Origin of the sequence: Microbacterium salitolerans, assembly GCF_019720895.1 — a bacterium.
Classification (GTDB): domain Bacteria; phylum Actinomycetota; class Actinomycetes; order Actinomycetales; family Microbacteriaceae; genus Microbacterium.
The window spans coordinates 1-112,853 of the sequence record NZ_JAHKSH010000001.1; the positions used below are offsets into that span (position 1 = coordinate 1).

Annotated in this window: 109 protein-coding genes (1 of these 109 running past the window's edge); 68 read left to right on the forward strand and 41 right to left on the reverse strand. The window is 70.1% G+C overall.

Features of this window, described 5'->3' with window-relative positions:
* Positions 1–121 precede the first annotated feature (121 nt).
* Complete coding sequence (locus tag KOL93_RS00005) at positions 122–1,024, reverse strand: alpha/beta fold hydrolase (protein WP_221583262.1); 903 nt, start codon at positions 1,022–1,024, stop codon at positions 122–124.
* A 56-nt stretch (positions 1,025–1,080) separates the two neighbouring features.
* Between KOL93_RS00005 and KOL93_RS00010 the strand changes: the two genes are divergently transcribed.
* Positions 1,081–1,503, forward strand: coding sequence for a MerR family transcriptional regulator (locus KOL93_RS00010; protein ID WP_221583263.1), 423 nt, complete (start codon positions 1,081–1,083; stop codon positions 1,501–1,503).
* On the opposite strand, the gene KOL93_RS00015 is transcribed toward KOL93_RS00010, so the two are convergent.
* The 3 genes from KOL93_RS00015 to trxB form a co-directional block, all read right to left on the reverse strand.
* Positions 1,487–2,044 (reverse strand): putative glycolipid-binding domain-containing protein, encoded by a 558-nt coding sequence (locus KOL93_RS00015; protein ID WP_221583264.1) that lies wholly within the window; start codon positions 2,042–2,044, stop codon positions 1,487–1,489. The genes KOL93_RS00010 and KOL93_RS00015 overlap by 17 nt on opposite strands.
* An 82-nt stretch (positions 2,045–2,126) precedes the next feature.
* A complete protein-coding gene (trxA, locus tag KOL93_RS00020) occupies positions 2,127–2,450 on the reverse strand; it encodes a thioredoxin (protein ID WP_221583265.1) in 324 nt (107 codons plus the stop codon).
* 31 nt (positions 2,451–2,481) lie between these two features.
* Positions 2,482–3,438, reverse strand: a complete 957-nt coding sequence (gene trxB / locus KOL93_RS00025) for a thioredoxin-disulfide reductase (protein ID WP_221583266.1) — start codon at positions 3,436–3,438, stop codon at positions 2,482–2,484.
* A 264-nt stretch (positions 3,439–3,702) separates the two neighbouring features.
* Between trxB and KOL93_RS00030 the strand changes: the two genes are divergently transcribed.
* Complete coding sequence (locus KOL93_RS00030) at positions 3,703–4,143, forward strand: DoxX family protein (RefSeq protein WP_221583267.1); 441 nt, start codon at positions 3,703–3,705, stop codon at positions 4,141–4,143.
* Between the two features lie 72 nt (positions 4,144–4,215).
* On the opposite strand, the gene KOL93_RS00035 is transcribed toward KOL93_RS00030, so the two are convergent.
* Positions 4,216–5,238, reverse strand: coding sequence for a LacI family DNA-binding transcriptional regulator (locus KOL93_RS00035; protein WP_260405813.1), 1,023 nt, complete (start codon positions 5,236–5,238; stop codon positions 4,216–4,218).
* A 106-nt stretch (positions 5,239–5,344) separates the two neighbouring features.
* Here KOL93_RS00035 and KOL93_RS00040 point away from each other — a divergent pair, with 106 nt between their 5' ends.
* The 4 genes from KOL93_RS00040 (at position 5,345) to KOL93_RS00055 (ending at position 10,621) form a co-directional block, all read left to right on the forward strand.
* On the forward strand, positions 5,345–6,259 hold the full coding sequence (locus tag KOL93_RS00040; RefSeq protein ID WP_374107090.1) for a carbohydrate ABC transporter permease: 915 nt from the start codon (positions 5,345–5,347) through the stop codon (positions 6,257–6,259).
* Position 6,260: 1 nt separating this feature from the next.
* On the forward strand, positions 6,261–7,184 hold the full coding sequence (locus KOL93_RS00045) for a carbohydrate ABC transporter permease (protein WP_221583268.1): 924 nt from the start codon (positions 6,261–6,263) through the stop codon (positions 7,182–7,184).
* A gap of 30 nt (positions 7,185–7,214) precedes the next feature.
* A complete protein-coding gene (locus tag KOL93_RS00050; protein ID WP_221583269.1) occupies positions 7,215–8,534 on the forward strand; it encodes an ABC transporter substrate-binding protein in 1,320 nt (439 codons plus the stop codon).
* 95 nt (positions 8,535–8,629) lie between these two features.
* Positions 8,630–10,621: a beta-galactosidase gene (locus KOL93_RS00055; RefSeq protein ID WP_221583270.1), complete on the forward strand. Its 1,992-nt coding sequence runs from the start codon at positions 8,630–8,632 to the stop codon at positions 10,619–10,621.
* A gap of 109 nt (positions 10,622–10,730) precedes the next feature.
* Here the strand turns inward: KOL93_RS00055 and murJ are convergent, their stop codons facing one another.
* Both murJ and KOL93_RS00065 read right to left on the reverse strand, forming a co-directional pair.
* The gene (gene murJ, locus KOL93_RS00060; RefSeq protein WP_221583271.1) at positions 10,731–12,320 is read right to left on the reverse strand and encodes a murein biosynthesis integral membrane protein MurJ; all 1,590 of its coding nucleotides are present in this window, start codon (positions 12,318–12,320) and stop codon (positions 10,731–10,733) included.
* Positions 12,317–14,410 carry a DUF6049 family protein gene (locus KOL93_RS00065; RefSeq protein WP_221583272.1) on the reverse strand — a complete coding sequence of 698 codons (2,094 nt, stop codon included), beginning with the start codon at positions 14,408–14,410 and terminating at the stop codon, positions 12,317–12,319. Before KOL93_RS00065 ends, murJ begins: the two co-directional genes overlap by 4 nt.
* A 191-nt stretch (positions 14,411–14,601) precedes the next feature.
* Here KOL93_RS00065 and galT point away from each other — a divergent pair, with 191 nt between their 5' ends.
* Positions 14,602–15,795 carry a galactose-1-phosphate uridylyltransferase gene (gene galT / locus KOL93_RS00070; protein WP_221583273.1) on the forward strand — a complete coding sequence of 398 codons (1,194 nt, stop codon included), beginning with the start codon at positions 14,602–14,604 and terminating at the stop codon, positions 15,793–15,795.
* Entirely contained in the window at positions 15,792–16,991 is a 1,200-nt protein-coding gene (gene galK / locus KOL93_RS00075; protein WP_221583274.1) for a galactokinase, read from the forward strand. Before galT ends, galK begins: the two co-directional genes overlap by 4 nt.
* A gap of 23 nt (positions 16,992–17,014) precedes the next feature.
* On the opposite strand, the gene KOL93_RS00080 is transcribed toward galK, so the two are convergent.
* Positions 17,015–18,538 carry a DUF7059 domain-containing protein gene (locus KOL93_RS00080; protein WP_221583840.1) on the reverse strand — a complete coding sequence of 508 codons (1,524 nt, stop codon included), beginning with the start codon at positions 18,536–18,538 and terminating at the stop codon, positions 17,015–17,017.
* Positions 18,539–18,610: 72 nt separating this feature from the next.
* Between KOL93_RS00080 and KOL93_RS00085 the strand changes: the two genes are divergently transcribed.
* Entirely contained in the window at positions 18,611–19,033 is a 423-nt protein-coding gene (locus tag KOL93_RS00085; protein WP_221583275.1) for an organic hydroperoxide resistance protein, read from the forward strand.
* A gap of 277 nt (positions 19,034–19,310) precedes the next feature.
* On the opposite strand, the gene KOL93_RS00090 is transcribed toward KOL93_RS00085, so the two are convergent.
* Positions 19,311–19,841, reverse strand: coding sequence for a TetR/AcrR family transcriptional regulator (locus tag KOL93_RS00090; RefSeq protein WP_221583276.1), 531 nt, complete (start codon positions 19,839–19,841; stop codon positions 19,311–19,313).
* 99 nt (positions 19,842–19,940) lie between these two features.
* Here KOL93_RS00090 and KOL93_RS00095 point away from each other — a divergent pair, with 99 nt between their 5' ends.
* The gene (locus KOL93_RS00095; RefSeq protein ID WP_221583277.1) at positions 19,941–20,741 is read left to right on the forward strand and encodes an SDR family NAD(P)-dependent oxidoreductase; all 801 of its coding nucleotides are present in this window, start codon (positions 19,941–19,943) and stop codon (positions 20,739–20,741) included.
* Positions 20,742–20,850: 109 nt separating this feature from the next.
* On the opposite strand, the gene KOL93_RS00100 is transcribed toward KOL93_RS00095, so the two are convergent.
* Entirely contained in the window at positions 20,851–21,903 is a 1,053-nt protein-coding gene (locus tag KOL93_RS00100; RefSeq protein WP_221583278.1) for a zinc-dependent alcohol dehydrogenase family protein, read from the reverse strand.
* An 85-nt stretch (positions 21,904–21,988) separates the two neighbouring features.
* On the opposite strand from KOL93_RS00100, the gene KOL93_RS00105 reads away from it, so the two are divergent.
* From KOL93_RS00105 to KOL93_RS00120, 4 genes are all read left to right on the forward strand, one after another.
* Positions 21,989–22,333: an ArsR/SmtB family transcription factor gene (locus tag KOL93_RS00105; protein ID WP_221583279.1), complete on the forward strand. Its 345-nt coding sequence runs from the start codon at positions 21,989–21,991 to the stop codon at positions 22,331–22,333.
* Entirely contained in the window at positions 22,326–22,766 is a 441-nt protein-coding gene (locus KOL93_RS00110) for an SRPBCC family protein (RefSeq protein WP_221583280.1), read from the forward strand. The genes KOL93_RS00105 and KOL93_RS00110 overlap by 8 nt, the downstream gene beginning before the upstream one ends.
* Positions 22,767–22,808: 42 nt before the next feature.
* Positions 22,809–23,306 carry a hypothetical protein gene (locus KOL93_RS00115; protein WP_221583281.1) on the forward strand — a complete coding sequence of 166 codons (498 nt, stop codon included), beginning with the start codon at positions 22,809–22,811 and terminating at the stop codon, positions 23,304–23,306.
* A gap of 93 nt (positions 23,307–23,399) precedes the next feature.
* Positions 23,400–24,827, forward strand: a complete 1,428-nt coding sequence (locus KOL93_RS00120; protein WP_221583282.1) for a CCA tRNA nucleotidyltransferase — start codon at positions 23,400–23,402, stop codon at positions 24,825–24,827.
* Between the two features lie 25 nt (positions 24,828–24,852).
* On the opposite strand, the gene KOL93_RS00125 is transcribed toward KOL93_RS00120, so the two are convergent.
* Positions 24,853–25,713: an IclR family transcriptional regulator gene (locus KOL93_RS00125; RefSeq protein ID WP_221583283.1), complete on the reverse strand. Its 861-nt coding sequence runs from the start codon at positions 25,711–25,713 to the stop codon at positions 24,853–24,855.
* Positions 25,714–25,813: 100 nt separating this feature from the next.
* Here KOL93_RS00125 and KOL93_RS00130 point away from each other — a divergent pair, with 100 nt between their 5' ends.
* The 3 genes from KOL93_RS00130 (at position 25,814) to KOL93_RS00140 (ending at position 29,772) form a co-directional block, all read left to right on the forward strand.
* A complete protein-coding gene (locus tag KOL93_RS00130; protein ID WP_221583284.1) occupies positions 25,814–27,175 on the forward strand; it encodes an aminomethyl transferase family protein in 1,362 nt (453 codons plus the stop codon).
* A 138-nt stretch (positions 27,176–27,313) separates the two neighbouring features.
* Positions 27,314–28,501 carry a glycosyltransferase gene (locus KOL93_RS00135; protein WP_221583285.1) on the forward strand — a complete coding sequence of 396 codons (1,188 nt, stop codon included), beginning with the start codon at positions 27,314–27,316 and terminating at the stop codon, positions 28,499–28,501.
* Positions 28,502–28,584: 83 nt separating this feature from the next.
* Positions 28,585–29,772 carry a glycosyltransferase gene (locus tag KOL93_RS00140; protein WP_260405845.1) on the forward strand — a complete coding sequence of 396 codons (1,188 nt, stop codon included), beginning with the start codon at positions 28,585–28,587 and terminating at the stop codon, positions 29,770–29,772.
* 1 nt (position 29,773) lies between these two features.
* Here the strand turns inward: KOL93_RS00140 and KOL93_RS16025 are convergent, their stop codons facing one another.
* Positions 29,774–29,902: a hypothetical protein gene (locus KOL93_RS16025; RefSeq protein WP_260405814.1), complete on the reverse strand. Its 129-nt coding sequence runs from the start codon at positions 29,900–29,902 to the stop codon at positions 29,774–29,776.
* An 87-nt stretch (positions 29,903–29,989) separates the two neighbouring features.
* Here KOL93_RS16025 and KOL93_RS00145 point away from each other — a divergent pair, with 87 nt between their 5' ends.
* On the forward strand, positions 29,990–30,976 hold the full coding sequence (locus KOL93_RS00145) for a GlxA family transcriptional regulator (RefSeq protein WP_221583842.1): 987 nt from the start codon (positions 29,990–29,992) through the stop codon (positions 30,974–30,976).
* Positions 30,977–30,989: 13 nt separating this feature from the next.
* On the opposite strand, the gene KOL93_RS00150 is transcribed toward KOL93_RS00145, so the two are convergent.
* Positions 30,990–31,391, reverse strand: a complete 402-nt coding sequence (locus KOL93_RS00150; protein ID WP_221583286.1) for a hypothetical protein — start codon at positions 31,389–31,391, stop codon at positions 30,990–30,992.
* 78 nt (positions 31,392–31,469) lie between these two features.
* Here KOL93_RS00150 and KOL93_RS00155 point away from each other — a divergent pair, with 78 nt between their 5' ends.
* Complete coding sequence (locus KOL93_RS00155; protein ID WP_221583287.1) at positions 31,470–33,608, forward strand: ATP-dependent Clp protease ATP-binding subunit; 2,139 nt, start codon at positions 31,470–31,472, stop codon at positions 33,606–33,608.
* Between the two features lie 61 nt (positions 33,609–33,669).
* Here KOL93_RS00155 and KOL93_RS00160 read toward each other — a convergent pair whose 3' ends face one another.
* The 4 genes from KOL93_RS00160 to KOL93_RS00175 all read right to left on the reverse strand — a co-directional run bounded on the left by KOL93_RS00160 (position 33,670) and on the right by KOL93_RS00175 (position 37,305).
* Positions 33,670–34,257, reverse strand: coding sequence for a nitroreductase family protein (locus tag KOL93_RS00160; protein WP_221583288.1), 588 nt, complete (start codon positions 34,255–34,257; stop codon positions 33,670–33,672).
* 453 nt (positions 34,258–34,710) lie between these two features.
* Positions 34,711–35,808, reverse strand: a complete 1,098-nt coding sequence (locus KOL93_RS00165; RefSeq protein WP_221583289.1) for an ABC transporter permease — start codon at positions 35,806–35,808, stop codon at positions 34,711–34,713.
* Entirely contained in the window at positions 35,805–36,689 is an 885-nt protein-coding gene (locus KOL93_RS00170) for an ABC transporter ATP-binding protein (RefSeq protein ID WP_221583290.1), read from the reverse strand. Before KOL93_RS00170 ends, KOL93_RS00165 begins: the two co-directional genes overlap by 4 nt.
* Positions 36,690–36,801: 112 nt before the next feature.
* Positions 36,802–37,305 carry a VOC family protein gene (locus KOL93_RS00175; protein ID WP_260405815.1) on the reverse strand — a complete coding sequence of 168 codons (504 nt, stop codon included), beginning with the start codon at positions 37,303–37,305 and terminating at the stop codon, positions 36,802–36,804.
* 129 nt (positions 37,306–37,434) lie between these two features.
* On the opposite strand from KOL93_RS00175, the gene KOL93_RS00180 reads away from it, so the two are divergent.
* The gene (locus KOL93_RS00180) at positions 37,435–38,730 is read left to right on the forward strand and encodes a sensor histidine kinase (protein WP_221583291.1); all 1,296 of its coding nucleotides are present in this window, start codon (positions 37,435–37,437) and stop codon (positions 38,728–38,730) included.
* A gap of 4 nt (positions 38,731–38,734) precedes the next feature.
* On the forward strand, positions 38,735–39,385 hold the full coding sequence (locus KOL93_RS00185) for a response regulator (RefSeq protein WP_221583292.1): 651 nt from the start codon (positions 38,735–38,737) through the stop codon (positions 39,383–39,385).
* A 100-nt stretch (positions 39,386–39,485) separates the two neighbouring features.
* Here the strand turns inward: KOL93_RS00185 and KOL93_RS00190 are convergent, their stop codons facing one another.
* Positions 39,486–40,328, reverse strand: coding sequence for an exodeoxyribonuclease III (locus tag KOL93_RS00190; protein ID WP_221583293.1), 843 nt, complete (start codon positions 40,326–40,328; stop codon positions 39,486–39,488).
* A gap of 21 nt (positions 40,329–40,349) precedes the next feature.
* The gene (locus KOL93_RS00195) at positions 40,350–40,607 is read right to left on the reverse strand and encodes a hypothetical protein (RefSeq protein WP_221583294.1); all 258 of its coding nucleotides are present in this window, start codon (positions 40,605–40,607) and stop codon (positions 40,350–40,352) included.
* An 82-nt stretch (positions 40,608–40,689) separates the two neighbouring features.
* Here KOL93_RS00195 and pyrE point away from each other — a divergent pair, with 82 nt between their 5' ends.
* Both pyrE and KOL93_RS00205 read left to right on the forward strand, forming a co-directional pair.
* Complete coding sequence (pyrE, locus tag KOL93_RS00200) at positions 40,690–41,268, forward strand: orotate phosphoribosyltransferase (protein ID WP_221583295.1); 579 nt, start codon at positions 40,690–40,692, stop codon at positions 41,266–41,268.
* A gap of 88 nt (positions 41,269–41,356) precedes the next feature.
* Positions 41,357–42,271, forward strand: coding sequence for an ROK family protein (locus KOL93_RS00205; RefSeq protein WP_221583296.1), 915 nt, complete (start codon positions 41,357–41,359; stop codon positions 42,269–42,271).
* 15 nt (positions 42,272–42,286) lie between these two features.
* Here the strand turns inward: KOL93_RS00205 and KOL93_RS00210 are convergent, their stop codons facing one another.
* Genes KOL93_RS00210 through KOL93_RS00215 form a run of 3 tightly spaced genes read right to left on the reverse strand, consistent with a single transcriptional unit; the run spans position 42,287 to position 43,591 of the window.
* Positions 42,287–42,688 carry a VOC family protein gene (locus tag KOL93_RS00210; RefSeq protein WP_221583297.1) on the reverse strand — a complete coding sequence of 134 codons (402 nt, stop codon included), beginning with the start codon at positions 42,686–42,688 and terminating at the stop codon, positions 42,287–42,289.
* Complete coding sequence (locus KOL93_RS16030) at positions 42,685–42,810, reverse strand: hypothetical protein (RefSeq protein ID WP_260405816.1); 126 nt, start codon at positions 42,808–42,810, stop codon at positions 42,685–42,687. Before KOL93_RS16030 ends, KOL93_RS00210 begins: the two co-directional genes overlap by 4 nt.
* Positions 42,803–43,591: an HAD-IIA family hydrolase gene (locus tag KOL93_RS00215; protein ID WP_221583298.1), complete on the reverse strand. Its 789-nt coding sequence runs from the start codon at positions 43,589–43,591 to the stop codon at positions 42,803–42,805. Before KOL93_RS00215 ends, KOL93_RS16030 begins: the two co-directional genes overlap by 8 nt.
* An 89-nt stretch (positions 43,592–43,680) precedes the next feature.
* Between KOL93_RS00215 and KOL93_RS00220 the strand changes: the two genes are divergently transcribed.
* Both KOL93_RS00220 and KOL93_RS00225 read left to right on the forward strand, forming a co-directional pair.
* A complete protein-coding gene (locus tag KOL93_RS00220; protein WP_308291486.1) occupies positions 43,681–44,664 on the forward strand; it encodes an SDR family NAD(P)-dependent oxidoreductase in 984 nt (327 codons plus the stop codon).
* 24 nt (positions 44,665–44,688) lie between these two features.
* On the forward strand, positions 44,689–45,324 hold the full coding sequence (locus KOL93_RS00225) for a metal-dependent transcriptional regulator (RefSeq protein WP_221583300.1): 636 nt from the start codon (positions 44,689–44,691) through the stop codon (positions 45,322–45,324).
* A gap of 6 nt (positions 45,325–45,330) precedes the next feature.
* On the opposite strand, the gene KOL93_RS00230 is transcribed toward KOL93_RS00225, so the two are convergent.
* Positions 45,331–46,572, reverse strand: coding sequence for an Nramp family divalent metal transporter (locus KOL93_RS00230; protein WP_221583301.1), 1,242 nt, complete (start codon positions 46,570–46,572; stop codon positions 45,331–45,333).
* A 69-nt stretch (positions 46,573–46,641) separates the two neighbouring features.
* Here KOL93_RS00230 and KOL93_RS00235 point away from each other — a divergent pair, with 69 nt between their 5' ends.
* The 3 genes from KOL93_RS00235 to KOL93_RS00245 all read left to right on the forward strand — a co-directional run bounded on the left by KOL93_RS00235 (position 46,642) and on the right by KOL93_RS00245 (position 48,555).
* Positions 46,642–47,271 (forward strand): TrmH family RNA methyltransferase, encoded by a 630-nt coding sequence (locus KOL93_RS00235; protein WP_221583302.1) that lies wholly within the window; start codon positions 46,642–46,644, stop codon positions 47,269–47,271.
* A gap of 117 nt (positions 47,272–47,388) precedes the next feature.
* Positions 47,389–47,874, forward strand: coding sequence for a VOC family protein (locus tag KOL93_RS00240; RefSeq protein WP_221583303.1), 486 nt, complete (start codon positions 47,389–47,391; stop codon positions 47,872–47,874).
* Between the two features lie 78 nt (positions 47,875–47,952).
* On the forward strand, positions 47,953–48,555 hold the full coding sequence (locus tag KOL93_RS00245; RefSeq protein ID WP_221583304.1) for an ATP-binding protein: 603 nt from the start codon (positions 47,953–47,955) through the stop codon (positions 48,553–48,555).
* On the opposite strand, the gene KOL93_RS00250 is transcribed toward KOL93_RS00245, so the two are convergent.
* The gene (locus tag KOL93_RS00250; RefSeq protein ID WP_221583305.1) at positions 48,545–48,754 is read right to left on the reverse strand and encodes a PLDc N-terminal domain-containing protein; all 210 of its coding nucleotides are present in this window, start codon (positions 48,752–48,754) and stop codon (positions 48,545–48,547) included. The genes KOL93_RS00245 and KOL93_RS00250 overlap by 11 nt on opposite strands.
* 47 nt (positions 48,755–48,801) lie before the next feature.
* Positions 48,802–50,124 carry an MATE family efflux transporter gene (locus KOL93_RS00255; protein ID WP_308291487.1) on the reverse strand — a complete coding sequence of 441 codons (1,323 nt, stop codon included), beginning with the start codon at positions 50,122–50,124 and terminating at the stop codon, positions 48,802–48,804.
* A gap of 136 nt (positions 50,125–50,260) precedes the next feature.
* Here KOL93_RS00255 and KOL93_RS00260 point away from each other — a divergent pair, with 136 nt between their 5' ends.
* From KOL93_RS00260 to KOL93_RS00275, 4 genes are all read left to right on the forward strand, one after another.
* Positions 50,261–52,231 carry a M13 family metallopeptidase gene (locus KOL93_RS00260; protein WP_374107091.1) on the forward strand — a complete coding sequence of 657 codons (1,971 nt, stop codon included), beginning with the start codon at positions 50,261–50,263 and terminating at the stop codon, positions 52,229–52,231.
* 97 nt (positions 52,232–52,328) lie between these two features.
* Positions 52,329–53,243 (forward strand): serine hydrolase, encoded by a 915-nt coding sequence (locus KOL93_RS00265; protein WP_221583308.1) that lies wholly within the window; start codon positions 52,329–52,331, stop codon positions 53,241–53,243.
* 62 nt (positions 53,244–53,305) lie between these two features.
* Entirely contained in the window at positions 53,306–53,929 is a 624-nt protein-coding gene (locus tag KOL93_RS00270; protein WP_221583309.1) for a phosphoribosyltransferase, read from the forward strand.
* A 139-nt stretch (positions 53,930–54,068) separates the two neighbouring features.
* Positions 54,069–54,344: a hypothetical protein gene (locus KOL93_RS00275; RefSeq protein WP_260405817.1), complete on the forward strand. Its 276-nt coding sequence runs from the start codon at positions 54,069–54,071 to the stop codon at positions 54,342–54,344.
* A gap of 10 nt (positions 54,345–54,354) precedes the next feature.
* On the opposite strand, the gene purU is transcribed toward KOL93_RS00275, so the two are convergent.
* Entirely contained in the window at positions 54,355–55,236 is an 882-nt protein-coding gene (gene purU / locus KOL93_RS00280; protein WP_308291488.1) for a formyltetrahydrofolate deformylase, read from the reverse strand.
* Positions 55,237–55,265: 29 nt separating this feature from the next.
* Entirely contained in the window at positions 55,266–56,492 is a 1,227-nt protein-coding gene (locus KOL93_RS00285) for an MFS transporter (protein WP_308291489.1), read from the reverse strand.
* Between the two features lie 74 nt (positions 56,493–56,566).
* Between KOL93_RS00285 and KOL93_RS00290 the strand changes: the two genes are divergently transcribed.
* Entirely contained in the window at positions 56,567–57,337 is a 771-nt protein-coding gene (locus KOL93_RS00290) for an IclR family transcriptional regulator (RefSeq protein WP_221583312.1), read from the forward strand.
* A gap of 74 nt (positions 57,338–57,411) precedes the next feature.
* Positions 57,412–58,584, forward strand: coding sequence for a 4-hydroxybenzoate 3-monooxygenase (locus KOL93_RS00295; protein WP_221583313.1), 1,173 nt, complete (start codon positions 57,412–57,414; stop codon positions 58,582–58,584).
* A gap of 67 nt (positions 58,585–58,651) precedes the next feature.
* Here the strand turns inward: KOL93_RS00295 and cydC are convergent, their stop codons facing one another.
* The 5 genes from cydC to KOL93_RS00320 form a co-directional block, all read right to left on the reverse strand.
* Positions 58,652–62,362: a thiol reductant ABC exporter subunit CydC gene (gene cydC / locus KOL93_RS00300; protein ID WP_221583314.1), complete on the reverse strand. Its 3,711-nt coding sequence runs from the start codon at positions 62,360–62,362 to the stop codon at positions 58,652–58,654.
* Between the two features lie 76 nt (positions 62,363–62,438).
* Complete coding sequence (locus KOL93_RS00305) at positions 62,439–62,738, reverse strand: protealysin inhibitor emfourin (RefSeq protein WP_221583315.1); 300 nt, start codon at positions 62,736–62,738, stop codon at positions 62,439–62,441.
* Positions 62,713–63,762, reverse strand: coding sequence for a M4 family metallopeptidase (locus tag KOL93_RS00310; RefSeq protein WP_221583316.1), 1,050 nt, complete (start codon positions 63,760–63,762; stop codon positions 62,713–62,715). The genes KOL93_RS00305 and KOL93_RS00310 overlap by 26 nt, the downstream gene beginning before the upstream one ends.
* A 133-nt stretch (positions 63,763–63,895) precedes the next feature.
* Positions 63,896–64,936 carry a cytochrome d ubiquinol oxidase subunit II gene (gene cydB, locus KOL93_RS00315; protein WP_221583317.1) on the reverse strand — a complete coding sequence of 347 codons (1,041 nt, stop codon included), beginning with the start codon at positions 64,934–64,936 and terminating at the stop codon, positions 63,896–63,898.
* A gap of 27 nt (positions 64,937–64,963) precedes the next feature.
* Entirely contained in the window at positions 64,964–66,526 is a 1,563-nt protein-coding gene (locus tag KOL93_RS00320) for a cytochrome ubiquinol oxidase subunit I (RefSeq protein ID WP_221583318.1), read from the reverse strand.
* A gap of 275 nt (positions 66,527–66,801) precedes the next feature.
* Here KOL93_RS00320 and KOL93_RS00325 point away from each other — a divergent pair, with 275 nt between their 5' ends.
* The 3 genes from KOL93_RS00325 (at position 66,802) to KOL93_RS00335 (ending at position 69,445) form a co-directional block, all read left to right on the forward strand.
* Positions 66,802–67,158, forward strand: a complete 357-nt coding sequence (locus tag KOL93_RS00325) for a BlaI/MecI/CopY family transcriptional regulator (protein ID WP_221583319.1) — start codon at positions 66,802–66,804, stop codon at positions 67,156–67,158.
* 65 nt (positions 67,159–67,223) lie between these two features.
* A complete protein-coding gene (locus tag KOL93_RS00330) occupies positions 67,224–67,976 on the forward strand; it encodes a M56 family metallopeptidase (protein ID WP_221583320.1) in 753 nt (250 codons plus the stop codon).
* Between the two features lie 29 nt (positions 67,977–68,005).
* Complete coding sequence (locus KOL93_RS00335; protein WP_221583321.1) at positions 68,006–69,445, forward strand: flavin monoamine oxidase family protein; 1,440 nt, start codon at positions 68,006–68,008, stop codon at positions 69,443–69,445.
* On the opposite strand, the gene KOL93_RS00340 is transcribed toward KOL93_RS00335, so the two are convergent.
* Entirely contained in the window at positions 69,432–70,127 is a 696-nt protein-coding gene (locus KOL93_RS00340) for a Pr6Pr family membrane protein (protein WP_308291490.1), read from the reverse strand. The two genes, KOL93_RS00335 and KOL93_RS00340, sit on opposite strands and share 14 nt — an antisense overlap.
* A 158-nt stretch (positions 70,128–70,285) precedes the next feature.
* On the opposite strand from KOL93_RS00340, the gene KOL93_RS00345 reads away from it, so the two are divergent.
* From KOL93_RS00345 to KOL93_RS00385, 9 genes are all read left to right on the forward strand, one after another.
* Entirely contained in the window at positions 70,286–71,011 is a 726-nt protein-coding gene (locus KOL93_RS00345; protein ID WP_308291491.1) for a rhamnogalacturonan acetylesterase, read from the forward strand.
* 174 nt (positions 71,012–71,185) lie between these two features.
* A complete protein-coding gene (locus KOL93_RS00350; protein ID WP_221583323.1) occupies positions 71,186–72,388 on the forward strand; it encodes an MFS transporter in 1,203 nt (400 codons plus the stop codon).
* Between the two features lie 96 nt (positions 72,389–72,484).
* The gene (locus KOL93_RS00355) at positions 72,485–73,501 is read left to right on the forward strand and encodes a VOC family protein (protein WP_221583324.1); all 1,017 of its coding nucleotides are present in this window, start codon (positions 72,485–72,487) and stop codon (positions 73,499–73,501) included.
* A gap of 77 nt (positions 73,502–73,578) precedes the next feature.
* Positions 73,579–74,547, forward strand: coding sequence for a fumarylacetoacetate hydrolase family protein (locus KOL93_RS00360; RefSeq protein WP_221583325.1), 969 nt, complete (start codon positions 73,579–73,581; stop codon positions 74,545–74,547).
* Positions 74,544–75,530, forward strand: a complete 987-nt coding sequence (locus KOL93_RS00365) for a cyclase family protein (RefSeq protein WP_221583326.1) — start codon at positions 74,544–74,546, stop codon at positions 75,528–75,530. Before KOL93_RS00360 ends, KOL93_RS00365 begins: the two co-directional genes overlap by 4 nt.
* A 34-nt stretch (positions 75,531–75,564) precedes the next feature.
* A complete protein-coding gene (locus KOL93_RS00370) occupies positions 75,565–76,698 on the forward strand; it encodes an FAD-dependent monooxygenase (protein ID WP_221583327.1) in 1,134 nt (377 codons plus the stop codon).
* Positions 76,695–77,780: an amidohydrolase family protein gene (locus KOL93_RS00375; RefSeq protein WP_221583328.1), complete on the forward strand. Its 1,086-nt coding sequence runs from the start codon at positions 76,695–76,697 to the stop codon at positions 77,778–77,780. Before KOL93_RS00370 ends, KOL93_RS00375 begins: the two co-directional genes overlap by 4 nt.
* Positions 77,777–78,727: a fumarylacetoacetate hydrolase family protein gene (locus tag KOL93_RS00380; RefSeq protein ID WP_221583329.1), complete on the forward strand. Its 951-nt coding sequence runs from the start codon at positions 77,777–77,779 to the stop codon at positions 78,725–78,727. Before KOL93_RS00375 ends, KOL93_RS00380 begins: the two co-directional genes overlap by 4 nt.
* A gap of 169 nt (positions 78,728–78,896) precedes the next feature.
* Positions 78,897–79,769: an SMP-30/gluconolactonase/LRE family protein gene (locus KOL93_RS00385; protein ID WP_221583330.1), complete on the forward strand. Its 873-nt coding sequence runs from the start codon at positions 78,897–78,899 to the stop codon at positions 79,767–79,769.
* 76 nt (positions 79,770–79,845) lie between these two features.
* On the opposite strand, the gene KOL93_RS00390 is transcribed toward KOL93_RS00385, so the two are convergent.
* The gene (locus KOL93_RS00390; RefSeq protein WP_221583331.1) at positions 79,846–80,262 is read right to left on the reverse strand and encodes a cupin domain-containing protein; all 417 of its coding nucleotides are present in this window, start codon (positions 80,260–80,262) and stop codon (positions 79,846–79,848) included.
* A 124-nt stretch (positions 80,263–80,386) separates the two neighbouring features.
* On the opposite strand from KOL93_RS00390, the gene KOL93_RS00395 reads away from it, so the two are divergent.
* The 10 genes from KOL93_RS00395 to KOL93_RS00440 all read left to right on the forward strand — a co-directional run bounded on the left by KOL93_RS00395 (position 80,387) and on the right by KOL93_RS00440 (position 90,842).
* Entirely contained in the window at positions 80,387–81,133 is a 747-nt protein-coding gene (locus tag KOL93_RS00395) for a 3-oxoacid CoA-transferase subunit A (protein ID WP_221583332.1), read from the forward strand.
* Complete coding sequence (locus KOL93_RS00400; protein WP_374107100.1) at positions 81,127–81,777, forward strand: 3-oxoacid CoA-transferase subunit B; 651 nt, start codon at positions 81,127–81,129, stop codon at positions 81,775–81,777. The genes KOL93_RS00395 and KOL93_RS00400 overlap by 7 nt, the downstream gene beginning before the upstream one ends.
* 1 nt (position 81,778) lies before the next feature.
* The gene (locus tag KOL93_RS00405; RefSeq protein WP_221583334.1) at positions 81,779–82,948 is read left to right on the forward strand and encodes a thiolase family protein; all 1,170 of its coding nucleotides are present in this window, start codon (positions 81,779–81,781) and stop codon (positions 82,946–82,948) included.
* A gap of 159 nt (positions 82,949–83,107) precedes the next feature.
* On the forward strand, positions 83,108–83,875 hold the full coding sequence (locus KOL93_RS00410; RefSeq protein ID WP_221583335.1) for an IclR family transcriptional regulator domain-containing protein: 768 nt from the start codon (positions 83,108–83,110) through the stop codon (positions 83,873–83,875).
* A 124-nt stretch (positions 83,876–83,999) separates the two neighbouring features.
* On the forward strand, positions 84,000–84,305 hold the full coding sequence (locus tag KOL93_RS00415) for an EthD family reductase (RefSeq protein WP_221583336.1): 306 nt from the start codon (positions 84,000–84,002) through the stop codon (positions 84,303–84,305).
* A 266-nt stretch (positions 84,306–84,571) separates the two neighbouring features.
* Entirely contained in the window at positions 84,572–85,504 is a 933-nt protein-coding gene (locus KOL93_RS00420; RefSeq protein ID WP_221583337.1) for an ABC transporter permease, read from the forward strand.
* Positions 85,501–87,447 carry a dipeptide/oligopeptide/nickel ABC transporter permease/ATP-binding protein gene (locus tag KOL93_RS00425; protein WP_221583338.1) on the forward strand — a complete coding sequence of 649 codons (1,947 nt, stop codon included), beginning with the start codon at positions 85,501–85,503 and terminating at the stop codon, positions 87,445–87,447. The genes KOL93_RS00420 and KOL93_RS00425 overlap by 4 nt, the downstream gene beginning before the upstream one ends.
* On the forward strand, positions 87,444–88,304 hold the full coding sequence (locus tag KOL93_RS00430; protein ID WP_260405819.1) for an ATP-binding cassette domain-containing protein: 861 nt from the start codon (positions 87,444–87,446) through the stop codon (positions 88,302–88,304). The genes KOL93_RS00425 and KOL93_RS00430 overlap by 4 nt, the downstream gene beginning before the upstream one ends.
* Before the next feature lie 52 nt (positions 88,305–88,356).
* Positions 88,357–89,256, forward strand: a complete 900-nt coding sequence (locus KOL93_RS00435) for an alpha/beta fold hydrolase (protein ID WP_221583339.1) — start codon at positions 88,357–88,359, stop codon at positions 89,254–89,256.
* On the forward strand, positions 89,253–90,842 hold the full coding sequence (locus tag KOL93_RS00440) for an ABC transporter substrate-binding protein (protein ID WP_221583340.1): 1,590 nt from the start codon (positions 89,253–89,255) through the stop codon (positions 90,840–90,842). The genes KOL93_RS00435 and KOL93_RS00440 overlap by 4 nt, the downstream gene beginning before the upstream one ends.
* Before the next feature lie 67 nt (positions 90,843–90,909).
* On the opposite strand, the gene KOL93_RS00445 is transcribed toward KOL93_RS00440, so the two are convergent.
* From KOL93_RS00445 to KOL93_RS00470, 6 genes are all read right to left on the reverse strand, one after another.
* Positions 90,910–92,031, reverse strand: coding sequence for a CapA family protein (locus tag KOL93_RS00445; RefSeq protein WP_221583341.1), 1,122 nt, complete (start codon positions 92,029–92,031; stop codon positions 90,910–90,912).
* Between the two features lie 71 nt (positions 92,032–92,102).
* Positions 92,103–93,050, reverse strand: a complete 948-nt coding sequence (locus tag KOL93_RS00450; protein WP_221583342.1) for a PaaX family transcriptional regulator — start codon at positions 93,048–93,050, stop codon at positions 92,103–92,105.
* A 13-nt stretch (positions 93,051–93,063) separates the two neighbouring features.
* Positions 93,064–94,296, reverse strand: a complete 1,233-nt coding sequence (locus KOL93_RS00455; RefSeq protein WP_221583343.1) for a cytochrome P450 — start codon at positions 94,294–94,296, stop codon at positions 93,064–93,066.
* Position 94,297: 1 nt separating this feature from the next.
* Positions 94,298–95,926, reverse strand: a complete 1,629-nt coding sequence (gene phnE, locus KOL93_RS00460) for a phosphonate ABC transporter, permease protein PhnE (RefSeq protein WP_221583344.1) — start codon at positions 95,924–95,926, stop codon at positions 94,298–94,300.
* A 1-nt stretch (position 95,927) separates the two neighbouring features.
* Positions 95,928–96,719 carry a phosphonate ABC transporter ATP-binding protein gene (gene phnC / locus KOL93_RS00465; protein ID WP_260405821.1) on the reverse strand — a complete coding sequence of 264 codons (792 nt, stop codon included), beginning with the start codon at positions 96,717–96,719 and terminating at the stop codon, positions 95,928–95,930.
* Positions 96,720–96,733: 14 nt separating this feature from the next.
* A complete protein-coding gene (locus KOL93_RS00470; protein ID WP_221583346.1) occupies positions 96,734–97,732 on the reverse strand; it encodes a phosphate/phosphite/phosphonate ABC transporter substrate-binding protein in 999 nt (332 codons plus the stop codon).
* 351 nt (positions 97,733–98,083) lie between these two features.
* Here KOL93_RS00470 and KOL93_RS00475 point away from each other — a divergent pair, with 351 nt between their 5' ends.
* The 9 genes from KOL93_RS00475 (at position 98,084) to KOL93_RS00515 (ending at position 108,235) form a co-directional block, all read left to right on the forward strand.
* Positions 98,084–99,445 (forward strand): alpha/beta hydrolase family protein, encoded by a 1,362-nt coding sequence (locus KOL93_RS00475; protein ID WP_221583347.1) that lies wholly within the window; start codon positions 98,084–98,086, stop codon positions 99,443–99,445.
* Positions 99,442–100,791: a hypothetical protein gene (locus KOL93_RS00480; RefSeq protein ID WP_221583348.1), complete on the forward strand. Its 1,350-nt coding sequence runs from the start codon at positions 99,442–99,444 to the stop codon at positions 100,789–100,791. Before KOL93_RS00475 ends, KOL93_RS00480 begins: the two co-directional genes overlap by 4 nt.
* A 175-nt stretch (positions 100,792–100,966) precedes the next feature.
* Positions 100,967–101,878 carry a transporter substrate-binding domain-containing protein gene (locus KOL93_RS00485; protein ID WP_221583349.1) on the forward strand — a complete coding sequence of 304 codons (912 nt, stop codon included), beginning with the start codon at positions 100,967–100,969 and terminating at the stop codon, positions 101,876–101,878.
* A 5-nt stretch (positions 101,879–101,883) separates the two neighbouring features.
* The gene (locus tag KOL93_RS00490; protein ID WP_221583846.1) at positions 101,884–102,792 is read left to right on the forward strand and encodes an amino acid ABC transporter permease; all 909 of its coding nucleotides are present in this window, start codon (positions 101,884–101,886) and stop codon (positions 102,790–102,792) included.
* Positions 102,789–103,622, forward strand: a complete 834-nt coding sequence (locus KOL93_RS00495; RefSeq protein ID WP_308291492.1) for an amino acid ABC transporter ATP-binding protein — start codon at positions 102,789–102,791, stop codon at positions 103,620–103,622. The genes KOL93_RS00490 and KOL93_RS00495 overlap by 4 nt, the downstream gene beginning before the upstream one ends.
* A complete protein-coding gene (locus KOL93_RS00500) occupies positions 103,622–104,752 on the forward strand; it encodes a CapA family protein (protein WP_221583350.1) in 1,131 nt (376 codons plus the stop codon). Before KOL93_RS00495 ends, KOL93_RS00500 begins: the two co-directional genes overlap by 1 nt.
* Positions 104,749–105,984, forward strand: coding sequence for a CaiB/BaiF CoA transferase family protein (locus tag KOL93_RS00505; RefSeq protein ID WP_221583351.1), 1,236 nt, complete (start codon positions 104,749–104,751; stop codon positions 105,982–105,984). Before KOL93_RS00500 ends, KOL93_RS00505 begins: the two co-directional genes overlap by 4 nt.
* Positions 105,981–106,997: a 2-hydroxyacyl-CoA dehydratase family protein gene (locus KOL93_RS00510; protein ID WP_221583352.1), complete on the forward strand. Its 1,017-nt coding sequence runs from the start codon at positions 105,981–105,983 to the stop codon at positions 106,995–106,997. The genes KOL93_RS00505 and KOL93_RS00510 overlap by 4 nt, the downstream gene beginning before the upstream one ends.
* Positions 106,994–108,235, forward strand: coding sequence for a 2-hydroxyacyl-CoA dehydratase family protein (locus tag KOL93_RS00515; protein ID WP_221583353.1), 1,242 nt, complete (start codon positions 106,994–106,996; stop codon positions 108,233–108,235). The genes KOL93_RS00510 and KOL93_RS00515 overlap by 4 nt, the downstream gene beginning before the upstream one ends.
* Positions 108,236–108,275: 40 nt before the next feature.
* Here KOL93_RS00515 and KOL93_RS00520 read toward each other — a convergent pair whose 3' ends face one another.
* Positions 108,276–108,857: a MarR family winged helix-turn-helix transcriptional regulator gene (locus KOL93_RS00520; protein WP_221583354.1), complete on the reverse strand. Its 582-nt coding sequence runs from the start codon at positions 108,855–108,857 to the stop codon at positions 108,276–108,278.
* A 233-nt stretch (positions 108,858–109,090) separates the two neighbouring features.
* Here KOL93_RS00520 and KOL93_RS00525 point away from each other — a divergent pair, with 233 nt between their 5' ends.
* From KOL93_RS00525 to KOL93_RS00535, 3 genes are all read left to right on the forward strand, one after another.
* Complete coding sequence (locus KOL93_RS00525; RefSeq protein ID WP_221583355.1) at positions 109,091–110,419, forward strand: alpha/beta hydrolase family protein; 1,329 nt, start codon at positions 109,091–109,093, stop codon at positions 110,417–110,419.
* Between the two features lie 27 nt (positions 110,420–110,446).
* Complete coding sequence (locus tag KOL93_RS00530; RefSeq protein ID WP_221583356.1) at positions 110,447–112,567, forward strand: alpha/beta hydrolase-fold protein; 2,121 nt, start codon at positions 110,447–110,449, stop codon at positions 112,565–112,567.
* A 226-nt stretch (positions 112,568–112,793) separates the two neighbouring features.
* Positions 112,794–112,853, forward strand: partial view of a metallophosphoesterase family protein gene (locus KOL93_RS00535; RefSeq protein ID WP_260405822.1) — the 5' end (the start) only. It continues 1,110 nt past the right edge of the window; the window shows 60 of its 1,170 coding nt (coding positions 1–60); the start codon lies at positions 112,794–112,796; the stop codon falls past the right edge of the window.

Sequence of the window (112,853 nt, forward strand, 5' to 3'; positions counted from 1 at the left end):
CGAGGGCCTCCTGGGTGCTTGTGAAGCGTTGAACTAGACAGCTCCACTTCACAGCCCGGGGGCCCTCACCTGTCGGAAGACTCAGCCCCGTGTCGGGAAACAACGTCCCCGGACATCACACCTAGGGCGCGACGGGAGCGCCGTTGCTCGCCGAGAGCGGGTCCGGTGTGTCCGAAGATCGCGTCAGCCAGTTGCGCACGGCCGTGGCGACCGCGGACGGGTCCTCCAGAGGTGCGAGATGCCCGACGCCGTCGATGAGGACGAGATCCGAGTTCCCGGGAAGTCGGGACTGAAGCTCGTGTGCCTGCGGAACAGGGATCCACGGATCGTCTCGGCCCCAGCCGATGCGCGTCGGGCACCGCATGAAGCCGAGCCTCTCCGCTGCGGGGCGGGTGTCGGCGACGCTGAGCGACGCGATCTGCTGGAAGAAGGCCGTCTGCCCGACGGGATCCAGCCAGGGTGCCGCCAGCACGTCGAGGTCCTGAGCCGAGAGCGCCCGCGAGGCGGCGCCGGCGATGTACTCCTTGACCAGGGCGGCGTGCAGGTTCGCCGGGAGCTGTGCGAAGACGTTCGCATTCTCTGCCACCAGCCGGAAGAAGGGCGACCCCCACGGGTCCAGCGTGACGACATCCCACAGATAGAGATCGGCGTAGTCGACCCCGTGCAGCAGGTGCGCCCGCAGTGCGATCGCGCCGCCGATGTCGTGTGCGATCACGTGCGGGCGCCGAAGGCCCCAGAACTGCACGAGCGCGACGAGTCGCTCGGCCTGGGTGCGCAGGTCGGTCGCCACCGTCGGCCCCTTCTCCGAGTCGCCGTAGCCCGGCATGTCCCAGAGGAAAACGCGATGGTCACGGCCGAGCTCCCGTGCGACGATGCGCCAGACCTGCGCGGACCAGGGAGTGCCGTGGCACAGGACCACGTCGCCCAGAGAGGTACCCGGGGGCTCCAGGATCCACGTGGCGATGGAGACGCCGTCGATGACGACCTCGGTCGGTTCCGGCAGCACCTGGTCGCGTGTCAGCATGGGAACACGCTAAAACCTCAGGTCGACCTGAAGTCAAGAGGGAAGGAGGTGCGGCTGTGAAGATCGGAGAGGTCGCTCAGGTGATCGGTGTCGACGCCCATGTCCTGCGGCACTGGCACGACATGGGCGTCGTCGTCCCCGACCGAGCTCCCTCGGGTCATCGCGAGTACACGGACGAGCACATCCGTCGCCTCCGCATCGCTCAGGCGTGCCGACGCATCGGAATGAGCCTCGCCGAGATCCGAGGCGTGCTCCACCGCGGAGAGGCAGGTCGCGGCGAGGTCATCGAGGAGCGGCTGCGATGGATCCGCTCGCAGCGCGCGCAGCTTGAAGACGCCGAGAGATTCCTCGAGCACGTGCGCGACTGCACCCATGACCTGCTCACCCGATGTTCCGACTGTTCGAGATACGCGGAGGCAGGACCGCACGCAGATCGCCGCACGGGCGTGGCCCTCAGTGCCGTCATCGCCCGGCACTGAGGACAGACGAGGCGGTCTCTCCGTCTCCTCGAGTGAACAGACCCGGATACTCGATGACCAGACCGTCCTCATCGACCGTGATGGACCGGCGAAAATCGGAGTCACGCGACTCGTAGAGGTACTCGTTCTCGCCGGTGCGCGTGTACCGCTGCGGGTCCGTCGTGACGTCGAGCTGCGGGACCCGGATATACGCCGTGGTGATGTCGGCGCTCTCGCCGACAGCGAGGCCGAGTCGTCGGATCGGAAGCGTGTTGCTCAGCGGGGACGCGGAGATGTCGACCTCTCGCGCCCCCGCGAGGTCGGGGCGTGCCTCCCCGTCGACCTCCCACCCCCGATCCGTGAGGCGGACCCGGAGCGAGCGTCCGTCCGCGCGGAGCACGAGGTCGGTGAACCCCCAGGCCCCCGTCGCATGCAGCGCGTACGAGCACGTGCCGGCATCGCCGCAGATCTCGCTCTCGACGGCCACGCCGTGCGGACCGCTCTCGATCCGGCACGATTCGCGCGAGGGCTCGGCTACGCCGATCCATACGATCTCCGTCATCGTCCTCCTCGATTCGTCGGGTGACGCCATGAACGCGACAGCGCCCGCCGGGCGAACCGGGCGGGCGCTGCGGGGCGAGACCTTACTTGAGGTACTCGGCGAGGTCCTGCTCGAGGGCCTGCTTGGGCTTGGCGCCGATGATCGTGGTCGCGACGTCGCCGTCCTTGAAGACCTTCATCGCCGGGATCGACGTGATCTGGTACTTCATGGCGAGGTCGGGGTTCTCGTCGACGTTGAGCTTGACGATCGTGATCTTGTCGGCGTTCTCGGACTGGATCTGGTCGAGAACGGGCGACACCATGCGGCAGGGGCCGCACCACTCGGCCCAGAAGTCGACGAGCACGGGGCCGTCGGCCTGGAGGACGTCCTGCTCGAACGTGGCGGAAGTCGTTGCCTTTGCGCTCATGTTGTATCTCCTTTGTGTGGAAGCGTGTGGGTCAGGCAGTCGCGACGGCGACGGCCTTCTCGACGTCGGCGAGAGCGGCGAGGTAGTGCTCGGCGTCGAGCGCCGCGACCGTGCCGCTCGCCGCGGCCGTGACGGCCTGACGGTAGCTCGGGTCGATGACATCGCCCGCGGCGAAGACGCCGGGGACCGAGGTGCGAGACGAACGGCCGTCGACGGCGATTGTGCCGTCGACCGTGAGATCGAGCTTGCCGTGCACGAGGTGCGTGCGGGGGTCGTTGCCGATCGCGACGAACAGGCCGTCGAGCGGCAGCTCACGCGTGTCGCCCGTGACGGTGTCGCGGAGCACGATGCCCGTGAGCGCGGTCTCGCCCTGCAGGTCCGCGACCTCGCTGTTCCAGACGACCTCGATCTTCTCGTTGTCGAAGGCGCGCTGCTGCATGATCTTCGACGCGCGGAACTCGTCGCGACGGTGGACCAGATAGACCTTCGAGGCGAACTTCGTGAGGAACGTCGCCTCCTCCATCGCCGAGTCGCCTCCTCCGATGACCGCGATCGTCTTCTCACGGAAGAAGAAGCCGTCGCAGGTCGCGCACCAGGAGACGCCGTGGCCCGACAGGTCGTCCTCGCGGGTGATCCCGAGCTTGCGGTAGGCGGACCCGGTCGCGAAGATGACGCTCTTGGCCTCCTCGACCTTGCCGGATCCGAGCGTGACCCTCTTGACGTCGCCGTCGAGATCGAGCTCGGTCGCGTCGTCGTAGGCGACCTCGGTGCCGAAGCGCTCGGCCTGCTGCTGCATCTGCGCCATGAGCTCGGGGCCCATGATGGCCTCCGGGAAGCCCGGGAAGTTCTCGACCTCGGTCGTGTTCATCAGCTCTCCGCCGATCTCGACCTGGCTTGCGACCACGAGCGGGTTCAGGTTGGCGCGCGCCGCGTAGATCGCAGCAGTCCAGCCGGCCGGACCGGATCCGATGATGATGACGTCTCGCACTGTCGTGGCCTCCTCGGGCGTGGGTATGACTGCTGAAACCCATGCTACGGGCCACCTATTCCCGGCGCCTCCGGGTTTCCATCCCGAGACCGTCATCGCCCGACATCTGCAGCTGCGGCCCCGTGACGGCGCCGTCCCGCCGTCCTCCATGTCCGCCGTGAATGCGGCAGGTCGATGCGGCACGGCGGACGGCATCGGTAGCGTGGCGGCGGACCGGGCCGTCTGCTCGGCACTCGTTCGACCTCTCCCCCGAAAGGCCCCACGATGAACGCCGCTCCCCGCACTCGACGTACGGCGCCCGCCGCGTCGCTCGGCCTCCTGATTCTGCGCGTCGCGCTCGGCGTGATCTTCTTCCTGCACGGCTGGCAGAAGATCTTCGTCGACGGCATCGACGTCACGACGCAGGGCTTCGGGATGATGGGCGTCCCCCTGCACGAGGTCGTCGCGCCCCTCACGGCATACACCGAGCTGATCGGCGGCGTCGCGCTCGCGCTGGGGCTGCTGACGCGGATCGCGGCGGTCGGGCTGACGATCGTCGCACTCGGCGCGCTCTTCCTCGTGCACGTGCCGAACGGCTTCTTCGCCGCGAACGGCGGATTCGAGTTCCCGCTTCTGCTCGCGGCCGCCGCTGTGACGCTCGTCGTCGCCGGACCCGGCGCCGCGTCGCTCGACGCGGCGATCTGGCCCCGCCTGCGCCGCCGCTGAGGCGTCCGAGGCGCTGACGATTCATCGACCGACGGACGATCCGCGCGGATCCCGCCGGTTCTGGATGAATCGTCAGCGCCTCGGTGCGCGCGCCGTGCTCTCCCGCTCGACGAGCTCCGTGCCCACGATCGAGAGCCGCGGCGGCGTGTCGCCGCGCACGAGGTCGAGCGCGGCCGCGACGCAGCGCCGTCCGACGTCGGCGAAGTCCTGGTGGACCGACGTGAGGGGCGGTGCGTAGCCGCGGGCGTCGGCGGTGTCATCGAAGCCGATGACGCTGACATCGCGGGGTGCGCGCCGGCCCGCTTCGCCGAGCGCGCGGTAGAGGCCGAGGGCCATCTGATCGTTCGAGCAGAAGACGGCCGTGACGTCGTCGCGGCCGGCGATGCGCCGGCCTGCCTCATAGCCGGACTCGACGCTCCAGTCGCCGCGCAGCAGCTCGGGAATCGGCCGGCCCGCCTCGCGCAGCGTCGCGCGCCAGCCGTCGATGCGGCGATCCGACGGTCGTGAATCGTCGGGTCCGGCGATGTGCCACACGGTGTCGTGCCCGAGATCGAGCAGATGCTGGGTGGCCTGCCGCGCGCCGCCCGCCTGATCGGTGTCGACGACGACGTGCCCGGCAGGGGCGTCGGGATCCATGTACACGACGGGGACGCCCGGGGGCAGCATCTCCGTCGCATGCGCGAGCGAGGGGGCCTCGAGGTTGATGATCAGGGCGTCGACGGCGAGCTCCTGCAGGCGCGAGAAGAGGCGATCGACGTCGGCGAGGCTCGTCGCGTGCACGGGGATGAGCGTCGTGGCGTAGCCCTCCTCTGCGGCACTCAGGGCGATCGCTTCGATCGTGCGCACGTCCCCGAGCGTCGAAAGCGTGTGCGTGAGCACGCCGATCGTGCGGAAGGATCCGAGCTTCAGGGCGCGGGCCGCGCTGTTCGGTCGGTAGCCGAGTGCGTTCATGGAGCGGATCACTCGGTCGCGGGTCGAGGCGATGACGGTTCCGGTGCCGTTCGCCACCCGGGAGACCGTCTGCGCGGACACGCCGGCGTGTCGGGCGACGTCGCCCATCGACACGCGTCGTCCGCGGTCGCGTGTGGTGGTCATGATGCGAAGAACATATCGGGCGAATGTGTGCGCAGGGCTGGATTTCTGATCGATGTTTGCGTAAACATAATGACCGTACCCCACGCACCGAAGCGGAGGAAAGCGGATGACGTCGATGTCGCAGGCGATCGCCCCTGGCGTGCGCCAGAGGCGCCGCACACGCGGAAGATGGACCGGATGGGGGTTCCTCGCGCCCTTCGCGATCGTGTTCGCGCTCGTCTTCATCGCGCCGATCCTCTACGCGCTCTGGCTCAGCCTGTTCCGCACGCAGCTCGTCGGGGGCACCGAGTTCATCGGGTTCGACAACTACGTGCGGGCGTTCGGCGACGGCGCGTTCTGGCAGGGCGTGGCGCGCGTGACGCTGTTCCTCGTGATCCAGGTGCCGATCATGCTGTTCCTCTCGCTGCTCGCCGCCCTGGCGATCGACAGCGGCCGCCTCTACGGGCGCAGCTTCTTCCGGCTGTCGATCTTCCTCCCCTACGCCGTCCCCGCCGTCGTCGCCGCGCTCATGTGGGGGTTCATGTACGGCACGCGCTTCGGCCTCGTCGGCAACCTCAACGACTTCTTCGGAATCCAGCTGGCCGATCTGCTGTCGCCCGGGCTGATCCTCGCGTCGATCGGCAACATCGTGACGTGGGAGTTCATGGGCTACAACATGCTCATCTTCTACTCCGCGCTGCGCGTGATCCCCAGCTCGCTCTACGAGGCGGCGGCGATCGACGGCGCGAACCAGTTCCGCGTCATCCGGGCGATCAAGCTGCCCGCCATCCGCGGCGCCCTGGTCATCGCGACGATCTTCTCGATCATCGGCAGCTTCCAGCTGTTCAACGAGCCGAGCATCATGCAGAACCTCGCGCCCAACGCGATCACGACGTCGTACACGCCGAACCTCTACGCCTACTCGCTCGCGTTCGCCGGTCAGCAGCACAACTACTCGGCGACCGTCGCCATCATCATGGGCGTCATCACGATGATCATCGCCTACGTCGTGCAGCTGCGCGGCATGCGGAAGGGGTCCTGACATGACGTCGACGACACTCGTCACGCTGAGCGGATCCGCCACCCGCCGTCAGCGGAAGAAGGCCGGGCTCGGCACGATCGACCGGCCGCGGCGCAGCGTGCTCCTCACGGTGCTGACCGCGGTCATGGTGATCTACTCGCTGCTGCCTCTCGTCTGGCTCCTCATCAACTCGACGAAGACGCAGGCCGACCTGTTCTCGACGTTCGGCCTCTGGTTCGGCGGCGAGTTCGCGCTGTTCGACAACATCGCGCGGGCGCTCACCTACGACGACGGGGTGTTCCTGCGCTGGTTCGGCAACACGCTCCTCTACGTGGTCGTCGGCGCGGGCGGCGCGACGCTCCTGTCGGTGCTCGGAGGGTACGCGCTCGCGAAGTTCGACTTCCCCGGCAAGAAGGCGGTCTTCGCCGTCGTCATCGGGGCCGTCGCGGTGCCGGGAACGGCGCTCGCGGTGCCGACGTTCCTCATGTTCAGCGAGATGGGGATCACGAACACCCCGCTCGCCGTCATCATCCCGTCGCTCATCTCGCCGTTCGGCCTCTACCTGATGTGGACGTTCGCCATGGAGGCGATCCCGGCCGAGCTGATGGAGGCGGCGCGCATCGACGGCGCGAGCGAGTTCCACACCTTCTGGCGCGTGTGCCTCCCGCTTCTCGCCCCCGGAACCGTGACCGTGCTCCTGTTCACGATGGTGGCGACGTGGAACAACTACTTCCTGCCGCTGATCATGCTGCGCGATCCCGACTGGTATCCGCTGATCCTCGGCCTCAACCAGTGGAACGCGCAGGCCGCGACCGCCGGCGGCGAGGCGATCTTCGACCTCGTGATCACGGGATCCCTCCTCACGATCGTGCCGCTGATCATCGCCTTCCTCTTCATGCAGCGCTTCTGGCAGTCGGGTCTGGCCGCCGGATCCGTCAAGGAATGACCCCCACCAATCGACGATGGAGTTGACGACATGACTGGACACATCAGGCGCGCCCGCCGGGGCGCGCTCATCGGAACGGCCTTCACGGGCGTCGCCGCGCTCGCGCTCACGGGATGCAGCGGCGGATCCGAGGATCCGGACGCCGCGCTCGAGGAGGGCGGCACGATCACGGTCTGGGCGTGGGAGCCGACCCTCGAGCCCGTGATCGAGGACTTCGAGGCCGCCAACGAGGGCGTCGAGGTCGAGATCGTGAACGTGGGAACGGGCATCGACTCGTACACCGCGCTGCAGAATGCGATCACCGCAGGCCAGGGCCTGCCCGACGTCGCGCAGGTCGAGTACTACGCGCTCCCCCAGTTCGCCCTGCAGGACTCGCTGACCGACCTCACGGAGTTCGGCGCCGACGAGCACGACGGCGCCTACGCGCCCGGCCCCTGGGACTCGGTGCACTCGGGCGAGCAGATCGTCGGACTCCCGATGGACTCCGGCCCCATGGCCCTGTTCTACAACGCGGCGGTCTTCGAGGAGCACGGCGTCGAGGTGCCGGAGACGTGGGACGAGTTCGTCGAGGCGGGTCGTCAGTTCCAGGAGTCCGACCCCGACGTCTTCATCGCGAACGACGGCGGCGACGCGGGCTTCGCGGCCTCGATGATGTGGCAGGCGGGCGGATCCCCCTGGACCGTCGACGGCACGAACGTCACGCTCGACCTCGAGGGCGACAGCGGCGCGCAGCGCTATGCCGAGCTGTGGCAGACGATGCTCGACGAGGAGTTGCTGTCGCCCGTCGCGGGCTGGTCCGACGAGTGGTTCCAGGGCATGGGCGACGGCACGATCGCGGCGCTGCCGATCGGCGCGTGGATGCCGGCGAACCTCGAGTCGAGCGTGCCCGACGGCGCCGGCGACTGGCGCGTCGCTCCGATGCCGCAGTGGGAAGAGGGCGAGAGCGCCTCGTCGGAGAACGGCGGCAGCTCGCTCGCGATCCCGGCCGAGGCCGAGAACAAGGAGCTCGCGTACGCGTTCATCGAGTACGCCAACGCCGCGGAGGGCGTGCAGACGCGGCTCGACAACGGGGCCTTCCCCGCGACCGTCGAGCACCTCGAGTCGGAGGAGTTCCTGAACCACGAGTACGAGTACTTCGGCGGTCAGCAGGCCAATAAGGTGCTCTCGGAGTCGTCCGCGAGCGTCGTCGAAGGCTGGCAGTACCTGCCGTTCCAGGTCTACGCGAACACCGTGTTCGGCGATACCGTCGGCCAGGCGTTCCTGGGCGACGGCACGATCTCCGAGGGCCTCGCAGGCTGGCAGGACACCCTCACGCAGTACGGGAACGACCAGGGCTTCACGGTCGAGTAACCCGCACCACCCACCCCTGCCGTGTCCCACGACACGCCGTCATCCGCTCCGCGAGACGGCGTGTCGTGGGACACGGTGCGACTCAGGAGAAGACATTGCAGACTCATCGCTGGCTGCGCACGCCAGACGGAACCGCGCCCCGCATCTCATACGGCGCCGACTACAACCCCGAGCAGTGGCCCCGGGAGGTGTGGGACGAGGACGTGCGCCTCATGAAGGAGGCCGGCGTCGACGTCGTCTCAGTCGCGATCTTCTCGTGGGCCAGGCTGCAGCCGGCACCGGATGAGTGGGACTTCGCCTGGCTCGACGAGGTCATCGACCTCATGCATGCGAACGGCATCGGCGTCGATCTGGCGACGGCGACCGCATCGCCGCCCCCGTGGCTCACCATGAGGCACCCCGAGGTGCTCCCCGTCACGGCCGAGGGCAGCACGCTCTCGCAGGGTGCGCGCCAGCACTGGCGGCCGACGTCGCCCGTGTTCCGCGAGTATGCGCTGACGCTCGTCGAGAAGCTCGCCGAGCGGTACGGATCCCATCCGGGAGTCGTCGCGTGGCACGTCAACAACGAGCTCGGCTGCCACAACGCCTACGACTTCTCCGACGACGCGGCGCGCGCCTTCCGCGCGTGGCTCCTCGCCCGATACGAGACGGTCGATGCCCTAAACCACGCGTGGGGCACGGCGTTCTGGTCGCAGCGGTACGGATCCTTCGACGAGGTCCTGCCTCCGCGCCTCGCCGCCTCGTTCCCCAACCCGACGCAGCAGCTCGACTTCGCGCGCTTCTCATCCGACGCGCTCCGCGGACATCTGATCGCCGAGCGCGAGATCCTGAACCGCGTCACGCCGGACATCCCCGTCACGACGAACTTCATGATCACGGGCGACACGAAGTTCGCCGACTACGCGGACTGGGCGCGCGAGATCGACTTCGTCTCGAACGACCACTACGTGACGCAGGATCGCGACGAGCTCGCCTTCTCGGCCGCGCTCACGAGCGGCGTCGCGCGGCACCGGCCGTGGTTCCTCATGGAGCACTCGACGAGCGCCGTGAACTGGCAGCCCGTCAACCGCCCCAAGCGGTCCGGCGAGCTCTTCCGCGATTCCCTCACCCACGTCGCGCACGGCGCCGACGCGGTCTGCTTCTTCCAGTGGCGCCAGGCCGAGGCCGGCGCCGAGAAGTACCACTCGTCGATGGTGCCCCACGGCGGCGTGGACACCCGCGTGTTCCGAGACGTCGTCGAGCTCGGGCGGATCCTGCAGAGCCTGGGCGACGTCGTGGGCGCCGACCGCGACCCCGCCGACGTGGCGATCCTCTTCGACTGGGAGTCGTGGTGGGGATCCGAGCTCGACTCGCACCCGACCGAGCTCCTGCGCTACCGCGCCGAGGCGCAGGCCTGGTGGAACGCACTGCTCGATGCCGGTGTGCGCGCCGACGTGGTGCCCGCCGATGCCGAACTCGCGGGCTACCGCGTCGTCATCGCCCCCGTGCTGTACAGCGTGCCCGCGGCGCTGCGCAAGCGCCTCGAGGCCTATGCGACGAGCGGCGGCCACCTCGTCACGACGTACTTCTCGGGCACCGTCGACGAGAACGACCACGTCTGGCTCGGCGGCTACCCCGGCGCATTCCGCGACCTCCTCGGCATCCGCGTCGAGGAGTTCCGCCCGCTCTACGCGGGCGAGACCGTCGCCCTGTCGAACGGCACGACCGGATCCCTGTGGAGCGAGCCGATCGACATCGTCGCCGACGACGTCGAGGTCCTGGCGACGTACGACCACGACGAGCTCGGCCCGGCGGTCACGCGGCGTCCCGTGGGTTCCGGATCCGCGGCATACGTGTCGACGAGGCTCGGATCCGCGGGGGTCGGCGCGCTGCTGCCGGCCCTCCTCGAACCGGCGGGCGTCGCATCGGAGCTGCCGGAGGCGCTGCGAGGAGAGATCGAGGTGACCTCCCGCCGCGGCGCCGCCGGCCGGATCCGCTTCCTCATCAACCGCACCGACGCCCCCGTCGAACTCACGGGCATCGAGGGCGAGTGGCTGCACGGCGGCGAGACCTTGCCCCCGCGCGGCGTCGCCGTCGTGAAGGGGTAGCGCCCCGGCCGGCGCCGTCCTCGGGGGCCGCTGCACGTCTCGGATCCGCATCGGCGATCCGAGACGTGCAGCGCTCCTCCGACGAGGCGGCCCGGCGAGTGCCCCCGCTCTACCGCCCGAGCTTCGCGCGGACGAGGCCGATGGCGGTCTTCAGCTCCGGGGAGCGGAGGAGTGCCAGCGTGACGACGTAGAGGACGACCGCGACGACGCCCATGATCGCGCAGCCCGCGACGGCGGTCCACTTCGACGCGAGCATCCAGGAGTCGGCTCCACCAGAGGCCGAGTAGATCCAGTACGCGGTGAGGCCTGCCGGGATCGCGGCGAGGGTGAAGCGCGCGATCGCCCACGCGGTGCGGCCCATGCCGAGCGGTCCGAGTCGGCGTCGAAGGAGCCATGTCGCAAGGAACACCTGAATGGCGCTCGCGAGCGACTGCGCGAGCGCCACGCCGGCGGTGATGAACTCCTCCGAGAGGATCCAGCGCGCGGCGAGAGCGCCCGCGATCGACAGGGCCGCCTGGAAGCACGTGAACACGAACGGCGTGCGGGTGTCGCCGTAGGCGTAGAAGGCGCGCTGGATGACGAACAGCACGGCCATGGGCACGAGGCCGAACATGAAGCCGATGAGGACGACAGAGGTCGCCTCGGCCTCGCTGGCGTTCGTCGCGAAGAGCCGCGAGGCGGGGACGGCTGCGGCGATCAGGGTCGCCGCGGCGATGACGACGAGCATACCGAGCACGCGCGTCGACGTGCCGATGTCTTCGCGCACCTCGTCGTCGCGACCCGCGGCGGCGTGCTGGCTGAGTCGCGTGAAGTAGGGCGTTCCGATGCTCATCACGATGAGCGAGTACGGAAGCATGAAGACGAGCCATGCGTACTGCCACACCGTGACGGACGCGAAGGATCCCGACGCGGTCGAGATCGTCTGCTGCTGAACTGCCGTCACGACGTACCCGACGAGGAGCATCGCGATGCTCCAGCTGGCCAGGTTGCCCACGTGGCCGAGCCCCATGCCCTTCCACCGGAAGTCGGGGCGGATCCGGAGCCCCGTGCGGCGCCAGAAGATGACGAGGGCGACCGTCTGGGCGACGATGCCCAGCGTCGCCGTCCCGGCCAGGAGCGCGATGCTGCCGACGTCCCAGAAGTCGAGCGCATGGTAGCCGCCGCCGTAGATCACGATGAAGACGAGGAACCCGAGGATCGAGACGACGTTGTTGACGACGGGGGTCCACGCGTAGGGCCCGAAGATGCCGCGCGCGTTCAGCGTCTCGCCGATGAGAGCGAACATGCCGTAGAAGAACACCTGCGGCAGACACCACAGGGCGAAGACGACGGCGAGGTCGAACTGCGCACCCGAGTAGTCGGCGAAAATCGAGACAAGCAGCGGCGCCGCGACGAGCGCGACCGCGGTGACCGCGAGCATCACGAGCGTGCCGAGAGTGAACAGCTTGGAGAGGTAGCGCTCGCCACCGTCGTCATGTCGCGACCAGCGCACGATCTGCGGGACGAACACCGCCGTGATGACGCCCGTCGAGATCACCTGGAACACGTAGTTCGGCAGGATGTTCGCCGTGAAGAACGCGTCGTTCGAGAGGCCGATCGCGCCGATCGCCGTCGCGAGCACGACGCTGCGCAGCAGCCCCGTGATGCGCGATGCGAAGGTTCCCGCGGCGATGAGGGCGCTGGATCGTCCGAGGCTCATGCGCCTTCTTCCGTGGTGTCGGGGGTGCCGTCGGCATCGGCGCGGTCGCGGCGGCGTCGGCGGATCTGACGCACGGTGCCGAACCCGAGCAGTCCGAGCACGAGGACCACGATGATCCCGATGCCGATGCGCTCCCATTCGGCGCGCACCGTCACGTCCATATCGCGGGCGGGGCCGATCTGCTCGCCCGTCTTCGCTTCGAGGCGGAGGTGCACGGTCACCTCGCCGCTGCCGACGCGGGCCGCGATGGGGATCGTCACGCGCGTGGTGCTGTCGGCTTGGGCGGTGATCTCCGTCGTCTCGTCGATCGAGAGGCGCGGGTCGTCGGGATCCGCATGGATCGTGAGCGTCGCGGGATACGGCAGCTCGTTGCGGATCCACACGGGCATGTCGGCCTCGGGGCTGATGAGCTGCACGGGCGACGGCTCCTGGATGTCGATCGCCGTCGCGCGATCGTCGTTGAGCTCCGCGAACCGCTCGGCGTCGTCGCGCCAGCCCTCGGCGTTGGTGCGCCACGACACCTGCAGCTGGTGCAGCGCCTCGGCTCGGACCTGCCCCGTGAAGAGCGCGGGGTTCACGAGCGCCTTCGAGATGTGGTCGATGCCCGGCTCGTCCTCGAGGTAGGCGGTCACAGCTGCGGCGGCGGCCTGCGGCGGGTCGAGGTCACGCAGCGCGACGGCTCCCCCGCTCGCGTCGAGCACATCGCCGAGTCCGGTGTGCGTGAAGGCGGGGTTGCGCATGGCCGTCAGCACGGCGTCGCGCAGGCCGTCGGCCGTGAGATCGAGCTCGGTGTCGCTGACCGTCTGGCCGTTCGGATCGGTCGTGAGGCGGTCGGATCCCATGCGGTCGAGCGCGAGCAGAAGCGGCTGCTCGGTCTCCTGCGCCGCGAGCCAGATCTGCGCCGTCGCGGTCGTGTACGCCTCGTCGCGGACGACCGCGTCCGACTCGCTTGCGGCGTCGAGCAGGGCGGTCGAGACGTCCTGGTCGTAGGCGAGGATGTCGTCGCCGAGCTGCGGCGCCTCGTCGCCCGTGGTCCAGGCCGGCACGAGCACATGCGCGTCGGAGTCGGCCGTGAGGGCGGAGACGATGTCGCGGTCGGCTGTGCCCGGCGCGGGCCAGTAGACGGTGGGCGCGGGCTCATTCGAGATCGACAGGAGCGAGCTGAGCGTGACCGGAGCCTCCGACTCCGCGCGCATATTCTCGTCCAGGTATGCGCCGAGATGGGTGGGTCGCATCGGCGCCTCGAGGCCCGCTTCGATCTGCGAGGAGACGTCGGCGTCGGCGAACTGCAGCGCGAAGCGCTCGTTCTGCATGGCCAGGAGTCGTTCGAGCCAGAGGGTCGCCGACTCGGGAGCGGTGTCGCCGAGCGCGCGGATGGCGGCCGGGATCGCAGGATCCACGGCGAGGATCGCGCTCGTCCCGTCGACGGCGTCGAGCTGCGCCGTCAGAAGCCCGTCTTCGCCCGTGAGCGTCGCCAGCGTGTCGTCCGCGTAGAGACCGCGTGTGGAGACGGGCCCGGTGATCGGGACGACCATCGCGACGTCGGCGGCGGATCCGCCGGTCACGACGATCACGGTCCGCACCTCCTCGGGCTCGCCCGTGCCGTCGTAGGTGGCGACGATCGGGTATGCGCCGGGAGGAATATCTCCGAGGGAGAGTTCCACGTCGACAGTCAGGGACGTGCTCGCGGGGACGGCGGCCGTGTCGAGCGTCTCGAGCTCTTGGGCGCCTGTCTCGGCCGCTCCGCTCATCCAGCTCTCGACTGCGCCGGCGTCGGGGAGCGCCTCGCCGCGAGCGAACGTGACGCTCGATTCGGCGAACTCCTCGCCCGTCGAGTTCGTGATCCGCAGCGAGGTCGCCAGCTCGGATCCGGTCACGACGCCGCGGTCGTCGCTCGTGAGCGTCAGCAGGCGCTGGTCGTCGACGGGGTCCTGGGTCGCGTCGTCGGCGTTCGCGACCGTCGCGGGCTTCGGAACCGCGTGGGCGGCCGAGGGAAAGCCGCCGAGGATGCAGGCGGCGAGCACTCCGACCGCGCCGAGCGTCGCGCCGACGCGGAGGGGGCGCACAGTCGAGGCAGTCGATTCGTTCATAGAGGAAGGGGGTCGCGAGGGACGACCGCGACCCCAGAGAGTCTACGGACGCCGGTGTGGCGTGCCTGAGAGGCGAGGCGCATGGATAACGATTGGACGGCGCACCGAGTGGCCGGTGCGAGTTCGGACAGCTGTCGTCGTTAGGATCGCCAACAGATCCCTTTCACCTCTCTCCCAAGGAAACACAGGGAATGCCCGACGACGCAGCATCGCACGACGCCGTGACCGAGACCGTTTCTCTCAGCGCGGGCGTCGTCAAGCGCTCCACCCGCCTGGCCGACGGGCGAGAGCTCATCTACTTCGACGATCCTGGCACGACGCTGCCCGCGGAGCGCCGCATCGACGCGCGCCGACTGGATCCCCGTCCCGGCACGGCGACGATGCGCCGCGACATCCTGACGGGCGAGTGGATCACGGTCGCCGCGAACCGCCAGAACCGCGCCATGCTTCCGCCCGCGGAGCTGGATCCGCTCGCGCCGCAGAGCGAGACGAACCCGTCCGAGGTGCCGAACCTGTACGACGTGGCGGTGTTCGAGAACCGCTCGCCGTCGCTCGGGCCCGCCCTCGCGCAGGCGACCGCCGACGTCCCGGTGGGCGACGATCCGCCGCAGAGCCTCGACGACCTGGAGGCCGCCGGCCTCGGCCGCACTCGCACGGCGATCGGCCGCTGCGAGGTCGTGTGCTTCAGCCCGGAGCGCACCGGCTCCTTCGGCACCCAGTCGCTCACGCGCGCCCGCACCGTCATCGAAGCGTGGGCCGACCGCACGGCCGCGCTCAGCGCCCTGCCCGGCGTGCAGCAGGTGTTCCCGTTCGAGAACCGCGGCGAGCAGATCGGCGTCACGCTGCACCACCCGCACGGGCAGATCTACTCCTACCCGTACGTGACGCCGCGCACCCAGTCGGTCCTGCGGCAGATCGAGCGCGAGGGGGTCGACCTGTTCGCGCGGATCCTCGACTTCGAGCTCGCCGGCCCTCGTGTCGTGCTCGAGAGCGAGCACTGGGTGGCCTACGTGCCGTTCGCCGCGCGGTGGCCGGTCGAGGTGCACCTCGTGCCGCGTCGTCATGCGGCCGACTTCACCGAGCTGACGAGCGCCGAGCGCGACGAGCTCGCGGGCGTCTACCTGCGCGTCCTGCGCGGAGTCGACGCCCTGTACGAGACCCCCACGCCGTACATCGCGGCGTGGCACCAGGCGCCGGTCAACGCGGGACGCGACAGCGTGCGCATGCACCTGCAGCTCACGTCCCCACGGCGCGGCGCCGACAAGCTGAAGTTCCTCGCCGGATCCGAGGCCGCCATGGGCGCCTGGACCGCCGAGATCCCCGCAGAGGTGGGCGCCGAGCGCCTGCGTGCGGCGATCGATCACGTGGGAGAGGTGACCGCATGACACCCACAGCAGACAGCGCCGTGCAGCTGTTCGAGCGGCTGACGGGGTCCGCCCCCGAACGCGTCTGGTCGGCGCCAGGCCGTGCGAATCTCATCGGCGAGCACACCGACTACAACGAGGGCTTCGTGCTGCCGTTCGCCATCGAGCACCGCACGTACGCGGCCGTCGGGCGCCGTCGTGACGGCATCATTCGCGTGACGTCGACATTCGACCCGAACCCGGTCGAGGTCGCACTGGTTGAGCTCCCTGCGCTGTTCGGCGGATCCCCCGGCGACGCCGTGCGCGTCGGCGACGTCCCCGAGTGGGCCGCATACCCGATCGGCGTCGCCTGGGCGGCGCTGACGGCCGGCGGCGGCGCGGCGCCGAGCGTTCCCGGAGTCGACATCGCGATCTCGTCCGATGTGCCGATCGGTGCGGGGCTCTCGTCGTCGGCCGCGATCGAGGGCGCCACGATCGGTGCCCTCGACGACCTCTGGGCCCTCGGCCTGACGCCGCTCGAGATGGCGAAGATCGGCCGCACGGCCGAGAACCACGCGGTCGGCGCGCCGACGGGGATCATGGACCAGGTCGCCTCGATCATGGGCCAGACCGACGCGGCGACGTTCCTCGACTGCCGCTCGCTCGAGGCACGCCCCGTCGACCTCGGCTTCGCGCGCGAGGGCCTCTCGGTGCTCGTCATCGACACGCAGGTCACGCACTCGCACTCCACGGGCGGCTACCGCGAGCGTCGCGAGTCATGCGAACGCGGCGCGCGCGAGATGGGCGTCCGCTCCCTGCGTGATCTCACGGTCGGCGACCTCGAGCGCGCCAAGGGCATCCTCGACGACGTCACCTTCCGCCGCGTCGCGCACATCGTCACGGAGAACCAGCGCGTGCTCGATACGGTCGACACCCTGCGGTCCGAGGGTCCCCGTGCGATCGGCGGGCTCCTCGTCGCCTCGCACGTGTCGATGCGCGACGACTTCGAGATCTCCGTTCCCGAGCTCGACACGGCCGTCACGGCCGCCCTCGATTCGGGCGCCGTGGGCGCGCGCATGACCGGCGGAGGCTTCGGCGGCGCCGCGATCGCGCTCGTCGAGCACGGCCGGATCGACGCGACGAAGGCGGCCGTCGCCGCCGCGTTCGAGACGGCCGGCTTCCGCGAGCCGCACCAGTTCACGGTCACGCCGTCGCACGGCGTCCTGCGCGACGCGTGACGCGCGTGCGGATCGCGCGCTGCTCACGCGAACCGCAGGAACCCGTCGACGAGCAGGGAGCGGATCGCGGGGAGGAGCGACGCGCGCAGGGCGGGCTCCTCGACCTCGAGCAGCTGCGCGAGCGCGCCGATGATCTGACCGATCGAGAGGTCGCCGTCGCAGGCGCCCACGAGACCCGCGAGGGCCGGATCCGCGTGGAACGAGCGCCCGAAGCCGCCGCCCTGCCGCAGCTCGATGACGGTCGGGTTCTCGGCGCCCGGCGTGTGGTGGCGCGCTTCGGTGACGTCGGCGGCCGCGTGCAGCGAGAGGGCGCAGAGCTGATCGTCTGAGAGCCGGGCCTGCGCGTCGTGGGCCGCGAGCGCCTGGGCGAGGTGGGATCCGAGGGAGCTCTCCGACGGGATCGGCTGCCGGATCTGCTCGTATCGCGCGAGCGTCGGCTCGCCCTCGGCTCGCCGCAGGAGCACGTAGCCGAACCCGACCGCCGTGACGTCGCGCGCCTCGAAGTCGTCGAGCCAGGCGGTGAGGAGGCGGTCGTGCTCGGGTGTTCCGGGCGCGGTGCCGCCGTCGCGGATCCACATCTCGGAGTACTCGATGGGGTTCAGATGCTCGCGCTCGACGACCCAGGCGTCGAGTGGAATGTCGGACGCCTCGACCCACGCGCGGATCCGGTCGAGGCCTGAGGTGCCGCCCGTCGTCTCCCAGTTGCCGAGGAACTGCGCGACCCCGCCGGGCGCGAGATGTGCGCCGACGCCGGCGACGACCTGCGCGACGAGCGCGTCGCCGACGAGCCCGCCGTCGCGGTACTCGTACGCGGGGACTCCGCTCGCACGGGGGGTGATGACGAACGGCGGGTTCGACACGATGCGGTCGAACGTCTCGCCTGCGACGGGCTCGAACAGGGATCCGTGCCGGGTCTCGATGTGGCTCGTGCCGTCGAGGACGGCGTTGATCTGCGTGAAGGCCAGGGCTCGCTCGCTGATGTCGGTCGCCACGACCTCGTCGGCGTAGCGACGCGCCCGCAGCGCCTGCACGCCGCAGCCGGTGCCGAGGTCGAGCACGCGGTGGGCGGGGGTCGGCAGCTGAAGCCCGGCGAGCGTGAGCGATGCGCCGCCGACGCCGAGCACGTAGTCCTCCGCCAGAGTGCCCCCGCCGAGCGCCAGTTCGTCGAGGTCGGCGGCGATCCACCACTCGCCCGGCCCGCGCTCGTCGTGGAACGACTGCGGGCGCAGGGTGACCGACGGCGTCACGGCATGCCCGTCGACGGCCGCGAATCCGAGCGAGACGAGGCCCGCGGACCCGGTGCGGGGCAGCGCATCCTCGACGTGCGACACCTGCTGCGCGACGCCGAAGATGAGCAGGCGCGCGAGCACGGCCTGCGGGTCGGTGCGGCTGCCGAGGCCGCGCAGCGCCGGCGTGCGCAGCGTGCGTCCGATGGCCGTGTCGGCATCGACGCCCCACGCGGCGCGCAGCGGCTCGGAGCGGAAGTCGGCGTCTGCGAGGTCGGCGGCGAGCGAGCGGCAGAGGTCAGGATCGGAGGTGAGCACGATTCCATTGTCGTTCACCCGAAATTCCCATGTTCCGCGGGCCCGGGACAGTCGGAGTCGTAGAAGGGTGGACGCATGGACGCTCTTTACACGACAGAAGCACTCGCCACCGGAGGCGGCCGCAGCGGCCGAGTCGCCGTGGCCGGCACCGACCTCGACTTCGATCTCGCCATCCCGAAGGCGATGGGCGGATCCGGCGACGGCGCGAACCCCGAGCAGCTGTTCGCAGCCGGCTTCGCCGCCTGCTTCCACTCGGCGCTGCAGGCCGCCGCGCGCTCGCAGAAGGTCGCGATCGACGGATCCTCCGTGGGCGGTCGCGTGTCGATCGGATCGAACGGCGAGGGCGGCTTCGCGCTCGCCGTCGAACTCGAGGTCGTCATCCCCGAGGTCGAGCACGACATCGCGCAGGGTCTCGCCGATGCCGCGCACCAGATGTGCCCGTACAGCAACGCGACCCGCGGCAACATCCCCGTCACGGTGACGGTCGTCGACGACTGAGCGGAACTCTTCCCTCCAACACAACGCAGTCAATCTCGGCGCGAGCGGCCGTTTCTGCCGCTTTTCGATGTTCCACCGGCCGGATTGACTGCGTTGTGTCGCGCGTGGCACGGGTCGTGGGGCTCGTGTGCGTCGAGCCGCGGGGTGCGCGCGACCTCGTTGACGCCGCCGCAGCGAACACAACGCAGTCGATCTGGGCCCGAACGGCCGGTTCTGCCGCCTTTCGGTCCTCCGGACGCAGAGTTGACTGCGCTGTGTCGGGCGACGGCGGAAACTCTCAGCGCGTGAGGGCACGCTCGACGAGTGCGACTGCGGCGTCGCCGTCTCCCGCGAAGGCGGTGTGGAACGCGACCATGCTCGTCGCCGTCACGACGTCGTCGACGGTGACCGATGGATCCGCGCGCTCGGTGGCGAGCTCTGTTTCGAGGATCCGCGTGATGACGCCGCGGAGGCGCTCCTGCAGCGGCGCGGCGAGCTCCGGATCCAGCGCGTGCGCCTCGAGGACCGACGCCGACATGCGCGCCTGCGCCGCGATGCGCATCAGGAAGTCATGCAGGGTGAGCGAGGGGTCCGCCTCGAGGTCTGCCAGGTTCTTGTCGAAGACGGCGAGGGCGAGCCGCTCCTTGCTCTCGAAGTGACGATAGAGCGACGCCTGGCCGACGCCCGCGCGCTTCGCGATCGCGCTGAACGCCACGGAGAAGCCCTCCTCCGCGAAGAGCTCCCGCGCGGCGTCGATCAGGGCGCGGCGGTTCCCGGCGGCCGCGGCGGGGCCCCGGTTGGGAGAGGGGCTCTGGCGCGCGGAGGGCATGAAGCGTAGCCTATAACCGGACAGAGTTGTCCGGTAGGCGTCGCCGCCCGACGACGCCCCGAACCGCCTCGAGAGAGGCGTCGATGGAGAGGAACGCGCATGAGCGACGCCGCAGCACAGCAGGGTCCCGAGATGCAGCAGTGGGACGAGAGGATCGCCGAGGGCCGCTTCGACGGCCGGACGATCATCGTGACCGGTGCGGGGTCCGGCATCGGCCGCGCGACCGCCTCGCGCATCGCCCGCGAGGGCGGCCGTGTGGTCGCCGTCGACATGAACGAGAAGGGGCTCGACGACTTCGCCGCCGTGCACCCCGCCGCCGAGGTCGTGACGGTCGTCGCCGACATCACGGATGACGCGGCCATCGCGCGCATCATCGAGGCGGCGGGCGTCCAGGTCGACGGCCTCGCGAACGTCGCAGGGATCATGGACCAGATGCAGCCCGTCCACGAGATCGACGCGGCGCTGTGGGAGAAGGTCTTCGCCGTCAACGTCACCGGCTCCTTCAAGCTGATGAAGGCGGTCATCCCGGGCATGCTCGAGCGCGGCGCCGGTTCCATCGTGAACGTCGCGAGCGAGGCGGGTCTCCGCGGGTCCGCCGCCGGCACGGCCTACACGGCCTCGAAGCACGCGGTCGTCGGCATGACGAAGAGCTCGGCGTACCTCTATGCGCTCGCGGGCATCCGCGTCAACGCCGTCGCTCCGGGGGCGGTCGCGACGGGCATCGAGGCGCCGTTCGCCTCCGAGTTCGCCGCGCCCCGCATCCAGCGCGGCATGGCCGCGATCCCCTCGATCGCGCAGGCCACGCAGCTCGCGGCGTCGATCACGTTCCTCCTCAGCGAAGACGCGACGAACCTCAACGGCGTCATCCTCCCCTCCGACGGGGGCTGGTCGGCGGCCTGACCCCGCATGCAGAACGCGCCCCGCGGATCCGCGGGGCGCGTTCTGCATTCCGAGTCGGTGATGCGCGGGCAGCTTCGGCGAATGCCGGGGTTCCCCGCGTCAGAGCCCCCTACGGCCGCAGCAGGGCCTTGATCACGCGGCGCTCGTCCATCGCGGCGTAGGCATCGGCGGCGTCCGCGAGGGCGAACGTGCCGTCGAACACGCGGCCGGGGGTGAGGGATCCGTCCAGCACCTCGGGAAGGATCTCGTCGACGTAGCTGCGCACGGGTGCGACGCCGCCGCGGACCCCGACGTTGGTCGAGAACATCGTGCGCATGGGCAGCTCGGGGCCGCCGTTGGGGACGCCGACGAAGCCGACCTGACCGCCGGGACGGGCGGAGCGAAGGGCCTGGTCCATCGACTCCTTCGTGCCGACGCACTCGAGCACCGCGTCGGGGCCGATGCCGTCGAACATGTCCTTGAGCCGTGCGATCCCCTCGTCGCCGCGCTCGGACACGATGTCGGTCGCGCCGAACTCGGTGGCGACACGCTGGCGCGGCTCGTGGCGGCTCATCGCGACGATGCGCTCGGCGCCGAGGCGCTTCGCGGCGAGCACGGCCGAGAGTCCGACCGCGCCGTCCCCGACGACCGCGACGGTGGCTCCCTGCGAGACCCCGCCCGAGACGGCCGCGTGGTGGCCGGTCAGGAACACGTCGCTGAGCGTGAGCAGGCTGGGCACGAGCGCCTCGTCCGGCTGGCCCGGGACGACGGTCAGGGTGCCGTCCGCGTGAGGCACCCGCACGAACTCGCCCTGCGCGCCGTCGGTCGGGTGGCCCCAGTGGTCGTCGCCGCCGAACCAGCCGAGCTCGAGGCAGGAGGTCGTGAAGCCGTTCCGGCAGTTCGCGCACTCGCCGCAGCAGTCGTAGAAGGGGGCGATGACGAAGTCCCCGGCCTTCACCCTCGTGACGCCTTCGGCGACCTCTTCGACGACGCCGATGAACTCGTGTCCGATCCGGCGGGGCTCGTCTGTGGGGGTCACGCCGCGGTACGGCCACAGGTCGGACCCGCACACGCAGGCGGCCGTGACGCGCACGATCGCATCCTTGCCGGTGCCGCTCAGCTGGGGATCCGCGACCTGCTCGGATCGGATGTCTCGTTCGCCATGGATGACCGTTGCGCGCATGGTTCGACGGTATCGCGACAGGGGGTTGACGGATCCTGACACCGCCTGCATATTTAATGTATTGCTTACGTAAGGAAACTCTGACATGCCAGCTCCCGCAGACCCGCTCTCTCAGGTCTTCCACGCGCTTGCGGATCCCACCCGTCGGGCGATGCTGGAGCGACTCAGCAGGGAGAGCGCCACCGTCGGCGAGCTGTCAGAGCCCTTCGACATGAGCCGACCCGCGATCTCGCAGCACCTGCGGGTGCTCGAGCGCGCCGGGCTCATCGAGCGCACGACGCGCGCCCAGTGGCGGGTCTGCACGATCCGCCCCGAACCCCTCGACCGCGCCACGGCGTGGGTCGAGGAGAACCGCGCGCTGTGGACCGCCCAGTTCGACCGACTGGACGACGTTCTGCGGCGCCTCCAAGAGGGAGACTCCGATGCCTGACTTCACGATCACTCGAACCTTCGACGCCCCGCGCGAGACGGTGTGGCGCGCGTGGACGGATCCGACGATCGCCGCACAGTGGTGGCACCCGCACGAGGTGACGACGCCCGCTGACTCGGTGCACATCGACCTGCGCGAGGGCGGCGGGTACGCCTACATGATGATCGATCCGACCGGCGGCGAGTGGCCGACGGCCGGCGAGTACCTCGAGGTGCGGGAGCCCGAGCGGCTGCGCTTCACGTGGGGATCCCCGGAGGATCCCCGCCGCGAGGGCGTGCCCGTCATCACGGTCGACCTCGCCGAGGCGCCGGGCGGGCGCACCGCGATGACCTTCCACCTCGACGGGAGGCCGGACGACCACGGCTCCGCCGAGAGCGTCTCCGACGGCTGGACCGAGGCGTTCGAGGAGCTCGACGGGGTTCTCGCGGGCTGACGCGCGCCGGGGAGGCAGGGGTCCACGCCATAGGATCGCGGGGTGTCCGTGATGTATTGGCGCCACCGGTGGCTTGTGATCCCGCTCATCGTGGGCATGGTCGTGCTCGTCGTCCTCGCGCGGCCTGTGTTCCGCGCCGCGGACGCGCTCGCGCCGACGTCCGCCGGCGGCGTGATCGCGATCGCGCTGGCGACGGCGGTCCTCTGCCTCCCTGCGCTGCTCCTCCACGTCAGCCTGGCCACGCTGTTCAACGCACGCGCCGCACTCCACCGGGATGAGCATGCGAGCATGATCGCCGGGTGGGGAGCGGTCGTCGGCTTCGGACTCAGCGCGGCGACGCTCACGAGCGCCCTCATCGAGTTCGACGACCTCGGCGAGGCCCGCATCGGGTCCGCCGTCGCGACGCTACTCCTCCTCCTCTGGAACGGCAGCGAGCTCGTGCGCCTGACGCGCGGCTCCCGGATCCCGTGGGCGCGCGTGGTGGCGAGCGGCGGCATCATCCTCGCTGCGGGCGTCGTCGCCGGCTTCCTGCTCGACTGACGCCAGCCGCGGGACCGAGGCGCTCGACGCGGTGCGCGCACCGGCGTCTCCACGCGAGGATCCCCCCAGCCGCCCGCGACTACCCTGGATCCCATGCTCAATATGGCCGCCGGTCTTGCGCGCCTCGGCGACCTCGCGCAGTCCCCCATCGTCGCCACGCTCGCCCGCGCGTTCGCGGATGCCGGGCACGATCTGGCGATCGTCGGAGGTCCCGTGCGCGATGCTCTGCTGGGGCGCTCGACGCACGACCTCGACTTCACGACCGATGCCCGCCCCGACGACATTCTGCGGATCATCACGCCGATCTCGACCGCGCAGTGGGACATCGGGCGTGCCTTCGGCACCATCGGGGCGCGGGTCCAGGGCGAGCAGGTCGAGATCACGACCTACCGCGCCGACAGCTACGACGGCACGACCCGCAAGCCCGCCGTCGAATTCGGCGACACCCTCGAGGGCGATCTCACGCGCCGCGACTTCACGGTCAACGCCATGGCGCTGAAGGTGACCGAGGTCGCGCTCGTGGATCCGACGGGCGGCGTCGAGGATCTCGTCGCCGGCACCCTGCGCACCCCGATCGATCCGCGCGTGAGCTTCGGAGACGACCCGCTGCGTATGCTGCGCGCCGCGCGGTTCTCGGCGCAGCTCGGCTTCGACGTCGAGGAGCAGACGCGCGCCGCGATCGAGGATCTCCGCGGCACGCTCGAGATCGTCAGCGCCGAGCGCGTCCAGGCCGAGCTCAGCCGCACCATGCGCGAGAAGGACCCCGTGCGCGGCGTGCGCACGATGGTCGAGACGGGCCTCTCGGACGAGTTCCTGCCCGAGCTCTCGGGCCTCAAGCTCGAGGTCGACGAGCACCACCATCACAAGGACGTCTACGAGCACTCGCTGACGGTCCTGCAGCAGGCGATCGATCTCGAGCAGGGGCGCTTCCCCGGCAGCGAGCCCGATGTCGCCCTGCGCCTCGCCGCGCTGCTGCACGACATCGGAAAGCCCCGCACCAGAAAGCTCGAGGCGGGCGGCGCGGTCACGTTCCACCACCACGACATCGTCGGATCCCGCATGGCGAAGAAGCGCCTGCAGAAGCTGAAATACGACACGGCGACGATCACGTCGGTCGCGAAGCTCATCGAGCTGCACCTGCGGTTCTTCGGCTACGCCGAGGGCGCCTGGAGCGACTCGGCCGTACGCCGGTACGTCCGCGATGCGGGTGACGAGCTCGATCGCCTGCACATCCTCACCCGCGCTGACGTGACGACGCGCAATCAGCGCAAGGCCCGCCGCCTCTCCACCGCGTACGACGACATCGAGAACCGCATCGTGCAGCTGCGCGAGCAGGAGGAGATCGACGCGATCCGCCCGGATCTCGACGGCAACCGGATCCAGGAGATCCTCGAGATCCCGCCGGGCCCGGCCGTCGGGAAGGCGTACCGGTTCCTGCTCGAGCTGCGGCTCGACGAGGGTCCCCTCGGCGAGGACGAGGCGGAGGCGCGTCTCCGCGCGTGGTGGGCCGAGCAGGACTGACGCCTCTCCGGCGTCGCGCGCGCGGTCAGCGTCCCTGACCCCGACGCTCGAGATACCGCATCGAGTCGGCCGAGGAGGCCACGAGCGCGCGGAGGCTGCCTCCCGGCAGCGCCCGCGGGTGGCTGACGGGCAGGTACGCCCGCAGCAGCGCCTCCGAGATGCGATGGGCGGTCTCGAGCAGGAGTGACGCGACGCGGCGGGGGGAGGATCCGTCGTTGGGGATGACGGCCCCGAGCGCGCCCACGACGACGCCCTCGGATCCGCGCACGGGCGCCGCGAGGCCGCGGGAGGCAGGGTGGATCCATCCGTCGCCACGCGCGTATCCGCGCCGCCTGGTCTCGTCGAGCGCGCGCATCAGGTCATCCGGGGTGTGCAGGCCCGTGGGCGTCATCGGAGACAGACCGGAGGCGATGACCCGCTCGGCGCGCGCCGGCTCGCCGAAGGCGAGGAACACGATCCCGCTCGTCGAGTACTGCACGGGGATCCGTCCGCCGACGACGGATCCGTTGATCACCGCATCCGGGGCCGACAGCCGCTCGATCAGCAGGACGTCCTCGTCGATCAGCACCGCGAGCTGGACGTGCTGCCCGATGACGTCATGCAGGCGGCGCAGGTACGGCTCGGCGATCTCCCGCAGTCCCAGGGCGCCCGGCGTCTTGCTGCCGATCTCCCAGAGCCGGTTTCCGAGTCGGTACGTGCGGTCCGAGGCCTGTTCGAGCAGGCCGTGCGAGACGAGCTCCGCGACGATGCGGTGCACGGACGAGAGCGGGATCCCCGCGCGCCGATGCATCTGGGTGAGCGTGAGGAACGGGTGATCGACCGTGAACGCATCGAGCACCGCGAGCACGCGGGTCAGGGCCGACGTGCCGTCGGAGGATTTCGCCATCGAGGATCCTTCATTTGAACGGAAGGAACGCTACCCCCGTCCGTGCCGGGAATCTAGGCTGACCGCGCCATCCACCCGGACCGATCGAAGGAGATCGACGATGTCAGAGACACTCGCGCAGGCACTGGACCGCGTCGGCGACCCCGTGGAGCTGCTCCGCAACCTGAACTACCCGCCCGTCACGTTCCCCGTGCAGCCCGAGTTCACGAACTGGCGCACCGAATCGCGCTCGTGGAACGAGACGGTCGCGCTCATGGACCAGTCGCACCACATGACGCAGCTCTTCCTCGAAGGCGACGACCTCGCAGAGGTGCTGAGCGGCATCGCCGTCAACACGTTCACGAACTTCCGTCCCGGCATCGCGAAGCAGCTCATCTCGGTGAACCACGACGGGCATGTCATCGGCGACGGGATCCTGTTCCACCTCAACCGTCCGGTCGGCACGCACACCGCGGTGCTCATCGGACACCACGTGCTCATCGACTGGGTGCGGTTCCACCTCGAGCGGTCGGGCAAGGACGTCCGATACCGGCTCGAGGCGAACTCGCACAACCGCGACGAGGACCCGTCGTTCTATCGCTACGAGCTGCAGGGGCCGCGTGCCCACGACGTGCTCGAGAAGCTGCTCGGCGGCCCCGTCCCCGAGGTGAAGTTCTTCCACATCCACGAGTTCGAGTTCGCGGGCACGACGGTGCAGGGCCTGCGCCACGGCATGGCCGGTCAGCCCGGGTTCGAGTTCTTCGGGCCGTACGAGGAGGGCGAGAAGGTGCGCCAGGCCCTTCTCGACGCGGGTGAGGAGTTCGGCATCACCCGCATCGGCGCGAAGGCCTACTCCGTCACGCCGCTCGAGTCGGGATGGGTGCCGACGCCGTTCCCCGCGATCTTCAGCGACCACGAGCTCTTCCGGGAGTACCGCGAGTGGCTGCCGCTCGTGCGCGCCGGCGCGATCGGCGGATCCGTCGGCGGACCGGTCGAGAACTTCCTCCTCACCCCGTACGACCTCGGACTGCACCGGTCCGTGCGCTTTGACCACGACTTCATCGGGCGCGAGGCGCTCGAGAGGATCGCCGAGGCGCCTGCGCGTCGCAAGGTCTCGCTGATCTGGGAAGCGGAGGACGTCGCGAAGATCCTCGAGAGCCAGCTGACGCCGGGGCCCGTGGCGAAGTACCTCGAGTTCCCGAAGGCGCGTTACGGCTTCTACCAGTTCGACGACGTGCAGGTCGACGGCCGCACCGTGGGCGTCTCGACCGACGCCGGCTACGTCGCGTACGACCAGCTGTACCTCTCGCTCGCCTCGGTCGACGTCGACGTTCCCGAGGGCACGCGCGTCGAGGTCATGTGGGGTGAGAATCCGCCATCCGCGAAGGCGAACGTCGAGGCGCATGAGCAGACGAGGATCCGCGCCACGGTCGCGCCGGCGCCGTACCACGAGTACGCCCGCACGACCTACCGGGACCTCTGACCCGGGCGAGCGCACGCGGCTCCCGATGCGAGCCGTACCCGCGGGTGTCCGCCAGATGGCGGACACCCGGTCTGGGTAACCCCCGAATCTCGGCGGCGTGCCCGGGAATCGGTCCCCTGCGCAGGTAGCGTTTCCGTCGTGTCCGACTCCTCGAACGACCGACCTCTGAAGGTCCTGCTCGGCTGCGATACGTTCGCGCCGAACATCAACGGCGCCGCGCGGTTCGCCGAGCGCCTCGCGGCCGGGCTCGTGCAGCGCGGGCACGTGGTGCACGTGAGCGCGCCGAACCAGGAGTACCGACAGGCGGAGCCGCGCGTCGAGACGATCGAAGGCGAGGAGCTGACCGTCCACCGCCTCCCGTCCGTGCCGCTCCCCTGGCACGACTGGCTCCGCTTCGTCTGGCCGTGGCGCTCGAAGCACTACGCGCGCCAGGTCCTGGACTACGTGCGGCCCGACGTGGTCCACATCCAGTCGCACATCGTGATCGGCCGCGGCCTCACCCGCGAAGCCCGAAAGCGTGGGATCCCCGTGATCGCCACGAACCACGTGATGCCCGAGAACATCCTCGACTTCACGAAGGCGCCCGAGTGGTTCAACAGGATCCTCGTGCGCGAGGAGTGGGCCGACGCGAAGCGCACCTTCGACATGTGCGCGGCCGTCACCACGCCCACCCGCAAGGCGGCCGACTACCTCGAGAAGACCGCCGACGTCGCCGGCGTCATCCCCATCAGCTGCGGCATCGACATGACGCGCTACACGGCGGACCTCTCGCCGCGCCCCGACAAGCGCATCGTCTTCGTGGGACGGCTTACGAGCGAGAAGCGCATCGACGACATCCTGCGCGCTGTCGCGACCTTCCCCGCCGAGGACGAGCTGCAGGTCGAGCTCATCGGCGACGGCGACCAGCGTCCCGCGCTCGAGGCGCTCGCGGAGGAGCTGGGGATCCGCGACCGCGTCGTCTTCCACGGACACGTGTCCGATGAGGAGCTCCGCGCCGCGCTCACACGAGCGTCGCTGTTCGCGATCGCCTCCATCGCCGAGCTGCAGTCGATCGCGACGATGGAGGCCATGGCATCGGGACTGCCGATCGTCGCCGCCGACGCCGTCGCGCTCCCGCACCTCGTCCACGACGGCGAGAACGGGTACCTCTTCGAGCCCGGCGACGTGGACGCGCTCGCCGCCCGTCTGCGCGACGTGCTCGGCGCCCCGCGGGAACGCTACGAGGCGATGCAGCGCGCGTCGCTCGACCTCGTCTCGGTGCACGACATCAATCGCACGCTCAACACCTTCGAGGCGCTGTACCGCGGCGAGCCGATCCCGGCATGAGCACCCCCCATGTCCCAGGACACGCCGTCTCGCGGTCGTCGAGACGGCGTGTCCTGGGACATGGTGAGGCCCTGCACGTGGTGATGTTCGCGGATCAGCACGCGGAGACCTCCGGCGGGGCGCAGGTGGCGATGCGGCTGCAGCGGAAGTTCCTGGAGCGCGCCGGACACACGGTGACGATCGTGGCGCCGAAACGACACGGGCGTCACCTCGCGAACATGCACGACGAGGCATACGTCGACGTTCCCTCGATGCCGGTGCCGTCGGATCCCGAGTACTCGTTCGTCTGGCCGGGGAAGCGCGCCATGCGGGCGGTCGAGCGCGGCCTCGCCGCACGGGTCGCGCGCGGTGCGCGGATGCCCGACCTCGTGCACGTCCAGGCCGACTACTGGGGCGCGTTCCTGGGGTACTCCTTCGCCGAGCGTCTGCGGATCCCGGTCGTGCACACGATGCACAACCGCGTCGACGTCGGCATCGCCGCGACCGCGCCGTACCCGCACGTCGTCCTCGCGGCGCTCAACATGTGGCGGCGGCGCGCAATGCCGGGCTCGGGGAGCGGATCCGACGGCTGGGCGTATCTGCGCGGGCTCGCGGCGCGCGCGGCGGCCGTGACCGCGCCCTCGCAGCACTTCGCGAGACGTCTCGAGCGCAACGGCGTCTGCGACGACGTCGATGTGATCTGGAACGGCATCGACGACGACGTGCTGCGCGACCTCGAGGATCCTCCGGTCTCCGGGGCGCTCATCTGGGTCGGCCGCATGAGCGCCGAGAAGCGCCTCCTCCCCTTCCTGCGGGCATATGCCGTGTCCGGCATCGACCTGCCGGTCGAGATCATCGGCGCGGGGTTCGAGCGCAAGGCGGCCGAGAAGTTCGTCGCCGCGCGCGGAATGGAGGAGCGCGTGCGCTTCCTCGGGAGGCTCTCCTACCGCGAGACGCTCGCGCGGATCCGTGCGGCCGCAGCGCTCGTGCAGACATCGATCGGATTCGAGACGCAGGGTATGACGCCCTTCGAGGCCGCCCAGCTCGGGACGCCGTCGATCGTCAGCGACCTCGACATCGCCGACGAGATGGGCGGGGGCGTCTGGCGGGTCTCCTCCGCGCCCACCGAGACGGGGCGGATCCGAGCCCTCGCGACCGCGCTGCGCGACGTCGAGCGGGACCTCCGCGAGGGGGACGTGCCGCAGCCGTCGCCCCGCGTGCGGGAGGAGTTCGTGCAGTCGAGCCGCACCGCCGCCATGGTCGACGTGTATCGCCGGGTGCTGGGCGCGTGACTCAGGGCCGGTGCGGCCAGTCGTCGATGCCGTGGCGCGGGAGGCCGTAGCCGTCTCGCGGAAGCTGGCGCGCCGTGGCGGCGAGTCCGAGGAGGGCGAGGGCGAGGAAGAGGAGGCCGATGAGGATCATGGCAGAAAAGCTACGGTTGCGCTGATCCCGCCACGAGTGGCAGAGTTGCCACACCACGTCGGAATCCTGCCAAGGGGTGGAGCCATGATGAGAACTGTCGCCTGCATCGTCCAGGAGGGCTTCGCGCCCTTCGAGTTCGGCGTCGCCTGCGAGGCGTTCGGTCTCGATCGCGCGGCGCAGGGCGTTCCGTCCTTCGACTTCCGCGCCGTGGCCGCCGATCCTGGCGAGATCCGCAGCAAGTTGGGCTTCTCGCTCGTCGTCGAGGAGGACCTTGCCTTCGCGGACGAGGCCGACCTCATCGTCGTCGCCGCGACGCCGCACGAGTACTGGGACGAGCAGGACCCGCGGATCCTCGACGTCATCCGACGCGCGGTCGACCGCGGCGCGTGGGTGCTGAGCGTCTGCAGCGGTGCATTCACCCTCGCCAACGCGGGCGTCCTCGACGGGCGTCGCGCGACGACGCACTGGATGTACACCGATGAGATGGCGCGGCGCCACCCCACGATCGACGTGAACCCCGACGTGCTCTACGTGCAGGACGACCGCATCATCACGAGCGCCGGAACGGCGGCGGGGATCGACGCGTGCCTGCATCTGCTGCGACAGGAGATCGGCGCCGACCTGACGAACGTCATCGCGCGGCGCATGGTCGTCTCGCCGCAGCGCGACGGCGGGCAGGCGCAGTTCATCGATCATCCGCTGCCCGATCACGTGAGCGACTCGCTCACGCCGGTCGCGGACTGGGCGCTCGACAATCTGCATCGTGAGCTGACGGTCGACGATCTCGCGGGTCGCGCGCACATGTCGCCCCGCACGTTCGCGCGGCGTTTCAAGGGCGATTTCGGGGTGACGCCCGCCGCCTGGCTCGCTCGGCAGCGGGTGATCCACGCCCAGCGCCTGCTCGAGCGCACCGACTGGGGGGTCGATCGCATCGCCGCCGACTGTGGGTTCGGCTCCGCCGCGGTCCTCCGCCAGAACTTCACGCGGATCCTCGGACTCACGCCGAAGGCCTACCGCGATCGATTCTGCTGCGTCGATGACATGACGCAGGGCGACGTCGTCACGGCCGCGTGACGTCTCTGTCGCGTCAGCCGGTCATCATCATGGACGTGAGCGGCGCGAGGAGACCGTACATCGCCGAGACCAGGTGGGCGATCGCGATGCCGATGGCGATGCCGGCGACGACGGGGCGGGACCCGCGGGCGGCGAAGATGCCCAGGATCAGGGCGGTGATCGCCAGGAGCCCGAAGATGATCGTCGCGAGGCCGTTCAGTCCGCCGGTGGCGGCGAAGGACGCGCGGTTCGCGTACATCAGCACGACCGTCGACAGCGAGACGGCGAGGGACCCGACGACCGCGACGCCGGCGAGGATCAGCGCGGTCCATGCGAGACCGGAGCGGCCCGACGGCCGCGGGGCCCCTGCGACCGCCTGTCCGTAAGGGGACTCGGCGTAGGGCGGCGTGTACTGCTGTTCACCTGGCGTCGACATGGTCGACACTGTACGCCCGGCATCGAGGGTGATAAACTTGAGTCAACTCGACTCAAGTTCACCATCAGGGGAGGAACCATGGCGCAGGCCCAGCCGCAGCAGGACGAGCAGCAGAGCGCTCTCGAGCAGTTCGGCATCAACCTCACCGAGCGCGCCCGCAGCGGCAAGCTCGACCCCGTCATCGGACGCGACAGCGAGATCCGCCGCGTCAGCCAGGTCCTCACCCGCCGCACGAAGAACAATCCCGTGCTGATCGGAGAGCCCGGCGTCGGCAAGACGGCGGTCGTGGAGGGCCTCGCCCAGCGCATCATCGCGGGAGACGTCGCCGAGAGCCTCAAGGGCAAGGAGCTCATCGGGCTCGACATCTCGGCGCTCGTCGCCGGCGCGATGTACCGCGGCCAGTTCGAAGAGCGGCTCAAGAACGTCCTGAAGGAGATCACCGAGTCGGAAGGCCGCGTGATCACCTTCATCGACGAGCTGCACGTGCTCATGGGCGCGGGCGGCGGCGAGGGATCCGTCGCCGCCGCGAACATGCTCAAGCCCATGCTCGCGCGCGGCGAGCTGCGCATGATCGGCGCGACGACGCTCAACGAGTACCGCGAGTTCATCGAGAAGGACGCGGCGCTCGAGCGTCGGTTCCAGCAGGTGTACGTCGGAGAGCCCGCGGTCGAGGACACGATCGCCATCCTCCGCGGACTGAAGGAGCGCTACGAGGCGCACCACAAGGTCGCGATCAGCGACAGCGCGCTCGTCGCGGCGGCATCGCTGTCGCACCGGTACATCCCGAGCCGTCAGCTGCCTGACAAGGCCATCGACCTGATCGACGAGGCCGCGAGTCGGCTGCGCATGGAGATCGACTCCGCGCCGCTCGAGATCGACGAGCTCCGCCGCCACGTCGACCGCCTGAAGCTCGAGGAGCTCGCGCTGAAGAAGGAGAAGGACGACGCCTCGAAGGAGCGCCTCGCCACCCTGCGCGAGACCCTCGCTCAGCAGGAGGCGCAGCTGACCGGCCTGCAGACGCGGTGGGAGGCCGAACGCGCGTCGCTCAACCGGGTCGGCGACCTCAAGACGCGGCTCGACTCCGCTCGCGTCGACGCGGAGCGCGCACAGCGCGAGGGCGACCTCGAGAAGGCGTCGCGTCTGCTGTACGCCGAGATGCCCGCTCTCGAGCGCGAGCTCGCCGATGCCGAACGCGCCGAGCAGTCCGACGAGCGCATGGTCGGCGACCAGGTCACCGACGAGGACATCGCGGGTGTCATCGCGGCCTGGACGGGGATCCCCGTCGGACGCCTCCTGCAGGGCGAGAGCGAGAAGCTCCTGCACCTCGAGAACGAGCTCGGACGACGCCTCATCGGCCAGCGAGACGCGGTGACGGCCGTCTCCGATGCCGTTCGGCGCTCACGCGCGGGCATCAGCGACCCGAACCGACCCACGGGGTCCTTCCTGTTCCTCGGGCCGACGGGCGTGGGCAAGACCGAGCTCGCGAAGGCGCTCGCCGACTTCCTCTTCGACGACGAGCAGGCGATGGTGCGCATCGATATGTCCGAATACGGCGAGAAGCACTCCGTCAGCCGCCTCGTCGGCGCCCCTCCCGGATACGTCGGATACGACCAGGGCGGGCAGCTCACGGAGGCTGTGCGGCGTCGCCCCTACTCGGTCGTGCTGCTCGACGAGGTCGAGAAGGCCCATCCCGAGGTGTTCGACGTGCTGCTGCAGGTCATGGACGACGGTCGTCTCACCGACGGCCAGGGCCGCACGGTCGACTTCAAGAACGTGATCCTCATCCTGACCAGCAATATCGGATCCCCGATCCTGGTGGATCCGACGATCTCCCCCGACACCAAGCGCGAGCAGGTGATGCAGCTCGTGCACCACGCGTTCAAGCCCGAGTTCATCAACCGCCTCGACGACATCGTCGTGTTCCACACCCTCGGTGAGGACGACCTGGCGCAGATCGTCGAGCTGCAGGTCGACCTGCTCCAGAAGCGGCTGGCGGACCGCCGGCTCACGCTCGCCGTCACGCCCGACGCGCGCGCCTGGCTCGCCGAGCGCGGGTACGACCCCGCGTTCGGCGCCCGCCCCCTGCGCCGCCTGATCCAGAAGGAGATCCAGGACCGCCTCGCGCTGGCGATCCTCTCCGGTGGCATCCACGACGGAGACACCGTGCGCGTCGATGTCTCCCCTGAGGGCACCCAGCTCGCGCTCACCGGCGCCTGACGCACGAAGCGGCCCGCGGATCCGTGTGGATCCGCGGGCCGCTTCGTGCGGGCGCGACGCCCTACGCGTCGACGAGCACCGTGTCGGCGACGGGGCGACGCTCGCGCGGCGCGGTCTCGCGTTCGCGGATCGGCTCGGGGAGCGTCGCGGCGTCGCCCTGGTCTCCCACCGCGAGGAGCGAGACGACCTGCAGGCGCTCGGGCAGGTCGAAGTGCGACTGCACGGCCGCCGCGTCGAAGCCCGTCATCTGGTGCACGAACAGCCCGTCGTGGTGGGCCTGGACCGACAGGTGGGCCACGGCCTGGCCGAGGTCGTAGTGGGCGGTCGCGAACTGGCGGCCGTCCTCGTTCTCGAGCTCGGCGATCGCGACGATGATCACGCCCGCCTGCGGCGCCCACTGCTGATTGAACTCGGCCATCGACTCGACGATCACAGCGTGCGCCTCGGTTCCGCGGCGGGCCACGAGGAAGCGCCACGGCTGGTTGTTGTAGGCGGACGGGCTCCAGCGGGCGGCCTCGAGGGCGCTCGCGAGCTTCTGCTCGTCGATCGGCGTCTGGTCGCAGTACGCACGCGGGCTCCAGCGCTCTGCGAGAACCTCGAGCACGGGGCTCTGGGTGGAGGCGGTGCGGTCCAGGGTGGCGGCGCCCATGGCGGCTCCTTCTGTCGTGAGATTCGGGTGTCGGGCGGCGGCGCCCACGCCACGATAACGGCGCGACCCTCCACCCCATTCCCAGGAACATCCCTCCGAAAGGGGGACAGACAGGATCCGGACCCCGAACTAGCGTTGACCGCGGGGGGAATTGATATGTCGAACCACACTGTGCGCGTCGACAACGAGAGAGACGCACGTCGCGCATCCGGGAACTGGCCGAAACCAGTCTTTCCCGGTGCGCGACGTGAAGATCCGCCGGTGCAGCGTCCCGAGGATCCTCTCGCCGAACGCGATCAGCTCAGCGTCACCGCATGGAGCATCGCGATCGTGGGCGTCGGCATCGCCGCCCTGACCGCCGCCTTCGCGTTCCTCCTGTAGAACGCCCGCAGACAGAGAGAACGGGCCCGGATCATCCCCACGAGATCCGGGCCCGTTCGGCCTGTGTGCGATCTACTTCGACAGCGCCTCGCGCCACTTCACCTTGGCGCCCATGCGCAGCAGCGAGTTCTCGTAGATCTTCGACGCGATGCCGATCACCGCGACGCAGGCCACGAGCGAGATCGCGATCGAGATGAGCGGCTCCCACCACTGCGCCTCGTTGAAGAAGAGGCGGATCGGCATCGACACGGGCGACGAGAACGGCACGTACGACATGATCGTCATGACGAGCGGGTTGTCGCTGAAGAAGATGACGAGCATGTACGGGATCATCACGAGGTACATGATCGGCGCGATCGAGGAGTTGATGTCCTCCTGGCGCGACACCATGGCGCCGGTCGCCGCGAACATCGTCGCGATGAGCAGGAAGCCCGTCACGAAGAACAGCGCGAACCAGAGGATCGGCGCGCCGAGGCTGCCGAGGATGTCGGTCTGGCCCGTGAGGATCAGCGATATCGCGACCGCCGCGACGATGAGGATGATCTGCCCGAGCGCCATGACCGTGTTGCCGAGCACCTTGCCCGCGAGCAGGGCGCGGGCGGGGATCGCGGTGATGAGGATCTCGATCACGCGCGTCTGCTTCTCTTCGACGACGCTCGTCGCGACCGGGAGCCCGAACGACATCGACGCGGCCATGAAGATGACGCCGAACGCGATGCCCATGATGTACCGCAGGGGCGACCATCCGCCTTCCGGGTCGAGCAGTTCGACCGCGGGGCTCTGGGACAGGATCTGCAGGAGCTCCTCGGGTGCCTCCGTGAGCGCGATGATCGCGACGCCCGTCGGCGAGGACTCGTCGTTCACGACCGCGGCGTCGACCTCCTCGTCGCGCACGAGCTGCTCGGCGTCGGCGCGAGAGCTCGCCTCCGTGACCTCGAGGCCCTCGGAGCCCTGCAGCTGCGCCGCGACCGCGGCGGGCGCGGCCACGGTCGTCGTGGTCTCGCGGTCCGCCATGAGATTCATGATGAAGACGCCCGCGATGATCCCGACGAGCAGGAGCGCCGTCGAGATGATGAAGGCCTTGCTGCGTACGCGGGTGACGACCTCGCGCTCGGCGACGAGGAGCGTCGCCTGCGACGTCGAGACGGGTGCGACGGCGGGGGTGCTCATCGGACGACCTCCTGGAAGATCTGGGCGAGGGACGGATGCTGGGGTGCGAAGCTGGCGACGGACCCCTCGTCGACGGAGCGGCGCAGCACGCGCTGGGCCGTCTCGGCGCTGTCGACGTCGAAGAGGGCGTGGCCGCCGTCGAACTCGACGACCGTGACACCGGGCTCGTCGCGGAGCCAGCCGGCGTCGCCCGTCGTGATGAGCTCGTAGCGGTTGGTCGAGTGGGCTTCGCGGAGCTTCTCCCGCGGGCCCGCCGCGCGAACGGAGCCGTCGGCGATGATCACGAGGTCGTCGCAGAGGCGCTCGACGACGTCGAGCTGGTGGGAGGAGAACAGCACGGCGGCACCCTGCTGCGCGCGCTCCTGCAGCACGCCGACGACGGTCTCGACGGCCATGGGGTCGAGACCGCTGAACGGCTCGTCGAGGATGAGGATGTCGGGATCGTGCACGAGCGACGCCGCGATCTGGGCGCGCTGCTGGTTTCCGAGCGAGAGCGCCTCGATCGGATCCGTCAGCCGTTCCCCCAGCCCGAGCTGCTCGAGGATGCGCGTCGCCTTCTCGGTCGCCGTCTGCTTGTCGAAGCCGTGCAGACGCGCGAGATATGCGATCTGCTCGCGGACCTTCATCTTCGGGTAGAGCCCGCGCTCCTCGGGCATGTAGCCGAACGTGCGGCGCGCGTTCGCCTCGAGGGGAGCTCCGTCGAGGGTGACGTCGCCGCCGTCGGAGGCGAGCAGGCCCAGAACGATGCGCATCGTCGTCGTCTTGCCGGCGCCGTTGCCGCCCACGAAGCCCGTGAGCCGTCCGCGCGCCACCTGGAACGACACGTCGGAGAGCGCGGTACGATCCCCGAAGCGCTTGGTGATTCCGGTCAGTTTCAGCATGTCCCCGACGCTACGGAACCGCGTCAACGTGCGGATCCACCGCGCGGCGGATCTTTCCCTCTCCCCCGCGCGGCGGAGCCGTCGGCCTCACCCGACGCCCGGCGCCGGGACGTCACTCGCGCGCGGGCCAGCCCTCTTCTTCGGCGTCGGCATACCGGTCGTTCGCCTCCGGGTGCTCCGTGACGTGCGCGGCCGGAGCCATGTCGGGCGGCCCGCTCTCGATCGCGGCCGGATCCATCCACATGAACTCCAGGATGTGCCCGTCGGGGTCGGTCATCGACGACTGCACCATGAACCCGTAGTCCTGCGTCGGCTTGTTCTCTCCCCCGCCGTTCGCGAGCACGAGCTCGCGCGTGCGAGCGACCTCCTCCTTGGAGTCGCGACTGAGCGCCGTGATCACACCCGCGCCCTTGTCGGCCGTGACGACGGGCTTGTCGGTGAAGGTCCCGAAGTAGTCGGTTTTGAGCATCATGAAGAACACGTTCTCGTCCCACTTGATGCAGGTGGCGTTGTCGTCGGTGAACTCGGGCACGATCTCGGCCCCCAGAGCGGAGTAGAACGCCTTGGTGCGCTCGAGGTCGGCGACGGGCAGATTGACGAACACGCTGGTGGCCATGGGGCGCTCCTTGTCGACGCGGTCGATGTGCTCATCAGGATGGACCTGCGGGAGCGCGGTGACAAGAGGGTGGGCGGATCCGTCGCGCGGCGGATGTGGCGATCGGTCGCGCCACCTAGTTTGGGGAGCATGCCAGTGCTCGATTCGCTCACCCCGGCGCGCGCGGGAGCGCGCGCCGAACTCCCTGCGTACGTGCGCGGAGCGCCGACGACCGCACAGTTCCGGGCCGACCTCTGGCTGGGCGCGGCACTCTTCATCGGGTCGATCGTGAGCTCGATGCTGAGCTACTTCGCGGGGTATCCCACCGCGGACGACCTGCGCGGGCTCCTCCTCTGCAGTGCGGCGATGACGTTGCCGGTCATGCTGCGCCGCCGGTACCCGGCGGTCGTCGCGGTCGTCGTGTGCGCCGCCTACATCGTGAGCGGCCAGCTCGGCGTGATCGAGCTGTACGTGAGCCAGATCGCGATGTTCCTCGTCATCTATACGCTCGGCGCGTGGTCGGCGGACCGCCGCCGCGCCCAGTGGGTGCGCGCGGGCATCATCGCGGCGATGTTCGTGTGGCTGGCCGTCTCGACCTTCCAATCCGCAGCCGACCCCTCCGCCCTGCCAGATGATGTGGAGGCCGTGGCCGGCGCGATGTCGCCCGTGCTGGCGCAGGCGCTGCTGATGTGGCTCATCAACATCGCGTACTTCGGCGCGGCGTACTATATGGGCGACCGGGCATATGACGCCGCCCTCAACCGCCAGGCCCTGCGGGAGCGCACGCACGAGCTCGAGGAGCAGCAGGAGATCGCGTCGGCTCAGGCCGTCATGCTGGACCGCGTCCGCATTGCGCGCGAGCTGCACGACGTCGTCGCGCACCACGTGTCGGCGATGGGTGTGCAGGCCGGCGCGGCGCGCGCGGTCGTCGACGTGAACCCCGAGGCGGCGAAGCAGGCGCTCGGGTCCGTCGAGTCGTCCGCACGCGAGGCGATCGACGAGCTGCATCGACTTCTCGACACGCTCCGCAGCGACGACGAGTCGGCAGATGAGGCCCCCTCGACGATCACGCTCGACTCACTGGATCCGCTTGTCCGCAGCGTCACCGCTGCCGGCACGCCGACGACGCTGCGCGTGATCGGGGATCCGCGCCCGGCGCCCGATCTCGTCCAGATCAACCTGTTCCGCATCGCGCAGGAGGCGCTCACCAACGCGCGCCGCCACGGCGGCCCCGATGTCACGGCCGACGTGCGATTGCGCTGGTCGCCTGACGCCATCGAGCTCGAGGTCACCAATACGGGCCGCGTCGTGCTCCGATCTCGGACGGGCCTCGGCACCCTCGGCATGCGCGAGCGCGCGACGGCGATCGGCGGCCACCTCGAGGTCGGACCGCGGGAGAAGGGCGGCTACCTCGTGCGCGTGCGCGTGCCGCTCGCGGGACAATGAGCGCATGACCGCTCCCACCGTCCTCCTCGTCGACGATCATTCGACGATGCGCACCGGCTTCCGCATGATCCTCGAGGCGTCGGGGATCGAGATCGCCGGCGAGGCGGCGACGGGCGTCGAGGCCGTCGACCGGGCGGCGCACCTCGCGCCCGACGTCGTCTTCATGGACGTGCAGATGCCCGACATGGACGGGATCGAGGCCACACGGCGCATCGTCGCGTCCGGCAGTCGCGCGAGCGTCGTCATCGTCACGACGTTCGATCGCGACGACTACCTCTTCGCGGCGCTCGACGCCGGAGCGAGCGGATTCCTTCTGAAGAACGCGGGGCCAGAAGAGCTGGTCCATGCGGCCCGCGTCGCGGCGTCAGGCGACGCCCTTCTCGCTCCCGAGGTGACCCGGCGCGTGATCGAGCGGCACGGCGGATCCGCGCATATTCCGACAGCGGAATCCGCTCCGATCCCTGTTGACCTCACGGATCGAGAGGCCGAGGTGCTGCGGCTGCTCGCCGGCGCGATGAGCAACGGCGAGATCGCGCGGGAGCTCTACATCGGCGAGGCGACCGTGAAGACCCACGTCTCGAACATCCTGCAGAAGACGGGTGTCCGCGACCGCGTCGCGGCCGTCGTCTGGGCCTACCGCCACGGGGTGGCGTAGGAGCCTCAGTGCGCTGAGTCGCTGACGATGCATTGATATCGGCCAGATCGGGCTCGAATCGCCCGCGCGCCGGCGCATCGTCAGCGGCTCGGGGCGGCGATCACCCGAAGATCATCGGCAGGTCGTCGTCATCGTCGTCCGAGAGGTCGAGGTCGACGACGATGGGCACGTGGTCGCTCGGGCCCTCGCCCTTGCGCTCGTCGCGCTCGATCGACGCGCCCTCGACTGCGTCGGCGAACGCCTGCGAGCCGAGGATGAAGTCGATGCGCAGCCCCTCATTGCGGGGGAAGCGCAGCTGCTTGTAGTCCCAGAAGGTGAAGCCCTCGGGGACGACCGGGCGCACGACGTCGGTGAGGCCTGCGCCTTCGAGGGCGCGGAACGCCTCGCGCTCGGCGGGGGAGACGTGCGTCGTGACGCCCTCGACGATCGACGGATCCCCGTTGTCGGCGTCGAGCGGGGCGACGTTGAAGTCGCCCGTCAGCGCGAGGGGGAGATCGGGTTCCGCCGCCAGGGTGTCGGCGACGTATCGGCGGAGCGCCTCGTAGAACGCCAGCTTGTACGCGTAGTGCGGGTCATCGAGCCCACGGCCGTTCGGAACGTAGAGGCTCCACAGGCGCACGCCCTCGACGAGCGCCGAGATCGCGCGAGCCTCGAGCGGGGCGTCGTCGCCCTCATAGCCCTTCTGGAACCCGGGCATGCCCGGGAAGGAATACTCGATGTCCTCGAGGGGGAGGCGGCTTGCGATGGCGACGCCGTTCCACTGATTCAGGCCGTGCGCCTCGACCGTGTAGCCGGCGTCCTCGAACGGCTGGTACGGGAACTGCGTCGGCTTGCACTTGATCTCCTGCATGAGCAGGACGTCGATGCCGGCCTTCTCGCAGAAGGCCACGACCCGCTCGACGCGTGCACGGACGGAGTTGACGTTCCAGGTCGCGATGCGCATGGATCCAGCCTATTCGCACCCCTACCGGCGCGGATCCGACCCCCACTTGAGGTTGTCGAAGAGGTCGTCGACCGCCTGCCGGTCGTAGGCCTCGGCGCGCGGTGCGGTCGGGAAGTCGACCTTCTTGATGAGGTCGGCGAACTGCCGGTTGGCGCGGAGCCGCTCGACCACCTTGTCGAGCAGGTCGTTCACGGGGCCACGGGCGTATCCGTCGCGGAACATGCCCGGCTTCTTCACCGGGTGCGACGCGAGCCAGTCTTCGAGGGGCTGATCTGCCATGAGGCCCAGCGTACGGGGCGGCCGACGCCGGCGACGTCCGGTGCACCCGACGCCGATATCCGCCCCGCCTAGACTGGGATGCATGGCCACCGCATCGACGCCCGCTCTCGAATCCGACCGTCAGAAGCTCATCGGGCTGATCAAGGACGAGGCGGTGTTCCACGGCGACTTCACGCTGTCGAGCGGCAAGAAGGCCACGTACTACGTCGACATGCGCAAGCTCACGCTCGATCACCGGGCGGCGCCCGCGATCGGCCGCATCATGAGCGACCTCGTCGGCGACATCGACGGCGTCGTGGCGGTCGGCGGGCTCACGCTGGGAGCGGATCCCATCGCCAACGCCGTCATGCACGCCTCAGCGGCGACGGATCACCCGTATGACGCGTTCGTCGTGCGCAAGGAGCCGAAGGACCACGGTCGCGGACGTCAGATCGAAGGCGCCGAGGTCGAGGGCAAGCGCGTCGTGGTCCTCGAGGACACGTCGACGACGGGCCAGTCGGCGCTCAAAGCCGTCGCGGCGCTGCGCAAGGCGGGTGCCGAGGTGCCCGCGGTCGCGGTGATCGTCGACCGCAAGACCGGCGCCCAGGCCGCGGTCGAGGCCGAGGGGCTCGAGTGGCGCGCAGCGATCGATCTCGACGATCTGGGCCTCGCGCCTCAGTAGCCGCGAGAATGGCGCATGTCGTCGAGAGTGCGCGACGCTTCGCCTTCTCTCGGCGGGAGGTGCCACTCTCGCGCAGTAGTGTTCGGGCATGACCCGCATCGCGCTGGCCGTCGATCTCGGCGGCACCAAGATCGAGGCAGGACTCGTCGACGAGCACGGTGCGGTGCTCATCGCCAGCCGCCACCGTCAGCCGACCGGACGCGACATCTCGCCCGATGGTCTCCGCGCGGCCGTGAGCGCGGTCGTCGGAGCGGCGCTCGAACAGCTGCCGCGCGGCGCGGCGTTCGCGGGCGCGGGCGTCGGGTCCGCGGGCCCCATCGATCTCGGAAACGGCACGATCCACCCCGTCAACATGCCGGGCGTGCGCGGGTTCGCGCTCGTCGAGGCCGTGGAGGACGCGGCGGTCGCGGCCACGGGCCGCACGGATCTGCCCGTCACGCTGCGGCACGACGGCGGCTGTCTCGCTCTCGCCGAGTCCTGGCTGGGGGCCGCGGCGGGTACGCGCGCCTCGCTGTCGATCGTCGTATCGACAGGCGTGGGCGGAGGCATCGTCGTCGGCGGAGTGCCGATCGGCGGATCCACGGGCAACGCGGGCCATCTCGGCCAGACGCACGCGGCGGAGCACGGGGGCGAGCTGACGCTCGAGGAGATCGCGTCCGGCCCGGCGAGCGTGCAGTGGGCGCAGCTGGCGGGCTGGCGCGGATCCACCGGGGAGCAGCTCGCGGAGGACGCGCGCCGCTCGGACCGGATCGCGCGCGAGGCGATCGTGCGCTCGGCGCGGGCGGTGGGGCGAGCGCTCGCCGATGCGTCGACGCTGCTCGACCTGGAGGTCATCGCGATCTCCGGCGGCTTCTCGTTCGCGAGCGACGACTACGTCGACCTGGTCGAGGCCTCGCTGCGCGACTGGGCCGTGCTGCCATACGCGCAGGCGACGCGCGTCGTGCGCAGCGGGCTCGGCCCCGACGGGCCTCTCGTCGGCGCCGCCGCCCTCGCGCTCCGGTAGCGAGGCCGCGCGGCGTCAGGCGCCGCCGGAGGCCGGTGAGCGCTCGTGCACGAACTTCACGCGGTGTCCCTCGGGGTCCGTGACCCAGGCGTACAGCAGGCGGCCGTCGGGGGAGTCGGCGGGCTCCTGGAGCACCTGCGCGCCTGCCGCGACCGCGGTGTCGAACAGCAGCCCCGCATCGTCGCACCAGAGCACGATCTCGCTGTCGGGCCCGGTGCGCGTCTCGATGCCGAAGAGCTCCTCTCCGACGCTCGCCGAGCTGAAGCCGATGCGCACGCCCGCGGCGTCGACCTCGATCTGGTGCGGATCGCCGTCGAGCGGGTAGCGGAACGTCTCCTCGAGCCCGAGGGCGCGGAAGAACCCCGCGCACCGCTCCACGTCGGCGCACCAGAGGTTGATCTGGACGGCGCCGATCATCGGCGCGGTCCGAACGCGTCGTCGTCGTCGCGTCCGTTCTTCAAGCCCCGCAGCGCGCGGATGCCCATGATGATCGCCGCGACGCACGACAGCGCCACGACGACGAGGAAGGCCTCACCCATCAGCGGATCCCTTCAGAAGGTCGGCGACGCTGTTCACGGTCTCGCTGGGGCGGAACGGGTACCTGTCGATCTCAGCCGGGTCGCTGATGCCGCTCATGACGAGCACGGTGTGCAGGCCCGCCTCGATGCCGGCGACGATATCGGTGTCCATGCGGTCGCCGATCATGCCCGTGTTCTCGCTGTGCGCGCCGATGCGGTTGAGAGCCGAGCGGAACATCATGGGGTTCGGCTTGCCCACGATGTACGGCTCCTTGCCGGTCGCCTTGGTGATGAGCGCGTTGATCGCGCCTGTCGCGGGCAGCGGACCCTCGGCCGAGGGTCCGGTCGCGTCTGGGTTCGTCGAGATGAAGCGGGCGCCGCGGCCGATGAGGCGGATCGCCTTCGTGATGGCCTCGAACGAGTAGTTGCGCGTCTCGCCGATGACGACGTACTCGGGATCCGATTCCGTCATGATGAAGCCCGCCTCGTGCATCGCGGTGAGGATCCCCGCCTCGCCGACGACGTACGCCGTGCCGCCGGGGGACTGAGACTGCAGGAACGTCGCCGTCGCGAGCGCCGATGTCCAGATGCTCTCCTCGGGCACGTCGATCCCGCTCGACCGCAGTCGTGCCGAGAGGTCGCGCGGCGTGAAGATCGAGTTGTTCGTGAGGACGAGGAAGGGCGTGCCCTCGTCGCGCCACTGCGCGAGCAGCTCGGATGCGCCGGGGATCGCGCGGTTCTCATGTACGAGCACGCCGTCCATGTCGGTCAGCCAGCACTCGATATCGTCTCGACTCGCCATGCGGCCAGCGTAGGACGATCCGGGACCCGGTGGGGCGGATCCCGCGCGCCGCCGCGCGGTCGACGGATCGGGCGCCTACGCTCAGGAGCGTGAGCAAGAGCGCCCGCGCGGAGTGGGATCCGTGGCAGCTGCCGCCGCAGGACGGCCGGAGCTATCTCGTCACGGGTGCGAACGCCGGCATCGGCTTCTTCACCTGCGAGCAGCTCGCGAAGGCGGGCGCGCACGTGATCATGAGCGGACGGCATCCGAATCGCCTCGCGCAGGCGCATGACGCGCTCGAGGCCCGCGTGCCGGGAGCCTCGGTCGAGACGCTTCTGCTCGACGTCGCGAATCCCGGATCCATCCGCGCCGCGGCCGCGAGCGTCCGGGGCGGGCTCTTCGACCGCACGAAGCTCGACGGCGTCGTCTTCAACGCCGGCATCGTGCACTCGCCGCGCAGCCGCAAGATCACGCGCGACGGGCGGGAACTCGTGTTCTCGACCAACGCGCTCGGCCACTTCGTGCTCGGCGCCGAGCTGCTCGTGCCGCTCGCCAAGTCGGCCTCGAGCCGGTGGTCGCCGCGCATGGTGTGGCTCGGCAGCGTGTCGACGCGCATGGGCAGGCACGAGCCCGTCGACCTGCAGCTCGAGGAGCACTACTCGGCGTGGAATGCGTACGTGCAGTCGAAGGTCGCCGTGCAGGCGCTCGGCATCGAGGCGGACGCCCGACTCCGAGATGCGGAGCTGCCGGTGCACAGCGTCATCGCGCATCCCGGCTATTCGATCGGCGGCCGCACGCCGCGCGTCTCGGGCGTCAACGAGCCGTCCCGACTCAAGCGCCTCCGCGATGGGCTGCAGCCCATCGCGCAGAGCAAGGAGCATGGTGCGTGGACCGTCGTGCGCGCACTCGTCGACCCCGAGTCGCAGGGCGGCGACTACTGGGGGCCGAAGCACCTCACTCGCGGCGTCCCCGTGCGTCAGCGCGCCTCCGCGACGTCGGCGGATCCCGAGGTGCGCCGCAAGGTGTGGGAGGCGTGCGAGCGGCTGTCCGGCATCACCTGGCCGGTCGACAAGGCCGCCCGCGCCGCACGCTGAGCGCCGCGCACGTACGCTGAACGCATGCCCACGAGCCCCGCGGCCGACGACTACCTCAAGACGATCTACGCCCACACCGAGTGGCAGGACGCGCCGATCACGCCGTCCGTGCTCGCGGCGAAGCTGGGCGTCGCGCCGTCGAGCGTGACCGAGATGGTGAAGAAGCTCGCGGCCGGCGACCTCGTGTCGCATGAGCCGTATCGCGCCGTCACCCTCACCGAGGCGGGTCGCGACCGGGCGATCACGATGACCCGTCGCCACCGCCTCATCGAGACGTGGCTCGTGCAGGAGTTCGGCTACACGTGGGACGAGGTGCACGACGAGGCCGAGGTGCTCGAGCACGCCGTGAGCGACCGCATGCTCGCACGCATCGACGAGAAGCTCGGCCACCCGCTCTTCGATCCGCACGGCGACGCGATCCCGCGACCCGACGGGTCCGTCAGCCGCACGCCCTTCGTGCTCCTCGCATCGGCCGAGGACGGGCATTCCGGCCGCGTCCTGCGGGTGCTGGACCGGGATCCTCTGCTGCTCCGGGCCATCACGAGCTCCGGCATCGACGTGGGCACGCAGCTCACGGTCCGCGAGGGCGGCGTCGAGATCGACGGCGGCGACGTCGAGCTGCCCGACGGCGCGCCGGAGGCGATCTGGCTCACGGCGTGAGGCGCCCTACGCGCCCGTGAACGTCAGCCAGAGCAGCAGGGCGTTGAGGGCGATGAGGAAGACGCTCGAGGCGATGCCGATCGCCGTCGTCCACCAGCGGTTGCGGTGCTGGCCGAGCGTGCGGTTCTGCGCGGTGAGGGCGACGAGCGGGATGAGCGCGAAGGGGATCCCGAACGACAGCACGACCTGGCTCAGGATGAGCGCCGTCGTCGGGTCGTAGCCGAGCGCGAGGATCGCGAGCGCGGGGATGAGGGTGATGATCCGGCGCGCGAGGAGGGGGATCCGCACCCGCAGCAGGCCCTGCATGATCTCGGATCCGGCGTATGCGCCGACCGACGTCGACGCCAGCCCTGAGGCGAGGAGGCCGACGGCGAACAGCGTCGCGATGACGCCGCCGAGGCTGTCGTGCAGAGCGGCGTAGGCGCCCTCGAGGCTGTCGGTCCCCGGCACGCCCGGCAGGTTCGCGGCTCCGAGCAGGAGGATCGCGAGGTTCACGGTGCCCGCGATGACGAGCGCGATCGTGACGTCCCACTTGGTGGCGCGCAGCAGGCGGGGCACGCGGTTGACCGGCGCCTCCTCCAGCCCGACGTGGAACCGATCGCGCGCGAGGGCGGAGTGGGCGTAGATCGCGTGGGGCATGACGGTCGCGCCGAGGATCGAGGCCGCGAGCAGGACCGACGACGTGCCGTCGAAGCGCGGTACGAGCCCCGCGACGACGGATCCGGCGTCGGGCGGCGCCACGAAGACGCCGACCGTGAAGCCGATCGCGATGATCGCCATCAGCCCGATGATGACGAACTCGAACGGCTTCGCGCCGCCCCGCGTCTGCACCATCAGCAGGATCATCGACACGGCGCTCGTGATGACGCCCCCGACCAGCAGGGGGATGTCGAAGAGGATCCAGAGCGCGACGGCGCCGCCGATCACCTCGGCGACGTCGGTCGCCATCGCCACGAGCTCGGCCTGCAGCCAGTAGAGGCGGCGCGACCAGGGGGAGCGGAAGCGGGATCCGAGCGTCTCGGAGAGGCTCCGGCCCGTCACGACGCCGAGCTTCGCGGAGAGGTACTGGATCAGCCAGGCCATCGCGTTGCCGAGCACGACGACCCACACGAGCAGGTAGCCGAACTGGGCGCCCGCCGACATGTTCGTGGCGACGTTTCCGGGATCCAGATACGCGACGCCCGCGACCAGCGCGGGGCCGAGCAGCCACCAGGAGCGGCGGGTTCGCGGGGCCGTCGACGTCGTCATGGAGACAGTGTGCCAGAGATTTAGGTGCACCGAAATCTCTGGCACGACGCGGGGTGGGACGATGGGGGAGTGACCGACGCACCCGAGCCGCATCGCGAAGCCTCCACCCACGGCGTCGGTCCCTGGCCAGGGGAGCGGCCGCACGGCGACCACTGGGATCCCGAGCTCCTCGAGAACGGCGACAGCCGCAACGTCGTCGACCGATACCGGTATTGGAAGATGAGCGCGATCATCGCCGACCTCGACACGAAGCGGCACGCCTTCCACGTCGCGATCGAGAACTGGCAGCACGACATGAACATCGGCTCGATCGTGCGCAGCGCCAACGCGTTCCTCGCCGACACGGTGCACATCGTGGGCCGCAAGCGCTGGAACCGCCGCGGCGCCATGGTCACCGACCGCTACCAGCACGTCGTCCACCACCCCGACGTGGAGTCGTTCCGCGCGTGGGCCGAGGGGGAGCAGCTCCCGATCATCGCCGTCGACAACGTCGGCGACGCCGTGCCCGTCGACCGCGCGGAGCTGCCCGAACGATGCGTGCTGCTCTTCGGGCAGGAGGGTCCCGGGCTGAGCGAGGAGGCGCTCGCCGCGGCGTCGGGCCACATCGAGATCACGCAGTACGGATCCACGCGCTCCATCAACGCCTCCGCCGCCGGCGCCGTCGTGATGTACGAGTGGTGTCGCCGCTGGGCGCGGTGAGCGGATCCGCCGAACCGTGTCGTCCGCGGGCCCTTCACAGGCGCGCTCGCGCGGCGTAGCCTCGGCCCCACAGCCGGGCGTGCCCGGATCGCCCGGCCCGTCGCAAAGGGGTCGATCATGGTGCAGGTCTCGCCGATTCAGCCGTGTCTGTGGTTCGACGGTCAGGCGCGGGAGGCGATGGAGTACTACACGTCGGTGTTCCCGAACTCGGAGGTGCGGGCCATCGAGCCGTATCCCGACGAGTCGCTCGACGAGCACTTCGCCGGCATGGCGGGCAAGGTGCTCAACGGCCAGTTCACGCTCGACGGTGTCGACTTCGTGTGCCTCGACGGCGGGCCGTACTTCACGTTCAGCGAGGCGATCTCCTTCGTCGTGCTGTGCGCCGACCAGGAGGAGATCGACTACTTCTGGCACGCCCTCTCGCACACGCCGGAGTCGGAGCAGTGCGGCTGGTGCAAGGACAAATTCGGCGTGAGCTGGCAGGTGATCCCGCGCAACATGGACCGCCTCACGACGACGCCCGCGCAGATCCAGGCGATGATGCGCATGAAGAAGATCGTCATCGCCGAGCTGGAGGAGGCGGGGGCGGCCGTCGCGCCGTGACGAGGCGCACGTTCACCGCGTCCCGCAGCGGGGAGCGCGCTGAGAGGTCGCCCACGGGGCATCCGAGAGAATGGACGGATGACCTCGGAGACCCCGCGCGCCCGCATGATCCTCATCGGGGGAGCGAGCGGATCCGGGAAGTCGCGCATCGCGGAGGAATCGGGGCTTCCGCTCCTCCGGCTCGACGACTTCTATCGCGACGGCGACGACCCCGCGCTCCCGCGCCTGTCTTCCGGGGAGGTCGACTGGGACCACGCCGGGTCGTGGCACGCCGAGCGCGCGCTCGCCGCCGCCGAGGAGCTCGCGACGACGGGGCGCGTCGAGGTGCCGGTCTACGACATCGCGACGTCGCGCGCGACCGGAACTCACACGGTCGAGCTCGGCGGGGCGTCCGTCTTCGTCGCCGAAGGGGTGTTCGTGGCCGAGATGGTCGAGCTCGCGCGCGGCCGGGGGATCCTCGCCGATGCCGTCTGCGTGCGGCGGTCTCGGTGGCTGACGATGGCGCTGCGCTTCGCACGCGACCTGCGGGAGAACCGAAAGAGCCCGGCGTTCCTCGTCAAGCGCGGACTGATCCTCGCCCGCCGGGAGCCCGGGATCGTCGCACACCTCGCCGCCGCCGGGTGCCGTCCGCTGCGCGTGCGGCGGATCCGCGCCCTTCTTGCGGACGTCGTCAGCGCTTGACGCCGACGGCGAAGTAGGACGCGGGACCGACCCAGTTCACGAGCAGGATCGGGATCCATGCCGATCTCGACATACGCACCTCGTCGTCCTTGCGGCCGGCGAGGTCGAGGAAGGCGAAGAGCGTGAAGGCGACCTGCACGACGCCGAGCACGCCGAAGAGGATCTGCGCGGGCACAGAACGGGGAGTGGATCGCGTCATGCCCCGAGTATCCACCCGGTACGCCGCGCCGACAAGGGTGCGGCTCGTCACGCCGCCTGACGCAGCCAGGCCGTTCCGCGCACCCGGCGCCCGAGGGTCCACCAGCGCATCCCCATGAGCACACCGTAGAACGCGGTGGCCACCCACATCAGGCCCCAGGATCCGCTCGGCTGGGCCATGAGCACGATGAGCAGGTAGATCACGAAGGGCACGAGGTTGATCGCGCCCGCGAGCGCGAGGTAACGGGAGTCATTCGCGCCCATCAGCACGCCGTCGAGCACGTACACGATGCCGGCGATCGGCTGCAGCACGCCCATCACGATGAGCGCGGGCAGGATGAGCCACGACATCTGCCAGGCGCCCGTGAAGCCGAGACCGATGAACGGGGACAGGCCCGCGATCAGCACGCCGATCACGACGCCCGCCATCGCACCCCACGCGACCGTGCGTCGGAGCACGTAGCGCACGCTCTCCTCGTCGCCGCCGCCGAGCTGCTTGCCGATGAGCGCCTGGGCCGCGATCGCGAGCGAGTCGAGGGCGAAGGCCGCCATGGATCCGATGGTGAACACGATCTGCCAGCCCGCGAGCTCGTCGGTGCCGAGCACGGTCGCGGCGGCCACGGTGAGGAGGAGGCCGGCGCGCAGCGCGACTGTGCGGAGGAACAGCCAGCCGCCCGTCTTCGCGGTCCCGTGCACGCCCGCGCGCGATGGGCGAGCGTCGGCCCCGTGCCGTCGCGCGAGGCGCGCCGCGATGACGACGTACGCGCCCACCATGCCCCACTGCGCGACGACCGTGCCCGCCGCGGATCCGGCGATGCCCCACCCGAGCCCGTACATGAACAGCCAGTTGAGCAGCCCGTTCGCGGCGAATCCGATGCCCGCGATCCACAGGGGCGACATTGTGTCCTGCAGGCCGCGCAGGAGACCGGTGGCGGCGAAGACGACGAGCATCGCCGGCAGCCCCCACATGCTGAGGCTGAGGTAGATCTCGGCCTGCTCGGCGACGGCGGGGCTCGCCCCGAACAGCGACACCAGCAGCGGGGAGGCGAAGTAGCCGCCGACCGCGAGCACCGCGCCCATGCCGAGCGCCAGCCACATGCCGTCGATGCCGCGAGAGACCGCGGATCCCATGTCGCCCGATCCGAACAGGCGCGCGACGGCCGGCGTCGTCGAGTAGGCGAGGAAGATCATCAGCCCGACGATCGTCTGCAGGATGCTCGAGGCGATGCCGAGCCCCGCGAGCTCGGCGATGCCCAGATGCCCCACCATCGCCGAGTCGAGCGCGAGGAACAGCGGCTCGACGACGAGGGATCCGAAGGCGGGCAGGGCGAGCCAGAGGATCTCGCGGTTGAGCGTGCGGTCGGGGGTCACGGATTCAGCGTACGGGGGCGCTCGGCGCCGAAAGCGGGGCTTCTTGTCGAGAGTGGGTGATGCTCCGGCCACTCTCGGGGAGAAGCCCCACTCTCGCGATCGGGCTCCGGATCCGGTCGCCTCGACGAGACATACGATGGTCGGCATGACGCTTCCCTCCGGCCTCGCGACCGACGAGTTCTCCGACGACATCCGACCGCAGGACGATCTGTATCGACACGTCAACGGCGCGTGGATCGATCGCACCGAGATCCCCGGCGACAAGGCGCGCTGGGGGGCCTTCCACCAGCTGGCCGAGCAGTCCGAGAAGGACGTGCGCGCGATCGTCGAGGAGTCGCAGGGCGCCGACGCGGGCACCGAGGCCCGCAAGGTCGGCGATCTCTTCACGAGCTTCATGGACACTGCGCGCATCGCCGAGCGGGGCCTCGCGCCGATCCAGGATCAGCTCGCGCGCGTTGAGCGGATCGCCGACGTCCCGACCTTCCTCCGCACCGTCAGCGAGCTCGACCGCGAGGGCGTCAGCAACGTCATCGGCGTGTTCGTCGAGCCGGATCCGGGCGACCCCGAGCGCTACATCCCCTTCTTCGTGCAGGCGGGCATCTCGCTTCCCGACGAGCAGTACTACCGCGAGGAGCAGTTCGCGGAAATCCGCGCGACCTTCCGTGCGCACGTCGAGCGCATGCTCGCACTCGCCGAGGTGGCGGATCCGGCGGGCTCGGCCGACCGCATCATGGCGCTCGAGACCGATGTCGCGGGCCATCACTGGACCAACGTCGAGAGCCGCGACGCCGTCAAGACGTACAACCCCATGACGTGGGCCGACGCCCAGAAGCTCGTGGGCCTCGACCTGACGCCGTGGCTCGACGGCCTCCGTGGCGACGTCCCCGCGAGCTCCTTCGACGAGGTCACGGTGTACCAGCCGTCGTTCCTCGAGGGCCTCGGCGCTCTGCTCACCGCGGACCGCCTCGACGACTGGAAGGCCTGGCTGCGCTGGAAGATCGTGCGCGCGGCCGCGCCGTACCTGACCGACGACATCGTCGACGAGAACTTCTCGTTCGTCGGCACGACGCTGCAGGGCGTGCCGCAGAACCGCGAGCGCTGGAAGCGCGGCGTAAGCCTCGCGGAGGGGGCCATGGGCGAGGCCATCGGCAAGATCTACGTCGACCGTCACTTCCCGCCGACCGCCAAGGCCGAGATCGATGAGCTCGTCGCGAACCTCATCGAGGCCTACCGCCAGTCGATCACGACCCTCGAGTGGATGAGCCCCGTCACCCGGCAGAAGGCGCTCGACAAGCTCGACAGCTTCACGCCGAAGGTCGGCTACCCCACGAAGTGGATCGACTACTCCGCTCTCGACGTCGACGCGCACGACCTCCTCGGCAACGTGCGGCGCGCGAGCGTGTTCGATCACAACCGCCAGCTCGCGAAGGTCGGCCAGCCGATCGACCGCGAGGAATGGCTCATGACGCCGCAGACGGTCAACGCGTACTACCACCCGCTCATGAACGAGATCGTGTTTCCGGCCGCGATCCTGCAGTACCCGTTCTTCGACCCCGAGCGCGATGCGGCGGCGAACTATGGCGGCATCGGATCCGTCATCGGCCACGAGCTCGGGCACGGGTTCGACGATCAGGGGTCGCAGTTCGACGGCACGGGGGCCCTCAACAACTGGTGGACCGACGACGACCGTGCCGCGTTCGAGCAGCGCACCGCGAGCCTCATCGATCAGTACGACGAGCTCACGCCGGTCGGCCTCGATGCGTCGCACACCGTGAACGGCGCGCTCACGATCGGCGAGAACATCGGCGACCTCGGCGGCCTCGGCATCGCCCTCAAGGCCTACGCGCTCTCACTGGAGGGCGCCGACCCCGAGCAGATCGACGGATTCACGGGGATCCAGCGCGTGTTCCTGTCGTGGGCGCAGGTGTGGCAGCAGAAGGGACGGGATGCGGAGACGATCCGCCTGCTCACGATCGACCCGCACTCGCCCAACGAGTTCCGCTGCAACCAGATCGTGCGCAACATCGACGCGTTCTACGACGCCTTCGATGTTGCGGAAGGCGATGCCCTGTGGCTCCCCGAGGATCAGCGCGTGACGATCTGGTGACGTCTTCCGCAGAAGCCCGGAATACATCGCACAATTGAAGACCGACGCACACCTCCGAGGGATCACTCGCTCGATCTCGCACTCCACAGGAGCTGACATGGGCACAGAGCCCTCATCCGGGGCTGCGTCGCTGCGGGGGGAGCGACGCAGCACGACAATCGAACTGCGGCGGGCCCTGAGGCGCTCGCCCGGTTCGCCGCGCTTCACGACGACGATGCGCGACCTCGACGAGCTCGCGCAGTCGGGGTCGCAGGTGAGCGTCCACGTCAGCGACGTCGAGTCGGGGCAGTCGCTGCTGTCCGGCGACGGGCACGTCCCCATGTCGATCGCAGGGCTCGGAGTGGCGCCCGTGCTCGTCGAGGTGGCGGCGCAGCTGCACGATGGATCCCTTGACCCCGCGCAGCCCGTGCGTCGCGGTGATGAGGTCGGCGGCAGCGGCATCTGGCGCCACCTCGACACCGACGAGCTGCCCCTCGCCGACGTGCTGCGGCTCGCGGCGATGTCGGCTGATCGCGTCGCGGCCAACGCGCTGCTCGACCTCGTCGGGCACGAGAGCATCACACGCCGCATGGCGACGTTCCGCATGCGGCGATCGGCGGTCCTCGACCGCCACCGCGACGACCGCGGTCCCGACGACGCCCCGCATGCGGCGATCGGCACGACGCGCGAGTACGCCGGCCTGTTCGCGCAGCTCGCGCGCCGCGAGGGCGTTCCCTCCGCCGTCGTCGACCATCTCGCGACGCTGCTGTCCCGGCACCGCGACGCGAGCCTCGTCGGCGCCCCGATGGCCGTGGATCCGCACCCGGCTCCCGAACCGCCCGAGCTGATCCTGCTCAACCAGGTCGGCCGCGCCGACGGCGTCCGTGCCGAGGCCGGAATCGTGATGGGACGCTCCGGAGCCCTCGCCTACGCGCTGTTCGTCACCTTCGACGACCCCTCGCTGCTCGCCCGTCATCGCGTGCACCGGGCCTTCCACGCCCTGGGCCAGGACCTGCTCGAGATCGTCGCGTAGGCGTCAGGAGCGCGCCGGGTGCACCCCTCCCGCGGAAGCGAGCCCCGGCGTAGCCTGGCCGCATGGCCCTGTTCGCAGATCGGGCCGATGCGGGCCGCCAGCTCGCCGAGCTCCTCACGCGGGCGCTCGACGACCTCGGCGACGCGATCGTGTTCGGGATCCCCCGCGGCGGCATCGTCGTCGCGGCGGAGGTCGCTCGTGCGCTGGACGCGCCGCTCGACTCGGCGGTGGTGCGCAAGCTCGGCGCACCGATGAACGAGGAATTCGCGATCGGCGCGATCGCCGAGGGCGTGCGCGTGGTGGACTCCGCGGCCGCGCGGCACGTCGGAGCAGGCCCCGAGCAGGTCGCCTTCGTCGAGGACATGGAGCGCGTCGAGCTCGCCCGCCGCCGTTCGCTGTTCGAGCGCACTTCGGGATCTCTCGCGGGTCACACCGCTCTCGTCGTCGACGACGGCATCGCCACCGGTGCGACGGCGATGGCCGCCTGCGCGGCGGTGCGCGGGCGCGGGCCCGACCGCGTCGTGCTCGCCGTCCCCGTCGCTCCGGCCGGCTGGCGGCCCGAGGGCGTCGACGCGTACGCCTGCCTCTTCCCCGCGTCCGAGTTCTGGGCCGTCGGATCGTTCTATGACGACTTCACGCAGACCACCGACGACGAGGTGACGGGCCTCCTCGTCGGTCGCGGGTGAGGGGATCCGTCGCCCGACTCAGCGTGTCCACAACCGGTGGATTCAGCGGATCCGTCCACATTTGCGGAGTGCGTCGTCGCGTGCGATCGCCGGTCGTGACAGCGTGGGAGCGGTCGGGCAGACTGAAGGGGTGGATCTCATGACCGAACCGCAGGTGTGGGTGATGATCGGGATGTTCTCGACCGTCATGTTCGGCGTGCTGTCCGTGTTCCTGGTGCTGAACTGGCGCATGCTGAACAGCGTGCGGAACGAGCTGCAGACCGAGATGCGGGCGGGATTCGATGTCGTCCATGCGAAGTTCGACGCGATGAACACCAAGATGGACGAGCGATTTGCGCGCGTCGACGAGAAGATCGACCACCTCGACCGTGACGTCTCGGCGCTCATCCGCCGCGACTTCGGTGAACAGCGGTAGAGCCGACTCCTCAGCCGCCGAAGACGATCGTGTGGTTGCCGTCGCGGATGACGCGGTCCTGCGCGTGCCAGAGCACGGCGCGGCTGAGCACGGCGCGCTCGACGTCGGCGCCGCGGCGGCGCAGATCGTCCGTCGAATCGGCGTGCGTGACGCGGGCGACGTCCTGCTCGATGATCGGGCCCTCGTCGAGGCTCTCCGTCACGTAGTGACTCGTCGCGCCGATGAGCTTCACGCCGCGCTCCTTCGCCTTGCGGTACGGGTTGGCGCCGATGAACGCGGGCAGGAACGAGTGGTGGATGTTGATCACGGGCACGCCGACCTTCTCGAGGAAGTCGTTCGAGAGGATCTGCATGTAGCGCGCGAGCACGACGAAGTCGACGTTTCCGTCGAGCAGCCGGAGGATCTCGGCCTCGGAGGTCGACTTGTCGGATCCCTTCTGCGACGGGACGTGGAAGAAGGGGACGTGGAAGGAACGCACGTCATCCGCGGCGTCGGTGTGATTCGAGATGACCATGGGGATCGAGACCGGCAGCTCGCCGCGGCGATGACGCCAGAGCAGGTCGAGGAGGCAGTGATCGCTCTTCGATGCGAGGATCGCCATGCGCTTGGGAGCACCCAGATCGCGCAGGGTCCACGTCATGCCGAACGGACCGAGCGTGTCGGCGAGATCCCTCTCGATCTCCGGCGTCGAGGCGGCGAGGTCGGGGCGATGGAATACGACGCGCTGGAAGAAGTCGCCGCCGGACGGATCCGTCGAGTGCTGGTCGAGCGAGACGATGTTGCCCTTGTTGCGCGTGATGAGGCTCGTCATCGCGGCGACGAGACCCGGCTGGTCGGGGCCGTTGACGATGAGGCAGGCGTGGTCGGGCTGGCTCTGGATCTGCGAACTCACCCGCCCATCCTGCCCCATCGGCGGCAGGTTCAGCGCTCGAACACGTAGCGCTCGCGCCCGACGAAGAGCCCGATCACGAGCTGCGCGACGAGCGCCGCGAGGAGGTAGCCGAACGGCACGGTCCATCCGCCCGAGGCGGTGAGGATCCACCCGAAGATCATGGGCGAGGCGCCGGAGATGACGTACCCGACCGACTGCGCCATGCCGCTGAGGGCCGATGCCGTGTGGTGGTCGCGGGCGCGGGCGGCCATGAGGGTGAGCGACGTCGCGAGGGAGGCGCCGCTGCAGAGCCCCTGGATCATGAGCCACGCGGTGATGCCCTGCGGCGCGACGATCAGCCCGACCGTGCCGATGATCCCGGCGATGGGGATGATCGACGGCATCCAGCGGGCGAGGCGGCCGCGCATGAGGAAGGGGAGCCCGAGGGATCCGATGACGCCGATGATCTGGAAGATCATGACGTCGTTGCCGGCCGTGATCTCGCTGCGCCCGATCGAGCGCGAGAATGGCGCGGTCCAGGTGAGCATGATGTAGAACAGGCACGACTGGGCGCCCATGTAGAGCCCCACGAGCCACGCGGTTCGGTCGCCCCAGACGGTGGGGCCCGGGGGGAGATGCGCCTCGCGCTTCGGCGCGCGCGGCTCCGGTCCGCGCTGCCGCATGTGGCAGAACCACAGCACGATCGCGACGGGCAGCGTGATCGCCATGGCGGCCAGGGCGACGCGCCAGCCGAGGTCGCCTTCGCCGCCCGAGACGACGTATGACACGGGCACGACGAGGCTCGATGCGATCGCGCCGCAGCCGGCGAGGAGCGCCGTGTAGATGCTCGTGACCATCGGGACACGGGATCCGAAGGACTGCTTGACGACGGCCGGCATGAGCACGTTGAGGATCGCCAGCGTCACGCCGATGATCACCGTCCCCGTCCACAGCTCGACGCCCATGCCGGGCAGCGAGCGCACGACGGTGCCGATCGCGAGCGTCACGAGCGCCCACCCGATGACCCGCGTCATTCCGAACCGGCGGGTGAGGGGATGCGCGAACGGCGACACGATGGCCCACGAGATCACCGGCACCGACGTGAGCATGCTGAGCACCGTGAGCGGCTCGCCGGTCGACGCGCTGATCTGCTCGAGCAGCGGCCCGATCCCCGTGATCGTCGTGCGCATGTTGACGGCCACGACGCACAGCGCGGCGAACAGCAGCGCGATCGAGAAGCGGCGATCGTCATCGACGCCTGGAGAAGAGAGGGCCACGGGGCGTGAGCCTACTCTCGCCGGGCACGCGTCGAGCGATGCCTCCCGCGCCGCGAACGTGCGAGGGTGACTGCATGGCGAACTCGACCTCGGGAGAATCCGTCTCCGAGCGGATCGTGCGCGTGCTGGAGGCGTTCGATGTCGATCGCACGGCGCTCACGACGACCGAGATCGGCCGGCGCGCGCGCCTGCCCTCGTCGACCGCGCATCGCCTCGTGGGCGAGCTGATCCAGACCGGGCTGCTCGAGCGCACGGCGGGCGGGCGGGTGCAGCTCGGGCTGCATCTGTGGGAGATCGCGCAGCGGGGGTCCCGCGCCCTGCGCCTGCGGCAGATCGCGCTCCCGTACATGGAGCGCGTGCAGGCGCGGCTGGGCGAGCACACGCAGCTTGGCGTGCTCGAGCGCGACGAGGTGCTCTTCCTCGAGCGCCTCTCTCACCCGCAGGCCGTCTCGAACGTCACGCGGGTCGCGGGGCGCCTGCCGCTGCACGCGTCGTCGTCGGGGCTCGTCCTGCTCGCGTTCGGCGACGAGGAGCTCCAGCGCCGCACTCTCGAGGCGCCGCTCGCGTCGTATACGCCCGACACCGTGACGGATCCGGACGCGCTGCGCGCCCTGCTCGCGCGGATCCGTCGCGAGGGGTTCGTCGTCGCCGAGGGGTTCGTCGAGCCCGTCTCGCGCGGCATCGCGGTGCCGATCCGCGACGCGAGGGACCGCGTGATCGCCGCGCTGTCGGTCGTCGTGCCGCGTGCGGATCCGTCGGCCGGCCCGCTTGAGGAGGTGCGGGCCGCGGGAGCGGCGATCTCGCGCCGGGTGCGCGAGGGAGCGGATCCGTTCGCATCCCGTTGAACGGGAAGAGGCCCGACGGATCCGCACGCGCCCGGCAGGATCGGGGAAGCACCATGATCGTCGAAGGAGACACCATGACCGAACGCACGCGCGTCGCCATCGTCGGAGCCGGTCCCGCAGGCCTGCTGCTCGCGCACCTGCTGGATCGCGCGGGGATCTCGTCGATCGTCCTCGACTCGCGCACCCGCGAGGAGATCGAGACGACCGTGCGCGCCGGGATCCTCGAGCAGAACACCGTCGAGATCCTGCGCGAGACGGGCGCGTCCGATCGCGTGGACACGGTCGGCAGCCGGCACGACGGCATCGAGCTGCGCTTCGACGGCGCGGGTCACCGCATCGACTTCGCGGAGTCGGTCGGCCGCGGCGTGTGGCTGTACCCGCAGCACGAGGTGCTGAAGGACCTCATCGCCGTGCGCCTCGCGGCCGGGCAGGACCTGCGATTCTCTACGCCCGTCGCGCACGTCTCGGACATCGAGTCCGACCGCCCGCGCGTCGTCGCGACGGGTCAAGACGGGCGCCGCGTCGAGATCGAGGCCGACTTCGTCGTCGGCGCCGACGGGTCCCGCAGCGTCGTGCGCGAGGCCGTCACGGGATCCCACGGCGGCTTCTTCCGCGAGTACCCGTTCGCGTGGTTCGGGGTCCTGTGCGAGGCACCCCCGTCGGCCCATGAGCTCATCTACAGCAACTCGCCCGACGGATTCGCGCTCATCAGCCAGCGCAGCCCCGAGGTGCAGCGCATGTACTTCCAGTGCGACCCCGCGCAGGATCCTGACGTGTTCAGCGAGCGTCAGCTGTGGGACATGCTGCAGGCCCGCGTGCCGGGGGCGACCCTCCACGAGGGGCCCATCTTCCAGCGGGACGTGCTGCGCTTCCGCAGCTTCGTCGCGCACCGCCTGCTGAAGGGGCGCGCGGCGATCGTGGGAGATGCCGCCCACACCGTGCCGCCGACGGGCGCCAAGGGGATGAACCTCGCGGTCGCCGACGTCGTCGTGCTGTCCCGCGCGCTCGAGCAGCTGCTGCAGGGCGGATCCGCGGAGCTCCTCGCGCAGTTCGAGGACACGGCCCTCGCCCGCATCTGGAAGGCGCAGCACTTCTCGTGGTGGATGACGAGCATGCTGCACCGCACCGCCGACGCGAGCGAGTTCGACGCCCGGCGCCAGCTCGCCGAGCTGCGCACCGTGACCGAGTCGGCCGCGGGCCGCGCCTATCTCGCCGAGGCCTACACGGGGTGGCCGCTGCCCGCGTGAACCATGTCCCACGACACGCCGTCACCGCGATCGCGTGACGGCGTGTCGTGGGACATGGGTCGGCGCGCTACAGCGAGATGACCTGGGCGCGCGCGAGGTCGCGGTCGTCGGGCCGGTGGCTCACCAGGACGACGATGCGATCGCGCGTCGCCCGGCGAATGTCGGCCATCATCGCGCGGGCGGTCGGAGCGTCGAGGTGCGCGGTCGGCTCGTCGAGCAGGATGACGTCGGCATCGGTGAGGAGCGCGCGCGCGACCGCGAGGCGCTGGCGCTCGCCGCCGGAGAGGCCGGATCCCGCGGAACCGACGCGCGTATCGAGCCCGTCGGGCAGCGTGTCGAGCAGCGGACCGAGACCGGCGCGGCGCAGCACGTCGGCCATGTCGTCGTCGGTGGGCGCGACGTCGCGGTCGCGCGCGAGGAGCAGGTTCGCCCGCAGGGTCGAGTCGAACACATAGGCATCCTGCGGACACCACGCCACGCGTCGGCGCCAGTCGACGGCCGCGATCTCGCTGAGCGGCAGGCCGTTCGCCCGCACCGTTCCCTTCGTGGCGCGCAGGGCGCCCATGATGACCGACAGCAGCGTCGACTTCCCGGATCCTGAGCGGCCCTTCACGATGAGCCACTGGCCCGCGTCGACGGATCCGCTGACGCCGCGGAACACCGGATCCTTGCGGCCGGGGTACGTGGCCGCGACGCCGGTGAGGCTCAGCTCGGTCACGGGCCGCGGCGCGGGCTGCGTGCCGCGTGACACCGGAGCGGGCACCGTCGTGAGCGGCGCGAGCCGCCGCACGACCTCGCGCAGAACGGGAACGCGGTGGGCGCCGGCGACGAGGTTCTCGAGCGGCTCGACGGCGGCCAGGGCGAGCAGCGCGACGACGCAGACGAGTTCGGCGGGGGCACCCACCGACCACAGCGGCACGATGACCGCGAGGGCCGACGCGGCGGCGATGACGATCGCGCTCCCGAGCCCTGCCGACCACGCGCTGCGGCGTTCGGCGCGGGCGAGGCGATCTCCCGCGCGTTCGAGACGCGCGAGGGCGGGCGCGGCGACGCCGTTGCCGCGGAGGTCGTCGGCCGAGCTCGCGAGCGCGGATGTACCGCGCACGAGTGCCGAGCGCTCGCGGATCCGCGACTTCGCCGCCCCGCGCTCCGCGAGGATCGCGACGACGACCGCGAGCGTTCCGGCGACGAGGAGCGTCGCGGCCACGAGAAGGGTGAGCTGCGGCGCGACGAGCGCGGTCGTCACCGTGATCGCGATGATGGACAGGGCGCCGACGGCGAGCGGGGGGATCGTGCGGGGGAGCAGGTCGCGCAGCTCGTCGGCGAGCGTCACGAGGTAGTCGAGGGGGGATCCGCCCTCGAGGAGCCGACGGGAGCCGGCGCCGCGCGCGGCGATCGAGCGCCAGAGCGTGAGGCGCAGCGTATCGACGACGCGGAAGGCGGCGTCGTGCGTGACGAGGCGCTCGGCGTAGCGCGAGACGGCGCGGCCGATGCCGAAGAACCGCACCCCGACGATCGCGACGAGGAGGTACATGATGTGCTCCTCGACGCTCGCCCGCACGATGAGCCACCCCGAGACGGCGGTGAGCGAGAGCCCCATCGCGATCGTCGTGAACGCGAGCAGGACCCCCAGCAGCCACATCGCCCGCGCGGGCTTCAGCATGCCCCGCAGGGCATGCTTCGTCGACACGTTCTGATCATGGAACACCCGGTGCTTCGGGCCGCGCAGCTTCGGCAGGCGGATGTTCTCGGAGGAGGGGCCGTCGACGAGGCGGATCTGGTCGGTGATGACGGGGATCCCGACGGTCGACGTGGTCGGCCCGTCCGCGTCATCGCCGTCCGCGTCAGCGGTGGGGGGCGCGGGCTCCGCGGGCCCCGGGTCCTGCTCCACCGGCTGCGTCACCGGCGTCGGATCGTCGGCGAGCGAGGCGGCGGGGACCGGATCCGCGTCGTCGGACGGAAGGGGGAGGGGCGCGCGCACCGACACGCGTCGGGTCGCGAGAGCGAGCGTCTCGGGCTCGTGCGTCGCGAGGACGACGACCGCGCGATCGGCGCGGCGCCGGATCGCGGCGCGCACCCGATCGGCCGCGCGGTCGTCGAGGTGCGCGGTCGGCTCGTCGAGGACCAGCACGGTCGCGCCGTCGTCGACGCGGGCGAGAGCGCGCGCGACGGACAGGCGGCGCAGCTCGCCGGGGCTGAGCTCGGAGATCGACGACTCTGCGGTGTGCGCGAGCCCGAGTTCCCGCAGCGACGCCTCCGGGTTGGCAGAGCCGTAGAGCGTCAGCTCGTCCCACGGCGTCGCAGTGAATGCGTGGGGCATCTGGGGAGACCACGCGAGCTGGTCCGCGTCGACGCCGACGACCCAGCCCGACGAGAACGAGTCGGCGGGAAGCGTCCCCGTGAGGGCGCCGAGCAGCGTCGACTTGCCCGCGCCCGACGGCCCCGTGATCGCCGTGATCCCGCGGATGTGCGCCGTGAACGACGCGAGCGTGGGCTCCGCGCGGCCCGCATAGTGCACCGTGAGATCGCGCACGACGATCGGGTCGAGGTCGGGTTCGTGCTCCGGCAGCGGGTCGTCCTGCCACGCGGTGCCGGCGGCGATCTCGGCGAGGGTCGGGAAGTCCTCCGGCTGCTCGAACGTCTCGGGCAGGTTCTTCGTGAGCGGCAGGTCGATGGGCTGGGTGATGTCGGCGACGACGGGAAGCTCCGCACCGCGCACGTCGTCGCGTCGCGCGCCCGCGAGGATCCCCTTCACCCGCTGCAGCGCCGACAGCCCGTTCTGCGACGAGTGGAAGGCGGACCCCATCTCGCGCAGCGCGTTGAAGCATTCGGGCGCGAGGATCAGCGCGATGAGGGCCGTCTCGAGGCCGACCGTGCCGTACAGGAGACGCAGGCCGAGGAACACGGCGACGACCGCGACCGAGATGGTCGAGATCAGCTCGAGGGCGAGCGCCGAGAGGAACGCCCACCGCAACGTCTCGCGGGTGCGGGTGCGGTACTCGGTCTGGATCCCGCCGAGGGCGCGCGACTGCTCTTCGACGCGTCCGAGGCCGACGAGCACGGGCAGGCCGCGGGCGAGTTCGGTCATGTGGTTCGCGAGCGTCGTGAGAGACGACAGGGCCTCGTCGGTGCGCTGCTGCGTGTGCTTGCCGATGAGGATCATGAACAGCGGCACGAGCGGCACCGTCACGACGACGATGAGCGCGCTCACCCAGTCGGCGCCGAGGATGCGGAGGCCCACCACGAGCGGCACGATCGCGGCCTGGATGATCGCGGGCAGGCTCGTCGTGTAGTACCCGTCGAGATCGTCGAGGCCGTCGGTCGCCAGCACGGCGACGGATCCCTCGCTCTCGCGGCTCGACGAGATGCGGGCGGGGGCCGCGGGCATCTCGCGGGCCTCGTCGGCGGTGTCGGCGGACTCGAGGTCGGCGCCCTCGGCGTCGCCGGCCGCGATGCGGCTCCAGAGCTGCGAGCGCAGCGTGCGCTTGACGCCGATCGCGATGCGCTGGGCGACGATCTGGGTGCCCCAGCTCGCGAGCGCGCGCAGCAGCGCGCCCCCGCAGCCGAGCCAGACGATCTCTCGGATGTCGAGCGATCCGCTCTGCACGCCCGCCACACCGGCCGCGACCGCACCGGCGACGAGCACGAGGCCGAGCCCCTTGAGCGCCGCGAGCAGCCCGAGCACGAACAGCGCGATCTTGGGGACGGGACCGAGTTCGGGCCGCCGCGCCTCGTCCTTCGGGCGAGCGGCCTCGAGCGTCCAGGGGTCGTTGCTCATCGCACCTATGCCTACCGGATCGAGCTGACCGGCGCATGCTCGGTCGCGGGGACGCGGCCTGCGGGGTCTCGGGAGCTCACGCGCCCGCCTCCTGGACGCGCGTGACGAGTTCCTTCCACGGCCCCGTGAGCTCGGCTTCCGGAACGTCGGCCGTGCGGCGGACCGTGGAGATGCGGGCCTCGATGTGCCAGATGAAGCGATCGCGCGACGTCGCGTCGTCGCGGACCGCGTTCCAGGGGCATGCCTCGACGAGCGGGAGCCAGCGCTCTTCATCGCGGCCGACCGCCGCCGTCCACGTGCGTCGCAGCCCACCGAACCCGCCCGAGCGGATCACGACGATGAGCGGCTCGTCAGTCGCGTCGTCCGGGTGCGGCATCGACCTGAACCCCCACTTCCGTCCAGCCGGTGCGCACGGCCGTCACCTCGGGGGAGTCGGCGCCGTACGCCGTCTCGGCCGCGGTCACCGTCGCCGCAGCGAATCCGGCGAAGTCGATGGTCGGTTCGAGACCCGACACCAGCGCGTCGTACCAGATGCGCCCCGCGCGCTCCCAGGCGAATCCGCCGATCGCGGTCGCCGCGAGATGGAAGGCGCGGTTGGGGATGCCCGAGTTGAGGTGCACCCCTCCGTTGTCCTCCGTCGTCTCGATGAAGTCGCGCATGTGGCCCGGCTGGGGATCGCTGCCGAGCACGTCGTCGTCGTACGCGGTCCCGGGCGCAGACATCGACCGCAGCGCGACGCCCTCGACCTGATCGGTGAACAGCCCCTCGCCGATGAGCCAGCTCGCGCTCGCCGCATCGTGCTGGCGCTGGTGCTGCTCGACCAGGGCTCCGAACACATCGGAGACCGACTCGTTGAGCGCACCGGACTGGTCGCGGTAGACGAGGCCGGAGGCGTGCTCGGTGACGCCGTGCGCGAGCTCGTGGCCGATCACCGACAGCGACGCGGTGAAGCGGGTGAAGATCTCGCCGTCGCCGTCGCCGAACACCATGCGCTCGCCGTTCCAGAACGCGTTGTCGTACTGCCGCCCGTAGTGCACCGTCGCGAGCAGCGGCAGCCCCGAGGCGTCGATCGAATCGCGGCCGTAGGCCTTCGAGAACAGCGCGTAGGTGGCGCCGAGGCCGTCGTACGCCTCGTCGACCGCCGGATCGCCCGTCGCGGCGTCGCCCTCCGAGCGCACGGTCGCGCCGGGCAGTACCTCGGCCTCCTGGGCGTCGCTGATGGTGCGGTCGAGCCCCGCGCGCGAGGCTGCCGCACGCGGGTGCATGCTCTGTCGTCGCGTGCGGAACGCCGGATCCTGCAGCAGGGTGCGCTGTGCCGCCGACGCGGCGCGTTCGTAGCGGCTCTCGTCGAGTCGGGCGATGCGATCGAGCAGATGCGGGGGGACGATTCCGAGGGTCATGGCCACAAGCTACGCCGAACCTCCGACATTCGAGAGGGGACCGTGGGTGGTGTTCTGAGGAGATGTGCGAGCTCGAGGAGCCGCGGCGCGGATCCGTTCCTCAGTGCGGCACATCTCCTCAGGAATGCGTCGACTACTTCGCGCGCAGGATGGCGGGGAGGACGATGTGGGCGTCCGGGATCATGCCCGGCGTGATGCGCTTGCGGAACACCCAGTACGACCACGCCTGGTAGCCGATGACGATGGGCAGGCCGACGCAGGCGACGATCGTCATCACGGTGAGCGTGTAGTCGCTGCTCGAGGCCGAGAACGCCGTGAGGCCGAACGACGGATCCAGCGTCGATGGCAGCACGTAGGGGAACATGCCGGCGAAGATGGATCCGGCGCCCGCAACGATGAATCCGCCGTAGCCGAGGAACGCGCGACCCTCCCGGCGGGCCCGGGCCGAGATCCAGCCGAACGCGAGAGCGGCGACCGCGAGGACGACGAGGGTCCACGACAGCACGGATCCGCCGTCGTGCGCGAACTGCACCCACAGCGCCCAGGCGGCGGCCGGCAGCAGGAGGAGGGGACCCCACGTCGCGCTGAAGCGGGCGGATCTCTCGCGGATCGCGCCGTCGGTCTTGAGCGCGAGGAACGTGGCGCCGTGCACGAGGGCGAAGCCGACGAGGCCGAGACCGCCGAGGATCGCGGGCACCGTGAGCCAGACGAAGGGGTGACCGACGCGGTCGCCGTTGGCGTCGATCGGCAGCCCCGTCGAGGTGATCGCCAGGGCCGCGCCGATGCAGAACGCGACGATGAGGGATCCGATGCCGAGCGCCCCCGTCCAGAACCGCGCCCACCTCTCGGTGTGCACCTTTCCGCGGTACTCGATCGAGACGGCGCGCAGGATGAGGCCCACGAGGGTGATCGTGAGGGGGATGTAGAGGGCCGAGAAGAGCGACGCGTACCAGAGCGGGAATGCGGCGAAGATCGCGGCGCCAGCCGTGATCAGCCACACCTCGTTGCCGTCCCAGACGGGGCCGATCGTGTTGAGCATCGTGCGGCGCTCCTTCTCGTCCCTGGCCGAGAAGAGCACGTGCATGCCGACGCCGAGGTCGAAGCCCTCGAGCAGCAGGAAGCCGACCCAGAGCACCGCGATGGCGACGAACCAGACGATGGGAAGAACGTCCATGATCATGTCTCCTTGAGGATCCGCGGGTCAGTAGGCGAACGCGAGGACGTCGTCGTCGCGCTTCCTGTCGGGTTCGTCGTGGCGTGTGAGCTCGGGCATCGCGCTCGCGACGCCTCCGCGCACGTACTTCACGAGAAGGAACAGCTCGATGACGAGGAGGATCCCGTAGACGGCCGTGAGGGTGATGACGGAGAACAGCATCTCGCCCGCCGTCACGCCGGGGGAGACCGCGGCTGCGGTGAACATGAACACGCCGTCGATGCCGGACGGATCCGGGTTCGGCGCCACGACGAAGGGCTGGCGGCCCATCTCGGTGAAGATCCAGCCCGCGATGTTCGCCGCGAACGGCGCCGCGATGCCCAGGATCGCGAGGCGCATGATCGACTTCGAGCGCGGGACCGTCCCCTTGCGCGTGAGCCAGAGGGCGATGACCGCGGCGCCGGCGACGATGCCGCCGAGGCCGATCATGAGGCGGAAGCCCCAGTAGGTGATCCACATGACGGGCACGTACTGCACCTCGCTGCCGGCGCGGTCGCCGTAGAGCGCGTCGTCGGGGATCGTCGCCCCGTACTGGTCGACGTATTCGGGTTCGAGGTCGGTGATGCCCGGCATGTCGGCGCCCCACTCGCCCGTGCCGAGGAAGCCGAGCACGCCCGGGACCTCGATGAGCGTGACGACGTCGTCGCAGTCGCCACCCGGATCGCCGAGCGAGAGCACCGAGAAGGATCCGCCCGTGTGGCATGCGGCCTCGGCGGCCGCCATCTTCATCGGCTGCTGCTCGTACATGAGCTTGCCCTGCACATCGCCCGTGATGACGGTGCCGAGGAATCCGAGGATCGCGACGACGGCGCCGAAGCGCAGCGACCAGATCCACACGCCGTGGTCGGTGCGATCGCGACCAGGGGCGTCGCCCTCGCCGACGATGAGGGCGCCCTCGTCGTCGATCGTGTCGATGCCGTCGTGGCGCCGGCGCCACAGGTGGTACCAGGAGATCCCGATCAGGAACATGCCCGCGACGACGAGCGCGCCGAGGATCGTGTGGGTGAACGCCGCGATCGCGGTGTTGTTCGAGAGGACGGCCCAGATGTCCGTCATGACGGGCCGTCCGTCGTCGCTCATCTCCACGCCGACGGGGTGCTGCATCCACGAGTTGGCGACGATGATGAAGTACGCGCTCACCCAGGATCCGATCACGGCGCACCACAGGGCCGTGAGGTGGAGACCCTTGCGCAGTCGGCCCCAGCCGAAGATCCACACGCCGAGGAACGTCGACTCGGCGAAGAAGGCGAGCAGGCCCTCGAGGGCCAGCGGAGCGCCGAACACGTCGCCGACGAAGCGCGAGTACTCGCTCCAGGCCATACCGAACTGGAACTCCTGCACGAGCCCCGTCGCGACGCCCACGATGAAGTTGATGAGGTAGAGCTTCCCCCAGAACTTGGTCGCCCGAAGGAACTTCTCGTCGCCCGTGCGCACCCATGCGGTCTGCAGGATCGCGACGGTCATGCCGAGCCCCAGCGTGAGCGGCACCATCAGGAAGTGGTACACGGTCGTGATGCCGAACTGCCATCTGGCGATGTCGAGGACGTCCACGTCGGGGCTCCTTCTTCGTGCGGTGTCGCTGTCAGGGGTGGGGCGTGCGGACACGTCTCTTCTACGGAGTGTAGAACTATTTTTCTACACAGGGTAGAAGTTCTTCGACGGTCAGTAGATAACTCTCGACGAGCTGTAGAATAGGGACACTTCACCGCCCGCGACAGAGGGGTTCTCGCACCGCGTCCTGCGTGCTCCCACGGCCACCACGAGTGGTCGCGGAGGCACGCCTGCGTAGAAGAGAACCCGCGGGTCCGTCGATGCAAGGGGGTGCCGTGGGCACACTGGGAGATCTGGAACGCGGCGTCATGGACGTGCTGTGGGAGGCCGACGAGGCGCTCACCGCGTACGACATCAAGGACGCCATCGAGCTCCAGCGCGGCCGCGACATGGCCGCCACCACCGTGCTCACCGTGCTGTCGCGCCTCGAGAAGAAGGGCTTCGTCGCGCCCGACAAGAGCGTGCGCCCCCACCGCTATCACGCCGTCGGCACGCGCGCCGAGCACCAGGCCGAGCTGATGCACGAGGTCCTCGGCGGGTCCGGCGACCGCACAGCCGTGCTCGCCCGCTTCGTCGGCGGTGTCTCCGACGAAGATGCGGCGTACCTCCGCAAGCTGCTCACGCGCTCCTGATGTGACGCGCCAGACGTGACCGCTCACGCCGGTCCGCGCCGCGCTCGAGCCCATAGCCTGGACCCATGTCTCTCCCGGCCCTGATCGCGGGGCTCGCGCTCGCCGCGTTCGCCGTCGTGCTCGCGTGGCCGGCCCCCATCGTGCTCTCGCGCGCCGCGTGGCCGGCGCGCGCCCCCGTGCGCGCGCTGCTGCTGTGGCAGACCATCGCGCTCGCGGGCGGCCTGTCGATGGTCGGCGCGCTCTGGCTCCTCGGCGACGCCTTCTTCCCGGCTCACCCGTGGATCGCGGGGATCCCGTCGGCGATCCTCGCCACCTACCTGGTTGCCCACCTCGTGGGGACGGTGGCGCGGTTCGAGCGCCAGCGCCGTCGCCACCTGCAGCTCCTGCTGCTGCTGAGTCAGCCGGATCCGTCGCGCGAGCGCACGCTCGTACTCGACGACCAGGCGCCCGTCGCGTACTGCCTGCCGCGCGGGATCGGATCCGTCACCGTGCTCTCGAAGGGCCTGATCGACGTGCTCGACGAGGACGAGCTCGCGGCGGTCATCGCGCATGAGCGCGCCCACGTCGAGCAGCGTCACGAGGTCCTGCTCGTCGCGTTCAAGGCCTGGCGTTCGGCGCTGCCGTGGTTCCCGATGGCGGGGCGCGCCGCGGGGGAGGTCGAGGCGCTCGTCGAGATGCTCGCCGACGACCAGGCGCGCCGCAGTCAGCCCGACGAGGTGCTCGCGCGCGCGATCCTCCAGGTCGGCCGGGTGCACGGCGAGGGGGCCTCGAGTCGCCGCAACCGGGCACAGGATCGCTTCCGCCGACTGTCTGCGTGACGCCGCGGCGCGCAGGTAGTGTGGCGGCGATGAGGATCACGCGTCGCACGATGCTGCTGGGCGCCGGCGCGGGCGCCCTCACGGTGCTGCTCGCATCCTGCACGCCGGAGTCGACAGACCCGAAGCCGACACGCAGTCCGGAGCCGACCGTGACGCCGACTCCCGTCGGGGAGGTGCCGGCGGCCGCGGCCTTCCTGCGTACCGAGTGGGCGACGGATCCGTTCGCGCTCGGATCCCGCAGCGTCACCCCCGTGGGTGCGACGCCGGTCGACCGTGAGACGCTCGGGACGGCGCTCGTCAGCCGGGTCTTCTTCGCCGGCGAGGCGACGGATCCGGACCGCCCGGGAACCGTCTCCGGAGGGATCCTCTCGGGCCAGCGCGCGGCCGACGAGGTCATCGACGTCGCCGAGGCGGGCGAGCGCGTCGCCGTCATCGGCGCAGGCATCGCCGGTGCGATCGCCGCGGGCCGCCTCGGCGACGCCGAGCTCGACGTGTCGGTCATCGAGGCGCGCGACCGCGCGGGCGGGCGCCTCGTCACGCACATGGACGACGACTGGCCGGTTCCTCCGCAGGCGGGTGCGTGGATCCTCGGATCCGACGACACCGAGCTCGCGTCGCGCATGGGCGTCCTGGGCGTGGGAACGGTCGGGCTCGGCGACGCCACGGCGCGCGGCGCCGACGGCGAGATCGACGTGCCGACGGGCGACATCCTGCAGCAGGCGGTCGCCGACACCGAGACGCTGCCGGACGACGTGTCGCTGCGTGCCGCGCTCGACGAGGCCGGCGTGCAGGGCTCTCCCGAGCTCGAGGAGTTCCTCGCCGCGCTGTCGGCCTTCACGGGCGTGGACCCCGAGACGGCGTCGAGCTGGTTCCCGCCGCGCATGCCCGAGAGCCCCCTCGATGCGGTCGTCAGCGACGTGGCGCCGCTCGTCGAGACGCCCCTCGGCGATCTCGATGTGACCTATGCGAGCCCCGTGACCGGCGTCGTGTACGACGATCGCGGGGTGAGCCTGCGGCTCGCCACGGGCGAGGCGCTCACGTTCGATCGCGTGATCGTCACGGTGCCCCTCGGCGTCCTGCAGAGCGACGCGATCGAGTTCGACCCGCCGCTGCCCTTCGAGAAGCGCTCCGCGATCGCGGCGCTCGAGATGGGGGCCGCCGAGAGCGTGTGGCTGCGGTTCGACGAGCCCTTCTGGACCACGGAGGCGGGCGTCTGGCACGTCGTGGGGCCCGTCGGCCCCGAGCCGACGCCGTCGCCCACGCCGACTCCCACGCCGTCGCCGACGCCCGGTGCCGAGGGCGACGTCGACACGACGATCCGCACGTGGATCAACCTGCTCCCCGCGACGGGTGAGCCGATCCTCGTGGGCCTCGTCGGCGGACCCGCGGCTCGGGCGATCGCCGAGCTCGGCGACGACGACCTGCTGACGCTCGCGTCCGAGTCGCTCTCGCCGTTCACCGGCGCGTGAGAGCAGCCCGGGCCCATGCCCATCGCGTCGCAGGGCGTGTCGTGGCCGGCGAGCGCTGCACCGTCTGGCGCCAGCGGCTCAGGCCGATGAGGGTGCTTGCGACGCCGGCGAAGACCGCCAGTGCGAACAGACACGTCGCGGCGAACTCGCCGAATCCCGACACCTGGCGCATGTCGAGGAAGTAATACGGGTACCAGCCGATGTGGAAGCCGCGCCAGAGCGTGAAGAGGCCCCAGATGACGGGGAAGGCGAGGACGACTCCCACGATCGGCCACCGCGCCCGTCCGCGGCCCGGTCCGATGATCCACGCGACGATCGTGATGACCGGCAGTACGAAGTGGAGCACATAGTCCGACCACGGCACCCACATCGGCAGCCCGCGGTTCGCGGCCTCCCACATGAGCAGCGCGAACACGAGCCCGGCGGTGATCGTCCAGCTCAGCACCGCCGTGCGGATGTCGGTGAGCCAGCGCGGATCCTCGGATCGCCGCAGCGCGACCACGCCGCCGATCGTCGCGACGACGACGAACGCGATGTTCGACTGAATTGTCAGGTAGGCGAAGAAGTTCTGCCCCGCGATCGTCTGCGAGTCGAGGCCCCACAGCAGCCGGTGCACGAGCGCGACGGCGCACAGAGCGGCGGCGGCGAAGCGCGCCAGGCCGAACCATGTGCGGGGTGACACCGAGCAGAGCCTCCCGATCGTCGCGGACACTGCGTCTGCGAGTCTACGGATCCGCGCCGCAGGCTCGTGCCCGGCTCGAATGCCGCGAATCGCTCCACTCCGGCGTTCTTGGCGCGATGTGCGGCATTCGGAGCGCGCGGACCGGCATGATCGGGAGGGTGACTCAGCTCGAATCTCCGCGCACCATCTTCCTGGCGGGCGACTCCACCGCCGCGCCGAAGCACGCCGACGCGGCGCCGGAGGCCGGGTGGGGGATGGCGCTGCCCTGGCATCTCACGCCGCGACTCCGCCTGGAGAACCATGCGCGCAACGGCCGCAGCACCCGGTCCTTCGTCGACCAGGGACGTCTCGCCGCGATCCTCGAGCGGATCCGTCCCGGCGACATCCTGCTCGCGCAGTTCGGGCACAACGACGGCAAGTCGAGCGATCCGGAACGGGCGACGGATCCCTGGACGAGCTACCAGGAGCACCTCGAGATGTACGTCGCCGGGGCGAGGGAGCACGGGGCGACCGTCGTCTTCGCGACGCCCATCGAGCGGCGGCGCTTCGACGAGGACGGTGCGGCGCGCGCGTGCCACGGCGACTACCCCCACGCGATGCGCGACCTCGCGAGCCGCCTCGGCGTGCCCGTCGTCGACGCGCAGGTGCAGAGCCTCGCGCTGTGGCAGCGCCTCGGGCCTGAGGCGTCGACGCGGTACTTCCTGCACACCGACGACGGCCGCCGGGATGACACGCACTTCCAGCCGCCCGGCGCGGCCGAGATCGCGCAGATCATCGTGAACGATCTCCGCGCGCAGGCGATCGTGGAGCCGCACGAGGTGCGCCGTCTCGACGATCCGGCGCCGGCGAGCGCGTTCGAATGGCTGGAGACGGCTCCGGCCTGAGTGCGCCGACGTTCGAATGCCGCGTATCGCGCCATATGCGCGAACATGGCGCGATCTGCGGCAGGTGAGCGCGCCGCATCCCCGCATCACGGATCCGGATGCACAGGATCACCGATCTCGTCTTCACGTCGCTCCGCCGACCCCCTCCTAATGGAGGGAACCGAAGGAGCTTCAATGACGAACTCGACCCTCTCGGATCCGCACACCGCGCAGCGTCGCGCCGGAGTGCTGCAGGGCATCCTCCTGCTGGCCGGCAGCTGCATGCCCGTGCTCGGATCCGTTCTTCTCACGCCGATCCTGCCCCAGCTGAGCGCACACTTCGCCGGCGAGCCCGGCGCCGACGTGCTCGTGCCGATGATCGTCGCGATCCCGGCGCTCATGATCGCGATCTTCGCGCCGTTCGCCGGCCAGGTCGTCGACCGCGTCGGCCGGAAGCCGCTGCTGATCATCGCGATGATCGCCTACGCGATCGCGGGCACCGCGCCCGCGTGGATGGAGGGGCTCACCGAGATCCTCGTGAGCCGCGTGCTCGTCGGCGTGTGCGAGGCGGCAATCATGACGGTGTGCACGGCGCTCATCGTCGACTACTTCCATGACGAGCGGCGAGCGAAGTACCTCGGCCTGCAGACGGTCGCGACGACGCTCGGGGCGACCGTGTTCATCGCGCTCGGCGGGGCACTCGGCACGGGCGGCTGGCACGCGCCGTTCTGGGTCTACGCCATCAGCGTCGTGATCGCGATCCCGATGATCTTCGCGCTGTGGGAGCCGCGCCGCGACGAGTCCGCCACAGGCGTCGCACGGGTCCCGATCCCGTGGCGCCGGATCTGGGCGCGGCTGCTGGTGACGCTGTTCGCGGGGTTCACGTTCTACGTCATGGTCATCGAGATCAGCTACCTCGTCGTCGCGACGGGCGTCGACGCCGCCGACACCCGCACGATCGGCGTCGCGTCGGCGGTCGCCTCACTCTCGACCGCGATCGCGGGCTTCACGTTCTCGCGCCTCGGCCGACTGAAGCCGGGCGCGCTGCTGCCGCTCGCCTTCGCGCTCCAGGCCGTCGGAATGGTGCTCGTGTGGATCCTTCCCGGCTTCGCGGGCGTCGTCATCGGCGCGGTCGTGGCGTCGTTCGGATCCGGGTTCCTCCTGCCGTCCCTGCTCACGTGGGTCGTCGCGACGACGAGCTTCGCCGAGCGCGGGCGCGTCACCGGCTGGTGGACGGCGGCGTTCTTCCTGGGTCAGTTCCTGACGCCGATCATCGTCGGGGTGCTCCAGGGAGCCCTCGGGGAGCTGACGACGGTCGTCGGCGTGGTCGGGATCGGCGCGGCCATCGTCGGCGGGGCACTGTTCCTGGCGCGCCGACGCCAGCACGAAAGCGTATAACTCAGCCTGATGCGCAGGATCCACAGATTCGGCTTCCCTGATACGCAGGTGGCGGCGGAGAGTGGACCCAGACCCACCCCGAAGAAGGGATCAACGATGATCACACTGCTCTCCCACCTCTCGTTCGTCGCGGTGACGACGCCCGACGTCGAGGCATCCGTCACGTTCTACGAGGAGCAGGTCGGCATGCAGGTCGTCGACCGCATCGACGGCGCTGTCTACCTGCGCTGCTGGGGCGACTACTACCGCTACAGCCTCGTCGTCATGCCGGGCGATGAGCCTGCTCTGCACACCGCCGGCTGGCGCACCTCGAGCCCGGAGGCGCTCGAGGAGGCCGTGGCGCGACTGGAGGCCGAGGGGGTCGAGGGCGCGTGGACCGACGGCCACACGATCGGCCGCGCCTACCGCTTCGTCGGACCCCAGGGCCACCCGATGACCCTCCACTGGGACGTCGAGCACTTCCAGAGCGGCTCCGACCTCGCGTCGATCTACCCCGACCGCCCGCAGCGGCGCTCGTCGCACGCCGGGGCGCCGCGTCAGCTCGACCACGTCACGATCGCGGCTCGCGACGTCGACGCGTTCTGCGAGTGGTACACCCGGGTCCTCGGCTTCCGGCACATGGCCCGCACCGTGCTCGACGAGGCGCCCGTCTCGGTGTTCTCGGTGCTCACGACGAACGAGAAGTCGCACGACCTCGGCGTCGTGCTCGACGGATCCACCCGCGACGGGCGCGTGAACCACTTCGCGTTCTGGGTCGACACCCGCGAGGAGCTGCTGATCGCCGCCGACGTGCTCATGGAGAACGGAACCGACATCGAGTACGGCCCGTCGATCCACGGGATCGGCGAGCAGAACTTCCTCTACTACCGCGAGCCGTCGAGTCTGCGCATCGAGCTGAACACCGGCGGATACCGTAACTACGTGCCCGACTGGCAGCCGAACACGTGGAAGCCGTCGCAGGGATCCAACAACTTCTACCGCAACGGTCGGATGCCGATGTCGATGACGGAGTCGTTCCCGCCCGCCGACGGCCCCACGGCGACGGAGGAAGGCGTGCCCGACGAGATCAAGGACGCCCTGCTCAACCCGTACGCCCAGGAGGGTCGGGGCTGACGGACGGCCGCCGCGACCGCACCGGCGGTCACGGCGGCCTCCCGTCTCCCGCACAATCGATCGACGAGGATCCGACGATGACGTCACACCGCACACTCGACAACCGCTTCGCCCTCGCGCGCTTCCGCGACGGCGACACCGCCCGCCTCGGCCTCGTGGCGGGCGACCGCATTCGCGCGCTCTCGCCCGATGAGCTCGGCGCCCCCGACCTGAACGCGTTCCTCGCACAGGGGGAGCTCGCGTGGGAGCGCCTCGCGCGACTCGTCGACACCGAGGGGCCATGGCAGGCGCTCGCCGACGTGGTGCTGACCGCACCGGTCGAGCCGCGCCAGGTGCTGCAGACGGGGGCGAACTACCGCCAGCACGTCATCGAGCTCGTCGCGGCCGGCCTCACGAACAGCACGGACCGCACGTCCGACGAGGCGCGCGCGCACGCGGCGCAGATGATGGATGACCGCGCGGCGAACGGAGAGCCCTACTTCTTCATCGGCCTGCCGGCGTGCGTCGTCGGCGACGACGTGCCCCTCGCGCTGCCCGCATACAGCGAGGTGCACGACTGGGAGCTCGAGCTGGCCGTCGTCATCGGGCGCGAGGCGTTCCGCGTCTCGCGGGACGAGGCGCTCGACCATGTCGCCGGCTACACGATCGTCAACGACATCACCACGCGCGACCTCGTGTTCCGGAAGGACATGAAGGAGATCGGCACCGACTGGTACCGCGCGAAGAATGCGCCGGGCTTCCTGCCGACCGGCCCGTTCCTCGTGCCGGCGCAGCTCGTCGACGAGTCGGACGCGCACGTGCGCCTCGACCTCAACGGCGACACGATGCAGGACTCGTCGACCTCGGATCTGCTCTTCGGCGTCCCCGCCCTCGTGTCGGCCGCGAGCCAGACGATGCCCCTGCTGCCCGGCGACATCCTGCTCACGGGCAGCCCCGCGGGCAACGGCCAGCACTGGAAGAGGTTCCTGCGCGACGGGGACGTCATGGAGGGATCCATCGCCGGGCTCGGCACTCAGGTCGTCCGCTGCGTCGAGGAGTCGTCATGACGCTGCCGTCCGAGGACCCCGCCGACATCGACCGCACGGATCCCGAGCGCGAGATCCGCGTGCGCGCTGAGGCGTTCCGCAACTGGGGGCGCTGGGGAGAGGACGACCGGCTCGGCACGCTCAACCTCCTCTCCGAGGCCGATCGCGTGGTGGCCGCCGCCCTCGTGCGCACCGGCCGCACGGTGTCGCTCGCGCAGGCGTTCGACACCGACGGCCCGCAGAAGGGGTGGCGACGCCGCACGAACCCGGTGCACACCATGACCGACACGGGCACCGATGCCGAGCGCGGCAGCCAGGGCTTCCCGCACGGCATCGGCGGAGCCGACGACGTCATCGCCATGCCGCTGCAGTGCTCGACGCAGTGGGACGGCCTGGGCCACATCTTCGACCACGGATTCGCCTGGAATGGACGTCGCGCGGGCGACGTCGTCACGAGCGACGGCGACCTCGTCACGGGCATCGAGCACGCCTCCTCCACCATCGCGGGGCGGGGTGTCCTGCTAGACGTGGGGCGCCATCTCGCCGACGGCGAGCTCGAGGACGGGTACGCGATCTCGGCCGCGGAACTCGACGCGTGCGCCGCCGCCCAGGGCATCGAGGTGCGCCGCGGCGACATCGTGCTCGTGCGCACCGGGCGCTACACGCGGGCGAAGCGCGAGGGTTGGAACGACTACGCGGGCGGCGCCGCCCCCGGTCTGTCCCTCACGACGGCGGGATGGCTGCATCGCACCGAGATCGCCGCCATCGCGACCGACACCTGGGGCTTCGAGGTGCGACCGAACGAGTTCGACGTGCCCTCGTTCCAGCCCCTGCACCAGGTCGTGATCCCGAACATGGGTCTCACGATCGGCGAGATGTGGGATCTCGATGATCTCGCGGACGCGTGCGTCGAGCGCGGGAGCTGGGAGTTCCTGCTCGTCGCCCCGCCCCTGCCGATCACGGGCGCCGTCGGATCCCCGATCAACCCGCTCGCGATCCTCTAGCCAGAACGCATTTCGAGAACGAGGAGGTTCTCCCATGACCGCAGTGAAGAAGGTCGCGATCGCCGGGTGCGGTGCCGCGAGCATGGCCGTCGCGATCCCGCTCGCCGAAGCGGGCGTCGAGGTCGACGTCTACGAGCTGACGACCGAGCTGCCCGCGCTCGGGTCCGGCATCACCCTGCAGGGCAACGCGCTCCGCTCCCTCGCGGCGCTCGGCGTCTGGGACGACGTCGCACCGCTCGGGTACCCGTTCGAGGGGCTCACCCTGCGCGCACCCGGGCCGGACGCCGCGGTCGTCGCCGAGCTGCCGGAGGTGAAGACGGGCGGGCCGGACTTCCCGGCCGGCATGGGCATGTACCGTCCCGACCTCGCACGGATCCTCGCGGCGCGCGCCGTAGCTCTCGGCGTGCGGATCCACTTCGGATCCAAGGTGACGGGCGTCCGCGAGACCGAGACGGGCGTGCGCGTGGACGTCGGCGGCGCGACGGTCGGCGAGTTCGACCTGCTCGTCGGCGCCGACGGCCTGCATTCGACCGTGCGCGACCTCATCGGCATCGAGACGCAGCCCGAGCACACCGGCATGGGCATCTGGCGCGCGTTCGTCCCGCGGCCCGCCGAGGTCACGCAGTCCCAGCTCTACTACGGCGGTCCCGTCTACATCGCCGGCTACACGCCGACGGGCGAGGACTCGATGTACGCGTTCCTCGTCGAGGACGCGCAGGACCGCTTCGGCGTCGAGCCCCCGGAGGCCGTCGGGATCATGAAGGACCTCGCGGCCGCGTACGGCGGACCCTGGAACGAGGTGCGCGAGAGCCTGGACGAGTCGAGCCGCATCAACTACACGTGGTTCACGGCGCACGTCGTCGACGGCGCCTGGAACCGGGGCCGCACGGTCATCATCGGCGACGCCGCGCACAGCTGCCCGCCGACGATCGCGCAGGGCGCCGCGCAGGCGCTCGAGGACGGTCTCGTGCTCGCGGAGCTGCTGCTCGCGGCGGACGCCGTCGATCAGGAGCTGTGGGACGCCTTCCATGCCCGTCGCGTCGAGCGCGCGACCGCCGTCGTCGAGGCATCGGTACAGCTCGGGAGGTGGCAGCTCGAGCACAACCGCGAGGCTGACGCCCCCGGTCTCATCTTCGGCATCGCGAAGAAGATGGCGGAGCCCGCATGACCGCGGTGATCGACGTCCACGCCCACCTGCTCATGCCGTCCCTTCAGCAGGAGGTCGAGTGGCGCGCCCCTGACGGCGTCGCCGCCGCGGCCGACCTCGAGCGGGTGCGCAACGGCGTGCCGAGTCTGCAGGCCTCGGGCGCGATGGTCGGCGAGCGGATCCCGCTCCTCACCGATGCGGCGGCTCGCCTCGCGCGCATGGATGAGCAGGGCGTGGCCGTGCAGTGGGTGAGCCCGTCGCCGAACCACTACTACCCGTGGGCCGACGAGGAGCTCGGAGTCTGGGCCGCGGGCGAGGCGAATCGCCTCATCGCCGCCCACGTGGCGCAGGCCCCCGAGCGTCTCCGCGGCCTCGGCGCCGTCCCGTTGCAGCACCCGCACCGCGCGGTCGATCTGCTCGACGACGCGCTCGAACGCGGGCTGATCGGCGTCGAGATCTCGTCGTTCGCGGGCGATGTCGAGCTGTCGGATCCGCGCCTCGAGGAGTTCTGGACGCGTGCCGCCGAGACCGGCGCGATCGTCTTCCTGCACCCCTTCGGCTGCTCGCTCGACGAGCGCCTCGACCGGTTCTATCTGTCGAACACCGTGGGCCAGCCGGCCGAGAACGCCGTCGCGATCTCGCACCTCATCTTCTCCGGCGTGCTCGATCGGCATCCCGGCCTCGCTCTCGTCGCGGCGCACGGCGGCGGCTACCTGCCGACGGCGATCGGTCGATCGGACCGCGCGTGGCGCGTGCGCCCCGAGGCGCGTGGCTGCGAGAACGCCCCCTCGACCTATCTGCGGCGGATGTGGTTCGACACGGTGGTGCACGACGAGCGCGGACTCCGCGACCTCGTCGACATCGTCGGCGCGGATCGCGTCGTGCTGGGATCCGACTTTCCGTTCGACATGGGGCTCGACGACCCCGTCGCGTTCGTGCACGGGGCCGGGCTCGAGGAGGACGTCGTCCAGGCCGTGCTCGCGGGGAATGCGGAGGCGCTCGCCGTGGGGGCATCCATCGCCTCCGAGGGCCTCGACCACGCCGACCCGGCCGACCCCTCGGCACGATCCGCGCAGGTCGCGGGTTCGGGGCGGAGCGCATGAGGATCGGGCGCTGGATTCGCGACGGACAGAAGGAAGACGGCTTCGTCGAGGACGCCGGCGTCGTGCCGTTCCCGGACGGCCTCCTCGTCGCCGACGTTCTCGCGGCGGGCCCCGGCGGGCTCGCCGACCTCCTTGCCCGCGCCGGGGATCCCGTCGCACCGCTCGACGCCGTCACGCTGCGGGCCCCGCTGGATCCGGCGTCGGTGCGCGACTTCGTCGCCTTCGAGGAGCACGTCGAGGGCGTCAGTGCCGGCGTGGAGGGCAGGAGCCACGTCGCCGACGAGTGGTACGAGGCGCCGACGTTCTACTTCACGAACCCGCACACGATCGCGGGGCCGGGCGAGACGATCACGCCGCCCGAGACGCATCGGCTCGACTTCGAGCTCGAGGTCGCGGCCGTCATCGGCGGCTCCGGCACGAACCTCACGGCCGACGAGGGGCACGCGGCGATCTTCGGCTACACGATCATGAACGACTGGTCCGCCCGCGACCTGCAGGCGCGCGAGATGAAGGTGCGCCTCGGGCCGTGCAAGGGCAAGGACTTCGCGATGACGCTCGGGCCGTGGATCGTCACCGCCGACGAGCTCGCGCCGTTCGAAGACGACGAGGGCTTCCTCGCGGTGCGGGCCGAGGTGTTCGTGGGCGGCGAGCGATACGGCGAGGACCTCGTGTCGAACATGGGGTGGCCGTTCGCGGAGCTCGTGGCCTACGCGTCGCGCGCGTCACGCGTGGTGCCCGGAGACGTCCTCGGATCCGGAACCGTCGGCAACGGCGGCTGCCTGGGCGAGCTGTGGGGCCGGGGCAGCGACCTGCCGCCGCTCGCGGAGGGCGACGAGGTGCGCATGGTCGTCGAGGGCATCGGCGAACTGGTCGGATCCGTCGGCGCTCCCGTCGCCGCACCGCCGCTTCCGAGGGCGCGCGTGCGCCCTCGCGCCCGGCGGCGCTGACTCGCGCTCGCATGCCGCAGATCGCTCCAAGGATCCGTTCTTGGAGCGATCTGCGGCATTCAGGCGCCGGGCCGGTGCCGGATCCGCTCAGGTGACGCTCGCGACCCTTCGGAGATGGCATCGCGGGTCCGCTACGCTCGGTCCGGGCACGGCACGAGGAGGAGCGACGATGACCGATTCGGATCGACCAGAACGCGGGACGTGGATCGGTGACCAGGCCGTCTTCCACGGCGAGGGTGCGTGGTGGGATCCGCACGCCGGCGCCCTGCGCTACGTCGACATGCTGGCGGGCGACCTCATCACCCTTCGCGGCGAGGACGCCGAACGCACCGACATGGCGTCGGACGTCGCGGCCGTGATCCGCGCGCGCCGGGGCGGCGGGTTCGTCGTCGCCGTCCAGGACGGGTTCCGACTGCTGGACGACGACCTGGACCTCGAGCGCGAGGTCGCGGTTCTCACCGACCCGGCGATCCGCATGAACGAGGGCGGCTGCGATCCGTCCGGCCGTCTGTACGTCGGGTCGATGGCCTACGACGGCACTCGAGGGGCCGGATCCCTGTACCGACTCGACCCCGACCTCAGCGTGCACGTCGCGCTCGAGAACGTGTCGATCCCGAACGGGCTCGTGTGGATCGACGGCGGGCGCACGGCGCTCCACACCGACACCCCGCGCGGCGAGATCCGCGCCTACGACGTCGATCCCGACACCGGCGAGTTCGGGGAGTCGCGCGTGCACATCGCCGTGCCCGAGGAGGTCGGGGCGCCCGACGGCTGCGCCCTCGACGCAGACGGCTGCCTGTGGGTCGCGATCTGGGGCGGATCCGCCGTGCACCGATACGGCGCCGACGGATCCCTCGAGGACGTCATCGCGCTGCCCGTGAGCAATCCGACCTCGTGCGCATTCGGCGGCGCGGAGGGGACGACGCTGTTCGTCACGACGTCGCAGGAGAACGTCGACGTCGCGGTGGAGCCTCTCGCGGGACAGGTCTGCGCGATGGACGTCGGCCTGCGCGGCGCTCCGGTCCACGCCTTCGCTGGCTGACCGCGAGAGTGGGGCCTGCCGCCGAGAGTGGCGTGAACAGCGCCCACGCTCGACGGCAGCCCCCACTCTGGGCGGCTCAGCTCCAGGGGAAGGGGTCGTGCGTGATCTCGGCGTCGTCGCCGACGTCGCGCAGGCTCGCGGCGCCGGCGCGGGTGCAGACGAAGCGCAGGTCGGTCGGGCTGTCGGCGTTCGCGTGGACGGCCATCATCGTGTTCGGGGCGACGCGGACGACGGATCCGGTGGTCACGTCGATCACCTCGTCGCCGAGCGCCATCTTGCCCTCGCCGCCGAGGAAGATGTAGACCTCCTCGAGCTGGGCATGGAGGTGCCAGAACGGCGAGCTGCCGCCGGGTGCCAGCCCGTTGACGCTCACGCCGACGTTCTCGGATCCGAGGAGCCCCTCGAGGAAGAGCTTGCCGTTCATCCCGTGCTGCCCCTCGAGCGCGTGCCAGGAGTCGACGGGGCCGATGTTCTCGATGGAGTAGTGGCTCATGCTCCCCACGCTACGCGGGCGGCGGCCCCTTCCCGCGAGCCCTTCTGTGATCCGCTCCGCCGCGCTATCATGACTACGCAGATCGAACGTCTGTTCGCACAGCGAACATCAGCAAGGAGGCCGGATGATCGACAAGAGCGTCGCGAGCGTGACAGACGCCGTGGCAGGAATCGAAGACGGATCGACCGTCATGATCGGCGGGTTCGGGCGTGCGGGGCAGCCCGTCGAACTCATCGACGCCCTCATCGCCACGGGCGCGAAGGATCTGACGATCGTCAACAACAACGCCGGCAACGGCGACACGGGCCTCGCGGCTCTCCTCGCGGCGGGGCAGGTGACCAAGATCGTGTGCTCGTTCCCCCGCCAGAGCGACTCGTGGGTCTTCGACGGCCTCTACCGAGACGGGAAGATCGAACTCGAGCTGGTGCCGCAGGGCAACCTCGCCGAGCGGATCCGGGCGGCCGGCGCCGGCATCGGCGCGTTCTTCAGCCCGACGGGAGTCGGCACGCAGCTCGCCGAGGGCAAGGAGACGCGCGAGATCGACGGCCGAACGTACGCGCTCGAGTACCCGATCAAGGCCGACTACGCACTCATCTCGGCGTACCGTGCCGACCGCTGGGGCAACCTCGTCTACCGCGAGACGGCCCGCAACTTCGGCCCGATCATGGCGACCGCCGCCGCGACCACGGTCGTGCAGGTCGACGCGATGGCGGAGCTCGGATCCATCGACCCCGAGCATGTCGTGACCCCGGGCATCTTCGTCGACCGCGTGGTGCCGGTCGGCGAGCGCCGCTGGGTGAAGGACGGCGTCTTCCTGGGAGGCGTCGACATCGAGGGCCGCTCCCTCGCCGACAAGGAGGTCGCATCGTGACCGAGCTCACCCGCATCAGCCGCCAGGATCTCGCGGCCCGCATCGCCGCCGACATCCGCGAGGGATCCTTCGTGAACCTCGGCATCGGCGCCCCGACTCTCGTGGCCAACTACCTGCCCGCAGACGAGGAGATCATCCTCCACACCGAGAACGGCCTGCTCGGCATGGGGCCGAAGCCGGAGGAGGGGCGCATCGACCCCGACCTCATCAACGCCGGCAAGCAGCCCGTGACCGCGCTCGACGGCGCCGCGTACTTCCACCACGCCGACTCCTTCGGGATGATGCGGGGCGGACACCTCGACGTGTGCGTGCTCGGCGCGTTCCAGGTCGCGCAGAACGGCGACCTCGCCAACTGGTCGACGGGCGCCCCCGGCGCGATCCCGGCCGTCGGCGGGGCGATGGATCTCGCGATCGGCGCCAAGGACGTCTACGTCATGACCGACCTGCTCACGAAGCAGGGCGAGTCGAAGCTCGTCGCGGCGTGCAGCTACCCGCTCACGGGCGTCGGCTGCGTGACGCGCGTCTACACCGACCACGCCGTGTTCGACGTGACGGCCGATGGATTCCGCGTGCGCGAGACGTTCGGCGACAACACGGCCGCTCAGCTCGAAGAGCTGACCGGCCTGACCCTCCAGGGAGAGTGACATGACCGGAACCTACATCTACGACGCCGTCCGCACGCCGTTCGGCCGGGCGGGAGGCGCGCTCTCGAAGGTGCGCCCCGACGATCTCGCGGCCGCCGTCATGAAGGCGAGCGTCGAACGCGCAGGCGTCGACCCTGCCCGCATCGACGACGTGATCTTCGGCGACGCGAACCAGGCGGGCGAGGACAACCGCAACGTCGCCCGCTTCGGCGCGCTCCTCGCGGGCTTCCCGACCTCGGTCACGGGCACGACGGTCAACCGCCTGTGTGCGTCGAGCGTCGAGTCGGTGGTCCAGGGATCCCGGGCCATCGAGTCGGGCGACGCCGACATCATCCTGGCCGGCGGCGTCGAGTCGATGAGCCGTGCCCCCTTCATCGTCGAGAAGTCGGCGAAGCCGTTCCCGGCCGTCGGCAACCAGACGCTGTGGAACACGGCGATCGGCTGGCGCATGGTGAACAGGAAGCTCCCGGCGCACTGGACGATCTCGAACGGCGAGTCGGCCGAGAAGATCGCCCGCGAGTGGGGCATCTCCCGCGAGGCGCAGGACGAGTTCGCCGTGCGCAGCCACGCGCTCGCCGCGAAGGCCTGGGCGGACGGCGTCTACGACACCGAGATCGTGCAGGTCGACGGCGCGGAGCTCGCGCGCGACGAGGGGATCCGCGACGGATCCACCGTCGAGAAGCTCGCGGGCCTGACGGCGCTGTTCGCGGAGGACGGATCCGTCACCGCCGGCAACTCGTCGTCGATCAACGACGGCGCATCCGCGATCCTGCTGGGTGCGGAGGGGGCCATCGACGCCGAGCCCCTCGCCCGGGTGACGGGCCGGGGAGCGCACGGCGTGGATCCGGACGACTTCCCGATCGCCCCCATCGAAGCCGCCAACAAGGCACTGGCGCGGGCGGGACGCACGTGGGCCGACGTCGACGTCGTCGAGCTCAACGAGGCCTTCGCCTCACAGTCGCTCGCGTGCCTCGCGGGCTGGCCCGAGCTGGATCCCGACAAGCTCAACATCCACGGCGGCGCGCTCGCGATCGGCCACCCGCTCGGCGCATCCGGCGGGCGGATCATCGGCCACGCGGCACACGAGCTGAAGCGGCGCGGCGGCGGCGTCGCAGTCGCCGCGATCTGCATCGGCGTGGGCCAGGGCCTCGCCGTCGTGCTCGAGCGGTAGAGCTCCCACCCGTGTCCCACAACACGCCGTCATCCGCGTGCGGTGACGGCGTGTTGTGGGACACGGTGCGCGGCCCCCACATCCCGTGTCCCGGGACACGCCGCCTCGCCACCGTGATGACGGCGTGTTGTGGGACACGGCCTTTTGTAAGGTGACCTGATGCCAGAGGACACGTCCCGCGATTTCGTGCAGTCGCTCGCTCGCGGGCTCACGGTGATCCGCGCGTTCGACGCCGAGCACCCCGTGCTCACGCTGAGCGAGGTCGCGCAGCGCGCCGAGATCACTCGGGCGTCCGCGCGCCGCTTCCTCCACACGCTCGGCGAGCTCGGCTACGTCCGGGCGTCGGGGCGCGACTTCTCGCTCACTCCCCGCGTGCTCGAGCTCGGCTTCAGCTACCTCTCGGCGCTGAGCCTGCCCGACATCGTGCACCCGCACCTCGAGCGACTGTCGCGCGAGGTCGACGAGAGCGTGTCGGCCGCGGTGCTCGATGGATCCGACATCGTCTACGTCTCTCGCGTCCCCACCCGTCGCATCATGAGCGTGGGGATCACGATCGGCACCCGCTTCCCCGCGCACGCGACGAGCATGGGGCGGGTGCTGCTCGCGAACCTCCCGGATGCCGAGCGCGACGACGCCCTGTCCATGCCGTTGGAGGCATACACCGATCGCACGGTGGCGGATCCGCGGATCCTCGCGGACGAGCTCGACCGGATCCGCGAGCGGGGGTTCGCGATCGTCGACGGCGAGCTCGAAGAGGGGGTGCGCTCGGTCGCCGCCCCCGTGCACGGTCGGGGCGGACGCGTCGTCGCCGCCGTCAACGTGTCGACCGCGACGAGCCGCGTCGACCTCGACCAGCTCGAGAGCGCCTTCCTCCCGGCGCTTCTCGACACGACGCGAGCGATCGACGCGGAGCTCGGGCTGGTGTAGCGGCGACGATCGAGTCGCGGGTCCGCCGTTCGGGAAGCGTGCGCAGGCGCATGCTGCATGTCCGCTGCCGCACGGATCCGTCCGCGGGGTTTCGGAGCACGGAGCGGGCCGCGAGGATGACGACATGCACAAGACCGTCGTCCTCTACCCTCACCCGGCCGACCCCGCCGCATTCGCGGCCTACTACGAGGGCACGCACCTGCCCCTCGCACGCCGGCTGCCGGGGATGATCGCCTGCCGCTACACGCTCGACGTGCATGTGGTGGAGGGCGAAAGCCCGTACTTCGCGATCTTCGAAGCCGACTTCCCCGACGCCGAGACGATGAGGGCCGCGATGCAGTCCCCCGAGGGGCAGGCGGTCGCCGCAGACGTCCCGAACTACGCTCCGGAGGGCACGATCGTCATGGACTACGCCGTCGCGGAGAGCTGAGTGAGGTCGCGCGCGGCTGACGCGCGCGACGACCGACACGGACCGCCATCGCATCCTCGGGGAGTGACGCCGAGGAGAGCATCGGATCTGTCCCCGAGTGCTGGCACGCCCTTTCGCGATTCGCGGGAGGGCGTGCCAGCACTCTGTGGTGCGCCCAGAGGGTCTTGATTAATATCAACCGGGTTGATAATTTCACGGAAACGTCGCCACGTGAGCTTCGTGGACGCGTGCGGTTCGTAAGCAAGGGAGCTGAACCGATGTGGAGTGTGCTGCTTCGACGTGTCGCCATCGCGATACCGCTGATCATCATCGTCTCGATGCTGATGTTCCTGCTGGCATCGCTCGTCCCCGGCGATCAGGCGCGAACGATCCTGGGCGAGGAAGCGACCCCGGCGCAGATCGCTGCGCTGCGGGAGCAGCTCGGCTTGGACCTGCCGCTGTACCAGCAGTACGCCAACTGGGCCGTTGCCGCTGTGCAGGGGGACTTCGGGGACTCGATCCTCACGGGACAGGGAGTGGGCTCGGTTCTGGCGTCGCGGCTGCCCGTCACGGCTTCGCTGATGATCCTCTCGACCGCCATCATCGCGATCGCAGGCGGCATCTTCGGGATCCTCAGCGCACTGCGCGGTGGGTGGCTGGGACGCGTCCTCGATGCGGTCTCGCTGTTCGGTCTCGCCGTTCCTTCGTTCGCCGTCGCGATCCTGCTCGCCTCGGTGTTCGCTGTGGTCCTGCCGATCTTCCCCGCGACCGGATACGTGGCCTTCTCGACCGACCCCGTGGGGTGGCTGTGGGCTCTGGTCCTCCCCGCCGTCGCGTCGAGTCTGGCGGGGACGACGCTCGTCGCGAAGCAGATGCGTGATTCCGTCAAGGACGCGCTGGCGCGCGACTATGTCCGAGCTATGCGGGCGAACGGCATCTCGGACACGTCGATCCTGCTGCGCCATGTCGTGAAGAACGCCTCGATTCCGGCGGTGACGGTTCTCGGCCTTGGCGCGGTCGCGGCCCTGACGGGGTCGATCTTCATCGAGAACGTCTTCGTCCTGCCCGGACTGGGAACCCTCGCCACGCAGGCGACCCTGAATCACGACCTTCCGGTCCTTCTCGGCCTCGGAGTCCTCTTCACGCTCATGGTCGTGATCGTGAATCTGATCGTGGATCTGATCTATGGAGTCCTGAACCCGAAGGTGAGGGTCGCATGAGTTCGCATCGGCAGGGATCCCCCGGGGTGTTCCGCGGAACCGACCCCGCGCTTTTCGTGGAGGTGCTCAAGAAACCGCTGGCAGCCGTCGCTATCGGCTTCCTCACCCTGGTCGTCGTCGCTGTGGCCCTCGCGCCGCTGCTGGCGCCGTACGATCCGATTCATCAGGAGCTGGACTCGGTCCGGCTCGGGCCGACCGCGGAGCACCTGCTGGGAACGGACGCACTCGGACGGGACATCCTGAGCCGACTGCTGTACGGCGGGCAGAGCACCCTCATCGGCGTGCTGCAGGCCGTCGGGACCACCCTCGTGATCGCAATCCCGCTGGGCATCACGGCGGGGTACCTCGGCGGCTGGTTCGACAGAGGCGTCACGCGGTTCGTGGACTTGGTCATGGCGATCCCGAACATCATGGTCACCCTGGCGGTGCTCGCGATCTTCAGCAACAGCATGACCGCGGCGATGATCACGTTCGGCGCGCTCGCCTCCGGCGGGGTGATCCGCGTGATCCGGAGCGCCGTCCTGTCGGTTCGCGAGGACCTCTACATCGATGCCGCAACGACGATCGGCCTGAGCGACCGCCAGATCATCGTCCGCCATGTGCTGCCGCGCGCGATGGGCGTCACGATCGTGCAGTCGGCCATGCTGGCTGCCATCGCGCTCGGCGTGCAGACCGGCCTCGCGTTTCTCGGCTTCGGGCCGCCCCCTCCGTCGCCGACCTGGGGCGGGATGGTCGGGGAGGCCTCGTCGGTCCTGCAGCTGCACTTGTGGATGATCTTCCCCACCGCGGGGCTGATCACCCTCGCGACGCTCGCGTTCGGTCTCATCGGTGACGCGGTGCGCGATGCGTACTCCGAGAAGACGATGCACCAGTCGCGCGAGCAGGACGACCGTGAGCGGGTCGACCGTGAGATCGTGCCCGTCACAGAGACGGACGACACCGCACTCCTGTCGGTGCGGGGGCTCACGGTCGCGTTCGGCGAGGGAAGCGAGGAGACGCTCGTCATCGACGGAGCGGACTTCGACATCCACGAGGGCGAGACGGTCGGCATCGTCGGTGAATCCGGGTCGGGGAAGACCGTGACGGCGCTCGCTGTGCTCGGTCTGCTCTCGAACGGCGGGCGCATCGTCTCGGGGCGGATCCGCTTTCGTGGTCAGGACATCACGGCGTACTCCGCGAAGGACTACCGACGCCTGCGCGGGAGCAAGTTGGCGCTGATCCTCCAGGAGCCGATGGTGTCGCTCGACCCCGCGTTCCGGGCGGGATACCAGGTCGCGGAGGCCGTGCGCTCTCACGGCAGGATGACGAAGCGGCAGGCGAATCGTCGGGCGCTCGATCTTCTGGCCGCTGTGCGCCTGCCCGATCCGCGAGCCACGGCGCGGCTGTATCCACACCAGATGTCGGGCGGCATGGCACAGCGCGTCGCGATCGCGATCGCGCTCGCGGGGCAGCCGAGCCTGCTCATCGCGGATGAACCGACGACGGCGCTCGACGTGACGGTCCAGGCCGAGATCCTCGACCTCCTTCGGTCGCTGAAGGACGAGATGGGGATGTCGATTCTCCTGGTCACCCACGACTGGGGCGTCGTCGCCGACATCTGCGACCGTGCCGTTGTGATGTATGCCGGTCAGGTCGTGGAGGAGGCGCCCGTCCGCACGATCTTCACGGCCCCTCAGCATCCCTATACGAAGGCCCTGCAGGGTGCGAACCCCCATTTCTCCCGAAAGGGCGAGCCTCTCACGGCCATCGCCGGCACGGTCCCCCCTGCAGGCACCTGGCCGAAAGGATGCCATTTCGCCGCGCGCTGCCCCCTCGCGACGACGTCGTGCACGACTCACCGGATCGCCGAGGTCACCATCGCTGAGGGACATCGATCCCGATGCGTCCTTGCGGAGCCGACGGGCGGACCGACAGCGATGAGGGAAGAGGTCGAGGCACGATGATGGTGCAGACGCAGCGAGATGATCGGATCCTCCGAGTCGACGGGCTCTCGGTCGAGTACCGGCGGGGCAGGCGACGCACGATCGCGGTCGAGGATGTCTCGTTTCGTATGGCGGAGGGTGAAGTCGTCGGCCTCGTGGGCGAGTCGGGATCGGGCAAATCGACGATCGGCAAGGCGATCCTCGGCCTCGTCCCGGCCGCCGAAGGGCGCATTGAGTTCCTCGGTGAGGATCTGACGGCGGTGCGTCGCAGCAGGCGGCGCCAACTGACCAAGGACATCCAGGTCGTCTATCAGGATCCCTACAGCTCGCTCGACCCGACCAAGGTCATCGGATACACCCTCGCGGAACCCATCCAGGTGCATGAGCCGGCTGGTCGCGACGCGGTGCGAGAGCGCGTGCACACGATGCTCGAGCGCGTCGGTCTCGGCCCCGAGGCCGCACGAAAGTACCCTTCGCAGTTCTCGGGCGGCCAGCGCCAGCGAGTCGCCATCGCCCGTGCGCTCATCCTTTCGCCGAAGCTCGTCGTCTGCGATGAAGCCGTGAGCGCCCTCGATCTCTCGGTGCAGGCCGAGATCATCAACCTGATCAGCGGTCTGCAGCATGAGTCGGGCGCGAGCTTTCTGTTCATCTCACACGATCTCAGCGTCGTGCGTCACGTGTCCGACACGGTCATCGTTCTGAAGGACGGACGCGTCGTCGAGCAGGGGACCGCGGAGGAGGTCTACGCGAACCCGGCCCACGACTACACGAGGCGGCTTCTCGCTGCGGCGCCCGTTCCCGATCCCGAGGTTCAGGCGCAGCGCACACAGGACCGAATTCTCATCGGTCGCGCAGACCACCGGACGCCGACGCGATGAGCGCGCGCTCGAGCGAGACAGAGGCCACAACACCCACCACCAGGAGGCGATGATGCCCATTCAGAAACTGCCCGATGTCGAGCTCTGGTATGACGAGTACGGAGATGAGGGCTCTGCTGAGGTCGTGCTGTCGAGCGCGATGGGGTTCAGCGGAGACTCATATCCCGAGCGGCTCAGCGAGCCCCCGACCGACTACCGGGTCATCACGATTCAGGCGCGCGGATTCGGGCGCTCCACCCGCGTGACCGAGGAACCGCCTGCGGGCTGGCTGGCGCAGTGGGCCGACGACGTCGTCGCCTTCGCGGATGCGAAGGGCATCGATCGGTTCATCTACACGGGGGCATCGCACGGCGCCGGGATCGGGTGGTACATCGCCACCAGGCATCCAGAGCGGCTGAAGGCGTTCATCTCCGTCGTCGGAACGCCTCACGACCGCAACGGCATCACGAACACGTCCGAGAGTCGTCGCAGGGTCATCGAAGCTCGGATGGCGAACGACACCGCCACCATTCGCGAGCAGCTGGAGAAGCTCGGTGGGTTCCTTCACGAGGACGAGGCCGAGCGGCGCCGGACGCGCGACATCCTCATCGACGCCGCGCTGGCGAAGCACCTGGATCGCGATGACGGGGAATCACAGATCAACCAGGGCATGCCGTTCCCGGAGGCCAGGGACAATGACGCTCTCGCGGAGGTCCTGCGAACGATCGATGTTCCCGTGCTCATGCTCGCGGGAATGCGAGACGGCGTCGTCTCGCCGGAGTCGGCGCTGCGCGGTGTGCGGAACGTGCGGAACTCCAAGGCGGTCTTCTTCGAGAGCGAGGGTCACTACCTGGCAGGGGAGGTGCCGGAGCGGCTGATCCGTGAGGTGAAGGTCTACATCGACGAGCTGAACGGAGTCGCGATGCCGCGCGCTCGGGAACGCGGCGAACGGGAGAAGGTGGGCACCGTATGAGCACCGTACTGCCCCGGCGCCTGATGAGGGCAGGGATCGCGATGGTCGGCGTGGCGGGACTTGCAATGGGTCTCTCCGCATGCAGCGGCACGTCCGCCGAGGGGGGATCCGCAGGGAAAGGCGACGAGAACCTGACACTGCAGTTCCGGGGAACGCCGATCAGCCTTGACCCCGCCTTCCAGGGAACGGCCAGCGGATCGGTCTTCACCGTCCTCGCCTACGACCCCCTGATCTATCAGGCTGCGGACGGAAGTCTGCAGCCCAGCCTCGCGACCGAATGGGAGTTCACGGACGAGTCGTACACGACGTTCGAGCTGACGCTGCGCGATGATGTGGAGTTCGCCAGCGGCGAGCCGTTCACCGCAGAGTCCGTCAAGAACTCCGTCGAGTACTTCCTCGATGCGGATGCCGCCAACGCGGCGCGCGTGGGCGAGATCGAAGACGTGGAGGTCGTCGATCCGACGACGGTGCGCTTCCACTACGCCGATCCTTTCTCCGGTGCGCCGTTCTCGATGACGCAGACCGTGATGATGGGGAACATCATCGGACCAGACGGACTGAGTGACCCGGACAGTCTTCTGCTCGAGATGGACGGAGCCGGTCAATATACGTACAACTCTGCCGAATCCGTTCCGGAGTCCTCGTACGTGTACGACCGCAACGACAACTACTGGAATCCCGACGCGCAGATGTGGGATCGCATCACCGTCGACGTGATCGGCGACCCGAACGCTGTCCTGAACGCCGCGTCGACCGGTCAGATCGATTTCGGCCTCGGATCAGCGCTTCTTGCGGGATCTGCCGAGGATGCGGGTCTGGATGTGCTGACGGCGCCGTTCTACAACTGGGAGCTGCGACTGCTCGACATGGCGGGCGAGGTCAATCCCGCGCTCGCCGACGAGCGTGTCCGACACGCGATCGCACTCGCTGTCGATCGGGAGTCGATCGTGAACGCGCTCGGTGGCGACTACATGTCGGTGAGCGACCAGATGGTGGCGCCGGGGGTGGACGGCCACGATGACTCGCTCGGGTGGGATCACGACCCCGACGCGGCACGGGATCTCCTCGCAGAGGCAGGATATCCCGACGGATTCGAGATGACGATCGTCGACAGCTCACAGCAGGACTATGAGTCTCGGATCGCACAGGCGGTCGCGAGCTCGCTCGGCGAGGTCGGCATCGACGTCACCATCGAGGTCGATGCCGTCAGTATTCCGTCCTTCAACGAGAAGTTGGAGAGCGGTGAGTTCGAGGCGAGCCTGTGGGCGTCGAACGGCACCGTCGGGAACACCTATCAGAGCTTTCGCTTTCAGGACGGCGCGAGCAATCCGTTCGGATTCTCGGACGACACCATGGAAGCTCTTTATGAGCAGAGCCTGGTCGTCGACGGCGAGGAGCGGACCGAGGTCTATCAGCAGATGAACGAACGCTGGCAGGAACTCGCGTACACGGTCCCGATTCTGACCGAGCACTACGTGAACTATGCGGGGCCGCGCGTCACGAACATCAAGTCGTCTGCGGCGAATCCGGTGATGCTCCCAGTCGGTCCGCGACCAGAGGACAACTGGCAGCCGACTGGCGAGTGAGTCATGACGGAGGGCATGTGCTCAGGTGCACATGCCCTCCGTCGTGCGAGAACGACGGCACGGTGTGTCACTTCACACGCACGACATCGCTGTCCCACGTGAACGTGGTGTCGAGGCCAGCTCTCCGCGTAATGGACTCGATGTACGTGGCGACCGCTTCTCCCTGGGCATCGTGGGGGAGGGGGACGGGGCGCGCGTCGTCGTCGATCCAGCAGGGGATGAGTCCTGCGCGGATCGAGCCGTCGTCGTCCACATCGAGAACGGCGATCGCGGTGTTCCTGCTCTCTGGGTGGAACGGGTAGGCAGGCAGTCCGGGGTCCGGCTCGAACCCGAACATCTCCTTCCGCCGCGTCGCCCACGCCTTGAGCTCTTCCGAATCGCTGTCGGATGAGGGGGTGAGTGCCGAGGTCACCGTGACGAAGTTCCCGAGTCCGTGGTAGATCGCGCGCCCTCGGTACATCTCGACGCCGCGCATGATGTGCGCGTGATGCCCGATGACCGCGTCCGCCCCCGCGTCGATCGCCGCGCGCGACACCTCGTACTCGTAGTCGTCGATGCGGGCGGGCGTGTGGCCGTACCCCTTGTGGAGGGCCGTCACGACGACGTCGAGCTCCTCTTTCGCGGCGGCGATCGCATCTGTCATCCGCGCGAGGGAGCCGCGGTCGCAGAACGTGTACACCTGCGGCGGATTTCCCGGGTTCATGTCGTCGAGGTCGTAGTGCGTCAGCACCTTCACGTAGGCGGATCCGGCCTTCTTGCTTGTCGCCCAGGACTCACGTGGCCCGACGCAGTTGAAGCTGACGACGCCGATGCGCATCCCGTCGCATCGGACCACCGCCGGAGCTTCCGCGGCGGCGAGGTTGGCGCCGGTCCCCGTCGTCTGGATCCCCTGCCTCTCGGCGGCTCGGATCGTGTCCAGAACTCCTCGGGTGCCGAGGTCGTACGCGTGGTTCCCGGCGACGGTTCCGATCGCGAATCCGGCTCGTGCCATCGACGCGAGGGCTTCTGGGTCCGAGGGTGGCGAAGGGATCGTGATCCCCGCGACATCGGACTCCGTCGTGTGCGGGACTTCGATCTGACCGATCGCCAGGTCGGCGGATCGCAGTACCGGCGCGCTGGGGGCGAAATACGCGTCGTGCGCGCTCATCTGGAGGACGATGTCGCCCACGGCCATGATTCGAGTGCTCATCTGGGCCCCTTAATATCAATTAGACTGATACTAGGGAGGCGGTGGCGGAACCTCAACAGGTCGCGCTCCGCTCACGCCGACGACAGCAGTGCGCTCGACGCCGCGAATGTGTGGTGGGTGACGAGGGGGGCCAGATCATCGCGGGCGGGCTCGAGCATGCGCCGGAAGGCCGCCTCAGCCAAGGGGCCGAGCGAGTCGTACACGGCGGCACATACGTCGACCGCGCGATGCATCGGGAAGTCGGCTCCGAGCAGAGCATGCGGCAGGCGGGGGTCGCGGCGGCGCAGCTCGCGCCACTCGCGCATGATCGACGTGCGCAGGCGCAGGGCTTCGTCTCCGGGCCGGGCGGATCGCTCCGACATCAGCGCGATCACACCCTCGCGACCGACCTGGTCGAGGCGACGAGCGAGCGGGGTCCACTCCGCGATGAACGCACGGTAGGCGCCCGCGAGCTCGTCGAGGCCGAACGCCGAGGACACGGCCTGCGCTTCGTCGTCACCGAGCCGAGCGTCCGTGACGACCGTCAGGTGCTCCCGGTTCTCGGACAGCTCCTCCTGGATGAGCGCGCGGTGGTCGCCCGGACGGATCCACATCCCGTCGTACAGCGGGCCGAAGCGCAGCTGGCGCAGCGTCTCACGGAGGGTGCGTCGCGCGTCGCGCTCGGCGTCCGGAAGCGAGTAGCCCACGAGGGTCCAGCGGCCGTCCCATTCCTGGGGGAGGTGACTGCGGAAGAGCGAGACCACGTGGGTGTTGATGCGCTCCTGCGTCATGGCCGGCACGCCGTAGGAGGTCTGGCGTCCCTCCTTGACCCCGTAGAGGACGCCGCGCTGGGCCAGGCGCTGGATCGCGGCGCGCGCCCCGCTGGGTGTGACGTCGAAGGCGCGCATCAGCTCGACGAGCACGGCCGACGGGATCGGCTCGCTGCGGGCGAACCAGTAGTCGCCCAGCAGCACCATCAGCAGCTGCTGAGAACGCGGTCCCTGCTGGTGGCGCGGCAGGTTCGGCGGCGTCGCGGTCATGATGCTGATTGTGTCACCGCGCCGGAGCGAGGGAGAGCGGCACGGAACGCGGTCCGTATTCGAGCCAGTTCATCATCTGGATCTCGCCGCTGAGAGCGAAGGACGACGTCTTCGACAGCAGAGTCTCGAGGGCGATGACGACCTCCATGCGGCCCATCGTCGCAGCGGGGCACCGGTGGGCACCCCGGCCGAAGGCCAGGTGCGAGTTCTGCGGCCGATGGAGCACGAATCGATCCGGATCCTCGAAGGCGTCGTCATCGCGATTGGCGGAGGGGAAGAGGAGCGCGACGGGCTCGCCCTCGCGCACGAGCCGCCCGTGCACCTCCACATCGCGTCGTGCCGTGCGCGCGAACACACGGTACGGCGCATGCAGGCGCAGAAGCTCCTCGGCCGCCGCGGGGATGTCCTCGGGGGTGCGGCGGAGGCGCTGCTGGAGATCGGCGTCCTGGGCGAGGTGGGCGACGCAGCTGCCGATGACGGCCTGCGGCGCCCCCATCCCGGCGACGATCATCTGCCGCACCGTCGCGATCGCGGTCTTCTCGGTGATGTCGTTCGACGGATCCCCCGCGGCGACGTGCAGGCTCGCGATGAGGTCGCGTGCGGGATCCGGATCCTCTGCGAGCCGGTCGCGATAGACCTTCTCTGCGATCTCGTACAGCTCCGTGCTGCATTCGGCGATGACGGCGTCGTCCATGTCCTGGATGGCGAAGCTGTACCGCACGCCGACCTCGCGCACATGCCGGGTGAGGTCCGGCGCGACGCCGAGGAATGCGGCGAAGCACTCCATCGCGAACGGTGCGGCGAGGCCGGAGACGCCATCGGGAGCCGCTGCCCCCAGCATCTCGTCGACGAGCCGCTCCGCGCTCGCCCGGAACGCGCTCTCCTGTGCGCGCACGACGCTGCGGCGGAGGACGGGGTCGATCGCCTGCCGGTACGCGGTGTGCTCGGGTGGGTCGAAGTGCAGCGGTGGCCGGCGCGAGCTGCGCGGCACGTGGGGGACCACGTTCTGGACCGAGGTGATGAAGCCGTCGTCGTCCTGCGCGATCCGCACGATGTCGGCGTAGGTGGTCGCCGCCCAGAATCCGCCGAAGTCCTCGCTCCACGGGAAGGGGTTCTCGTGTCTCAGGTCGGCGTACTCGGCGTGGGCGCTCCCGAACGTCTCGTCGAGCGAGGGCGACCACTCGGAGTCGCGCTGTGCGCGTTCGCGCGTGTCGGCGGATCCGTATCCGAAGGGGCACTCTGCCATGTCAGATCACCTTCTTCCGCGCCCAGCGCGCGACGGCTTCGAGCCCGACGACCACCACGATCAGGCCGAGGAGGATCCCCGCGGTCACCTGATAGTCGAGGGTCGCCACGGACTCCTCGAGGAGGAACCCGATCCCGCCGGCGCCGACGATGCCGAGAACGGCGGATTCGCGCAGCGACAGGTCGGACGTGAACAGGCTGTTGGCGATGAAGCTCGGCACGAACTGCGGCCAGACGCCGCTGACGAACACCTGGAGTCGACTGGCACCGGTGGCCTCCAGGGCACGCAGGGGAGCGGGATCCACGTTCTGGAGCGAGTCGGTGAAGAACTTCGAGGCGAGCGCGGTGGCGGAGATCGTGAGCGCGAGGAACCCCGCGAAGGGGCCCAGACCCAGCGCGGCCACGAATATGAGCGCATAGATGATGTCCGGGATCCCGCGCATGACGACGACCGCGAGGCGCAGGATGATCGCGAGCGGTTCGAATCGGATCAGATGGCGGGTCGACAGGACGGCGATGACAAGCCCGAAGACGACCCCGAACGTCGTCGCGGAGATGGCCATGAGCACGCTCTCGAAGATCCCGAGCGCGATCTCGGCGGAGAACACGGGCGGGAAGAAGCCCTGGAGCATCTGGATCGCGGTGCCCCAGGAGCGCGCGATGCGAGCGGGGTCGATCGAGAGCTGGGTCAGCGCGATGAGAAACACCGCCGCGGCCACGCCGCTTCCGGCGACGTGGAGCGTGCGCGTCCGGTTCCACCCGAGCGCTGCGCGGTCCTGGCGCGCGCCGTACAGCTGCGCGGCGGTCGTCTCATCGGCGTGCTCGGCTGTGGCTCGCTGGGCGAGATACGAGATGAGCTCGAGCGCCAGCAGCATGGCGACGATGACGACGATGATCCCGGCCGCACGCGGGTAGTCGAGCGAGCCGATCGCGGTCTGCAGGGCGACGCCGATGCCGCCGGCGCCGACGAGGCCGAGCACCGCCGAGGCGCGGATGTTGATGTCGAGACGGTAGAGCACGAGCGAGGTGACGGCCGGCAGCGCGCGGCTCAGCGTGGTCGCCACGAAGTTCTGGGCGCGTCCTGCTCCCACCGCCGCGACGGCGTCGCGCGGGTCGGGCGCCTGCTCGTCGAAGACGTCGGCCATCATCTTGCCGATCATCCCCACGGAGTGGACGGCGATCGCGAGTGCCCCCGCGAGCGGGCCCAGCCCGAACAGACGCACGAAGATGATCGCGAAGATCAGCGACGGAATGGCGCGCGTGACGACGATGATCGCGCGCGCCAGCCATTGCACGAGCCGCGGACCGCTGAAATGACGGGACGATGCCGCCGCGAGGAAGATCGAGGCGATCGTCGCGAGTCCGGTCCCGGCGATGGCGATCCAGAGGGTTTCGATGGCCAGCGAGAGGAGGCTCGGCAGATCGCCGGTCGTCGGCGGCACCATCCGCTCGATGAGGCGGGCGATGTCGTCCATGCCGCTCGCGAGTGCGGCGGGGCGGATGTCGATCCACCACATCCCGAATGCGGTGACGAGCAGGTAGGCGAGGGGGATCGCGGCCGAGCTCAGGGCGCGGCGCCGTTGCGCGATGGCGGCCGCCCGCGCCGAGGGGGGCGTGAGGGTCGCGGTCACGTCAGGCATCTCGCGCGTTCCGATACACCGACCGGATCTCCGCCTCGTCCGTCTCGGCGGTCGGGGTGTCCAGGACGAAGGATCCGTCGCGCACGGCGACGACGCGATCGGAGACCATCAGGGCGAGATCGACCTGGTGCAGCGAGCACACGACGGTGAATCCGTCTTCGGCCGCAAGCTTCTTCAACGTCTCGAGAACGGAGACGCTCGCGTTCGGATCGAGCGACGCGACCGGCTCGTCGGCGAGGACGAGCTCTGCCTCCTGCATGAGGGTGCGCGCGATCGCGACGCGCTGCTGCTGTCCGCCGGACAGGGTGTCGCACCGCTGGAATCGCTCGTCCGCGAGCCCGACTCGCTCCAGGTTCGCCACCGCGCGCTCCCGCAGTGCGCGCGGGTAGGTGGCGGCGCCGTACCGCGGGAGTCGCAGCGAGCCGAGCGCGCCCATGAGCACGTTCTCGAGCGCGCTGAGGCGTCCGACCAGGCCGAACTGCTGGAACACGAAGCCCACGCGCGAGCGCAGCCGCCGCAGATCGCGCCGCCCGCACGTCGCGGGATCGGTGCCCAGCACGTCGATGCGCCCCGTCGTGGGCCGGTGACTGCCGTTCAGCAGGCGGAGCAGGGTGGACTTGCCGGCCCCGGAGGGGCCGACGAGCGCCACGAACTCGCCGGGATGAACATCGAGGTCGACGCCGGCGAGCACGGTCTTCTCGCCGAATCGCATCCCGACGTCGCGCAGCGCGATCGACGGGGCCGCCGTCACGGTGCCCGGATCCCGCACGTCCTCTGCCGTCATGCTCGTCATCTCTCTCACTCGCTCCGGCACACGTCGGCCTGCGTGGCGTCGCAGATCTCGCGGATCGCGTCGTAGTCGGAGTCGTCGGCGGGCTCGAAGGCGAATGCGCCCGTCCCTCCCCAGAGGCACGCGGTGCCGCCCGCGTACTCGTCACCCCAGGGCTCCGGGGCTTCGCGCTGGGTGTCCTCGGCGCAGAGGCCGGCCTCCATAGCGGAGACGGCGTCGTACGCGAGCACCGCATCTGTGATCTCCGCGCGAAGGTCCTCGTCGAGCCAGTCGCCGAGGACGAGCGGCGTGCCGGGGATGTCGGGAGAGGTCCAGATGGTCTCGGTGTCGCCGTCGGCGATGATCCCGCGTGCGGGGAGGATCGACGTCACGAACGGCGCGGCGACGAACGCGACGTCGCAGTCACCGGCCAGCATCTGCGTCACCGCGACGTCGTGCGACCCGACGAAGATCGGATTCACGTCCTTCTCCGGATCGATGCCGGCCTCGATGAGGCCGGCCGCGGGCGCGAGGTAGCCGGTCGACGACGCGGGATCCGTGAAGCACACGTCGGCGCCTGCCACGTCCTCGATTCCGGCGATCTCGGATCCGGGGGCGACGATGCCGAGCGACTGCACGGCACCCGATCCGGCTTCGGGAGTCAGCTGATCCATCGCGACGGGGGTGACGTCGGCGACGTCCTCGGCGAGGTAGTAGGAGAAGGCGCCGTAGACGGCGACATCGACACGCTCGGCGGCCTGTGCCTCGATCACGCCGGCGTTGCTGCTCACAGCTTCGATCGAGGTGGGGATCCCCGTCGCGTCCTCGATGGCGGCGACGATCGGTTCGAAGGACTTCTGCAGCTCCTCGCTGTTGTCCGTGGGGACGACGGCGAACACGAGCTCCGATGGGGCCCCGCCCTCCGTGTCGGCGTCGTCGGCGGGGCGTGCGTTGGGACTCGCGCCGCAGGCGGCGAGGACGAGCCCTGTCGCGGCCAGTGCGGCGATCGTGATGACGGACCTGCGCATGATGATGGCTTCCTGTTCTCGGGCGTCGATGCCGGAGTCGCGCGTTCGGGGGAGCAGTATGGGCAGACTCTCCCATTTCTACAGAACGTGAATCTGTGGCCTATTGCTCGACGCTGATGCAATGGCAGATGACGGACGAGGCCCAGTACAGCACCGTCTGCGCCGGGAGTCAATGACGTTCCTCCCTTGAGTCCGGTTCGCACCCGTGGTTCACTGGCGGCGAATATAGGCAACACATTGGTGTCTGCCCGATCAAAAGAATGTTTTGTTCACATCCGCGCAGGCGGACGACGATGTTCCCTGTGCGGCACGACACGCGTCCGCGATGACGAGGACGCGGGAGGGACGATCATGCCGAGAAGACGCACGCACGCGATGGCGGCGGCGACGGGAGCAGCCGTTGCGGCCGCGCTCCTCACAGCAGGCCCGGCCACGGCTGCAGATACCGTGCACGGCACCCTGCCGAGCGGCGGCACCTACGTGCTGCACGTCCCCGACGCGTGGAACGGCACCGCGCTCGTGTGGAGTCCCGGCTATGGCGGGGGCGGAGGCACTCCCGTCGGCGGCCCGACCGACTCGCTCGTCGAATGGCTCGTCGACGAGGGGTACGTGGTCGCCGGCACGAGCAGCGCGAGCGGAGGGTGGGCCGTCGAGGCGCTGCTCGCCGATCAGCCGGCTGTCGTCGATGCGATCGAGGTCGAGGTGGGCGAGCCCGACGATGTCGTCGCGTGGGGCGCGTCGATGGGCGGGCAGGTATCTGCGGCGCTCATGGAGGCCCGCCCCGACGTGTTCGACGCGGCCCTGCCGCTCTGCGGATCCGTCGCCGGTGCGATCCCCATGCTCAACGGATCCCTCGATGGCACGTTCGCCCTGCGGATGCTGCTCGCGCCGGACGATGATCGCCTCGAGCTCGTCGACGTGCGGGACGAGATGAGCCGCCAGGCCGCGTTCCGCGAGGTCGTCGACGAGGCGCAGGCGACGCCGGAAGGACGGGCGCGCATCGCCTTGGCCGCGAGCCTCGCGCAGGTTCCCACCTGGACTCAGCCCGGGACGCCGGAGCCAGGCGGGCGGGACTGGGACGCGCAGCAGGAGCAGCTCTACGACGCCTTCATGTGGGGCGTCGTCTCGCCGCGGCAGCCTCTCGAGGAGCGCGCCGGCGGCGTGTTCTCGTGGAACACCGGTGTCGACTATGCGGCGGGTCTGGCGGGGTCGCCGAACGCGCGGCTCGTGCGCGCGCTCTATGCGGAGGCCGGCCTCGACCTGAGGGCGGACCTCGCGGCGATCGACGGCGGTGACCGCATCTCGGCGGACGCGGACGCGGTCGCCTACATGCAGCGCAACGCGACGCCGACGGGCGATATCGCCGGCCCGGTGCTCACCCTCCACGAGACCGGTGACACCGCGCCGACGGTCACGCAGGCGCGCACCTACGCCGATCGCGTGCGCGCGAACGGCGACGCCGCGCTCCTGCGGCAGGCGTTCGTCGATCGACCCGGCCACTGCGACTTCGCAGATGCGGAGGTCGCGGCCGTCCTGTCGGCGCTCCAGACGCGGCTCGACACCGGCCGGTGGGCGAACTTCGCGACCCCGCGCGCACTCGATGCCGCCGCCGACGAGATCGCCGCGTCGAGCGGTCTCGCGCGCAGAGACGAGGGATTCGCGCAGATCGTTCCGGACCGCATGCTGCGCCCTGAGCGGGAGGAGATCCGATGACGCGGGCGCGCAGGACCATCGCAGGAGTCTGCGCGGCGTTCGCCGTCGCCGCGCCGGTCGTGGTCGCCGCTCCGGCGGGCGCCGCCGATGAGATGACGGCCGATGGCACCCTGCTCGGCGGGGCGACCTACGCACTCCACAAGCCCAGCGACTGGAACGGCGACCTCGTCGTCCTGCCCGGGCGTCCGGACCTCGACACCCCGTCGGTCGACTGGCTGACGGATGCGGGCTACGGCGTGATCGGCTACGACCTCAGCGACGACTGGGATCTCCTGCAGGATCGCGACAACGCAAGTGCCGCGTACCGCGCATTCGGTGAAGCGGCCGGGGTCGCGCCCGACAGCGCCGTCGTCGCGGGCCGATCGCAGGGCGGCCTGACGACGCGCATCATCGTCGACGCGCAGCCTGACTGGCTCGACGGCGCGCTTCCGATGTGCGGTGGCGGTGCGGGCAACATCAGCACGTGGAACTACAAGCTCGACACCGCGTTCGCACTGCGCGAGCTCGTGGATCCGAGTTCGACGATGCAGATCGTCGGCATCCACGACGCGGGCGCTGAACTGGCCGCGATGACCGATCTCGTCGACATGACGGGATCATCGACGGAGGGGCGCGCTCGGGCGGCCCTCGCCGCCGCGCTCGCCAAGATCCCCGCCGTCGATCCGGCGTCGGGGGAGCCGCTCGCCGATCTGGACGCGCGCATCGACCGATACCTCGAGCACCTCCCGTTCGCCATGGGCTCCCACGTGCGCGTCGGCTACGAGCGCACCGTCGGCGGCGTCTTCTCGTGGAACGACGACGTCGACTACGCGGACGAGCTGCGCGCCTCGGGGCGGTGGAGCGAGGTCGCCGGGGCGTACCGGGCGGCGGGGCTCGACCTGCGCGACGATCTCGAGACCCTCGCGCGGGCGGAGCGGATCTCGGCGGACCCCGAGGCGGTCGGCTTCGTCGAGCGCACCTCGACGTTCACGGGGGAGCTCGACGTCCCGGTCCTGTCGCTGCACACGACGGGCGACGGCGCCGGATCCACGCAGGACGACGACGCGTACGCCGAGACGGTTCGCGCGGCGGGGGACAGGGCGATGCTGCGCCAGCTGACCGTCTCCGCTGACGGGCACTGCACCTTCACGGCGGCCGAGGAAGCGGTCGCTGTGAGCGCCCTGTTCGAACGCATCCGCAGCGGCCGCTGGTCGTCGATGGCGCCGGCGAGGCTCGAGGTTCGTGCCGACGAGCTGCGTCAGGCGGCGTCGGCGGAACTCGGCGATGTGCGCTTCCTCCAGCGCGCCCCGCACGGAGCGCCCGCACGGATGTGGGACATCCGCGACTGGGGGACCTACACGGGCTGATCCTCCCCGAGAACGCAGCGGAAGCGGCGGACGGATCCTCGGGTTCCGTCCGCCGCTTCGACATCCGTCTGCGCCCCGGCGGATGCGCCCGAACGCTTCTTGAATATCAATCCATATGATACTTTCTCGATGCGCAACGACCCGCGCCTCATTCACGAAGATGTGGAGACGTCCGATGAAGCTCACCCGAATCGCGACCCCCGCCGCTCTTGCGGTCGCGGCCCTCACTCTCGCGTCCTGCTCCCCGTCCGGCGGCGACGAGGCGGCTGACGACGCGACAGGCGGCGCCTCGGCCGACGCGCCGCTCTACGAACAGCTGCCCGACGAGATCAAAGACGCTGGTCAGATCACGATGGCCGGCGACACCCATCCGCCCTATCGCACGATCGAGGAGGACGGATCCTTCACGGGAATCGACCCCGATCTGCAGGCCGCGCTGTCCGAGGAGCTGGGCGTTCCGTTCGTGTTCGAGACGGCCTCCGGGCTCGACGCGATGCTCACCGGCATGCTCTCCGGCCGCTATGACGCGTTCAACGGTCCCGTGCGAGCGACGCCCGAGCGCCAGGAGCAGTTCGATGCGATCGTCTGGATGACGACGCGCACGTCGTACGTCTACCTCGCCGAGCGGGCCGACGAGCTCTCGGATCCCGAGGCCCTCTGCGATTCCCGGGTCGCCGGTGTGACGGGATCCGTCTCCGAGTCGCAGCTCGAGCACTATGCGGAGTGGTGTGACAGCAACGGTCTCGGAGCGCCGGAGTTCATCGGCCTCGCCGACTCGAACGCGACCTTCCTCGCGGTGAACTCCGATCGCGCCGACTACGCCGCGACGACGCAGGGCGGCGCCATCGACCTGCAGGCGGCGGACCCCGACACGTACGAGTACGTCGTGCAGACCGATGAGCAGGGGGCCGGTGTCGACCAGCTCGCGATGTTCCTCCCCAAGGACATGGGGCTCGCCGAGCCGATGCTCGCGGCCTTCGAGAACATCTTCGACAACGGCGAGTACGACCGGATCATGGAGGAGTGGGGCATCTCCGACGTCGCCGTCGACGCGCCCGTGCTGAACCCGACGACGGAGGCCGAGTGACGGTCATGGCACCCGCGACGATCCACACGAACCCGGCTGCCGAGGCGGTCGACGTCGCGACGGCGCGACCACGGGTCCGGCCTGGCCGGATCATCGGCGGCGCACTCATCCTTCTCGTTGCGGCGAGCATCGTCTGGTTCCTCGTCAGCAACGAGCGGTTCGAGTGGGACGTCGTGGGCTCCTACCTCTTCAGCCCGAGCGTGCTCATGGGCCTGGGCATGAGCCTCGCGCTCACCGCGATCGGGATGGTGCTCGGGTCGATCCTGGGCACGTTCCTCGCAGCGGGTCAGCTGAGCGACTTCCTCCCCCTCAAGCTCGCCTGCATCGCGTTCGTCGGCTTCTTCCGCGGCGTCCCGCCTCTCGTGCAGCTCATCTTCTGGTACAACCTCGCCTACCTGGTTCCCCGGATCGAGGCCGGCGTGCCGTTCGGACCGGAGCTGTTCAGCTGGTCGACGAACGACATCATCACGCCGCTGACGGCCGCCATCATCGGCCTCTCGCTGCACGAGGCGGCGTATATGGCGGAGATCATCCGCGGGGGGATCCTGTCGGTCGACCAGGGGCAGCGCGACGGCGCCGCGGCCATGGGATTCAGTCGCTGGCACACCTTCACCCGCGTCATCCTCCCGCAGGCGATGCGCGTCATCCTGCCGCCGACCGGGTCTCAGGTCATCGCGCTGCTCAAGGGCACATCGCTCGTGTCGGTGATCGCGATGGGCGACCTGCTGCACGCCGTGCAGGTGATCTACAACCGCACCTACGAGGTCGTGCCGATGCTGGTCGTTGCGGTCATCTGGTACCTCGTCGTCGTCACCGTGCTGACGATCGTGCAGCGCCGCGTCGAGGACCACTTCGGCCGCGGATCCGCCAGGACGCCCGTCGCCCGCACGCGCCCGAAGGAGATCGCAGAGTGAACATCGCAGAGGAGTCAGGGCTCATCGTCCAGCCCCAGCGTGCCGAGGAGCAGCCCGTCGTCGAGGTGACGGGCGTGCGCAAGCGCTTCGGCGACGACGACGCGCTCGACGGCGCCACCATGAGCGTCTACGAGGGCGAGGTGGTCGCGATCCTCGGCCCCTCCGGGTCGGGCAAGTCGACGCTCGTGCGCTGCATCGACCAGCTCGAGACGATCGACGGCGGATCCATGCGACTCGACGGCGAGCTGCTCGGATTCGAGGAGATCGGCGGGCACCTGCGCCCCATGACGGACGCGGGGCGGCAGCGGCAGCGGCGACGCATGAGCATGGTGTTCCAGCAGTTCAACCTGTTCCCGCACTGGACGGTGCTGCGCAACGTGACCGAGGCCCCGATCCATGTGCACGGCGTCCCGCCCGCCGAGGCGAGGGCGCACGCGCTCGACCTGCTGGGCCGCGTGGGACTCGCCGAGAAGGCCGATGCGTATCCGAAGCAGCTCTCGGGCGGCCAGCAGCAGCGCGTCGCGATCGTGCGCTCGGTCGCGGTGGATCCGCGGATCCTCCTGTTCGACGAGCCGACGAGCGCGCTCGATCCCGAGCTCGTCGACGAGGTGCTGCAGACGATGAAGCAGCTCGCCCAGACGGGACGGACGATGATCGTCGTCACGCACGAGCTCGACTTCGCGCGCCACGTGGCAGATCGCTGCGTCTTCATGTCCGACGGCCGGATCATCGAGGACCGTCCCGCCGACGCGTTCTTCGCGGATCCGCAGTCGGAGCGCCTGCGCACCTTCCTCGCGCGTTCGGGGCGCGCCGACGCCGAGGCCTCCTGATGGTCGTCGTCCACGCGACCGGCGACCTCGTTCTCGAGCGCGACGACTCGCGTCCGCTGTTCGAGTTCGCCGCGCCCGCGCTCGCCGCGGCCGACGTCGTGATCGGCCACCTCGAGGTGCCGCACACGGAACGCGGCGTGCAGATGACGGCGGACGTGCCTGCCATCCCTGCGCCTCCGACGGCGCTCGACGGCGTCGCGGAGGCGGGCTTCGACATCGCGACGCTCGCGGGCAACCACGTCTTCGACCTCGGCCCGGACGGCATCGCCGACACCCGTCGGCACTGCGCGGAGCGGGGAATCCTCACGACGGGGGCCGGCGGCGATGCCGACGAGGCATGGGCTCCTGCGGTGATCGAGCGGGCGGGCCGCAGGGTCGCCGTCATCAGCGTCAACTGCGTCGGCCCGCGCGAGACGCGCGCCGGATCGGCCAAGCCCGGCTGCGCGAGCGTCGATGTCGTCACGCACTACGAGACCCGCGGCGCGAACCCCGGCGGTCCGCCTCGCGTGTTCACGTTCGCAGATCCGGGCGATCTGCGGATCCTGTCGGACGCGATCGCCGCGGCCGCGCGCGACGCCGACGTCGTCGTCGCGCTGCACAAGGGCCTCGTCCATCAGCCGGTCGACATCGCCGCCTACGAGCACGAGATCTCCCGGGCGGCGATCGACGCCGGAGCCGCCGCCGTCATCGGCCACCACGCGCACATCATGAAGGGCGTCGATGTCTACCGCGGGCGTCCGATCTTCCACGGCCTCGGCAACTTCGCGACCGTCACGCGCGCACTCGGCGGATCCGCCGACGACAGCCCCGAGCGACGTGCGTGGGCGCGCGAGCGCGTGCGCCTGTTCGGGTTCGCCCCGGATCCGAGCACCCCCGACTACCCCTTCCACCCCGACAGCCGGAACACGGCCATCGCGGCAGTCGAGATCACCGATGAGGGCGTCGACGCCGCCCTGATCCCGTGTCGCATCGACGCGCGGTCCCGCCCCGTGCCGCTCTCGCGTTCCGACGGCGGCGAGGACGTCGCCGACTACATCCGCACCATCACCCGCGACGCCGGACTCGGCACCGAGTTCGCGTGGCGTGGTGACCACCTCCGCATCACAGGATCGAAGGAGACGACCCGATGACGACGAAGCCCCTGGAAGGAAAGACGGTCATCGACCTCACGACCGCTCTCGCAGGCCCCTACGCGACGCTGCTGCTCGCGGGGCTCGGGGCGCGTGTCATCAAGGTCGAGAACCCGACGCGGGGCGGCGACTCGTCGCGCAACAACTCGCCGTACGTCACGTCCGACGGCCTGAGTCTGCGCCGCACCTCGGACGACGACATGTCCGTGTCGATGATGCTGCGCGGCCGCGGCAAGCAGTCGATCACCCTCAACCTCAAGCACCCCGACAGCCGCGCGGTGCTGTTCGACCTCGTCAAGGACGCCGACATCCTCGTCGAGAACTACAGCTCCGGCGTCACGAAGCGGCTCGGCATCGACTACGAGGCGGTGCGGCCGCTGAACGAGAAGCTCATCTACACGTCGATCAGCGGGTTCGGCGCGACGGGCGATCACGGCGATCGCAAGGCGATGGACACGATCATCCAGGCCCTCAGCGGCGTCATGACGACGGCGGGGGAGCCAGGGGATCCGCCCGTGCGCTTCGGGCTCCCCGTCGGCGACCTCGTCGCCCCCCTGTTCGGAGTGATCGGAACGCTCGCGGCGAGCCTGCAGGCCGAGCGGACGGGTACCGGCCAGCACGTCGACGTGTCGATGCTGGGCGCGCTCACGTCGCTCGTGGCCTGCGAGCCGTTCGATGCGCTCGAGTCGGTCGGCTTCCCGCTGCGCACCGGCGCCTACGTTCCGCGCCTCGCCCCCTTCGGCACGTTCCGCGCGGTCGACGGCTGGTTCGCGATCTGCGCGCCGACCGATCAGTTCTCGGCGGGTGTCCTGCGTGCGCTGGGGCGCGAGGATCTGCTTGGGTCTGACGAATTCGGGTCGCGCGACGCGCGCGTCGCGAACGCCGACCGCCTGCACGGGCTGATCGCGGGATGGGCGGCGGAGCACACGCTGGGGGAGGTGCTCGCGGCCCTCGACGCGAACGGCGCGCCGGCGGCCCCCGTGCGCACGACGGCGGAGGCCGTGCGCGACAAGCAGGTCACCGATCGGCGCGAGGTCGTTCCGCTCGTGCATCCCAAGTTCGGCCACTTCGACGGTCTGTACGGCTCCGGCGTCCCCGTGGTCTTCTCGGGGACCGAGGCCGACCTGTCGGCGCCCGCCCCCAAGCTCGGCGAGCACACGGACGACATTCTGCGCGGCCTGGGCTACGACGATGCGCGCATCGCCGCGCTGCGCGAGGATCGGGTGCTGTGACCAGCACTCCTCGCGTCGGCGTCGTCGGCGCCGACCTGCCCCGGCAGGTCGCGCTCGCGGCCGGTGCCGTCCCCACGCGGCTGCTCGGGGCGTGGGAGGGCGACACGTCGCGCGAGGCACGAGAGCTGCTCGGTGCGATGGACGTCGTCGCCGTGCGCATCCTCGACGAGATCCTCGCGGGCGCGCACGATCACCTCGCGGGTCTCGTCGTCTGCAACGACTCGTCGGCGAACCTCCGCCTCTTCTATGTGCTCCGCGTCCTCGCGGAGCGCGGGCGCGTCCGGCTCCCCGTCTCGCTGTTCGACGCGCCTCGCGGATCCGGGTCCCCGCGAGAGCACTTCGTCGCGCGCCGCATCGCGCGGCTGACCGAGTTCTGCGAGGCGGTCACCGGATCGGGCCCCAGCGACTTCGCGGCCGCTGCGGCGTCGGAGGACGCACTGGGGGGCGCCCTGCGCGGACTGCGCGCGCGGCGCAGGAGCGGGCGCGTCACCGGGGCCGCGGCGCTCGACGCCTATCGTGCCGCTGCGACCCTCGCTCCCGAGGAGGCGGCTCTCGAGGTCGACCGCGTCGACCGCTCGGCCGCCGGGATCCCCGTCGTGGTGACGGGCGGATCCCACCCTGATTCGTCGGTCTACGCGGCGATCGAGAACGAGGGGCTCCTCGTCGTGGGAGACGACCACGACACGGGCGACGCCGCGTGGATCGGACCCACCGGACGCGACGCCGCCGAGATCGCGCGACTCCATGCGGCCCGTCCGCCGCTCGCGCAGCGGTCGCGCTCCTCCGAGCGGGCGGCTGCTCTGGCCGCGCTGGTGACCGAGACGAAGGCCAGAGGGGTGATCTCACTCGCGCGGGAGCTCGACGACGCGCCCGCGTGGGACCTCGCCGCACAGCGTGCCGCCATCGATGTCCCCCTCGTCGCCCGCACACGCATCGCCCCCGACGCGGCGCGCACTCAGGCGGTCGATGCCGCGCGCGAGCTGCGGGATCGCATCACGGAGGAGGGCGCATGAGCGCCGACCGGCTGCGCAGCGCCCACGAGGCCACGCGTTATCAGAAGCAGTGGTTCCTCGACCTCGCCGAGCGCGCGCGAGCGGGTGAGCCCCTCGCGATCGTCAACGCCGACGCACCGCACGAGATCCTCCGTGCCCTCGACATCCCGTACGTCGTGACGCAGTGGTGGTCGTCCATCATCGCCGCGAAGCGCATGAGTCCCGCCGCGCTGTCGCACGTGGCGGCGCGCGGGCTGCCCGACTTCAGCCTGCAGTACGACGCGATCCCGCTCGGCGAGCAGGATCTCGCCGACGCCGACCGGCCGTGGGGAGGCCTGCCGCAGCCGACCTTCGCCATCGCGGAGCGTTCGGGCGACATCACGCAGAAGATCTTCGAGCAATGGGGCGAACGCGATGGCACCGAGACGTTCCTCCTGTCGCGCACGGGAGGGGATCCCGCGCCGCACGCCTGGTGGGATCTGGTGCCGCACCAGTGGGAGGCGGCCTTCGGATCCGACCGCCTCGACCTGCTGCAGGACGAGATCGGCGAACTGATCACGTGGCTGGAGGAGCGCACGGGGCGCATCCTCGACACCGGCCGACTCGAGCGGATCCTCGAGCTCGGCAACGAGCAGGCGGAGTGGAATCGGCGCACGCGCGATCTCATCGCGAGCGCCCGGCCGACGCCCGTCGCTGTGAACGACACGATGCCCGCGGTCATGGTGCCGCAGTGGCACCGCGGCACCGAGTGGGCGGTGGGGGCGGCGAAGCGGCTGCACGACGAGGTCGCGGAGCGCGTGGAGGAGGAGACGGCGATCTGCCCCGACGAGCGCGTGCGCCTCATGTGGGTCGGCCGCGGCCTGTGGAGCGATCTCGACATGTACCGCCGATTCCAGGAGGAGTTCGGCGCGGTGTTCGTGTGGTCGATGTACCTGGCGATCGCGGCCGACGGGTACCTCCGGTACGGGGACGATGCGACTCGCACTCTCGCCGCGCGCTTCGTCGGCATCACCGACCAGCTGTACATGCCGCCGTGGTCGAGCGAGTGGTACGTCAAGGAGGCGCTCTCCCACGGTGTCGACGGCGTCGTGCACCTGGTCGCGGATGACGCCGCCGGGGCCGGCCTCATCTCCGAGGCGCTCGAGGACGAGGGGATCCCCGTTCTCGAGATCCGCGCGAACAACGCCGACGAGCGCTCCGCGGCGGCCGCCCGGATCCCCGAGCGCATCGAGGAGTTCCTGCGCACGCGCGTGCGCTGACGCGGATCGCGGGTGCGCGGGAGCCTGCCGCGTCGTCGCGCTACTCGTCGTCGGTGCGGCGCTCGGCCCTGATCCGCGCTTGGGCGAGGCGCGAGGGGATGTGGCGGGGGCGCACCGTCGAGGTGCGCTGTGCGATCGCGGCGGCCTCGGCTTCGTCGTCGCCGAAGTAGCCTCCGGCGAGCACGTCGGCGGAGGCCTGCAGGATGTCGCGGAGCGAGCCGTCCGGCGGCCCTCCGAGCGCGGCGATGAGCCGCTCCTCGTGCTCGCGCAGACGCTCGGTGCAGCGGGCGAGCACGGCCCAGCCCTCCTCCGTGAGCTGCACGAGTCGGATCCTCCTGTTGCGGGGGTGGTCGCCGCGCGAGACGAGCCCCTGCTCGATCAGCTCGTTCGAGACGGTGTGCGCCGCCTGGGCGCTCACGAACGTGCGCCGCGCGAGCTGTGCGTTCGAGAGGGGCAGCCCCTCTCCGAGCACCTGCAGCACGACGAACTGCGACAGCGTGACGCCCTCGGCGAGCGCGGTGTTCTCCGTGAAGCGCGTGAACGCTCGCGCGAGTCGGTAGCTGCTGTAGCCGAGCCGGGTCGTGGCCGGTTCGCCGCGCGGGTCTCGAGTGATGTCATCCACGATGAGATCCTACGCGTGCGGGGACGCGGCCCTCCGAATCGCGCCGCCGCCGATCATGGCGTACCCGCCGCTCGGCCGCGTCGAGGGGCGTCTCTCGCCGATTGACTAAGGCGGCTTCTGCTGCCTCAATAATATCAATGGGGTTGATATTTACCCGAAGTGGTGCCACTGTCTTCCCAGATCGCCGCCCGGCGATCTTCTGCCGACGATGGAGTTGGACGAGGAGTACCACGATGGTCATTGCACGACGCGCGTTGAAGATCGGCATCGCCGCCATGACAGCCGGGGCGCTGGTGGGCGCGATGGCGCCGACGGCGGTCGCGGAAGAAGGTGACGAGATCATCGAGGGTCAGCTCGCCGACACCACGCCGTATCGATTCATCGTCCCGGACGACTGGAACGGCACGGTGTTCGTGAACCTCGACTTCGCGTCGGGCTCGCCGTCCGACGCGCAGCAGGCGCTCATCGACGACGGCGCCGCGTACGGCGGCACGACCCGCAACGTGACCGGGTGGCGTCTCGGCGACGCGGTCGACAATCAGATCGAGGCGCTCGACGCGCTCGCGGCGGAGACCGGAGAGCCCGAGCGCGCCATCGCGATGGGGAGCTCGATGGGCGGCATGATCGCCGCGACCACCGGGGAGCTGCATCCCGACCGCATCGACGGCGTCCTCGCCGCGTGCGGCGGGTTGTCGGGAACCGTGTCGCAGTGGAATCAGAAGCTCGACACGGTCTTCGTGCTCGCCCAGCTGATCGACCCGGACCTTCCCGTCGTCGACATCCCTGAGGACATCGCGGCTGCCCGCGCCCTGTGGCAGGGCGCGCTCGCCGAAGCGCAGGAGACGTCGGAGGGACGCGCGCGGATCGCCCTCGCGTCGGCGATCGGCCAGCTTCCCGCGTGGTCGCCGAGCGTCGAGGATCCGGACCCGCGGGATCCCGCACAGTACGAGGCCGGATGGTACGGATCCCTCTCGGGCGATCCGCTGCCGTACATCGGTCAGGCGATGAGCAGTCGACGCTCCGGCACCGAGATGGCCGGGGGACTGCCCTCGTGGAACACCGGAGTCGACTACGCGGAGCAGCTGCGGAAGGCATCGCCCGAGGCGCGACGCGTCGTGGCGGCGCTGTACGAGGAGGCCGGGCTGTCGCTCGATGCCGATCTCGGCATCGTGAACGGCGCCGACCGCGTCGCGGCCGACCCCGAAGCCGTCGAGCGCTTCGCCGAGAACTACGAGTTCACCGGCGCGATCTCCGTCCCCACGCTGACGCTCAACAACGTGGGCGACCAGATCTCGACGGTCGCCCAGCAGTCCGCCTACGAGGAACGTGTGAAGAAGGCGGGGAACGCGAGCCTGCTGCGTCAGACGTATGTGGGGTCCGCCGGGCACTGCGTGTTCAGCGACGCGGAGATGCTCACGGCCGCGCACGTGCTCCTCGATCGTCTCGACACCGGGCACTGGGGAGGCGGCGCCGTCGCGCGCAACCTCAACGCCGCCGCCGAGGAGCTCGACATGGGAGAAGCGCGCTTCCTGAGCTTCCGCCCCGACCGGTTCAATCGGTGATCCGCCATGCGACGTGACACGAACCGGATGACGATCATCACGCGGCGCGCTCTCGCCGTGGCAGCCGGGGCCGGCATGGCCGCGACCCTCGCGATCGGGGTGCCCGCCAGTGCTGAGGAGGGGACGCCGGAGGGGATCCCGAGCGCCGCGCCGCCCGCGGCCTTCTTCGAGGAACCCGACCTGCCCGCCGCAGACCACTGGCCCTTCTCCGAGGACTTCCCGCGCACGTCGGGCACGTCGAGGTATGACGACGGAGCACTGCTCTGGACCGACTGGCTGTACGACGACACGGGCGACGGATCCTTCGACTATCGCGCCGAGTCGGCCGAATCGAACGGTGCGGATGTCTTCCGCGCGGGCGTCGGCGTGCACCGTGATCGCTCCTTCTGGCGGGTCGACTGGAACACGCTCGTCGACCCGGACCTGCCGCTGGCCGTCTGGGGCCTCGATACGGACGACGACCCCACCACGGGCACGGCGACGTGGCCCGCGGAGGCCGGGGTGTCGTCGCCCGGAATGGACGCCTTCCTCACCGTGTCCTCCCGCGGCGTGCGGCTCGAGGACGTCGCGGCGGGAACGTCGAGCGACCTCACGGCGCGCGGCGCCGAGGTCGTCGTCGACGAGGAATCGCGATCGTTCATCGTGTCGATCCCGCGATCCGCTCTGCGCGTCAACGGCGAGTGGACGGTGCGTCTCGCGACCGGTACGGCAGACGAGTCGGGCGAGGCGTTCGCCTCCCCGCCCGGAGACCCGGACGCGCGCGTCTACAACGCGGCATTCCGCACGAACGACCAGGAGAACGCGAACCGCGCGGGCAGTCAGAAGGCGACCACCTGGAACAACGGAGCGCAGAGCGAGGCGCTCTCGAACGGCGACATCGCCCCGTTCTCGCTGCACCTCGACTGGCGGCGCCTCGCGCGCGGCGAGGTCGAGCCCGAGCCGGATCCGGCTGGGTTCTCGGTGCGGTGGTACGTCTCGTCGGTCGAACTCGGCCAGGGGCTCCACCCCGATGCCCGCGCCCCGCAGGGCCAGGCGCCGACCACGGATCCGCGCGTCTACGGACGTGTGCAGCCGTACACCGTCTACGTCCCGGAGTCGTACGATCCCGCCGTCCCCGCGCCGCTCACGCTGCTCCTTCACGGCGGGGGCGGGAACCACAACAGCTTCCGCGGCGACCAGGAGTCGACGCTCCACACCTCGGTGTGCGAGGAGCGGGGGTCGATCTGCGTCGCGCCCCTCGGCAGAGGAGACGCCACGTGGTTCGTCAATGAGGCCGAGCTCGACGTGTGGGAGGTGTGGAACCGCGTCGCCGGCACCTACGCGATCGATCCCGACCGCACCACCGTCGCCGGATGGTCCATGGGAGGCGTGGGAGCCACGCGCCTCGCGGTCAATCACCCGGATGTGTTCGCCGGCGTCGGCATCGTGTCGGGCGCGGGATACATGAACGCCGTCGCGGGGCGCGATGGCGCCGAGGACCCGCTCCGGGTCGAGAACCTCGGGGCGATGCGGGTGTTCATGGACGCCGGGACCGCCGACATCGCGGAGCAGAACACCCGCGACTGGGGAGCCGCCTTCGAGTCGGCGGGCGTGCCGTACCGCGCGCACTACTACGCCGATGCGACGCACGGTCACTTCGGGGTCGTCGGCTGGCCCGAGTTCGCCGACCGCGTCGACGACGCGGTGCGCGAGACGTCGCCTCCGAGCATCGCGTACCGATGGGATCCGCGTGAGGAGCGGGAGGATCTCGGCATCACGATGGACTCCGCCTACTGGATCGACCAGATCGAGTCCCGCGACGCGGACGCGACGTGGAGCCGGGTCACGGCCCGATCCGGGGCGCTCGACACCGTCGTCGCGGAGCCGGTGGTGCACGAGACCTCGGGCGAGTACTCGGGCCGCCACACCGAGATCCGCGAGCTCGTGCACGAGCAGGTGGGGATGCGAGAGCCGTCGAACGAGCTGGAGCTCGACCTGACGAACATCGCGGCGGCTGCGGTCGACCTCGACGCGGCGGGGCTCGGGGAGGCGGAGCAGGTGGTGCTGGACATCGTCACGGATGGTCCGACCGACATCGTGCTGCGCGGTTCCGGAGCCGAGCGCGTCCTGCCGGTCGACGCCGGAAGCCACCGCATCGTCGTGGAGTGACGTCGGCCGCCGAGCGCGGACATCGAACGCGATGGGGGACACCGAAATCGGTGTCCCCCATCGACGTCGATGTCCGCGACCCGCCCGACAACTCCCCGATCCCGTCATCCGGCCATCGGCGACACGTCACGGGCCGTTCGGGCGCCGGACACCTGTCGCCCTCATCCTGGGGCCTGCCCTCCCCCGGATCACACGAAAGGCATCATCGATGTCGTCCTCTTCTCGCATGTCCCTGACCCGTCGCGGCCTGCTGACGGGATCCGTCGCCGCCGCGGGCGCGGTCGCC

Bases quoted from the DNA above. Each gene is read 5' to 3' on its own strand.
- KOL93_RS00005 (WP_221583262.1), bottom strand. From the start codon at position 1,024: ATGCTGACACGCGACCAGGTGCTGCCGGAACCGACCGAGGTCGTCATC.
- KOL93_RS00015 (WP_221583264.1), bottom strand. From the start codon at position 2,044: ATGACGGAGATCGTATGGATCGGCGTAGCCGAGCCCTCGCGCGAATCG.
- trxA (WP_221583265.1), bottom strand. From the start codon at position 2,450: ATGAGCGCAAAGGCAACGACTTCCGCCACGTTCGAGCAGGACGTCCTC.
- KOL93_RS00030 (WP_221583267.1), top strand. From the start codon at position 3,703: ATGAACGCCGCTCCCCGCACTCGACGTACGGCGCCCGCCGCGTCGCTC.
- KOL93_RS00035 (WP_260405813.1), bottom strand. From the start codon at position 5,238: ATGACCACCACACGCGACCGCGGACGACGCGTGTCGATGGGCGACGTC.
- KOL93_RS00040 (WP_374107090.1), top strand. From the start codon at position 5,345: ATGACGTCGATGTCGCAGGCGATCGCCCCTGGCGTGCGCCAGAGGCGC.
- KOL93_RS00045 (WP_221583268.1), top strand. From the start codon at position 6,261: ATGACGTCGACGACACTCGTCACGCTGAGCGGATCCGCCACCCGCCGT.
- KOL93_RS00050 (WP_221583269.1), top strand. From the start codon at position 7,215: ATGACTGGACACATCAGGCGCGCCCGCCGGGGCGCGCTCATCGGAACG.
- murJ (WP_221583271.1), bottom strand. From the start codon at position 12,320: ATGAGCCTCGGACGATCCAGCGCCCTCATCGCCGCGGGAACCTTCGCA.
- KOL93_RS00065 (WP_221583272.1), bottom strand. From the start codon at position 14,410: ATGAACGAATCGACTGCCTCGACTGTGCGCCCCCTCCGCGTCGGCGCG.
- galT (WP_221583273.1), top strand. From the start codon at position 14,602: ATGCCCGACGACGCAGCATCGCACGACGCCGTGACCGAGACCGTTTCT.
- galK (WP_221583274.1), top strand. From the start codon at position 15,792: ATGACACCCACAGCAGACAGCGCCGTGCAGCTGTTCGAGCGGCTGACG.
- KOL93_RS00085 (WP_221583275.1), top strand. From the start codon at position 18,611: ATGGACGCTCTTTACACGACAGAAGCACTCGCCACCGGAGGCGGCCGC.
- KOL93_RS00090 (WP_221583276.1), bottom strand. From the start codon at position 19,841: ATGCCCTCCGCGCGCCAGAGCCCCTCTCCCAACCGGGGCCCCGCCGCG.
- KOL93_RS00095 (WP_221583277.1), top strand. From the start codon at position 19,941: ATGAGCGACGCCGCAGCACAGCAGGGTCCCGAGATGCAGCAGTGGGAC.
- KOL93_RS00100 (WP_221583278.1), bottom strand. From the start codon at position 21,903: ATGCGCGCAACGGTCATCCATGGCGAACGAGACATCCGATCCGAGCAG.
- KOL93_RS00105 (WP_221583279.1), top strand. From the start codon at position 21,989: ATGCCAGCTCCCGCAGACCCGCTCTCTCAGGTCTTCCACGCGCTTGCG.
- KOL93_RS00110 (WP_221583280.1), top strand. From the start codon at position 22,326: ATGCCTGACTTCACGATCACTCGAACCTTCGACGCCCCGCGCGAGACG.
- KOL93_RS00120 (WP_221583282.1), top strand. From the start codon at position 23,400: ATGCTCAATATGGCCGCCGGTCTTGCGCGCCTCGGCGACCTCGCGCAG.
- KOL93_RS00125 (WP_221583283.1), bottom strand. From the start codon at position 25,713: ATGGCGAAATCCTCCGACGGCACGTCGGCCCTGACCCGCGTGCTCGCG.
- KOL93_RS00130 (WP_221583284.1), top strand. From the start codon at position 25,814: ATGTCAGAGACACTCGCGCAGGCACTGGACCGCGTCGGCGACCCCGTG.
- KOL93_RS00140 (WP_260405845.1), top strand. From the start codon at position 28,585: ATGTTCGCGGATCAGCACGCGGAGACCTCCGGCGGGGCGCAGGTGGCG.
- KOL93_RS16025 (WP_260405814.1), bottom strand. From the start codon at position 29,902: ATGATCCTCATCGGCCTCCTCTTCCTCGCCCTCGCCCTCCTCGGACTC.
- KOL93_RS00145 (WP_221583842.1), top strand. From the start codon at position 29,990: ATGAGAACTGTCGCCTGCATCGTCCAGGAGGGCTTCGCGCCCTTCGAG.
- KOL93_RS00150 (WP_221583286.1), bottom strand. From the start codon at position 31,391: ATGTCGACGCCAGGTGAACAGCAGTACACGCCGCCCTACGCCGAGTCC.
- KOL93_RS00155 (WP_221583287.1), top strand. From the start codon at position 31,470: ATGGCGCAGGCCCAGCCGCAGCAGGACGAGCAGCAGAGCGCTCTCGAG.
- KOL93_RS00160 (WP_221583288.1), bottom strand. From the start codon at position 34,257: ATGGGCGCCGCCACCCTGGACCGCACCGCCTCCACCCAGAGCCCCGTG.
- KOL93_RS00165 (WP_221583289.1), bottom strand. From the start codon at position 35,808: ATGAGCACCCCCGCCGTCGCACCCGTCTCGACGTCGCAGGCGACGCTC.
- KOL93_RS00170 (WP_221583290.1), bottom strand. From the start codon at position 36,689: ATGCTGAAACTGACCGGAATCACCAAGCGCTTCGGGGATCGTACCGCG.
- KOL93_RS00175 (WP_260405815.1), bottom strand. From the start codon at position 37,305: ATGGCCACCAGCGTGTTCGTCAATCTGCCCGTCGCCGACCTCGAGCGC.
- KOL93_RS00180 (WP_221583291.1), top strand. From the start codon at position 37,435: ATGCCAGTGCTCGATTCGCTCACCCCGGCGCGCGCGGGAGCGCGCGCC.
- KOL93_RS00185 (WP_221583292.1), top strand. From the start codon at position 38,735: ATGACCGCTCCCACCGTCCTCCTCGTCGACGATCATTCGACGATGCGC.
- KOL93_RS00190 (WP_221583293.1), bottom strand. From the start codon at position 40,328: ATGCGCATCGCGACCTGGAACGTCAACTCCGTCCGTGCACGCGTCGAG.
- KOL93_RS00195 (WP_221583294.1), bottom strand. From the start codon at position 40,607: ATGGCAGATCAGCCCCTCGAAGACTGGCTCGCGTCGCACCCGGTGAAG.
- pyrE (WP_221583295.1), top strand. From the start codon at position 40,690: ATGGCCACCGCATCGACGCCCGCTCTCGAATCCGACCGTCAGAAGCTC.
- KOL93_RS00205 (WP_221583296.1), top strand. From the start codon at position 41,357: ATGACCCGCATCGCGCTGGCCGTCGATCTCGGCGGCACCAAGATCGAG.
- KOL93_RS00210 (WP_221583297.1), bottom strand. From the start codon at position 42,688: ATGATCGGCGCCGTCCAGATCAACCTCTGGTGCGCCGACGTGGAGCGG.
- KOL93_RS16030 (WP_260405816.1), bottom strand. From the start codon at position 42,810: ATGGGTGAGGCCTTCCTCGTCGTCGTGGCGCTGTCGTGCGTCGCGGCG.
- KOL93_RS00215 (WP_221583298.1), bottom strand. From the start codon at position 43,591: ATGGCGAGTCGAGACGATATCGAGTGCTGGCTGACCGACATGGACGGC.
- KOL93_RS00225 (WP_221583300.1), top strand. From the start codon at position 44,689: ATGCCCACGAGCCCCGCGGCCGACGACTACCTCAAGACGATCTACGCC.
- KOL93_RS00230 (WP_221583301.1), bottom strand. From the start codon at position 46,572: ATGACGACGTCGACGGCCCCGCGAACCCGCCGCTCCTGGTGGCTGCTC.
- KOL93_RS00240 (WP_221583303.1), top strand. From the start codon at position 47,389: ATGGTGCAGGTCTCGCCGATTCAGCCGTGTCTGTGGTTCGACGGTCAG.
- KOL93_RS00245 (WP_221583304.1), top strand. From the start codon at position 47,953: ATGACCTCGGAGACCCCGCGCGCCCGCATGATCCTCATCGGGGGAGCG.
- KOL93_RS00250 (WP_221583305.1), bottom strand. From the start codon at position 48,754: ATGACGCGATCCACTCCCCGTTCTGTGCCCGCGCAGATCCTCTTCGGC.
- KOL93_RS00260 (WP_374107091.1), top strand. From the start codon at position 50,261: ATGGTCGGCATGACGCTTCCCTCCGGCCTCGCGACCGACGAGTTCTCC.
- KOL93_RS00265 (WP_221583308.1), top strand. From the start codon at position 52,329: ATGGGCACAGAGCCCTCATCCGGGGCTGCGTCGCTGCGGGGGGAGCGA.
- KOL93_RS00270 (WP_221583309.1), top strand. From the start codon at position 53,306: ATGGCCCTGTTCGCAGATCGGGCCGATGCGGGCCGCCAGCTCGCCGAG.
- KOL93_RS00275 (WP_260405817.1), top strand. From the start codon at position 54,069: ATGACCGAACCGCAGGTGTGGGTGATGATCGGGATGTTCTCGACCGTC.
- KOL93_RS00290 (WP_221583312.1), top strand. From the start codon at position 56,567: ATGGCGAACTCGACCTCGGGAGAATCCGTCTCCGAGCGGATCGTGCGC.
- KOL93_RS00295 (WP_221583313.1), top strand. From the start codon at position 57,412: ATGACCGAACGCACGCGCGTCGCCATCGTCGGAGCCGGTCCCGCAGGC.
- cydC (WP_221583314.1), bottom strand. From the start codon at position 62,362: ATGAGCAACGACCCCTGGACGCTCGAGGCCGCTCGCCCGAAGGACGAG.
- KOL93_RS00305 (WP_221583315.1), bottom strand. From the start codon at position 62,738: ATGCCGCACCCGGACGACGCGACTGACGAGCCGCTCATCGTCGTGATC.
- KOL93_RS00310 (WP_221583316.1), bottom strand. From the start codon at position 63,762: ATGACCCTCGGAATCGTCCCCCCGCATCTGCTCGATCGCATCGCCCGA.
- cydB (WP_221583317.1), bottom strand. From the start codon at position 64,936: ATGGACGTTCTTCCCATCGTCTGGTTCGTCGCCATCGCGGTGCTCTGG.
- KOL93_RS00330 (WP_221583320.1), top strand. From the start codon at position 67,224: ATGTCTCTCCCGGCCCTGATCGCGGGGCTCGCGCTCGCCGCGTTCGCC.
- KOL93_RS00335 (WP_221583321.1), top strand. From the start codon at position 68,006: ATGAGGATCACGCGTCGCACGATGCTGCTGGGCGCCGGCGCGGGCGCC.
- KOL93_RS00350 (WP_221583323.1), top strand. From the start codon at position 71,186: ATGACGAACTCGACCCTCTCGGATCCGCACACCGCGCAGCGTCGCGCC.
- KOL93_RS00355 (WP_221583324.1), top strand. From the start codon at position 72,485: ATGATCACACTGCTCTCCCACCTCTCGTTCGTCGCGGTGACGACGCCC.
- KOL93_RS00360 (WP_221583325.1), top strand. From the start codon at position 73,579: ATGACGTCACACCGCACACTCGACAACCGCTTCGCCCTCGCGCGCTTC.
- KOL93_RS00365 (WP_221583326.1), top strand. From the start codon at position 74,544: ATGACGCTGCCGTCCGAGGACCCCGCCGACATCGACCGCACGGATCCC.
- KOL93_RS00370 (WP_221583327.1), top strand. From the start codon at position 75,565: ATGACCGCAGTGAAGAAGGTCGCGATCGCCGGGTGCGGTGCCGCGAGC.
- KOL93_RS00375 (WP_221583328.1), top strand. From the start codon at position 76,695: ATGACCGCGGTGATCGACGTCCACGCCCACCTGCTCATGCCGTCCCTT.
- KOL93_RS00380 (WP_221583329.1), top strand. From the start codon at position 77,777: ATGAGGATCGGGCGCTGGATTCGCGACGGACAGAAGGAAGACGGCTTC.
- KOL93_RS00385 (WP_221583330.1), top strand. From the start codon at position 78,897: ATGACCGATTCGGATCGACCAGAACGCGGGACGTGGATCGGTGACCAG.
- KOL93_RS00390 (WP_221583331.1), bottom strand. From the start codon at position 80,262: ATGAGCCACTACTCCATCGAGAACATCGGCCCCGTCGACTCCTGGCAC.
- KOL93_RS00395 (WP_221583332.1), top strand. From the start codon at position 80,387: ATGATCGACAAGAGCGTCGCGAGCGTGACAGACGCCGTGGCAGGAATC.
- KOL93_RS00405 (WP_221583334.1), top strand. From the start codon at position 81,779: ATGACCGGAACCTACATCTACGACGCCGTCCGCACGCCGTTCGGCCGG.
- KOL93_RS00410 (WP_221583335.1), top strand. From the start codon at position 83,108: ATGCCAGAGGACACGTCCCGCGATTTCGTGCAGTCGCTCGCTCGCGGG.
- KOL93_RS00415 (WP_221583336.1), top strand. From the start codon at position 84,000: ATGCACAAGACCGTCGTCCTCTACCCTCACCCGGCCGACCCCGCCGCA.
- KOL93_RS00425 (WP_221583338.1), top strand. From the start codon at position 85,501: ATGAGTTCGCATCGGCAGGGATCCCCCGGGGTGTTCCGCGGAACCGAC.
- KOL93_RS00430 (WP_260405819.1), top strand. From the start codon at position 87,444: ATGATGGTGCAGACGCAGCGAGATGATCGGATCCTCCGAGTCGACGGG.
- KOL93_RS00435 (WP_221583339.1), top strand. From the start codon at position 88,357: ATGCCCATTCAGAAACTGCCCGATGTCGAGCTCTGGTATGACGAGTAC.
- KOL93_RS00440 (WP_221583340.1), top strand. From the start codon at position 89,253: ATGAGCACCGTACTGCCCCGGCGCCTGATGAGGGCAGGGATCGCGATG.
- KOL93_RS00445 (WP_221583341.1), bottom strand. From the start codon at position 92,031: ATGAGCACTCGAATCATGGCCGTGGGCGACATCGTCCTCCAGATGAGC.
- KOL93_RS00450 (WP_221583342.1), bottom strand. From the start codon at position 93,050: ATGACCGCGACGCCGCCGAACCTGCCGCGCCACCAGCAGGGACCGCGT.
- KOL93_RS00455 (WP_221583343.1), bottom strand. From the start codon at position 94,296: ATGGCAGAGTGCCCCTTCGGATACGGATCCGCCGACACGCGCGAACGC.
- phnC (WP_260405821.1), bottom strand. From the start codon at position 96,719: ATGACGGCAGAGGACGTGCGGGATCCGGGCACCGTGACGGCGGCCCCG.
- KOL93_RS00470 (WP_221583346.1), bottom strand. From the start codon at position 97,732: ATGCGCAGGTCCGTCATCACGATCGCCGCACTGGCCGCGACAGGGCTC.
- KOL93_RS00475 (WP_221583347.1), top strand. From the start codon at position 98,084: ATGCCGAGAAGACGCACGCACGCGATGGCGGCGGCGACGGGAGCAGCC.
- KOL93_RS00480 (WP_221583348.1), top strand. From the start codon at position 99,442: ATGACGCGGGCGCGCAGGACCATCGCAGGAGTCTGCGCGGCGTTCGCC.
- KOL93_RS00485 (WP_221583349.1), top strand. From the start codon at position 100,967: ATGAAGCTCACCCGAATCGCGACCCCCGCCGCTCTTGCGGTCGCGGCC.
- KOL93_RS00490 (WP_221583846.1), top strand. From the start codon at position 101,884: ATGGCACCCGCGACGATCCACACGAACCCGGCTGCCGAGGCGGTCGAC.
- KOL93_RS00500 (WP_221583350.1), top strand. From the start codon at position 103,622: ATGGTCGTCGTCCACGCGACCGGCGACCTCGTTCTCGAGCGCGACGAC.
- KOL93_RS00505 (WP_221583351.1), top strand. From the start codon at position 104,749: ATGACGACGAAGCCCCTGGAAGGAAAGACGGTCATCGACCTCACGACC.
- KOL93_RS00515 (WP_221583353.1), top strand. From the start codon at position 106,994: ATGAGCGCCGACCGGCTGCGCAGCGCCCACGAGGCCACGCGTTATCAG.
- KOL93_RS00525 (WP_221583355.1), top strand. From the start codon at position 109,091: ATGGTCATTGCACGACGCGCGTTGAAGATCGGCATCGCCGCCATGACA.
- KOL93_RS00530 (WP_221583356.1), top strand. From the start codon at position 110,447: ATGACGATCATCACGCGGCGCGCTCTCGCCGTGGCAGCCGGGGCCGGC.